Raw genomic sequence first — 113,474 nt, 5'->3', positions numbered from 1 at the left:
TTCGAGCATCGCTTCCAGGTCCTCGATGGTGCGGTAGACGAAGCAGTCCTTGCGCTCCTTGCCCGGCAGCGGCGGCACGAACGGGAACGAACCGGTGGCGATCACCAGCTTGTCGTAGTCCAGCACATCGCCGCTGGCGATGGTGACGGTCTTCGCTTTCGTATCGATGGCGGTGGCGCGGGTGTTCAGGCGCAGCACCATGTCGTCGCGTTCGAAGAAGCCGGGCTTCACCAGCGACAGGTCGTCCGCCGATTTGCCGGCGAAGAACTCGGACAGGTGAACCCGGTCGTAGGCGGGGCGCGGCTCTTCGCACAGCACCGTCACCTGCAGGTGGGCGGCGCCGCTGTTGGCCAGGCTTTCCAGGAATTTGTGGCCTACCATGCCGTGGCCGATGACGATAATTTTCATAGTGCTTGTTCCTTTAGGCTGCCAGCTTGGCGGGGATTGCGGATTCTTCGATGGCTTCCTTGCTGAAGCGCGCAGCCAGTGCGCACAGTGCCGAGATGGCGACCAGGATGCCGAGGATGCTCAGGGTTTGCTGCACATTGCCCGTGCCCTTCATCAGGAAACCGGCGGCCACCGCGCCGACGTTGCCGCCCGCGCCGATGATGCCGGCCACGCCGCCCAGGGCGCGCTTGTCGACGAAAGGCACGATGGCGTAGGTGGCGCCGCAAGCCATGTGGGTGAACAGGCCGAAGAACAGCATGGCGCCGATCGCCAGCATGGCGCTTTCTGCGTGGGCGAACATCAGCAGGCCGGCGCCTTCGCCCAGCATCAGTGCGAACAGCAGCGTGACGCGGTTATTCAGGTTGCCGGCGGCGGCGAATTTGTCCGACACCCAGCCGCCCAGCGCGCGGGCGAACAGCGCCAGCAGGCCGAAGCTGCCCGCCGCCATGCCGGCTTGCGCCAGCGTCAGTTTGAAGTGGTCGACATAGTAGACGGCGGCGATGTTGTGGATGAAGATCTCGATGCCGAAGCAGGCGCCGTAGGTGATGAACAGCAGCCATACGCGGTAGTTGGCGGAGGCCAGCTTGAAACTGTCCCAGCCGCCCTTCTTGCCGCCTTCGATGGTGACGCCGGCGGCGCGCAGGTCGCTGTAGTTACCTTGCGGGCAGTCCTGGGTGTAGCGGTAGTAGACGCCGGCCATGACGATCATCAGCACGCCCGGCACGATCAGCGCGGCGCGCCAGCCGAAGCCCTCGCTCACGCCCAGCATGATCATGGCCGTCATCAGCAGCGGCATCAGCGCTTGCGCGGCGCCGCCGCCGGCGTTGCCCCAGCCAGCGGCTGCGGCGTTGGCGGTGCCCACCACCTTGGGCGCGAACATCACCGAGGTGTGGTACTGCGTGATGACGAAGCTGGCGCCGGCCGCGCCGATACCGAGGCGGAAGAACAGGAAGCTCTCGTAGCTCTGGGCGAAGGCCACGCCGATCACCGGGATGGAACCCAGCAGCAGCAAGCCGGTATAGGCTTTGCGCGGGCCGAAGTGGTCGCACAGCGGGCCGATGATCAGGCGCACGATGATGGTGATGGCGACGGCGGCGATGTTGATGTTGGCGATCTGCGCGACGCTCAGGCCGAATTCGCCTTTAATCACCGGCATCAGCGGCGCGCAGGCGAACCAGGCGAAGAAACAGACGAAGAACGCCATCCAGGTCAAGTGAAACGCCCGCATCTGAGGCGTTGAAATCGAGAAGAGCTTGATGCTGGTAGCTTTGCTGGCCATTGTTTATCCCGTTCAGAAAACAAAAAGGCGTCCGCACAACCGCAGTCGCAAAGACCAGGTTGGGCGGACGCCGTTGTCCTGCCAGTCCGTCTTTGGACCAGCTGAGTATTTTGGGGGGATCGTCGTTGATCCCTTATCCTCTCTATTGCAAGAGCCGTGCCAGAGCGCTGGAATGCGCTCTACAGAGGGATAGAGGGGGTAAACGTTTCAATAAGGAAATTACAGGGCGGGTCATGGTGCGATGTTGCGGTGCACGATGCACGCTATCGGTGCGCATTCCCGGTGCGGTGTCAGTGCCGACATTCGGACACAAGCCGAACCGTCGGCAGGATTTTATGCATGGGCCCGTGTCTGAATGTCGGCACTGACACCAAGGTGGTGGTGCCATGCGTCGGCGCAGCGCACGACGTCGCCGACCACGATGATGCTCGGGCTGCCCAAGCCGCTGTCGCGCAGGGCTTGCGGCAGCTGGCCCAGGGTGGTCAGCAACTGGCGCTGCTGCTCGCGCGTGGCCGACTGCACCACCGCGACCGGCGTGTCGGCCGCCGCGCCACCGGCCAACAGGCCGGCCTGGATGGCGTCGACGCGGGCGACGCCCATATAGATCACCAGCGTCAGCTTGCTTTGCGCCAGCGCCTGCCAGTTCGGTTCGGACGCGGCGTCCTTGCCGTGGCCCGTGACGAACGTGACGCCCTGGCTCCAGCTGCGGTGCGTGACCGGGACGCCGATGCTGGTCGGCGCGGCGAGGCCGCTGCTGATGCCCGGCACCACCTCGACCTCGATGCCGTGTGCGCGCAGCGACTCGCGTTCTTCGCCGCCGCGGCCGAACATATACGGATCGCCGCCCTTGAGCCGCACCACGCGGTGGCCTGCGCGCGCTTCGGCGATCATCAGGCGCTCGATGAATTCCTGCGGCGTGGAGGCGCAACCACCGCGCTTGCCGACTTGGATCACGCGCGCGCCCGCCGGCGCATAGCCGAGGATCTCGGGGTTGACCAGGTCATCGATCAGCACGACGTCGGCGCGCTCGATGGCGCGGACGGCCTTTAACGTCAACAGTTCCGGATCGCCTGGACCGGCGCCTACCAAAGTCACGCTGCTCATGATGTTCTCCTTTGAATACTAACCTGCGGCGGCCAGCGCGGCGCTGACCATTTCATCGATTTCGCCGGTGATGTTGGACAGTACGCCCGCCACCACCGAAAATTCCTTGCCGGCCTGTCCGGCGCGCGCCGCCACGATGCGCGCGTTGAAGGCCACCATCCGCGCCTGGCGGTTGATGGTTTCAATGTCGGTGATCACGCCGCGCAGCTGCTTGCGCACCTTGCGCGCGTTCTGCTTGGCCTGTTCCTCGTAGATGCCGGTGATCGTATTCAGGATCCCCAGCGTCGGCGTGGTGATGCGCACCAGCTCCGCCAGCAGTTCGGCCGCCTGCGGCGAGCCCTGGGCGACCGCCTTCAAGGTCCGCTCGCCCAGGTCGGCGAAGGCGACGATCTCGCGGTCGCCGTCCATCTTGCCGAAGTAGGCTTCCTGCAGCTCCGGGCAGAACACGCCCGGCAAGCCGTCCGCCTCGCTCAGCAGCGATTTGTGCGCGCCGCGGAACAGCGCCAGCGCTTCCTGCGCCGTCGCCGCGCCGCCCTCGTGCCCCTGCGATGCGAGCAGCGCGTACAGCACGATGCGCTGCGACGTGAAGCGGCGCCGGCCCGACAGGTTGATCAAGGCGCTGAATACTTCGCCGGTCAGCACCTTGCTTGCGGCGCCTTCCGGCACCAGGGAGCGCGTGGACATCTCCATCAAGCGGCTTCCTTCGCAGGATGGGCCTGCTTGCGGTACAGGAACTCCAGCACCGCCGTGCGGTACTCGGTGTAGCGCGCGTCCTGCGCCAGCGCCACGCGGTCGCGCGGACGCTCCAGCCGCACCTCGACGATTTCGCCGATGGTGGCGGCCGGGCCGTTGGTCATCATGACGATGCGGTCCGACAGCAGCACCGCCTCGTCGACATCGTGCGTGACCATCACCACGGTGGACTTGGTGGCGGCGACGATCTTCAGCAGCTCGTCCTGCAGGTGGGCGCGGGTCAGCGCGTCGAGCGCGCCGAACGGTTCGTCCATCAGCAGCACTTTCGGCTCCATCGCCAGTGCGCGGGCGATGCCGACGCGCTGCTTCATGCCGCCCGAGATCTCGTGCGGACGCTTGCCTTCGGCCGCCGTCAGGCTGACCAGGGCCAGCGCCTGCATGGTGCGCTCGCGCAGCCGGGCTTTCGATTCGGTCTTGCCGAACACGCGCTCGACGCCGAGGTGGATGTTCTCGTAACAGGTCAGCCACGGCAGCAGCGAGTGGTTCTGGAACACCACCGAGCGCTCCGGCGACGGTCCGGCGATCTCGCGGTTGGCGCACAACAGCACGCCGTCGGTCGGTTTCAGCAGGCCGGCGATCAGGTTGAGCAGCGTCGATTTGCCGCAGCCCGAGTGGCCGATCAGCGTGATGAATTCGCCCTTGCGCACCGTCAGGTCGATTTCACGCAGCGCGTGGAAGATGCCCTTCTTGGTGTGGAAGACCATCTCCACGCCTTCGATATCGATGAATTTCGGATCGTCCATGACAGTGCTCCTTAGTTGGATACTTGTTCGTAGGTAAAGGCACGGGCCAGCGCCATCAGCGCCTGCTCCAGCATCAGGCCGACCATGCCGATGGCGACGATGGCGATGATGATGTGCGGTACATTCAGGTTGTTCCACTCGTCCCAGACCCAGAAGCCGATGCCCACGCCGCCGGTCAGCATTTCCGCCGCGACGATCACCAGCCACGCGGTGCCGATCGACAGACGCACGCCGGTCAGGATGTAGGGCAGCGCCGACGGCAGCAGGATCTTGGTCAGCACCTTCCACTCCGACAGGTTCAGCACGCGCGCCACGTTCATGTAATCCTGCGGCACGCGCTGCACGCCGACGGCTGTGTTGATGATCATCGGCCAGATCGAGCAGATGAAGATCGACCAGATCGCCGCCGGGTTGGCCGACTTGAACACCAGCAGTCCGATCGGCAGCCAGGCCAGCGGCGACACCGGCTTGAGCAGGCTGATGATCGGGCCGAACATGCTGCCGACGAACTGCACGCGGCCGATCACGAAGCCCAGCGGAATGCCGACCAGCGCCGCCAGTCCGAAACCGATAGCCACCCGCTGCAGCGACGCCAGCAGGTTCCAGCCTATGCCCTGGTCGTTCGGGCTGTTGCGGTAGAACGGATCGGAGAACAGCTTGACCGCTTCCTGCAGCGTAACCAGCGGCGTAGGGAAGGCGGTGTTGTTCACCGTGATCAGCTGCCACACCAGCACCAGCAAGGCGGCGCCCACCAGCGGCGCGACGATCTTCATGGCGGTGGCGGAGACCTGGGCGCGGGCGCGCGCCGTGGTGTTGGCGGCGAGCGGACGGCGTGGACGGCGGGTCGACGCAGCGGCTTCGGTCGATGCGGCGGCGGCAGCCACCGGCTCGGCACTATCAGGTTTAAGCATGGCGTTCATGGCATCTCCTGTATCAGGCTTTGATCTTGAACGAGGCGGCGAACGCTTTCGGGTTCTTGCCGTCCCATACGGAACCATCCATCAGCTTTGAGGTGCGCAGCGGGCTTTTCGGCACCGGCGTCTTGGTCATCGCCGCCGCATCCTTGTACAGGTCGATCTGGTTGACCGAGGTGGCCACGGCCAGGTAGTCCGGATCGTCCTTCAGCAGGCCCCAGCGGCGGTGCTGCGTCATGAACCACATACCGTCCGACAGGTACGGGAAGTTGACCGCGCCATCGTTGTAGAACTTCATGTGATTGGCGTCGTCCCAGGTCTTGCCCAGGCCATTCTGGTAGCGGCCCATGATGCGCTGGTCGATCGCATCCTTGCTGGTATTGACGTATGATTTGTCGGCGATGACCTCGGCCATCTTGTTCTTGTTGGCCAGCGAGGCGTCGATCCATTTGCTCGCTTCGAGGATGGCCGCCATCATCGCGCGGCAGGTGTTCGGGTACTTCTTGGCGAATTCCAGCGTCGAGCCCAGCACCTTCTCCGGGTGATCCTTCCAGATGTCCTGCGTGGTGGTGGCGGTGATGCCGATGCCGTCCATGATCGCGCGATGGCCCCAAGGCTCGCCCACGCAGAAGCCGTCCATGTTACCGACGCGCATATTGGCCACCATCTGCGGCGGCGGCACGGTAATCACTTTGGCGTCCTTCATCGGGTTGATGCCGTTGGCGGCCAGCCAGTAGTAAAGCCACATCGCATGGGTGCCGGTCGGGAAGGTCTGGGCGAAGGTGTATTCGCGCTTGTCGGTCTGCATCAGCTTGGCCAGCGACGCGCCATCGACCGCGCCCTTGTCGGCCAGTTTCTTCGACAGCGTGATCGCCTGTCCGTTGTTGTTCAAGCCCATGAGGACGGCCATGTCCTTTTTCTGGCCGCCGATGCCCATCTGGACGCCGTACAGCAGGCCATACAGCACATGGGCTGCATCGAGATCGCCGTTGGCCAGCTTGTCGCGCACGCCGGCCCAGGAAGCCTCTTTGCTCAGCACGAACTTGACGCCGTACTTCTTGTCGAAGCCCAGCACCGACGCCATCACCACCGAGGCGCAATCGGTCAGCGGAATGAAGCCGATCTTGACTTCTTCCTTCTCCGGCTTATCCGAACCCGCCGCCCACACGCCCCCCGTCGACAATCCCAACATGCTTCCTCCCGCTACTAGACCTGCTCCGTGAATAATCTGCCGACGTTTGGTGTTCACGCCCTCTTTGGCGCTGGCGTCGGATGGCAGGACGCTGCCCGCTTTTGGTTCTTTGTATTCCATCGCAAATCCCTCATGTAATCAGCAAGACAAAACGGCAAAAAAAAAGTCTACCCACATGAACGAATTCATGAGTGTAGACGTCGTTGTCTGGTGCTCCCCACCGCCGTTGGCGGGGCTCATCGTGCGCAGCATTGCGCATACCGTGAGTAACGCAAGGTCCGTGCCAGCAACTTTTGGAGGGGGTTTACAGAGTGAAAGCGAGGAAAAATGCGGTTGCGAGGGGCGCTGCGCGGTGGAGCGAAAAATGCACCGCGATTGCGCAGTGCATCATTTTGGGCGGGTTTAGCCTAGCAGATCTTCTACGTCTATTATGCGTTGTGCAACTTCCGAAAGCTTCAGGTTCTTGCTCATGGCCATGCTGCGCAGCTTTTGGTAGGCTTGCTCTTCGGTGTAGCGCTGGCGCTCCATCAGCAAGCCTTTTGCACGTTCGATAATCTTGCGCTCGGCCAGCTTGCTCTTGGTATCGGACAGCTCCTCCAGCAGCTTTTGCTCGCGCTTGAAGCGCGCCAGCGCCACCTGCAGCACCGGCTTGATGCGGTCGCTCTGCAGCCCGGCCACGATATAGGCCGACACGCCGGCCGCCACCGCCGCCTCCATGCTCTCCGTGTCTTCGCTTTCGGTGAACATGACGATGGGACGGCGCTCGTCGCGCGTGGCGATGACGATGTGTTCGAGCACGTCGCGCGCGTCGGACTCGGCATCGACGATGATCATGTCTGGTTGCAGCTGAGCAATACGCTCCGGCAAGTACATATCCGGCGGCAGCGAGGCGATGATGTCATAGCCCGCTTCGAGCAGGCCGATGCGCAGCGCGCGGGCCCGCTCGACCTGCGCCTGCAGTGCCTCATCACCCTCGTCTTCGGCGTGAATGATGGCGTTGACGACGACGATACGCAGATTACGCATGGCCGGCCGAGGGGGTGATGTGGTCCATGTCCTTGCTGCAAGCAAGAATCAAACCAGTAAATTTGATGTGCATTTGCAGATTCTACGGCACAACGACCGCATTCTGCCAGTACAACCCCTAACGTTGCATGCCCCAGCGCCGTACCGTAAGCGCTTCCAGTGGACGGAATACGACGTTTTCCACCAGCAGTCCGATCAGGATCACGGCGGCCAGGCCGGCGAACACCTTGTCGGTGTAGAGCTCGTTGCGGTTCTGGAAGATGTACCAGCCCAGGCCGCCCTGGCCGGCCGTGGTGCCGAACACCAGCTCGGCGGCGATCAGCGTGCGCCACGCGAACGCCCAGCCTATCTTCAGGCCGGACAGGATGGACGGCAGCGCGGCCGGCACCAGGATGTGCAGCACCAGCCGCAGCCCGCTCAGGCCGTAGTTGCGGCCGGCCATGCGCAGCGTTTCAGGCACGCTCTGGAAGCCGGCGTAGGCGCCCAGCGCCAGCGGCCACAGCACCGCATGCACGATGACGAAGATCAGGCTGCCGCGCCCGAGGCCGAACCACAACAGCGCCAGCGGCAGCAGCGCGATGGCGGGCAGCGGGTTGAACATCGAGGTCAGCGTCTCCAGCAGGTCGCGGCCGATGCGGGTGGAGGCGGCCAGCGCGGTCAGCACGAAAGCGGCGGCGATGCCGGCCACATAGCCTTGCAGCAGCACGGCGAGCGAGATGCGCACGCGGTCGAGCAGCTCGCCGCTGACGATGCCGTCGGCGAAGGCTTGCGCGGTCTGCAGGAAGCCCGGCAGCAGCAGGTCGTTGGCCTGCCAGCGCGCGAGCGCTTCCCACACCACGGCCAGTACGGCCAGGATCGCGGCCTTGCGCAGCCAGGCCTGCCGCCACGCGCGCTGCGCCAGCGGCGGCGTCGTATTGGCGACGCGCGGCGCGGCCGGCGCGGTGGCGTATTCGTATTCCTGCCTGATCGGCGGATCGAGGACCAGGCTCATAGTCCAGCTCCTCGCCCGTCGTCCCCGCGCAGGCGGGGCCCCATGGAACGCGCGCCGGCATGCTCGGCATGGATACCCGCCTGCGCGGGTATGACGGCGCCACCGTTCGCGGGTGACGCGGCGGCAGGCTCGCCGAACAGCAAGCCGTGGATGCGCTGCGCGGCGGCCTGGAACTCCGCACTGCCCGCGCTGTGCAGGCCGAACTGGTGGCTGTTCAACTCCGCCCTCACCTGCCCCGGATGCGGCGACAACAGCAGGATGCGATTGCCGACCACCAGCGCCTCCTCGATCGAATGCGTGACGAACAGCAGGGTAAAGCGCAGCTCTTCCCACAAGCGTCCCAGCTCTTCCTGCATGTTGCGGCGGGTGAGCGCATCGAGCGCGGCGAACGGCTCGTCCATCAACAGCACTTCCGGCTGCATGGCCAGTGCGCGCGCGATCGCCACGCGCTGCTTCATGCCGCCGGACAGCGTGTGCGGATGGGCGTTCTCAAAGCCGCCCAGGCCCACCTTAGCGATCCAGTGCATGGCGCGGTGCTCGGCCTCGTGGCGATTCAGGCGCCTGGTCATCAGCAGCGGGAACATGACGTTTTCCTTGACCGTCTTCCACGGCGGCAGCTGGTCGAATTCCTGGAACACCACGATGCGCTCCGGCCCCGGTCCCTCGACCGTCTTGCCGTCGATGCTGATGCGTCCCGCGCTTGGCTTGATGAAACCCGCCGCCGCCTTCAGCAGCGAGGACTTGCCGCAGCCCGAAGGCCCCAGCAGCACAAACCGGTCGCCGCGATAGACGTCGAAGCTGACGTCATGCGTGGCGCGCGTGGCGCCGTATTCCAGGCTCACGCCCTCCGCCTTCAACAAGGGCTCCACACCGACGGTGGGCCGAACGACCTGGAAGCTCATGATCTCAGCCGCCCTGCGTGATGACGGGATCGTCGAAGAAGTAGTCGCGCCAGCTGGCCGGCTGCTTCTTGATCGCGCCCACGCGGTACAGGAACTGCGACAGTCCATACGTGTTCTGCGGCGCGACGCTGAACTGCACCTGCGGGTTCTTGATGATCTTCAGCAGCAGCGCGCGATCGACCTTGCTCTTGCTGATGCGGATATACGCGTCGGCGGCGCCTTCCGGATTGCTGGTCGCGTACTGCGCCGCCTCGGCCAGCGCGGCGGTGAAGGCGCGATAGGTCTTCGGATTATCGTTGCGGAACTTCTCGGTCGCATACAGCACGGTGGCGGAGCTCGGGCCGCCCAGCACGTCGTAGGAATTCAGGATGATGTGCGCATGCGGATTGCCGGCCAGCTCCTGCTCCTGGAACGGCGGATTGCCGAAGTGGCCGTTGATCTCCGTGCCGCCGGCGATGACGGCCGCCGTCGCATCCGGGTGCGGCAAGGTCTGGGTGTATTTATCGAGGCGCGCAAACTCCTTGTCGCCCCACTGCTTGGCCGCCGCGTACTGCAGGATGCGCGACTGCACCGACACCGTCACCGCAGGCAGCGCGATGCGGTCCTTCTCGGTCAGGTCGGCGATGCTCTTCACCTTGGGGTTGTTGCTGACCAGGTAGTACGGGAAGCTGCCCAGCGACGCCACGCCCTTGACGTTCTGCTTGCCGGCGGTGCGGTCCCAGATCGTCAGCAGCGGGCCGACGCCGGCGCCGGCGATATCGATGGCGCCGGACAGCAGCGCATCATTCACCGCCGAGCCGCCGGACAACTGGGTGCGCTCGACCGTGATGTCGACGCCGGCCTTCTTGCCCTGTTTCTCGATCAGCTGCTGGTCCTGCGCGATATTCAGCAGCAGGTAGACCACGCCGAATTGCTCGGCGATGCGGATGCGGCCTTCGGCCTGCGCTGGCGCGGCGATGGCGAAGCTCAAGGCGAGAGCGGCGGCAATCGTACGGGGGATCAGTCTGGACATGGGTTTCCTTGTTTTTCCTGGCTTTAGAAAGGCACATTGCCTTCGATCGTGGTGCGATACAGCTTGCGGCGCAGATGCTCCGGCGTGCCGCCCGCCAGATGCATCAGCGAGCGGTTATCCCAGAACACCATGTCGTGCGGCGCCCAGCGATGGCGGTACACATGCTCCGGCAGCACGCTGTGCGCGTACAGTTCATCCAGCAGCGCGCGGCTCTCGTCTTCGGGAATGCCGACGATGCGCGTGGTGAAATGCTCGCTGACGAACAGCGCCTTGCGGCCCGTCTCGGGATGCGTGCGCACCACCGGATGCACGACCGGCTTGACCTCGTCGATCTGCGCCTGCGTCAGCGCCGGACGAAACGGGCTGCGGCGGCGCAGTTCCTCGTACTGCGCCAGGTAACTGTGTTCGGCGCGCGCATCCTGCACCGCGTGGCGCAAGGCCGCAGGCAGCGTGTCCCAGGCCAGGTGCATATTGGCGAACAGCGTATCGCCGCCTTCCGCCGGCAGCTCCTGCGCGTGCAGCATCGAGCCGAGGCTCGGCGTTTCCTTGTACGACAGATCGGAATGCCAGAAATGGCCGGCGTCACCGAGGCCGATCGGCTTGCCGTCCTCGATGATGTTGGAGATGATCAGCACCTCCGGGTTGGAAGGCAGCTGGAAATTGCGCAGCACATGGATCTGCAGCGGGCCGAAGCGGCGGCTGAAATCGACCTGTTGCTGCGGCGTGATGCGCTGGTCGCGGAACACCAGCAGGTGATGGTCCAGATGCGCCTTGTGGATGCGCTCGAAGTCGCGCTGCGACAGTGGATGGTTCAGGTCAAGGCCGATAATCTCCGCGCCCAATGGCGCATCAAAGAGTTCGACCTCGAAGGTATCCTGGAGAACGGCAGACATGGCACACGCCCATTAATGAGTATGCGCCTAGTCTATGCCGCTCTCCATATTTAGAAAACGAAGCTTATCCGATATGGATATGCGAATCTCAGATATTCCGGTAAGCCCGGCGCAGCAGGAACGCGGCGGCGGCGGCGATCAGCAGCAGGGCAATCAGCGAGCCTTCCACGCCGAATGCGCCGCCGGTCAGCATCGCATTGCCCACCAACTCGCCGCGCAGCAGGCCGCCGGTGGCTGTATGGCCCGACACGGTCGATGAGAACACCTGGCTGACGCAGTAGTTCCACGCGATGTGGGTGCCGATGCAGACCCACAGGCGGCGTGTCTTCATATAAAGCGCGGCCTGCAGCACGCCATAGGCGGCGATCACGGCGACCGCCAGCACGGAGATGCCCTCATTCGGCAGGTGGCCCAGGCTGAACACCAGCGCCGAGATTACGAGGGCAGCCTTGCTGCCCAGCGAGCGTTCGGTGACGCCGAATATCACACCTCGAAACACCATCTCCTCGGCCATGCCGACCAGCACCAGCTCGGCCAGCGGCACCAGTATCATGATGCCGACGGCGTTGACGCCGTCGAAGCGGTAGGCGCCCAACGCCGCCAGCACGGCAAAGGTCAGCGCGACCAGCCCGGCGCCGAGCAGCAGGCCGGTGCCCAGTTCACGCGCCATGCCCGGCATCGCCAGTTCGGTCGGCTGCCGTTTTTCAATGCGGCGAACATAGAAGCGGTAGCCGAACCACACAAAGACCGCGGCCAGCAGCTGCGGCCACGCGATGCGATACGGCTTCTCCACCAGCCTGGAGACGATGATCATCGTCAGCGGCACGGCGGCGAAGGTCAGCACGATGCCGAGCACGATGCGGACCAGCGGATTTGCCATCAGGCGCGATGCCAGCGTCGGTTTGTTGCTTGTGATGCCCAGAGTATTTTCCATGGTCGCTTTCGTCAGGAAGTTGGTCATACTTTCTTGTTTGCGGCGCGGATGCGGTCGCCGAAGGAGTGCTGCTTAAGGACAGTGATGGCCTGCGCCAGAGACTCCGACAAAGGGAAGTCCAGCTCCGCATCCAGGCTATCGGCCGCGCGCTTGGTCGCCTGCCAGCACGCCTGCAGGCGTGGCAGCATGGCCTCGCCCTGGCGGCTCAGGCGCACCACGCGCTGGCGGCCATCTTCGCCGCCGGCCGCCACCAGCAGCAGCCCCTCCTTCTTCATCAACGCCACCGTTTGCGTCGCCGCCGGCTGCGTGATGCCCGCCAGCGCCGCCAGTTCGCCGATGGTCGCGCTTTGCTGCTGCGCCAACACCCGCATCACCGGCGTGTAGCGCGGCCGGTAATCCAGGCCCGCGTCCACATAGGATTGCTGGACCGCGCCATCGAGCAGCTCGATCAGGTGACGCAATTGGGTTCCGAGTCCTTGTTTCATGTGGCTATACTAGCACCATTTATATAAGTGCTTATATAAATATTTGACGCCGTATCGTTGTGAAAAATTGCGGTTTAAAGGAAGCGGTCCTGGATGGTCTGGCGGCAGTGGCCAGGCTGGAAAGCCGCCGGCGGGGCCGGCGGCGATGGTGCGGAATCAGCCGATCTCGGCTTCGTACACGGCCAGGCGATTGCTGACGCGCGGCGCCAGTTCGTGGGCGGCGGTGACGGTCATGCCCAGGTCGTGCAGCTTGCCGTCCTTCAGGCCGTAGACCCAGCCGTGCACCGTCAGTTCCTGGCCACGGTCCCATGCGTCCTGCACGATGGTGGTCTGGCACACGTTGGAGACCTGCTCCACCACATTCAGCTCGCACAGGCGCTCGGAGCGCTGCTTGCTCGGCAGGACGTCGCCCATGTAGCGCTCATGCTTCTGGTGCACGTCCTGCACGTGGCGCAGCCAGTTGTCGACCAGGCCGAAGCGCGTGCCGGTCATGGCGGCGTGCACGCCCTTGCAGCCGTAGTGGCCGACGATGATCACGTGCTTGACCTTGAGTACCTCGATCGCGAACTGCAGCACCGACAGGCAGTTCAGGTCCGAGTGCACCACCACGTTGGCGATATTGCGGTGGACGAAGACGTCGCCCGGCGCAAGGCCCAGCAGCTCGTTGGCCGGCACCCGGCTGTCCGAGCAGCCGATCCACAGGTATTCCGGCGAAGCTTGCTGCGCCAGGCGGTTGAAGAAGTCGGGATCGCGCTCGACTTCCGATTCGGCCCAGCGGCGGTTGTTCTCCAACAGGCCGCGCAGGGGGGAATTGCTGATGTCCAGATCACTCATGATGCTCCTCTCGTACATAAGAAGACCGCCGGTCTGCCGGAAAGGCAGGACGGCGGTCCGATATTACCAAGACTGCGTGACGCCGCAGTTACTTAACGGTTACTCAAAGAAGTCTTTCACCTTGTCGCGCCAGGTTTTGCTTTGCGGGCTGTGCTTCGAACCGCCTTCGGTGGTCAGCTTCTCGAAATCGCGCAGCATGTCCTTCTGCTTCTCGGTCAGCTTGACCGGCGTCTCGACCGCCACGTGGCAGAACAGATCGCCCGCGAAGCCGGAACGCACGCCCTTGATGCCCTTGCCCTTGAGGCGGAAGGTCTTGCCCGACTGGGTGCCTTCAGGGATCGTGAACGATACTTTACCAGACAACGTCGGCACTTCGATGTCGCCGCCCAGGGCCGCCTTGGCGAAGGAGATCGGCATTTCGCAATGCAGGTCGTCGCCTTCGCGCTGGAACACGCTGTGCGGCTTGATGTGGATCTCCACATACAGATCGCCCGACGGTCCGCCGTTGGTGCCCGGTTCGCCGTTGCCGGACGAGCGGATGCGCATGCCGTTGTCGATACCGACCGGGATCTTCACTTCCAGCGTCTTGTTGCGCTTGATGCGGCCCTGGCCCGAGCATGCGGCGCATGGCTCGGGAATGATCTTGCCGGTGCCGTGGCATTTCGGGCAGGTCTGCTGGATGCTGAAGAAGCCCTGCTGCATGCGCACCTGGCCATGACCGGCGCAGGTCGAGCAGGTGACCGGCGAGGTGCCCGGCTTGGCGCCGGAACCGTGGCAGGTGTCGCACTTGTCCCACGACGGCACGCGGATGGTGGTGTCGAAACCGTGCGCCGCCTGCTCCAGCGTGATCTCCAGGTTGTAGCGCAGGTCGGCGCCGCGATACACCTGCGGGCCCTGGCTGCGACCGCGGCCGCCGCCGCCGAAGATATCGCCGAAGATGTCGCCGAAGGCGTCGCCGAAACCGCCGGCGCCGCCGCCGAAGCCGCCACCGCCGCCCATGTTCGGATCGACGCCGGCGTGACCGTAACGGTCATACGCTTCGCGCTTCTCCGGATTGGTCAGCATCTCGTAGGCTTCTTTGACTTCCTTGAATTTTTCTTCCGACTCTTTGCTGTCCGGATTGCGGTCCGGGTGGTACTTCATCGCCAGTTTGCGATAGGACTTCTTGATCTCGTCTTCCGACGCGTTTTTTGCGACACCAAGTGTCTCGTAGAAATCACGCTTTGCCATATTGTCGGGACCTTGCTGTATTTTTACTGTGTGCTGATTATGCTAAAAAGCCGAGCCGGCGCCGTTTATGCGGCAACACGGCTCGGCGCGGTCGTCCCCGCGAATGCGGGGACCCATGCCGGGTATCCAGATTCGGCCCGGTATGGATTCCCGCCTGTGCGGGAATGACGTGTCTTACTTGCTGTCTTTGACTTCTTTGAAGTCGGCGTCGACCACGTCGTCCTGCGGCTTGGCCTGCTCGGCGCCTGCGCCTTGACCGCCGGCGCCACCTTCGGCGCCGCCGGCTGCGGCTTGCTGCGCCTGCATGTCAGCGTACATCTTCTCGCCCAGCTTCTGCGAAGCGGTCGACAGCGATGCGACCTTGGCGTCGATGTCGGCCTTGTCGCCCGACTTGATCGAGGCTTCCAGCTCGGTGATCGCCGCTTCGATCTTCTCTTTCTCGCCCGCTTCCAGCTTGTCGCCGTATTCGGTCAGCGACTTGCGGGTCGAGTGCACCAGCGCGTCGGCCTGGTTGCGCGACTCGGCCAGCTCTTTCACTTTCTTGTCTTCTTCGGCGTTGACTTCGGCATCCTTCACCATCTTCTGGATTTCAGCCTCGGTCAGGCCGGAGTTGGCCTTGATCGTGATCTTGTTCTCTTTGCCGGTGGCCTTGTCCTTGGCGCCGACGTGCAGGATGCCGTTGGCGTCGATGTCGAAGGTCACTTCGATCTGCGGCGTGCCGCGTGCCGCCGGCGGGATGCCTTCCAGGTTGAATTCGCCCAGGCCCTTGTTGCCGGCCGCGATTTCACGCTCGCCCTGGTAGACCTTGATGGTCACCGCAGGCTGGTTGTCGTCGGCGGTCGAGAACACTTGCGAGAACTTGGTAGGAATCGTGGTGTTCTTGTGGATCATCTTGGTCATCACGCCGCCCAGGGTTTCGATACCCAGCGACAGCGGGGTGACGTCCAGCAGCAGCAAGTCCTTGCGCTCGCCCGACAGCACCGAACCCTGGATCGCGGCGCCGACGGCGACCGCTTCGTCCGGGTTCACGTCCTTGCGTGGATCCTTGCCGAAGAACTCTTTGACTTTTTCCTGCACCTTGGGCATGCGGGTCATACCGCCGACCAGGATGATGTCGTCGATGTCGGTCACCTTGACGCCGGCGTCCTTGATCGCGATGCGGCAAGGCTCGATGGTCGCGATGATCAGCTCTTCCACCAGCGATTCCAGCTTGGCGCGGGTCATTTTCAGGGTCAGGTGGACCGGCGCGCCGTTCGCCATGGCGATGTACGGCTCGTTGATTTCGGTCTGTTGCGACGACGACAGTTCGATCTTCGCGCGCTCGGCCGAAGCCTTGATGCGCTGCAGGGCGATCGGATCTTTTTTCAGATCCAGGCCGTTGATCTTCTTGAATTCGTCGATGATGTAATCGATGATGCGCTGGTCGAAGTCTTCGCCGCCCAGGAAGGTGTCGCCGTTGGTGGCCAGCACTTCGAATTGCTTTTCGCCATCGACGTCGGCGATCTCGATGATCGAGACGTCGAAGGTGCCGCCGCCCAGGTCATACACGGCGATCTTGCGGTCGCCCTTTTCGTTCTTGTCGAGGCCGAACGCCAGCGCCGCGGCGGTCGGCTCGTTGATGATGCGCTTGACGTCCAGGCCGGCGATGCGGCCGGCGTCCTTGGTCGCCTGGCGCTGCGAGTCGTTGAAGTAGGCCGGCACGGTGATCACGGCTTCGGTGACTTCTTCACCGAGGTAGTCTTCCGCCGTTTTCTTCATCTTGCGCAGCACTTCGGCCGAGATTTGCTGTGGCGCCAGTTTCTTGTCGCGCACGCCGATCCACGCATCGCCGTTGTCGGCTTTGGTGATCGTGTAAGGCATCAGGCCGATGTCCTTCTGTACTTCTTTTTCGTCGAATTTGCGGCCAATCAGGCGCTTCACGGCGAACAGCGTGTTTTTAGGATTGGTCACCGCCTGGCGCTTGGCCGGCGAACCGACCAGGATTTCACCATCTTCTTGGTAAGCAATGATCGATGGCGTCGTACGTGCACCTTCGGCGTTTTCGATTACCTTTGGCTGACCGTTTTCCATGATGGAAACGCAGGAATTTGTGGTTCCCAGATCGATACCGATAATTCTACCCATGATTTTTCTTCCTTTTTGCTAAGTTCAGATGGTACTAATATGTGGAAAAACTGTATGTTTTCAAGTGCTTGATTGCAGTGTTACTTGGCCTGGGCCGCCGTCACGATGGCGGGACGCAGCAGGCGGTCCGCGATCATATAGCCTTTTTGCAGTACGGAAACGACCGTATTGGCTTCCTGGTCGGCAGGCACCACGGCCACGGCCTGGTGCTTGTTCGGGTCCAGCTTTTCGCCCTGGGCCGGCAGGATCTCCAGCAGGCGGTTTTTCTCGAAGGCCGAAGTCAGTTGCTTCAGCGTCATCTCGACGCCTTCCTTCAGCGATTCGACCGACGGAGCTTCGACTTTCAGCGCCATTTCCAGGCTGTCCTTGACCGGCACCATGGCCTCGGCGAAGCTTTCAACGGCGAACTTATGGGCCTTGGCCACGTCTTCCTGGGCGCGGCGACGGATGTTTTCACCGTCGGCCTTGGCGCGCATGAAGGCGTCGTGCATTTCAGCCAATTTCGCTTCGGTGGCCGACAGCTGCTCTTCCAGCGACGGTTGATCCGGGGTCGATGGCGGGGCCGACGCAGCGGCTGCGGCCGCCTCTGGATTAGGTGGTACGGCTTGATTTTCCTGATCTTGCATCTAGAGACTCCTACAATCGTATTTGTTTGACATTACTTTTGTTACTGCACTGGCTGCAAATGGGGCGATAACCTACCTTTTCAAGGGTTATTCTGCTCACCATTTAATCAGTGCCGTCATTTCATCAGCCGGCTATTTTAACAGGCTGGCACTCGTCACCCGCAAGTGCTGATTACGGTGCGACGGGGCTGCTGTGGCGGGATTGTCTCTTTTCAGTCGGCGGCGCCGCGTTGCAAGGCGGTGGTGCGGGCGGTTTCCGCCTCTTTTTTGAGCAGGTCGCGCTGGGACGGCGACATCTGGGTCGGCCAGCCTATCATGTGCTGTTCGGCGATTTCCGCCAGCGCGGCGATCCACGCCGGGGATTCGTTCAGGCAGGGGATGTAGTGGAACCCGGCGCCCTGGCCGCCGCCAGCCTGTTCGAAGTCGTGCCGCACTTCCATCGAGATTTCTTCCAGCGTCTCCAGGCAATCGCTGATGAAGCCGGGGCAGATGACGTCGACGCGCTTGACGCCGTCGCGCGCCAGCTGGGCGACGGTCGGCGCGGTGTACGGCTGCAGCCACTCGGCCTTGCCGAAGCGCGACTGGAACGTGACCACGTATTGGTCCGGCGTCAGCTTCAGGGCGGCGGCCAGCAGGCGCGCGGTCTTCAGGCACTCGCAGTGGTAGGGGTCGCCCAGCAGCAGCGTGCGCTTGGGCACGCCGTGGAAGCTCATCACCAGCTTGTCCGGGCGGCCGTTGCTTTCCCAGTGGTTGAGGACCGACTGCTGCAGCGCGCGGATATAGCCGTCGTGGTCGTGGTAGTTGCGCACGAAGCGCAGCTCGGGGATGTTGCGCACCGCGCCGTAGTGATCGAACACCGCGTCGCAGATGGAGGCGGTGGTGGTGCCGGAGTATTGCGGATAGGCGGGCAGCACCAGGATGCGGTCGCAGCCGTCGGCCTTCAGCTTGCCCAGCACGTCGGGCAGCGACGGCGAACCGTAGCGCATGGCCATGGCCACGGTTAAGTCCTGGTGGCCGCGTTCGCCGAGCGCGCCGCGCAGGTATTGCGCCTGCGCGGCCGTATGCACTTTCAAAGGCGAACCTTCGCGGGTCCAGATCGAGGCGTATTTTTTTGCCGACTGGCCGGAGCGGAACGGCAGGATGATCAGGTTGAGGATGAACCACCAGACGATCCTCGGGATCTCGACCACGCGCGGGTCGGACAGGAACTCCTTCAGGTAGCGGCGCACGGCGGAACGGGTGGGCGCGTCGGGCGTGCCCAGGTTGACCAGCACGATGGCGCTACGGCCAACCGCGCCGTGCTTGTAAGGAGGTTCTTTTTGGAAGGTCATGAAGGCGGATGAGGTGAGTATGGTCAGCCGCCATCTTAATGTATAAACCTCCCGGCGGCGAAAGCGATCGACGCCACGATAGTGCTCATCGCAAAGGCAGTGGCGACGAACCACTTTATTAACCTGGTTTCGAGAGCGGCAAGGTCGGCTTTGGTAGCCATCGTCGCCTCGATGACGTCAAGGCGCGCTTCGATGCGCGCGAACCGCTCAACCGATTGCACCAAGCTCATCATCGCCTCCGTTGTAAACGGCCAATGCTCAATCATAGCCCTTATTGACGACACGAGCCCGAGCCGTGTCAAGACGCCAGCAGCTCGCGGGCGTGCTTGCGGGTGGTGGCGGTGATTTCCAGGCCGCCCAGCATGCGCGCCACTTCCTCGACCCGTGCCTTGGCGTCCAGCACGTCGATGCGGGAGGCGGTCTTGCCGTTGGCGAGCGTGCCCTTGGCGACCTGGAAGTGCTGGCCGGCCTGGCTGGCCACCTGCGGCAGGTGCGTCACGCACAGCACTTGCCGCTCCTGCCCCAGCCGGCGCAACAGGCGTCCCACGACTTCCGCCACGCCGCCGCCGATGCCGCTGTCCACTTCGTCGAAGATCAGCGTCGGCGTGGTGGTCGCGTTGGAGGTGATGACCGAGATCGCCAGCGAGATGCGCGCCAGCTCGCCGCCCGACGCCACCTTGGCCAACGGCCGCGGCGCCACGCCCGCGTGGCCGGCGACCAGGAATTCCACCTGCTCCAATCCGTAGGCGCTAGCGTCGACCGCGTTCAGCGCGACTTCGAAGCGGCCGCCCGTCATGTTCAGTTCCTGCATCGCCTTGGTGACGGCATCGCTCAGCAGGCGCGCGGCCTTGGCGCGCGTCTTCGACAGCCGCTGCGCTTCCTCCATGTACGCGGCCTTGAGCTTTTGCTCCTGCTTGCGCAAGCCTTCGATATCGCTGGCGTCGGCGATCTGCGACAGGCGTTCCGCCAGCTTCGCGTGCTCCTCCGGCAGCTGCTCCTCGGTGACGCGGAACTTGCGCGCCGCCGAGTGGATCGCGTCCATCCGCGCTTCCACCTGGTGCAGGCGCGCCGGATCCAGGTCCACGCGGTCCAGATAATCGTTCAGCGCATACACCGCTTCCTGCAGCTGGATGCGCGCCGGCTCGATCAGGTCCACGATCGCCTGCAGGCCGGTATCGATGCCCGCCAGCTTGCCCAGCTTCTGGTTCAGCGACGACAGCTGCGACAGGATCGGATGGTCTTCGGATTCGGAGATCGCGGCCAGCGCTTCCTGCGCGCCTTCCAGCAGGCTGGCGGCGTGCGACAGGCGGCTTTGCTCGTTGCTGACCTCCGCCCACTCGCCCGGCTTGACAGCCAGCTTTTCCAGCTCGTTGACCTGCCACTCCAGCCGCTCGCGCTCATACAGCACGTTGGCCGCGTTGGTTTCGAATTCCTCCAGCTGCTTGCCCAGCGCGCGCCACGCCTTGTAGGCCAGCGCCACCGCCCTGGCCTCGCCGGCCGCGCCGGCCTGGCCGTCCAGCAGCGCGCGCTGCGCCTCGGTCTTCATCAGCGATTGGTGCGCGTGCTGGCCGTGGATGTCGACCAGCATGTCGCCGATCTCGCGCAGCTGCGCCGCAGTCGCCGCGATGCCGTTGATGTAGGCCTTGCTGCGGCCGGCGTTGTCGATCACGCGGCGCAGCAGCGCGCCGCCCTCCTCCACCGCGAATTCATTGGCCGCCAGCCAGTCGCGCGCCTGCTTGCTGAGCGCGAAGTCGGCCGTGATGTCGGCCTTGGCCGCGCCCTCGCGCACCACGCTGGCGTCGCCGCGCCCGCCCAGCGCCAGCGTCAGCGCGTCGATCAGGATCGATTTGCCGGCCCCGGTCTCGCCGGTGAAGACGGTAAAGCCGGCGGCGAATTCCAGTTCGATGGTGTCGACGATGACGAAATCACGGATGGACAGGGTGCGGAGCATGGAGGCCTGAAGAGTAATTAATTGAGTTTGCCTTCACCGGACGGATACTCGTTCCAGTGCAGTTTTTCGCGCAGGGTGTTGTAGTAGCTCCAGTCCTCCGGATGCAGGAAGGTGATCGCGTGCGGCGAGCGCTGGATCACGATCTGGTCCTGCGCCTGCAGGCTGGCGAAGGTCTGCATGTCGAAGTTGACGCTGATGTCGCGCCCGCGCACGATTTCGATGACGATCTCGCTGGACTCGGGCAGCACGATCGGCCGGTTCGACAGCGCGTGCGGCGCGATCGGCACCAGCACCACGCCGCCCAGGCTGGGATGCAGCAACGGCCCGCCGGCCGACAGCGCGTAGGCGGTGGAGCCGGTCGGGGTCGAGATGATCAGGCCGTCGGAACGCTGGTTGTACATGAAGTGGCCGTCGACATCGACACGCAGCTCGGCCATGCCGGCGCCGGCGCCGCGCGCCACCACGACATCGTTGACCGCCAGGCCGACGTGGATGGTTTCGCCGTTGCGGCGCACGCGCCCTTCCAGCAAGGTGCGGCGCTCGGCCTTGTAGCTGCCGCCCAGAATCTTGGCCAGCACCGGCAGCATGTCCTCCAGCGTGATGTCGGTCATGAAGCCGAGACGGCCCTGGTTGATGCCGATCAGCGGGACATCGAACGGCGCCAGCTGGCGCGCGATGCCCAGCATGGTGCCGTCGCCGCCCATGACGATGGCGGCGTCGCAGTGGGCGCCGATCTCGGTGGCGCTCATCACGCGCACCTTGCCCGGTTTCAGCTCCAGGTGCGCGGCGGTCTGCTCTTCGAACACCACCGCATAGCCGCCCTGGTGCAGGAAGTCCACCACGCTGCCCACCGATTCGGCGATGCCGTCGGTATTCTGGCGCACAACCAGTGCGATGGTTTGATAAACAGCGTGCGTGGCGGTCATAAAAATCTCGGCAAAAGGGTGAGGTCGGCGACACGCAGCAGGGTAACCCATATCGCCGGCTTCTGCTATCACCCGCTAGCGCCATCACTGTACATTTAAACAGTGCCTTATGCAAGTCCGCGCGGGCCTAGTGGCCGACGTTCATGACCCCCATCGCCATCGAGAACCCGACCGCCAGCAGCAGCGACAGGCCGTAGCAGAACATCAGCACCGACCAGCGCCAGAAGGTGCCGAAGCGGCCCTTGTGATACACGCGCCGCATCGCCCACGGCAGGTAGCCCAGCAGCCAGCACCACAGCACCAGCCTGACGAAGGTGAACGGCACCAGCAGCATCACGCAGAACATGAAGAAGGCGAAGGCGTTGGAATGCAGCGCGAACAGCACGTGTTCGCCGAAGCGCCGTCCCGATCCCAGGTAGAGCACCTTGAGGAACATCGCGAACACCGGCATCAGGCAGAAGATCGCGTACGGCGCGTAGCGATAGAAGCCGTCCTTGAACACCTTCATCTGCTGCTCGCCCGGCAGCTTGTCGAATTCATGCCACTGATGGCGCACGCGCGGCCAGTCGCTCAGCCAGTTGTCGATGTCGGCGGCGTTCAGATGTTCGCCGCCCTCCTCGCGCTTGTCCCATTTGGTGGTGGAAGCGGTGTCGTCCAGCGTGACTTCCTTCTTCATCTCGTCGATCGCCGCCTCGGCCGCGGCCTTGCCGCGCGCCGCGTCTGCGTCCAGCGGCTGCAGCGTGCCGGCCACCTTGGCCTGCGCATCGGCGACCTTGTCGGTCGCGTCCACCGCCGCCTTGACGCTGGCGGTATCTGGACTGGCCCCCTCTCCCGCGCTGGGATCGAAGCTGCCGGTGATCTTCAGCAAGGCGAAGAACAACAGGCTCAACGTCAGGTACAGCCGCAGCGGCTGCAAGAAGCGCACGCGGCGGCCTCGGATGTATTCGTTGGTCAGCAGGCCAGGACGGAACAGCAGGCGCGACAGGGAGCCCCACAGCTTGCCCTCCAGCGCCACGTAGTGGCCGATGAATTCATGCAGGAACTCGCGCGTGCTGGCGTGGTGCAGGGTGGCCTCCTGGCCGCAGTTGGCGCAGAAGTTGCCGCCCAGCGGCGCCTCGCAGTTGGGGCAGTTGGCGTCCTTCACAGCAGTGCTCATGCAGATATTCCCGATGATGAAAAGTGGCTAAATGATAAACGACTTCACCCGGTAGTTGTCAAAATTCAATGTGGCGACTGACACAAAACCAACTCTATAAGATGCGCTTGAACACCAAAGGAGACCGTCATGAAAGATGAACACGTCAATACCGACGCCAAGGTCAAGAACGACGGCGCCAAGCGCATGCCGCACGAGCGCGACGAGTCGCCCGATGCGCAAAGCCCGAAGCCGCGCAGCGTGATGAAGCAGGCCGCCGCCGACATCGACAGCGGCATGGTCGACACCGACCTGCACAACCAGCCCGGCGTGCAGAAAGCCAAGCCGTCGGCGAGCGCGCGCCCACAAGCCAACGTCAAACGGGACTGATCATGGGGCAGACCACCATCGCCGCCGCCATGATATGCGCCGTGCTGGCGCCGCAGGCTGCGCTGGCGCAAACCTACCCGACCGGCTTCGGCCCCAATCCGGTGTTGCCCAAGCCCGAGCGCTCGCTGATCCCCACCGTCAACGTGGCGCCGGCCGCGCCGTGGCCGGCGCAGGGGCAGCCGCAGGCGCCGGCCGGCTTCGGCGTGACCGCCTATGCGCGCGGGCTCGAGCATCCGCGCTGGGTCTACACGCTGCCCAACGGCGACGTGCTGGTGGCCGAGACCAACGCCCCGCCCAAGCCCGACGATGAAAAAGGCATCAAGGGCAAGATCATGAAATCGCAGATGAAGAAGGCCGGCGCGGTCAGCCAGTCGGCCAACCGCATCACGCTGCTGCGCGGGCTGGACGCCAACGGCGCGGCGCAAAGCAAGACCGTCTTCATCCAGGGCGTGAACTCGCCGTTCGGCATGGCGCTGGTCGGCGGCAACCTGTACGTGGCGGCGACCGACGCCGTGCTGCGCTTCCCCTACCAGGAAGGCGCGACGTCGATCGCCACGCCCGGCGTCAAGGTGATGGACCTGCCGGCCGGCACGCGCAACCACCATTGGACCAAGAACATCATCGCCAGCCCGGATGGCAAGTACCTGTACGTCACGGTCGGCTCCAACAGCAATGTCGGCGAGAACGGCATGGAGGAGGAAGCCGGCCGCGCCGCGATCTGGCAGCTGGAGATCGCCACCAGCAAATCGCGCCTGTACGCCACCGGCCTGCGCAATCCCAACGGCATGGGCTGGGAGCCGCAGACCGGGACGTTGTGGACCGCCGTGAACGAGCGCGACGAACTGGGCAACGACCTGGTGCCGGACTATATGACCTCGGTGAAGGAAGGCGGCTTCTATGGCTGGCCGTACAGCTATTTCGGCCAGAACGTCGACACCCGCGTCTCGCCGCCCAAGCCGGAGCTGGTGGCCAAGGCCATTCCGCCCGACTATGCGCTCGGCGGCCACACCGCCTCGCTGGGGCTGGCGTTCTATGAAGGCAAGCTGTTCCCGCAAGCCTACCAGGGCGGCGTGTTCATCGGCCAGCACGGCTCGTGGAACCGCAAGCCGCACAGCGGCTACAAGGTGGTGTTCGTGCCGTTCAGCGGCGGCAAGCCGTCCGGGCCGCCGCAGGACTTCCTGTACGGCTTCCTCGACAAGGACGGCAAGGCGCAGGGCCGGCCGGTCGGCGTCGCGGTCGACAGACAGGGCGCGCTGCTGGTGGCGGACGACGTCGGCAACGTCGTCTGGCGCGTGGCGCCGGCCGCGGCCAAGAGCGCCGGCCGCTGAGCAAGCAGGGTGCGGCAACGAACGGAAGCGCCGTTGCCGCCGGAGCATGATGACCTTCCCACCATACGGAGATCATCATGAGCAATCAACGCAGCGGATCAGCAATCTGGAGCGGCGGCCTGAAAGACGGCGGCGGCAACATCTCCACCGAGAGCGGCGCGATGGACCACGTGCAGTACGGCTTTCACACCCGCTTTGAGGACGGTCCCGGCACCAATCCGGAAGAACTGATCGGCGCCGCGCACGCGGGCTGCTTCACGATGGCGCTGTCCGGCATCCTGGCGGAAGCCGGCCTGACCGCCAGGAACCTCGCCACCACCGCCACCGTCACGCTGGACAAGGTCGACGGCGGCTTCGCCATCACGGCGGTGCACCTGGACCTGGTGGCCACGATACCGGGCGCGGACCAGAAAAAATTCGATGAAGCGGCGCTCAAGGCCAAGCTCAATTGCCCGGTCTCCAAGCTGCTCAATACCGAGATCACGATGGATGCGCGGCTGGAAGCCTGAGCAGGATTGCCGCAAAACGCATAGAATTCGGGTTTCTCCGTTCCTCACGAAAGACCACGATGCGTATTCTGCACACCATGCTGCGGGTCGGCGACCTGCCCCGCTCCATCGATTTCTACACCAAGGTGCTGGGCATGAAGCTGCTGCGCACCAGCGACAATCCCGAGTACAAATACACGCTGGCTTTCCTCGGCTACGGCGCGAACCCGGACCACGCCGAACTGGAGCTGACCTACAACTACGGCACCACCAGCTACGACCTGGGCACCGCCTACGGCCACATCGCGATTTCGGCGGACGACATCTACTCGGCCTGCGAAGCGGTCAAGGCCAACGGCGGCGCCGTCACGCGCGAGCCGGGTCCGGTCAAAGGCGGCTCGACGGTGATCGCCTTTGTCACGGACCCGGACGGCTACAAGATCGAACTGATCGAACGTAGCTTCAACGCCGCCGGCGCCGGTCTTTAAACCGCCAGCGAAGGCTTGAGCAAGTCGGCGATGCCTATGCGCTCGGCGAACTCCTCCCGCACGCGCTCGGCCACCTCGGTCACCGCCGCGGCGCCGTCATCGATGAAATCGGTGATCGAGCGGAACGGGCGCGTGCCGTGCGGCAAGCCGACGATGCGGGCGATGTCGGCCGCCACCGCCGCCGGATCGGCTGCCGGCGGCATCAGTTCCGTCAGGCGCGCGCCGACCTTGTCCATCAAGCCGTCATAGCGGGCGTAGGCCGCGCTGGTGGCTTCGTCGGCCGGCTTGCCGGCGTTGGCGAAGTGGTCGGTGCCCGACGTGAACGCGCCCGGCACGACAATCGAGGTTTCGATATTGAAGCGCGACAATTCATACGCCATCGTCACCGCCATCGAATCCATCGCCGCCTTGGCCGCCGCGTAAGGCCCGAGGAACGGCGGGAAGCCGCCGCGTGCCGTGGTGCTGCTGACCCACAACACCAACCCCTGCTCTTGTTTGCGCATCACCGGCAGCACCGCCTTGTTGACGCGCTGGTTGCCGAGGAAGTTGGTGTCGAACACGCGGGCGATTTCTTCCGGCGTGAACGCTTCGGTGGGGCCGATCACCAGGTGGCCGGCGTTGTGCACCACCGCGTCCAGCCGGCCGCGCTCGGCGACGATGGTGGCAACCGCCGCGTCGGCCGAGGCCTGCGACAACACATCCAGCTCGACGGCGCGCACATCGGCGCCGTTGGCGAAAGCCCAGTCGCGCAGCTCGCGCACCTTGGCGGCGTTGCGGCCGCCGATATCGCGCATCGAGGCGTAGACCGCGTGGCCGGCCAGCGCCAGCGCCTTGACGGAAAGGTGGCCGATGCCGGTGCCCGCACCGGTGACGAGGACGATGGATTTGCTCATGATGTTCTCCTTGGATGCGTTCGGCGTTAGACCACGCCGCCGTTGGCGCGCAGGGTTTGACCGTTGATCCAGCCGCCGTCGGCGCCGGCCAGGAAGGACACCGCCGCGGCGATGTCTTCCGGCTGGCCCAGGCGTTCCAGCGGCGGCGCCTTCGCCGCGCGCTCGATGGTTTCCGGCGTTTTGCCGTCAAGGTACAGCGCGGTGGCGGTGGGGCCGGGCGCCACCGCGTTGACCGTGATGTTCTTGCCGCGCAGTTCCTTGGCCAGGATGTTGGTCATGACTTCGATCGCGCCCTTGGTGGCGGCGTACACGGCATAGCCCGGCAGCGCCAGCCCGATCACGCTGGTGGAGAAGTTGATGATGCGGCCGCCGTGCCGCAGCTTGGCGGCGGCTTCGCGCATGGTGTTGAAGCTGCCTTTGACGTTGACCGAGAACAGGCGGTCGAAGGTCTGGTCGTCGGTGTCGGCCAGGTGCGGCAGCGCCGGCGGCATGATGCCGGCGTTGTTGACCAGCACGTCGACGCGGCCCAGCTTGGCGATGGTGTCGTCGAACAGGCGGCGCACGGCGGCCGGGTCGGCCACGTCGGCCTGGATGGCGATGGCGGCGCCGCCGTCCGCCGCGATGGCGCTGACGACCTTGTCGGCCTCGGCGGCGTTGCCGGCGTAGTTGACGACCACCGCGTAGCCGTCCCTGGCCAGGCGTTGGGCGATGGCAGCGCCGATGCCGCGGGAAGCGCCGGTGACGATGGCAACTTGCTGTTGAGTCGATTTCATGGTCTTGCTCCTTCAAAGTGGGGTTGGTGTGAGAGAAGTATCACCCTGCGCGCACAATGAATAAAGACATGAAAACTGCTATGACTATGCAATTAAGGCCAACAATATGGCCGTAAAAAAGCCGGCTTGCGCCGGCTTGGTTTTTTAGTGCGCCAGCAGCGCGTTGACCGGACCCAGGTCTTCTTCCTTCAGCGTACCGGCCGCCGATTTCAGGCGCAGGCCGTTCATGATGGTGTCGTAGCGGGCCTTGGACAGGTCCTTCTGGGTCGAATACAGCAGCTTCTGGGCATTCAGCACGTCGATGTTGATCCGCACGCCGACCTGGTAACCCAGCTTGTTCGAATCCAGCGACGACTTGCTCGACACTTCCGCCGCTTCCAGCGCCTTGACCTGCGCCAGGCCGCTGTTCATGCCCAGATAGGCCTGGCGGGCGTTCTGCGACGCGGCGCGCTTGATCGCCTCCAGGTCGTTGCGGGCCTTGTCTTCCAAGGCGATGGTTTCGCGCACCTTGCTGGTGACGGCGAAGCCGTTGAAGATCGGCACATTCAGGGTCAGGCCGATGCCCTTGTTATTGGTCGTGCCGTTGTTGACCGCGCCGCCCGTCACTTCGACGCGCTGGGCGATCGCCGTCAGGTTCGCGGTCGGCAGGTGATTGGCGCGGTTGCGCGCGATTTCGCGCTTGGCGATTTCCAGCGACAGCTGGGCCGAAATCACGGAATAGTTCTGGCCTTCGGCCGACGAAATCCACGGCTCGACGACGGCCGGCTCCGGCGGGTTGATGGTCACGCCGGTGCGCAGCGGCGCCAGTTCGCCCGGCGCCTTGCCGACGATGACCTGCAGCGCGGTGCGCTTGTTTTCCAGGTCGTTGATGGCGGCGAATTCCTGCGCCACCACCAGATCGTAGGCCGCCTGCGCTTCGTGCGTGTCGGTGATGGTCTGGGTGCCGACCTCGAAGTTGCGCTTGGCCGACGCCAGCTGTTCGGTGGTCGCCACTTTCTGCGCCTGGGTCGAGGTCAGGTTGTCCTGCGCCGTCAGCACGTCGAAATAGGCTTGCGAGACGCGGGTGATCAAGTCCAGGCGGGCCTGGGCGAAGGTCGCCTCGGCAATCGCCTGCGACAGCTTGCTCTGCTGGTAGGTCTGCCACAGGCCCAGGTTGAACACCGGCTGGGTCAGCGACACGGTGTAGGTCTTGTTGGTGTTGTCCTGGTTTTGGCGGGTCGGGATCACGATCTGGCCGTCGACCACGTCCAGCACGCCCTCGTTGACCGGGATGAACTCGCCGTTGTTGCGGGTGTACGAACCGTTGGCGCTAATGGTGGGCAGCAGACCCGCGCGGCCCTGGGTGATCCGCTCGCGACCGGCTTCCAGTGAGGAGCGCGCGCTGGCGTACGTGGCGTCATTGGCCAGTGCCTGCTGGTACACCTGGATCAGGTCGGCCGCCTGTGCGTTGAGCGTCAAAAAGGCGCTGGTGATCAGCACGGCGATAAGGGGTCTCTGCATTGCATTCTCCGTTGGAGTCATCAAAAAAGTTGATCAAATCAAAAACACTGCTACCTTAGCGCCGCGCCCGCCGCCAGCCGGCGGCCCCGAGAGCATGCCCTCAGTATTTGGCCATCGTGCCGTCGACTTGCAGCGCCCAGGCATGGATGCCGCCCGTCAGGTTGACCATCTTGCCGAAGCCGTTACGCTCCAGGAAGGCGGCCACCTGCATACTGCGCGCGCCGTGATGGCAGATGCAGACGATCGCCGCATCCTCATCCAGGTCGTCGATGCGCGCCGGTATGGTATTCATCGGGATCTGGACCGAGCCGTCGATACGGCAGGTCTCGAATTCCCAGTTTTCTCGCACGTCCAGCAACATCGGGCTGGGCCGCGCGTCGTCCGCCAGCCAGTCGGCCAGTTCCAGGGCAGTAATCTGCTGCATGACGCTGACCTTAGAACGTGAAGGTCGACGGCGTCGTTGCCGACGACAGCGCTTTCACATCGGTTTCAAACAGCGTGCGGGTGTCGTAGCCGGCTTCGCCGGTACGGGTGATCAGCTGCGCCTTCATCGCCGGCGACTGGCCGATGATGACTGCCAGGCGGCCGCCCACTTTCAATTGTTGCAACAGCGCTTCCGGCAGCACCGGCAGCGACGCCGACACCACGATCACGTCGAACGGCGCGCCGTTGGTCCAGCCCTGGGCGCCATTGCCCAGTTCCACGGTCACATTGGTCACGCCGTTGTCGGCCAAATTCTTTTCCGCCAGCGCCTTCAGCTCCGGCGACACTTCCACGGTCGTCACGTGACGGCCCTTGTGCGCCAGCAGCGCCGCCATATAGCCGGAGCCGGTGCCGATTTCCAGCACGCTCTCATGCTTCTTCAGGTTGACGTCCTGCAGCAGACGCGCTTCCACCTTCGGGTTCAGCATGGCCTGACCGCCCGGCAGCGGGATTTCAGCGTCAACGAAGGCCAGCGCCTTGTGCGCGGCAGGCACGAAGTTCTCGCGTTTCACTACGTGCAGCAGCTCCAGCACCTCAGGGTCCAGGACGTCCCAAGGACGGATTTGCTGTTCGATCATGTTGAAGCGGGCTTGTTCGATATTCATCTTATGACTCGGGTCGGGATTAAATAATCCGTCATTTTATCGTTGAACTGGCATCGAGGCACATATTAACGATTAGACGGCTGGTTCGCGGGAAATTGCGACAGTCTGCAGTTTAAGGGGGATGAACCTACCAAAATGGCAAGCTGGATGGAAAAAGCAAGGACTGGCGGTTCACGGCGCGTCAGCTTTCAGGCCGCGCAGCGTGGTCTGGATGAAGGTTTCCATGAACACTTCCGGCGCCACCGGCGGCATGTCGCAGGTCGGCATATAGGAGTGGGTCCACATCAGCAGCATCATCACCGGGGCGATCAGCACCTGGGTCATCACCACCGGATCGACCGGCCTGAACTCGCCGCTCTCGACGCCGCGCGCCAGCACGCGGGTGAACAGGCTGCTGCCGCGCGCCACCACTTCTTCGTTATAAAACAGTGCAAGTTCGGGGAAGTTGTTGCCTTCTGCGAGCATCAGCTTGGTGATGCCGCCCAGCGGCGTGGCGCAGACCTCGGTCCACCACTTCATCAGCAGCGCGCCCAGCAGCTCGCCGCTGGGGCCGTCGAAGGTGGCGGCATCCTGCTCGGCCTCGCCGATGGTGGCGACGATGTTCTCGCGGACGACCGCCTTGAACAGCTCTTCCTTATTGGCGAAATAGAGATACAGCGTGCCTTTGGAAACGCCGGCGCGCTTGGCCACGTCTTCCAGGCGGGTGGCGGCATAGCCGCGCTCGACGAACTGTTCCAGCGCCGCCGCCAGCAATTCCTGCGGCCGCGCATCCTTGCGCCGCTCCCAGCGTGGCTTGGTGTCTTGAGAGGCTTGCATGGGTGTACTTATTAATAACTTACTTATAAGTCATTAATATAGACGCAAGGCTTGCCAGCGTCAAGTAACACTGCGGGTAGAGCAAGCAAACCCGATGGCGGCGCCCATTGGCATTGGCGCAAGAGCATGTGCAGGTAGTTCAAACGACAGATCAAAGCACTAGTGCGATTTAATCGCATGCGCCATGTATAATGGGGATACACACACCTCCCCATAGGCCACACCATGTTCCAGGCATCTGAACTTGACCGGAAGAAAGACACCAAGCTTGCAGATTTTCTGTGCTTCGCCGTGTATTCCGCCAACCTCGCATTCGGCAAAGCCTACAAGCCGATACTCGATCAGTTAGGTCTCACCTATACGCAGTACATCGCTGTTGTCGCGCTATGGGAGCAGGACAATCAAACGGTGTCCGACCTAGGCGAGAAGTTGTTCCTGGAGTCGAATACGCTCACTCCGCTCCTGAAGAAACTGGAAGCGATGGGATACGTGAGCCGCGAACGGGACGCGGCGAACGAACGGCACGTCCGCATCAAGCTGACTGCCGACGGCCGGCATCTGCGGGAAAAGGCGTTTGATTTAAGCAGCCCGCTGTTTGACGCCTGCGGACTTTCCACCGAAGGATTCAATACAACGCGCGAAGCTGTAGTCAAAGTCCGCGACAACCTTGTCAAGTCCATCACCAAATGACTTATCGGCGGCTGCGGAAGATCGCCACCTGGATATCGCTGCGGAACAGCCGTATGAACGGCAAGGCGGCGAGGATGCAGATGTACTGTACCCACAGGCCGATGCCGCTCAGCGTACCCGCCCACCGCATGCGCGCGAGCAAGCCTCGGGCCCTGACGGACGGCAGCTCAAACGTTGCCATCAGCTGAAAGCGCCGGTCCCGCGCCAGCTTGAGAAGATTGCCAGGACTGAAGTAATGCACATGCGGCGATGGCAAATCCTTCTGCCACATCCGTTCAAACGGATGCCGCCAGCCGAGGCGCGCCAGCACCTTGGCCAACCGGTAGAAAAATCCCGCGCTCGACGGCAGGTTCAGCACCAGCAATCCATCGCGGTTGAGATGCGCAATGCAAGCATCCATCGCCGCGCCAACCGCCGGGATATGTTCAATCACATCGTTGAAGACGATCACGTCGAACCGCTCGTGTTCGTTGAGTACCTCCGGGAAAAAACCGGTCCGGATGGCGTGGCCGCCCAGCCTGGCGCGCGCCGCGACTTCCTCGTCCGGCTCGATGCCCGTCACCATGAACGAAGGCGCTGCCGCCTGCAGGAACCAGCCATGTGCGCTGCCCACATCCAGCAGGGTTTTATTCACGGGATCGACCAAGCGCCGGATGGCTTGCAGGATCACGCGGAAATTTTCCGCGCGCAGGTCTTTGAGCCCCTCCTCCCGCGCGGCCTCGTTGAGCATGCCGTATGCGGCCTGATCGTTGATGCGTGGCGCCAGCGTGGTGCCCTCGTAGCCGCACGACGCGCAGATGAAATGCCATGAGGCGAGGCCGGCCTTCATGCCGGAATCGCAAACGACGCACAGATGATCCGCCATGATAGCCTCCTCGAAATATGCCCGGTCGAGTATGAAATCTGGCGGCGAACGCCATCTGAAGAAAAATCAAGGAACCACAAATCATGTGAGCGCTTGGTGAATTTCGCAATTGCGGCGCTGGCGGACTCATCCCAGAATGGGCGACGATCCAAAATAACGTCCATAAATCGGAGACAAGCCACCATGCCAGATCACGTCCGCGCCGCCACCCTGCTCGCCCTGACCACCGCACTATCGGCTCCGGCCTGGGCCGACACCGTCACCGTCAAATCGCCCGATGGCCGCAGCGTGGTCACCATCGACAGCGACAAGCTGACCTGGGCCGTCAGCCGCAACGGCAAGACCATCATCGAGCCGTCGCCGCTGGGCCTGAACCTGGACATCGCCGCCATCGGTCCCGGCGCGAAGCTGACCGGCCACGCCGAGGCCAGTGCCAACGACACCTACGACATCGTGGTCGGCAAGGCGCGCAGCGCGCCCGACCACTACAGCCAGTCCGACCTGGCCTTCTCCGCCGCCGGCAAGCCGCTCAATTTCCACCTGCTGGTGCGCGCCTACGACAACGGCGTCGCCTTCCGCTACGCCGTGCCGGAGCAGGCCGGCGTCGGCGCGTTCAAGGTGATGAATGAAAGCACGCAGTTCAACTTCGCCAAAGACTACGACTGCTGGGGCGCCAACATGGGCCGCTTCGACACCAGCTTCGAGGCCGAGTACGACCTGACCAAGGCGTCGAAGATCCGCAACTTCCACAACTACATGGCGCCGCTGGTGTGCAAGACCGGCGCCGGCCAGACCACCTTCGCCATCGCCGAATCGGACGTCAAGGATTATCCTGGCTTCTTCCTGTCCGGCCGCGGCGACGCGGGCCTTGGCGTGATGGTCACGCTGCCGCCGCGCTTCGACAACGACCGCGATTTCCGCTTCCGCAAAACCGTCTCGGCCAACGTGCAGCTGAAGGGACAGGGATTCAAGACGCCATGGCGCGTGGTCATGCTGGGCGACACGCCGGGCGACCTGGCCGCTTCCTCGCTGATCCCGACGCTGGCCGCGCCGTCGCAGATCAAGGACACCAGCTGGATCAAGCCGTCCAAGACCTCGTGGGACTGGTGGAACGACTGGGCCGTCGACGTGCCGAATGCCGGCGTCAACACCGCCACCTACAAGGCCTTCATCGACTTCTCCAAGCAGATGAAGCTGGACGATATCCTGATCGACGAAGGCTGGTCGGTCGGCAGCGATATCGAGCCGAATCCGAAGGCGGACGTCACGCGCGCCAAACCGGAATTGGACATGCCCGCCCTGCTCCAATACGCCAGGTCGCAAGGCGTGGGCGTGTGGCTCTGGTTGCAATGGCAGCAGCTGGACAACCAGATGGACGCCGCCTTCGCGCAGTACGAAGCCTGGGGCGTCAAGGGCGTCAAGGTGGACTTCATGAACCGCAACGACCAGGAGATGGTCGACTGGTATCACAAGGTGCTGGAGAAGGCCGCCGCGCACCGCCTGATGGTCGACCTGCATGGCGCCTATCCGCCGAATGGCCTGAACCGCACCTGGCCGAACTACATCACGCAGGAAGGCGTGCTCGGTGCCGAGAACAACAAGTGGAGCGCGCGCATCACGGCCACGCACAACGTCACGCTGCCGTTCACGCGCATGATCCTCGGGCCGATGGACTACACGCCGGGCGGCTTCCGCAACGCCACGCCGGCCGGGTTCAAGCATCGCAATCACGAACCGATGGTGATGACCACGCGCGGCCAGGCCGTGGCCATGTACGTGGTCTATGACAGCCCGTTCCAGATGGTGTCCGATGCGCCGGCAGCTTACAAGAACGCCGACGGCGCGGAGTTCATCCAGGCCGTGCCGACGTCGTGGGACGAAACCCGCATACTGGCGGGCGATATCGGCCAGTACATCGTCTCGGCCCGCCGCAAGGGCGACACCTGGTACATCGGCGCGATGACCAACGAAGCGCCCCGCACGCTGAAGGTGCCGCTGTCCTTCCTCGGCAAGGGCGCCTACAACGCGCACCTGCTGCAGGACGGCGCCGACGCCAACCGCCTCAAGGCCAGCGACAGCAAGGTCTCGGCCGCGCAAAGCCTCACCTTGAAGCTGGCGCCGTCCGGCGGCGCGGTGGCGGTGATCAAACCGTAACCACGACCTTGCCCATCTGCTCATTGGTCTCCATGTAGCGATGGGCGTCGGCGATCTGCTCGAAGGAAAAGACCCGCGAGATGATGGGCGACAGGGCACCGCCGGCCAGGCCGTCGAGTATGAACCGCTGGGCGGCCTGCAGTTTCCGCCGGTCGCGTAGTATCTCGTGCACCAGGTAGCCACGCAGGGTCAGGCTCTTGCCAAGCACACTGGCCAAGGGGAATGGCGTCGGCCTGGCGCTCAAGCCGCCGTACTCGATCAGGATGCCGCCGCCGGCCATTGCCGTGGTCAGTGGCTCGAACGAGGGTCCGGCCACCGCGTCGAACACCACCCTCACTCCGCGTCCAGCGGAAATCTGGTGCAGGCGCGCAGCCAGGTCTTCTTCCTCCGACGCGATGACGTGATGCGCACCGGCAGCCCTTAGCGCATCAGCCTTGCCGGAACGGCGTGTCACGGCGACCGGCACGGCGCCGATCAGATTGGCGATCTGGATCGCGGCCAAGCCCACGCTGCTGGAAGCCGCGGTGATCACCACCAATTCCCCTGCCGCGAGGCCGGCAATGTCGATCAAGCCGCCGTAGGCGGTCAGGTACTGCATCCATGTCGCGGCTGCGGCCTCCCAGTTCAACGCCGCCGGATGGCGTACCACCAGGTCCGCAGGATAGTTCAGCATTTCGGCATAGGCAGGCCGCTGCGCCATCGAGATTGGCGGCATGACGCTGACGGCGTCGCCTTCCCGGAACGCGGTCACGCCGGGGCCGACGCGCACAACGATGCCGGCCGCCTCCAGCCCCAGTCCCGAAGGCAGGGATGGCGTTTCGATATAGGTCCCCGAACGCATCAGGATTTCCGCGCGGTTCAATCCCAGCGCCTTCACGCGGATCTGCACCTCGCCTTCACCGGGCGCGGGCAGGTCCTCATGCTCGATGCGGAGCACGTCCGCGGAGCCAAACTCATGGAACTTTACGATGCGTGTCATGACAGTCAATTCCTATATAATTTTGATGGAATCGATTATCTTCCCGCTCATTTCAGCGATAAAGTGGCCTTTCGGTATGACAGAAAAAACCAGGAGTTTTTAATTGGACCGTTTGACCAGCATGACGGTATTCGTCCGGGCGGTGGACCTGGGCTCCTTCGCGGCCGCCGCCGAGACGCTGGACCTGTCCGCGCCGATGGTCGGCAAGCATATCCAGTTCCTGGAGCAGCACTTGGGCGTGCGCCTGCTCAACCGCACCACGCGCCGCCAAAGCCTGACCGATTTCGGCCGCGCGTACTACGACCGCTGTCGATCCATCCTCGCCGACGTGGACGCGGCCGATGCCATGGCGGCGGAACAGCTGGCCGAACCCGCCGGCAAGCTGCGCGTGAGCGTGCCGCAGTTGTTCGGCCGTGTCTGCGCACTGCCGGTGCTGATGGCACTGACGCAGAAGCATCCGGCGCTGGAGCTGGAGCTGTCGTTCAGCGACGGCTTTGCCGACCTGGCCGGCGACGGCGTCGACCTGGCGATCCGCAGCCTGTCGCGGCATGGCGGCGGCATGGGCGACCAGGCCGGCGTCGTCGCGCGCCGGCTGTGCAGCGACGACATGGTGGTGTGCGCGGCGCCTGCATATCTTGCGGCCCATGGCACGCCGGCCACGCCGGAAGCCCTCACAGCACACCAAGCCATCATGTTTGCCCGCTTCGGCCATCCCCAACCTTGGCGCTTCCCCCAGCCCGATGGCGGTTTCGCCGAGTTCATGCCGCGCCACCGCTGCCGTTTCGATGACCTGGCCGCGATAGCCGGTGCCGCCGTCGACGGCAGCGGGCTCGCTTGGCTGCCGCGCTGGCTGGTGCGCCAGCCGCTCAACGACGGCAGCCTGGTACGCGTGCTGCAGGATCAGCCGCCGCTCGTCTACGACCATTACGCGATGTGGCTGCAGTCGCCGCAACTGCCACTGAAGACACGCGTCGCCATCGACGCGCTGGCCGCCAGCCTGCCCGGGCTGATGGCTTAGGCCGGCGGCCAGGCGCCGATCTGGTTCAGCATGCCGAACCAGTCTTCGAGGTGCCAGGTGTGGGTGATGCGGTCCGCCGTCAGATAGTGGAACTCGTGAATGGCGATCGCGATCGGCTTGCCGGTCGGCGGAATGCCGAAGAACTCCCCCCGGTGCGTGCCGGTGATCTGCGCGCGCACCGCCGCGTGGCCGTCGCGGCCGAAGATGTCCTGGATCGTGATCCTCACATCCGGGAAGGCGATGCCGAACATGGCGACGATGGGCTTCATGCCGGCCAGGCCGGGCTGCTGGTCCGGTCCCAGCGGGATATCCTGCCAATCAGGCACCAATGCCTGGTCGAGCAAATCCGGATCCTGTTCGTTGAAGGCGCGGTACAGCGTTTCGATGGCTTGTTGCTGGGCGGTGGTAAGGCCGTTGTCCATGATGTGCTTTCTGTTCAAGTGGTTGACCCAGCCACTTTAGCGATCATCACCAGCGCAAGTCCAATCGATAATGGATATGCGGTATTATCCATTTCATGGATTTACATGGAATAGACCTCAACCTGCTGGTCGCCTTCGACGCCCTGATGTGCGAGCGCAATGTCACACGCGCCGGGGTTCGCATCGGCCGCACCCAGCCCGCCATGAGCGCGGCCTTGTCGCGCCTGCGCCTGCTGCTGAAGGATGAGCTGTTTGTGCGCAGCGCCGCAGGCCTGCAGCCGACGCCGCGCGCGCTGGAACTGGCGGCGCCGCTGGGCAAGGCCCTGGCCAGCATCCAGCGTACGCTGGACTTCACGCAAGATTTCGATCCGGCCCGTTCCACGGTGCGCTTCACGCTGGGGTTGTCCGATCATCCCGCCTTCGTCATGCTGCCGCAGTTGCTGAAGCGATTGGCCAAACAGGCTCCGGGCGTCACGCTGAAGGTCAGGTCGTTCACCGCGCGCGAGGATGCACTCTCGCTGCTCGATGCCGGCGAAGCCGATGCGGCGATCGGCGTCCCCGGCGGCATCACGCCGCGCATTCCTACCATGCCGTTATTTGAAGAACGCTTTGTCTGCGTGGTGCGCAAGAATCATCCACTCGCGAACAAGAAAATGACGCTGGAGCGTTTTTTGTCATGCCGGCACCTGCTGGTATCGCCGGAGGGCGACGGCGTCGGCCACGTCGACATGAAGCTTGCGCAGTTGGGCAGCAAGCGCGAGATCGCCGTCACGCTGCCGCAGATGTATGCTGCGCCGGGCATCGTCGCCCACAGCGATCTGCTGGCGACGATGATGGAAGGCGCCGTGCAGGCAAGCGGCATGCGCGCGGCGCTGGCGGCGCTGCCGCTGCCGGCGGAAATCGACCTGGCGCCGGTGCCATTCGTACTGCACTGGCACCGGCGTAACGATGGACACCCGGCCCAGCGCTGGCTGCGGGAGCAGATCGCGCTGGTGTGCCGGGATCTGGCTTAGTCCCAGTCCGGCGCCAGGCCTTCGGGGCTGGTCAGGCGTTCGTTGCGATCCAGCGCGGCGATCTGCGCCATGTCTTCGTCGCTCAGTTTCAAGTCCAGCGCTTTCAGATTGCTGTCCAGGTTGGCGCGCTTGGTCGACGATGGAATCACCGCGTAGCCCAGCTTTATCGCCCATGCCAGCGCGACTTGCGCCGGTGTGGCGTTGAGGCGCCCTGCGATCCGCAGGATCACCGGATCGTTCAGCACTTTGCCGTAGGCCAGCGTCATGTACGACGTGATGTGAATGCCCTGGCTGCGCGCGAACTCCACCACCTCGCGGTTTTGCAGATACGGATGCAGTTCGATCTGGTTGGTGGCGATGGCGTCCGCCCCCACCGCGTCTATCGCCTGCCGCATCAGCGCCACCGTAAAGTTGGAGACGCCGATCTGGCGCGTCAGCCCCTGCGCCTTGGCTTCGGCCAGCGCTGCCATGAACTCGGCCACCGGCACCGCGCCGCCAGGCGACGGCCAGTGGATCAGCGTCAGGTCGACATAGTCAGTGCGCAGCTTGGCCAGGCTTTCCTTCAGGCTGGGAATCAGCTTGTCGCGCGGCAGGTTCTCGATCCAGATCTTGGTGGTGATGAACAGCTCCGAACGCGGCACGCCGCTCGCGGCGATCGCGGCGCCGACTTCCGCCTCGTTGCCATAGATCTGCGCGGTGTCGAGGACGCGGTAGCCTGCTTCAAGTCCGTTGCGTACCGAATCGATGACGACATCGCCCTGCAGGCGGAAGGTGCCGATGCCGAGCGCAGGCACCGCCATGACGGACTTCTTCAGCGCCTTCAGGCCATCGGCATATATGCCGTGGAACAGCTGCGTGACTTCATCCTCGCTGACGCCGACCGGCGTAAAGCTGCCGGACCACTCGACCACGGCACCGCCGGCGGCTGGCTTCACACGGATCGTCGCGAAGTAATCCTTGGCCGGAAAAGGCGCCTTCAGGATCGAGTAACTGTAGAAGCGCTCCTTGTCGCTAAAGGCTTCCAGCCTTTCGACGATCACTTCGCCGGCGGGATTGGCCAGGGTGCGGACACGGCCGCCCTCACTCAGTTCGCTGCCCGGAATGTAAGGCAGCCAGTCGGGCAGCGAATTGAAGCCGCCGATCAGTTGCCACACGCGGTCCGCCGAAACGGGAATCTCGATACTTGCGATAGTGCTGGCCATGTTATTGCTCCTTCTTGCTGTCGCCTGGCAGCGGTGCATCCGGCGCCACCAGCTTCTGTTCACGCATCTCCTGCCAGAACGCGGCAGGCACGGGTTCATTCAGCGCCGCGTGGTCCTCGGCGATGCGCTCGGGACGGCTGGCGCCCGGGATCACCGAAGCCACCGCGGGATGCGCCAGCGCGAACTGCAAGGCCGCCGCCTTGACGCTGATGCCATGCCGCTGCGCGACGGCCTTGATGCGCTCGACTTTGGCGATGATTTCCGGCGAGGCCTTCTGGTACTCGAAGTGCGCGCCGCCCGCCAGGATGCCCGAGCTGTATGGGCCGCCGACGACGATGTCGACATTCTGCTTCGCTGCGGCGGGCATCAGGCGCTGCAGCGAACGCTCATGGTCGAGCAGCGTATAGCGGCCCGCCAGCAGGAAGGCGTCCGGTTTCGGCTCGTTCAGGTCCAGCGTCAGCTCCAGCGGTTCGACGCGGTTCACGCCCAGGCCCCAGCCCTGGATCACGCCTTCGTCGCGCAGGCGGCTCAACGCACGGAAGGCGCCGGTGCGGGCGATCTCGAATTGCGCCAGCCATTCATCGCCATAGAAATCCTGCGCGACGTCATGTACCCAGACGATATCCAGGCGGTCGGTCTTCAGGCGTTTCAGGCTGTCCTCGATGGAACGCAGCGTCGCATCGGCGCTGTAGTCGTTGACGATCTTGTTTTTCAAGCCGAATTCAAACACGCCGCCCTTTTCGCCCAGGTCGCGCGCGGCCGGATCTTCCAGTTCGTCGAGAATCACGCGGCCGACCTTGGTGCTCAGTACATAGTCGTCGCGGTTGCGGCCGGCCAGCGCATCGCCCAGGCGGATCTCGGCCAGGCCCGCGCCGTAGAACGGCGCCGTGTCGAAGAAGCGGATGCCCTGCCCCCACGCCGCATCCACGGTAGCCAGCGCCTCCGCCTCAGGAATGTCGCGGAACATATTACCCAGCGGCGCGGTGCCGAAACCCAGTTTGCCTTGCAGTTTGTGACGGATACTCATCTTGATTCCTTTTATTAATGAAGAAAGTGAAGCAAGTTTAGATTGACTGGATAAGACTGTCCAAGACATAATTTGCAAACCTTGAGTCCTTTTAGGTCTGATATGTTAGACATCCGCCAACTTCAATATTTCGTCACCGTCGCCGAGGAAGAGCATGTGGGGCGCGCGGCCGAGCGGCTGCACATCTCGCAATCGCCGCTCAGCAGGCAGATCGCCCAGCTGGAGGAAAAGCTCGGACTGACGCTGTTCGAGCGCAGCCAGCAGCGCATCCGCCTGACGCGCGACGGCCGCACCTTCCTGGCCGAGACGCAGGCCTTCCTCACCCACGCCAAGCGGCTCGAAGCGCTGGCCAAGCGGCTCGGCCGCGGCGACGAGGGCGGCCTGTGCATCGGCTACATCGAGAACGCCATGCACGCCGGCGTGCTGCCGGCCGGCCTGCGCACCTTGCGCGCGACGCGGCCGTCGGTGCATGTGGCGCTCTACAGCCTGCACTCGACGGAACAACTGGAAGGGCTGCGCCAGCGCAGCCTGGATATCGCGCTGGTGTGCGAACCGCCGGCCGCCAACGATCCCGACCTGGAATCGGCGCAGGTGCTCAACGATCCGATGATGCTGGCGATGCCGGAATCGCATCCGCTCAACGCGCTGGCGGCACTGACGCCGACCGACCTGACGGGGCAGGACTGGATCGCCTTGCGCCATCAGGATACGGGCCTCAAGCACGACGACTTCATCGCCGCCTGCGCGCGCGCAGGCTTCACGCCCAACATCCAGATGGAAGCGAGCGAGCCGATGACGGCGCTGGGCCTGGTCGCGGCCGGGCTGGGGATGGCGATGGTGCAGCAAGGCCTGCGCCATCAGATCCCGCCGGGCGTGGTGCTGCGCGAGCTGCCGTGGTTCAGCTATCGTTCGCCGCTGTGGGCGGCCTGGCACCGCATCAACCTGCGGCCGCTGGTGGCCAACTTCCGCGAGACATTGCTGGCGTTGGCCGCGCCGGAGCACTGACAATATCGGCTACACTGTCGGTCATATCTTTCTGCGCCGTGCCCTATGCCCGAGAAGAACCTGCCTGAACTGATCACCCTGAAGCGTCTGATCGACGAAGGCGGGAAGCATCTCGAAGTTGAAACTTCCTGCACGGTGGCGATGGACGGCCGCCAGTTCCCCGTGTATTCGATCGCGCTCGGCAATCCGAGCCCGGACGTGCCGGCGCTGGGCTTCTTCGGCGGCATCCACGGGCTGGAACGCATCGGCACGCAGGTCGTGCTGTCGTTCATGGAAAGCCTGCTGGCACGGCTGCGCTGGGACAGCACCCTGCACCAGCAACTGGAATCGATGCGGCTGGTGTTCATGCCGCTGGTGAACCCGGGCGGCATGTGGCAGGCCACGCGCTGCAATCCGCAAGGCGTGGACCTGATGCGCAACGCGCCGCTGAGCGCCGTCGACAAGGTGCCGTTCATGCTGGGCGGGCAGCGCTACAGCCATCACCTGCCCTGGTATCGCGGCGCAGAAGGCGCGCCGATGGAGCCGGAGAGCCAGGCCGTCTGCGGCCTGGTGGAACGCGAACTGCTGACGCGCCAGTTCAGCATGGCGCTCGATTGCCACTCGGGCTTCGGCCTGCGCGACCGCATCTGGTTCCCGCACGCGCACACGGCCGCGCCGATTCCGCACCTGGCCGACATCGGCGCGCTGGAAGAACTGTTCAGCCAGAGCTACCCGAATCACAACTACGTGTTCGAGCCTCAGAGCCGCCAGTACCGCACGCACGGCGACCTGTGGGACTACCTGTATTTGAACGGCACCAGCTACAACGACCGCGTGTTCCTGCCGCTGACGCTGGAGATGGGATCGTGGCTGTGGGTGAAGAAGAACCCGCGCCAGATCTTCGACCGCATCGCCATGTTCAATCCGACCGCCAAGCACCGCTTGCAGCGCGTGCTGCGGCGGCATCTGATCCTGTTCGACTTCCTGATGCGCGCGGCCAATAGCCACGGGCGCTGGATGCCGGAAGGACTGGCGCGCAAGATCCAGCACCGTCGCGCACTGGCGCAATGGTATGACGCATGAGAAGCCTCGCATGAGCAGCTGGGTCCTGCTGCGCGGCCTGATGCGCGAACAACGCCACTGGGGACGCTTCCCCGGCGAGCTGGCGCGCGCCGTGCCGGACGCCGTCATCGTCACGCCCGACCTGCCGGGCAATGGCCAGCGTCACGCCATGCAAAGCGCGACCACGGTGGCGGCGATGGTGGAGTTCTGCCGCCAGGATTTGAAGGCGCGCGGCGTGCCGGCGCCCTACTCGCTGCTGGCCTTATCGCTGGGCGGCATGGTCGCGGTGGAATGGGCCAGCCGCTATCCGCAGGAAGTGGCGCGCTGTGTGCTGATCAATACCAGCATGCGGCCATACAGCCGCTTCCACCAGCGGCTGCGCTGGCAAAACTATCCGTCGATATTGAAGCTGATGCTGCAAGGGGGCGTGGAAAACCAGGAGCGCCTGATCCTGCGCCTGACCAGTCGCGAAGGGGACGCCGCCGAACGCGCGGGGCTGCTGCAGCGCTGGCTGGACTATCAACGCGAATTCCCGGTCACTCGCAAGAACGCACTGCGCCAGTTGTGGTCCGCCGCCCGCTTCCATGCGCCGAACGAGCGCCCCGCCGCGCCGCTGCTGGTACTGGCCAGCGCCGGCGATCAACTGGTCGACCACCGCTGCTCCGCCAACCTCGCCCGCGCATGGCAAGCCGAACACCTTGTGCATCCAGGCGCAGGCCATGACCTGCCGCTGGACGACGGCGCCTGGGTCGCGCAAGCGGTGGCAAAATGGCTAGCCGCCGGCAAAGCCGGGTAAAATATCGGCCCTATGAATACCATCACTGCCGCGACAGAGTGCCGCCAGGGCTGCGGCGCCTGTTGCACCGCTCCGTCCATCACCAGCCCGATACCCGGTATGCCCAAGGGCAAACCGGCCGGCGTGCGCTGCATCCAGCTGGCGGACGACAATCGCTGCAAGATCTTCGGCCGTCCCGAACGGCCCGCCTTCTGCGGCGGCCTGCAGCCGTCAGCCGAAATGTGCGGCAGTTCGCGCGAGTCGGCCATGATCTGGCTGGCCGACCTCGAACGCGCCACCGCGCCGCACTAGGCTCATCAGCGGCGCGCTTCCAGCTGCGCCAGCAACTTCATTAATTCCGCTGAAAATTTAGGCAACAACGGTTCCTTCGCCGGCGTAGCGCAATCGCGAGGGCAAGTTTCTTTTGGTACTGGGATGGCGGGGTGGGACATGGCGACCTCCATAAAAAAGCTGCTGCATGGCGTTTTACCAGTGCATGGGGTATATTCTCCGCCTGACTCGAAGTGTTATCAAACGAGTTATTTTCGACAAATGAATAAGAAAAACTTAGCCTAAACCCTCACCATGAGCAAACCGCTGCGTTCCCTTTCCGGCCTGATGGACTTCGATTGCGCGGCGCGCTGGGGGAGTTTCAAGCTGGCCGCGCAGGAGCTGCACAAGACGCCGGCGGCGATCAGCCTGCAGGTCAAGCAGCTGGAAGAGGCGCTCGGCTTCGAGCTGTTCGTGCGCCATCCGCGCCACATCGCGCTGACCGACAAGGGACGCGATCTGGCGGCGACGGTCAGCCGCATGCTGGGCGAGTTGCGGCAGAAGGTCGAAGCGCTGCAAGGCGGCGACGAGGAAAAGACCCTGCGCATTTCGACCACGCATTCGCTGGCGATCAAATGGCTGGTGCCGCGCATCAGCCGCTTTACCAAGCTGTATCCTGAACTCGATATCCGCATCGATTCCAGCGACAAGATCATGAACATGGAGGATGGTAGCGTCGACGTCGCGCTGCGCTTCTACAACGTGGAAGCCACCGACAGCGGCGTGTTGTTCCGTGACCGCCTGGTGGCGGTCTACAGCCCGACGCTGCTGGCGCCGGGCCAGGAGGCGCTAACGCTGGCCGACCTGCAGCGTTTCCCGCTGCTATACGATAACTCGACCGACGACTGGATCAAGCTGCTGAAGGCCAACCACGTCGCAAAGGGGAAGTACGACCTGTCGCGCAGCTACACCAACTTCGCGGTACTGGCGCAGGCGGCGATCGCGGGACAGGGCGTGAGCCTGATCTCGTATGCGGTCGCCTACGAAGACCTGCGCAGCGGCGCGCTGCTGATGCTGAAGTGCTTTGACGCGCCCTACTCGCGCGGCTACCGCCTGCTGGTCGGCCGCGGCAAGGAAGAGATGACCAAGGTGGCCCGCTTCCGCGCCTGGCTGCTCGATGAAATCGCCGAGATGCAGCAGGCGCTGGATAAAACGCACACTTAACGCACCAGGCACGGACGCTTGGCGTCGAAACTCCAGCCAGGGATCAGGAACTGCATCGCCACCGCGTCGTTGCGCGCGCCGAGGCCCATGCCGAGGTAGCGCTGGTGCGCCGCTTCGACTTCCACCATGTCCAGCTCCACGCCCAGGCCTGGCTTCTTCGGCACATCCACCAGGCCGCCGACGATTTGCAGCGGCGCCTTGGTCAGGCGCTGGCCGTCCTGCCAGATCCAGTGCGTGTCGATGGCGGTGATCTTGCCCGGTGCGGCGGCGGCGACGTGCGTGAACATCGCCAGCGATACGTCGAAGTGGTTGTTGGAGTGCGAGCCCCACGTCATGCCCCACTCATGGCACAGCTGCGCCACGCGCACCGATCCCTGCATGGTCCAGAAGTGCGGATCGGCCAACGGGATGTCCACCGACTGCAGCTGGATCGCATGACCCAGCTCGCGCCAGTCGGTGGCGATCATGTTGGTGGCGGTCGGCAGGCCGGTGGCGCGACGGAACTCGGCCATCACTTCGCGGCCCGAGTAGCCGTTCTCGGCGCCGCACGGATCTTCGGCATACGCCAGCACATGTCCTTGGTCACGGCACAGGCGGATCGCATCCTTCAGCAGCCAGCCGCCGTTCGGATCGAGCGTCACGCGCGCATCGGGGAAACGCTCGGCAATCGCGGTGACGGCTTCGATTTCCTCTTCGCCGCGCAGCACGCCGCCTTTCAGCTTGAAGTCCTTGAAGCCGTAGCGTTCATACGCCGCTTCGGCCAGCGCGACCACGGCCTTGGCATCCATCGCCTTCTCATGCCGCAGGCGTGCCCACGCATCGGCGCCCCCTGGATCGCTGTCATACGGCAGGTCGGTGACGTTGCGGTCGCCGATGTAGAACAGGTAACCCAGCATCGGCACCTGCGCGCGCTGCTGGCCATCGCCGAGCAGGGCCGCCAGCGGCACATCCAGGTGCTGGCCCAGCAGATCCAGCAACGCGCACTCGATAGCGGTAACAGCGTGAATCGCGATGCGCAGGTCGAAGGTTTGCAGGCCGCGCCCGCCGCTGTCGCGGTCGGCGAAGGCGTTGCGCACCTTGTTCAGCACCGCGTTGTACTGGCCGATGGGTTGGCCGACGATCAGTTGCTGCGCGTCCTCCAGCGTCTTGCGGATCGCTTCGCCGCCCGGCACTTCGCCCACGCCCTGGTTGCCGGCGCTGTCGGTCAGGATCAGCAGGTTGCGGGTGAAGTAAGGCGCATGCGCGCCGCTCAGGTTGAGCAGCATGCTGTCCCGTCCAGCGACGGGAATAACGCGCATGGCGGTGACGACTGGCGATGCAGTTGGTTTGTTCATGATGTTTTTATTTGAGTGTGTACGTGGTTTCGAGGCGGATGTCGTCCGAGGCGCTGCCGACCATCAGTTTGAATTCACCCGCTTCCGCGCCCCACTGCAGCTTGCTGTTGAAGAACGACAGCAGTTCGCGATCCACGGTGAAGCTGACGCGCCGCTGTTCGCCCGGCTTCAGCGAGATCTTCTGGAAGCCCTTCAACTCCTTCAAAGGCCGCACCACCGACGAGACCATGTCGCGCAGGTAAAGCTGGACGATCTCCGTGCCAGCGGCCTTGCCGGTATTGGCCAGGTCGAAGGACAGCGTTTCGCCCTTGAGCGCGAGGCCCGAGTATTTGAAATCGGTATAGCTCAAGCCATGGCCGAAGGCATAGCGCGGCGTGTTGACGGAATCGATATAGGCCGATTTATAGACAACGTTCTTCTCGTCGGTGACAGGACGTCCGGTGTTGTACTGCGCGTACGAGATCGGAATCTGGCCGACGCTGCGCGGGAAGGTAATCGGCAGCTTGCCCGACGGGTTGTAATCGCCGAACAGCACATTGGCGACGGCGTTGCCGCCTTCGCTGCCTGGGAACCAGGCGTACAGGATCGCGTCCGCGCGGTCGGCGATGGTGTTGAACACCAGCGGACGGCCGGCCAGCATGACCACCGCGACCGGCTTGCCGGTCGCCTTCAGCGCGGCGAACAATTCTTCCTGCTTGCCCGGCAGCGTGATGTCGGTGCGCGACTTGGCTTCGCCGCTCAGGTCCCACGTCTCGCCGACGGCCAGCACGATGACGTCGGCCTTGGCAGCGGCGGCGACGGCGCCGGCAAAGCCTTCGGTGGTGGCACAAGGGCTGGCGCAGGCCTGTGCGTAGCTGACCTCCGCCTTGCCGGCGTGGCTGCGGATACCTTCCAGGATACTGACTACCTTTGCGCGCTCACCCTGCACCACCCAGCCGCCTTCCAGGTCGCGCTGCGCGTCGGCCAGCGGACCGATGACGGCGATGCGTTTGGCCTCGCGCGACAGCGGCAGCAGTTTTCCTTCATTCTTCAGCAGCACGATCGACTTCTGCGCCACGTCCAGCGCGGCGGCGCGGTGCGACGGATCGCTCAGCACAGTCTTCTCGCGCGCGGCGTCCGAATAGCGGTAGGGATCGTCGAACAGGCCGAGCTCAAACTTCTTGTACAAGACACGGTGCACGGCATCGTCCAGCGTCTTCATCTTCACCTTGCCGGATTTGACGGCGGCTTCCAGGTGATTGCTGTAGGCGTAGCCTTCCATGTCCATGTCGCTGCCGGCGTTGATGGCCTTGACGGCGGCGTCGGCCAGGTCGGTCGCATAACCATGCGGCACCATCTCGCGCACCGAGCCCCAGTCACTGACGACGAAGCCCTTGTACTTCCAGGCGCCCTTCAGGATGTCGCGCTGAAGGAAGGCGTTGCCGGTGGCCGGTATGCCGTTCAGCGTGTTGAAGGAGTTCATGAAAGTCGCGGCGCCCGCGTCCAGCGCGGCCTTGAACGGCGGCAGGTAGACTTCGAACAGCTGCTGCTCGCTCATGTCGACCGCGTTGTAGTCACGGCCGGCGACAGCGGCGCCATAGGCGGCGAAGTGCTTGGCGGTGGCCATCACGGAATCGGCGTCGCCCAGCTTTTTACCCTGAAAACCATGCACGCGCGCGGCGGCGATCTTCGAGCCGAGGAAGGTATCCTCGCCCGCGCCTTCCATCACGCGGCCCCAGCGCGGATCGCGCGCCACGTCGACCATGGGCGCAAAGGTCCAGTGGATGCCGGAAGCGGCGGCCTCGCGCGCGGCGATGTGCGCCGACAGTTCGATCGCTTCCATGTCCCACGATGCCGATTCGCCCAGCGGCACAGGAAACACGGTCTGGTAGCCATGGATCACGTCAAGACTGAACAGCAGCGGAATCTTCAGGCGCGATTTCAGGGCCAGCGCCTGGATCTCGCGGGTGTCCGCCACGCCCTTCACGTTCAGCATCGAGCCGACCTTGCCGCTGCGGATATCCGCCAGCTTGTCGGCGTACTCGCTGCTGGTCGGGCCGGTGAACTGGCGGCCGGAGAGTTGATGCAGTTGGCCGACCTTCTCTGCCACCGTCATCTGCTTCATCAGCGCATCGACCTTGCGCTCGATCTGCGCGTCCTGCGCGTTCGCCACCATAGGGAACAAAGCGGCGGTAGCGGTACCAATCGCCACCGCGAGGGTGCGCATCATGATTTGTTTTTTCATGGTTTATTTGAGCTTATTTGTACTGCTGCTGTTTTTGGTCGTAGTAGGACTTCAGCGTGTAGAACGCCAGCTTCTTCTTGCCGGTTTCCGAGACGAGACCTTTACGGTTCCAGAAGTCCTGGTAGTACGGATGCGGGCGACGCGGCGAACGGAAGTCGGCCAGCACCCACGGCGTCATGCCGCGCAGGCCCGGAATCGCGTCCAGCATCTTGAACGTATTCTTGTACAACTGGTCCTGGTACTCCTCGCTCCAGCGCGTGTCGGTGTCCGCATGCAGTCCACCCAGCGCATCGGCGCCGAACTCGGTCACGATCACCGGCTTGTTGTAATCGACCTTGAAGGAGTAGTTGTTCATTTCCTTGTTGTTGGTCCAGTACCAGCCGGCGTATTGGTTGAAGCTGGCCAGATCGATCTTGTCGGCCAGCGGATCTTCCACCGTGATGACGCTGCCGGAGCGATGCACTTCCAGCGCTGCGCCGACCAGGCGGGTGCTGTCCAGCGAACGCACGGTATCGGCCAGCTTGCCCATGAAGGTATTGCGCGGTGCGCTGACCGGCGTTTCATTCCCGATCGACCAGATGATGACGCTGGCGCGGTTCTTGTCGCGCACCACCAGGTCGGTCAGCTGCTGGTTGGCGTTGGCGAAGACTTCCGGCTTCTCCCACGAGATGGTCCAGTACACCGGCACCTCGGCCCATACCAGCATGCCCATTTCGTCGGCCAGCTTGATCATTTCCTCGCTGTGCGGGTAGTGCGCCAGGCGGACGTAGTTGCAGTTCATCTCCTTGGCCCATTGCAGCATCATGCGCATGTCGCCTTCGCCGCGCAGGCGGCCCGGGATCAGCGGATTCTCGTCGTGCATCGAGATCCCGCGCAGGAAGATCGACTTCCCGTTCAACAGGATGTCGTGGCCGCGCGTCTCGATGGTACGCAGGCCGATGCGGTCATTCAGCTTGTCGGTCGCACCGGCGATGGCGACGGCGTACAGCTTCGGATCTTCCGGCGACCAGTAGCGCACCTTGTTCTTCGGCAGCGGAATGCTGATCGCCGCGCGGCCCTCGGCGTTGGTGCGCACCACGGCCTTGACGCCCAGTTCGGCGATCGAGATCGTCACGTCCTGCGCGCGCTGGGCGCCGGTCATCTGCACATAGCCTTCGATGCGGCCCATGTCGCCCTTGGCCAGTTGGACCTTGTAGTCGGCGATATAGGTGTCCGGCGTTTCGGCCAGCATCACGTCGCGCGTGATGCCGCCGTAGTTCCACCAGTCGGTATTCACGGTCGGGATATCGTCCTGGTGGCGCGTGTTGTCGGCCTTGACGATGACGGTGTTCTGGCCGTTCTGCAGGCGGCCCGTCACTTCAAACTGGAATGGCGTGAAGCCGCCCTTGTGGCTGCCGAGCTTCTTGCCGTTCAGGTAGACGTGCGCTTCATAGTTGACCGCGCCGAAGTAGAGGAAGTAGCGCTTGCCTTCCTTGGGCGTGGAGTTGAACTGCTGGCGCATCCACACCGTGCCTTCGTAATTTTCCAGCTTCGGATTCTGCGAGTTCCAGTCGCCGGGAATCGCCAGCGTCGGCGAACCGTCGAAGCTATACTCGATCAGCTCGTCCTTGTCCTTCTGCTTGCGGTCGTCGAAGAAGCCGCCGGTGCCGTTGCCCGTTTGGTCGAAGGCCTGGCGGCGGTAGTTGTAGAAGCCGGTCTCGTAGGGATCGATAATGTAGTTCCAGCGCCCGTCTAGCAGCAAATGCGTGCGGCCGTAAATGTTCTGCAGCATAGGCGGCTGCTTGGCCAGCTCGGCGCGCGCGCCGCCGCCCTTCACCGTGTTGGCCTGGCCAGGCGCCTGGTCGTCCTGCGCCCACGCCGCAACGGCCGCCGACAGGCAGCCCGATAACAACAGCATCTTCCATACATTACGCATCGATTGTCTCCTACCTTCTTCTTATTTAACTGCTGAATTTACCTTCGTAGCCTGGTGGCGTGGCGTCGATGTGCAGCGTCAGGCGCACCGGCAGCCGGTCCAGGACCGGCGCCAGATGCACCTTCGCCGCGGCCAGCACGGCGTCGCCCACCGCCTCTATCAGCGCATCGCTGCGGCCCGGCGTGACGCGCATATTCATGTAGACGAATGCCCGCCCCTGCTCCCCGTCCGCCACCGCGTACTGCGCCGCCGGACACGCCAGCACGCGCGTGCCGTACAGCGGGAACACCAGCGTGCCGCCGGCGTCCTTTAGCGTGACCAGCGTGTGCGACAGCGTCTTGCACAGTTCACCGATGTCGGTGTGCGCATCCAGGTTGGCGGTGTATTCGATCTTCAGGTGCGGCATGCGAAATCCTTAGTGATACTTGACGGTCCACTTGATCGTCAGCGGCTCTTTCATCGTCAGCTTGCCGGTGCTGCAGGTGACCAGGGACTTCATCGCGCCGTAGGTCGCCATGAAATCCTTGGTGCCACTGGTCGGCGCGACCTGGCATTGCTGGAGGCCGCTGACACTGTATTCGTTCACATCGCCCTTGGCGAAGGTCACGGTATTGCCGCTCATAGTAGCCTGTTCCGAGAAGGACGCGAATTCCAGCGTGACCTTCTCCACTTCCTGCGTGCCCACCGGCTTGTAGATGTCGGTACGGGTCAGCTGGCCGTGTTCCAGTGTGTAGGTGGTTTCCAGCTTGATGCGCGCGTCCTTGACCGGGCCTTTTTTGCCCAGGCGGTCCAGCTCATCCTGGCGATAGGTGACGACGTAGCGCTGGCCGTCCTTGACGGTCTTGATGTCCTTGATCCATGCCGCGCCGATCAGCTGCGCGCCGTCGGCCATGGTGAACTTCGGCAGCAGTTGCGGATGCACGCCGCCGTCGTCGGCGATGCCGGAGATGATACCCGGCGCGAAAGGCAGCGGGTAGTAAGGGCTGTTGTTATGCTGGCTGATGCCGCCGTTGATCATGTTCAGGCTGACCACGTGCTTGCCATCGCGGAAAATCGCCAGCGCGCGATCGTACTCGCCCTGGGCGAAGGTGGTGGTGCTGAACTGCGGACGGGTCTTGTCCAGCCAGGCCTGCAGATCGGCCTTCGGCTGCACGTCCTTGAAGCCGGCCTTGTTCCAGGTATCGTTGGTGTAGATCAGCTGGTGCAGCAGCGAGAAGTTTTCGCCGAGGATGCGGTGCTTGCCGCGATACGTGTCGGTGCGGCGGCCCTTGCCCCACATATCCAGCGAATGCATGGCCGGGTCGTACCAGAAGTCCATGTAGCGCGCGGCCACGCGCGAGGAGAAGGCGTAGGCGTACTGCTTCTCTTCCGGCGTCAGCACGTCCAGGTAGGCGGAGACGGACAGGATCTCGACCAGCGCCGTCTCGCCGTACGGCCCGAGGCTGCGGCCGAAGCTGAAGCCGTCGCCGGCGGTATTGCCGACGTTGAGCGCGATGTCGGCGGCCTTGCGCAGCAGGACTTTCAACTCGTCGGTCGGCTGCAGGCCGGTTTCCAGGAAGCGCTCGCAGATCTCCGCGATCAGCAGGATGCTGTAGCGGTCGAAGCGACCCTCGCCGTCGGTCTCGTCGGAGAAGCCGAACTTGCCGGAGTATTTTTTGTAATGCGTGAGCATTTTATCGAGCAGGATCTTGCCTGCGCTGTCGTCTTCCCAACCCATCATCATACGCAAGCGCGCGATGCTGAAGGCGACACCGTAGTAATTAGTCGGCAAGTTGATCAGATCGTACTGCGGCACAGTGACGAAGGTGCGCCAGTCCAGCTGCTTGCGCAGCTTCTCCAGCGTGGCCGGGCTGATGGCGCGCTCCAGCAGGCCCGCTTCCTTCAGCTTGACCAGGGTGCCGATGTAGTAATAGATGCCCCAGGTGTGGTTGTCCATGCCGACCGTCATATCGGCGATGTCGCGGTAGTCCTTGAGCTTTTGCGCCAGCTCCGGATCGTCCTTGGCGGTGTTGAGCAGCACGTGGCCCAGGCCCGCCGCCACTTTACCGGGCAGGAATTTGTCGTTGCTCTTGAACGGCGCCTGGCCGTCCATGACGATGTTCTCCTTTTCCGCCACCAGCTTCTTGAAGAAGTAATCCAGCTGCTTGTAGGCGTTGTCCTGCACGATGCGGTTCATCGGCGTGGTCGCCAGCGGCGGCACGTAGTTCGCCGGCGATGGCAGTTGAGCGGTTTGGGCCAGCACGGCGGAAGCGGGAGCGACGGCCAGCAGCACGGCCAGCGCGACAGGATTAAGGCGGAAGGAAATCATGGAGTCGTGGGTCTCTGAGTTGAATTATTTTGGAAAACGTTTAACTGATGGTATGTGATTTTTTCTGGCGAGTAAAGCCCGCCGCGAAAAAATTCAGGCCTGGCGGTTGCGGTTGGCGGTGGAGCTGCGCAGTATCAGCTGCGGCTCGATCATGCTGAAGCCTGCGGGCGGCTTGCCTTCGATCTGCGCGATCAGCTGTTCGACCGCGATGCCGCCCAGGCGCTCGCTTTGCAGGTCCACGGTGGTCAGCGGCGGCGAGGTGTAGTTGGCGAAAGCGATGTTGTCGAAGCCGGCCAGCGAGATATCGGCCGGCACGCGGAAGCCCAGTATCTGCGCCGCCTTCATGAAACCCAGCGCCATCAGGTCGTTGTAGCAGATCAGCGCATCGGGATGATCCTCGCCCAGCATGACCGACGAGCACACGCGCTCCCCCTCCTGCGCCGACGGCGCGCTGCCGTCGTACACGGTCAGCGGCAAGCCGTGCGCCGACAGGCATTCGCGGATGCCGGCCAGGCGCCCCTCGTCGCGGCGCGACTTGGAAAAGCCCAGGTAGGCGATCTTGCGGTGGCCCAGCGTGACCAGGTGGCGCGTCAGCATGCTGGCGCCGCGATGGTCGTCGCCCGTTACGCAGGGAATGTCGTAATGCGCCAGCCGGCCGAAGAACACCAGCGGCTTGCCCAGCTCCGTCATCCAGTCCATCTCTGCCTCCGGGATGCGCGAGTTGACGATCATGCCATCCACGCGGCGGCTCAGCGCCTCCAGCAGCGGGCGCTCGCGGTCCGGGTTTTCCTCGGTGTCGACCAGCAGCAGGTTATAGCCATGCTCCTGGGCCACGCGGTTGGCACCCTTGACCACGCTGGCGAAGTGCGGATTGCTCACATCCAGCACCGAGACGCCGATGCTCTGCGTGCGGCCGGTGATCATCGACTGGGCCAGGGGATTGGTGCGGTAGCCCAGTTCCGCGATCACCTTGCTGATGGCCGCCTCCACCGCCGGCGAAAAGCGTTGCGCGCCGTTGACGAATTTGGACACCGTCGCGGTGGACACGCCTGCGGCGGCCGCCACGTCGCGGATGGTGGGGACGGGTTTTTTCATGAACCGATTGACCTCAAAAATATTTTCGCTATACTGGCGATTAAACGTTTAACCACAATACCCTTTCAACCCTATAAAAGCAACCATGACCACTACTACCAGCGCTAAACCATTCAAACGCATCCTGCTGACGGGCGCCGGCGGCGGCCTAGGCACCGTCCTGCGCGAACGCGCCAAGGAATGGGCCGACGTGGTCCGCCTGAACGACGTCAAGGATCTCGGCCCGGCGCGCGACGGCGAGGAAATCGTTATCGGCGACCTGGGCGACCGTGACAATGTCATGAAGATGATGGAAGGCGTGGACGCCGTGCTGCATTTCGGCGGCATTTCGGTGGAAGACAAGTTCGAGCCGATCATGAACGCCAACATCCTCGGCCTGCACCACCTGTACGAAGCGATCCACAAGAACGGCGTCAAGCGCGTGATCTACGCCAGCTCCAGCCACGTGGTCGGCTTCTACGAGACCACCGACCTGGTCGACGCCAACATGCCGCTGCGCCCGGACGGCTTCTACGGCGTCTCGAAAGCCTTCGGCGAGGCGCTGTCGCGCTACTACTACGACCGTTTCGGCACCGAGACCGTCTGCCTGCGCATCGGTTCCTCCTTCCCGGAGCCTAAGAACCCGCGCATGATGGTCACCTACCTGGCCTACGACGACCTGGTGGAGCTGATCCGCTGCTCGCTGTTCACGGCGCGCGTCGGCCATACCATCACCTTCGGCACCTCGGACAACGCCACCAAGTGGTGGGACAACAAGCACGCCGCGCACCTGGGCTATGTGCCCAAGCACAGCTCCAGCGAGTTCGCCGCCAACTTCCCGAACAGCGCCGACTATCCGGCCAAGGGCGATGCGCCGACCATCTACCAGGGCGGCCCGTTCGTCACCGCCGGACCGATGTACAAGTAAGCCAGCAAGTCCTTTTCTCACAAAAATATAAAGAGACGCCCACATGAATCAATCGCATCTGCGTATCGCCGTACTGGCCGCCGTGGCGGCCATGTTCCAAGCCGTTCCCGCTTTTGCCGCCGAGACTCCGGCCACGGAGACGGCGGCGCCGTCGGCCGCCATCAATCCCAAGGCGGTGCTGGGTGCGATGCAGCGCGTGGCCGACTGGCAGCTGGCCAATCCGAGCAAGCACCGTCCGGACGACTGGACGCAGGCGGTCGGCTACAACGGCATCATGGCGCTGGCGAACATCTCCGGCGACCGCAAATACCGCGATGCGATGATCGCCATGGGCGAGAAGAACGACTGGAAGCTGGGTCCGAACCACTACCACGCCGACGACCACATCGTCGGCCAGACCTACGCCGAGCTGTATCTGCAGCTGCGCGAAAACAAGATGATCGGCCCGCTGCGCGCAAGCTTCGACGACATCCTGGCCAACCGCCGCAGCGGCACGCTGGAATTCACCGTCAAGGGCAACCAGGACCGCTGGTCGTGGTGCGACGCGCTGTACATGGGCCCACCGACCTGGCTGCGCCTGTGGGCCATCACCGGTGACCAGCGCTACATCGACTTCGCGATCAGCGAGTGGTGGGTGACCTCGGACTACCTGTACGACAAGGAAGAGCATCTGTACTTCCGCGACTCGAACTACTTCAACAAGCGCGAAGCCAACGGCAAGAAGGTCTACTGGGGACGCGGCAACGGCTGGGTGATGGGCGGCCTGGTGCGCATGCTGCAATACCTGCCGGCGAACCATCCTGAACGTCCGCGCTTCGAGCAGCAGTACAAGGAGATGTCGGCCAAGCTGCTGACGCTGCAGCAGCCGGACGGCCTGTGGCGCGCCAGCCTGCTGGATCCCGACACCTATCCGATGAAGGAATCGAGCGGCTCGGCGCTGTATGCCTATGCCTTCGCCTGGGGCGTGAACCAGGGCCTGCTGGACGCCAAGGCCTACAAGCCCGCCGTGCGGAAAGCATGGACCGCGCTGGTCGGCAATGTGCAGGCCGACGGCAAGCTGACCCACGTGCAGCCGATCGGGCTGGCGCCGAAGGTCTTCGACGACAACCTGACCGAAGTCTACGGCGTCGGCGGCTTCCTGCTGGCCGGCAGCGAGGTATATCGCATGGCCGTGCTGGAGAAGACCAGGCCGCAGGTGGTCAGCGTCAGCAACGAGAGCAACGGCGTGCGCGGCGACGAGCTGGCCGAGGTCAAACTCGGCGCGGGCATCAACAAGCCGGTGGTGATGGACGCCACCACGTCGGCCATCATCAACTCGCAAGTGATCGGCAAGCAGCTGCTGTTCCCGGTGAACCTGGCTGCGGGCGAGACGCACCGCTACCTGGTGCTGCCGGCCGACCGCCTGGCCGCCGTGCCGCCGGCCGACGTCAAGACGCACGCGCGCTTCGTGCCGGAACGCCTGGACGATTTCGCCTGGGAGAGCGACCGTACCGCGCACCGCGTGTACGGCCCGGCCATCATCAAGGATCCGAAGGAACACCTGATCAGCAGCGGCGTCGACGTGTGGGTCAAGAAGGTGCGCACGCCGGTGGTCGATAAATGGTACAAGCGCGGCGAATATCACCACGACTTCGGCGAAGGCCTGGACTACTACGACGTCGGCCAGAGCCGCGGCTGCGGCGGCACCACCCTCTACGCCGACGGTGCGCTGCATAACTCGTCCAACTTCCAGAACTGGAAAGTGCTGACCGACGGCCCGCTGCGCTCCGTGTTTGAACTGAGCTTCGGCAAGTGGGACGCGGGCAGCGGCCGCATGGTGTCGGAAGTGAAGCGCTATTCGATCGACGCCGGCTCCAACATGACCCGCGTGGAAGCCAGGTACGCCGGCACCGGCAAGGCGCCGTTGACGGTGGGCGTGGGCATCACGCAGCGCAACGGCGACGGCAAGTACGCCACCGACGCCGCCGGCGGCTGGGCAAGCTACTGGGAGCCCGCGCACGGCGAAGACGGCAACATCGGCTGCGGCGTGATCCTGCCGGCCGGCGCCAGCGGCTTCGCGGTGACCGACAAGCAGCAGCTCACCTTGGGCAACGCGCAGCCGGGCAAGCCCTTCGTCTACTACTTCGGCGCAGGCTGGAGCAAGAGCGGCGACTTCGCCGACGGCGCGGCATGGGAAGCCTATGTCCGCAACTACGCGCAAAAACTGAAGGCCCCACTGAAAGTCAGCAGCAAATAGATCGAGCCCGCCGGCGGTCCGAAGACGCCGGCGGATTTTTTTAACCTGAAATGGAAGCGCTACCACAAACTAGTTTAACCGCATCACCAGCACCGAAAACACACTAATAAAATCGGAGACAACCATGCAATCCACGAACAACGCCTTACCAGCGCCACGGCGCATCACCGCCGCCGTCGCCCTCGCCCTCCTGGGCATGAGCAGCGCCTACGCGCAGCAGCAAGCCGCGCCGGCCGACACCGGCAAGCTTGACACCGTCGTCGTCACCGCCAACAAGCGCGCGCAGAACCTGCAGGACGTGCCCGCCTCGATCACCGTGCTGGGCGACGCCGTCCTGCAGCGCGCCAACGTGCGCGACCTGGAAGACATCCCGTCGCTGTCGCCGGCGCTGACGCTGTCCTACGGCACGCAGCCGGGCAACTTCAGCATCAACATGCGCGGCATCGGCACCTTCTCGCTGGGCATCGGCGTCGAGGCCGACGTTTCGGTGATCGTCGACGACATCCCGCAGGGCATGCAGGCCGGCGCCTTCAAGGACCTGGCCGACGTCGGCCGCATCGAGGTGCTGAAGGGCCCGCAGAGCACGCTGTTCGGCAAGAGCTCGATCGCCGGCGCGATCAACATCACCACCAAGCCGATCGGCGGCCCGATCAAGACCAACGTCACCACCTACGTCACCAACGACAACGAATGGCGCGCCGGCTTCAGCGTCGGCGGCGCCGTGTCGGACACGCTGCGCCTGCGCCTGGCCGCCAGCAAGACCAGCTACCAGGGCACGCTGAACGACCTGACCACCGGCGGCAAGCTGAATGGCAGCAAGGGCGACAACATCAGCGGCAAGCTGGAATGGCAACCGATGGACCAGCTGACCTTGACCCTGACGCCGCACTACAACCGCACCGAGAAGTTCTGCTGCTCGACCGCCTACAGCTATATGTCGCCGGGCGGCATCTACCGCAACGCGCCGCAACTGCCGGCCTCGCTGGTGCTGGCCGGCATCAACATCGGTCCGGGCAACCGCGACGTGCGCAACGACTACCCGACCGGCGGCAAGTTCCACGACGCCGGCACCGGCATCAAGCTGGACTGGGCCTTCGACGACAACAGCCCGCTGGCCGGCCACACGCTGAGCTCGATCTCGTCCTACAGCAAGTACCACATGGACGACTACCAGGACAACGACAACACCGACATCGACATCCTGCCCTTCCTGCTGCTGCCCAACGGCCAGCCGACCGGCATGCACGGCGGCCTGTACCAGTATGGCTTCTTCGACGTCGCCTCGACCACGCAGGAATTCCGCCTGACCTCGCCGGACAAGGGCGCGGTGCGCTACGTGGCCGGCCTGTGGTACGGCAAGAACGCGCTGACCCGCGAGCTGACCAAGGCGCCGCTGATCCAGGCCTACGGCACCGCCTACGGCGCCGACGCCTACAACACCAGCAAGGCCATCTACGGCCAGGGCTCGTGGGACTTCATCCCGAGCACCAGCCTGATCGTCGGCGCCCGCTACAACGACGAAGACACCGGCTACAACTTCCGCCGCTACACGGTGCCGCCGCAAGCGCACGCCACGACCGAGTTCTACACCAAGGACGACAACGACAAGAGCGTCACCGGCAAGCTGGGGCTGGAACACCGCGTCAACAAGGATACGATGGTGTACGGCATGGCCTCGACCGGCCACAAGGGCGTGGCCTACGACCTGACCTCGGGCTTCACCGCCGCCACCGCCAAGCTGCCGGCGGTCAAGCCGGAAACGGCGCGCAGCTACGAGATCGGCCTGAAGCAAAGCCTGCTGGACAACCGCGCGATGTTCAGCCTGGCGCTGTTCCGCACCAACTTCCGCAACTTCCAGCAATCGGCCAGCTTCTTTGACGCCGACGGCACCTACCGCACCGGCCTGAACAGCATCGGCGGCCTGCGCACCCAGGGCTTCGAGGCCGAGGGTAGCATCCGCGTCAGCCGCGAGTTGCAGCTGAACGGCAGCTTCGCCTACACCGAAGCCACCATCCAGTCGTTCGAAAACGGTCCGTGCTACAACGTGCTGAACGCCACCGGCACCGGCACCGTGCCGGGACCCGGCTGCGCCAACAGTCCGAAGTTCAACAACACCAACGTCCAGAACCTGGCCGGCAAGACGCTGCCGAACGCGCCCAAGGTCAAGGTCAACCTGGGCGGCCAGTACGACCTGATGCTGGCGTCGCAAAGCTTCAACGGCTTCATCGCCGGCTCGACGCGCTACCAGAGCCGCACGCAGTTCTCGCTGAGCCAGGACCCGATGACGATCCAGGGTTCGTACAGCATCAGCAACCTGAGCTTCGGGGTCAAGGACAAGCAGGACCGCTACAAGGTCACCTTCCTGGTCAACAACCTGTTCGACAAGCGCTACGCGTCCGGCCTGAACAACGGCTACGCCAACAGCAACTGGAGCAGCAAGGCGCCCAACACGCCGCTGGTGGTCAACACCACGGAATGGCTGCCGCCGCGCGACTTCCAGCGCTACTTCGGCGCCCGTCTGGACATGACCTTCTAAAACACTTCGGTGTCAGTGCCGACATTCGGACACGAACTCTGCTTTGCAGCGGCAGAGCCCGTGTCTGAATGTCGGCACTGACACCGGTTGAAAGAGCATCTCCCTCGCGACCGGACTGCGGCCGAACAGCCGCCATCGGTTTCTTTTCCCCCTGCCGTCGCCCCTATGCGCGGCCAGGGGGCTTTTTATTCCGGCTTCACCTGCAGGCGCTTGATGGCCCGGCTTTTGCCATAGGTGGCCGAAACCAGCAGCGCGCCGCCGCAGCGCACGCGGTAAAGGTAGGTGCGCTCTTCGCCGTCCACACTGCGCCGCAGCAGTTCCAGCGGCGTCGGCACGGGGCAGGCGCGCAGCAATGCGGCGCCCTCGGCCGCCGGCGCGATCGTCTGCTCGGCCGCCAGCCTGGCCACGGCGGCGGACACTTCCTGCGTCACTTCCGGTTCCACATCCTCGATCGGCTTGGGCGCTTGCGCCATGGCGCAGCCGGACGCCAGCGCGGCCAGCGTAAGCAGGGAAAACAGTCTGTGCATGGCGCGTTCCTGTAGCTTGTTTGGGTCCCATCTTAGCGCCGCGCGCGCACGGCCGCCATGTCTCATTTTTAACAGAATCCTGAAAAATGTCTAAAAACGCATGATTTCACACTTGGCAAAAAGGCGTGGATATACTCGTTGAGCACCAGTCGCCAAACCTTTTTTTAGGAGTTCCTGCAGCATGCGCCCATACGCCCGCCCACTACTTGCTTCCCTGATCATCCTGGCTTACGCGGGCACCGCGCACGCCGACAGCTATGCCGTCGACAACCTGACGGTGTTCTCCGGCGCCTCCGCCAAATCGGCCGACGATGTGCTGCGCCAGACCGCAGCCCACTTCGGCCTGCCCGCCTCGCTGAACAACCTGAAGCTGGTGAAAGTGCAGGAATCGCTGACCGGCAAACACTATCACTACCAGCAAATGCTGCGCGGACTGCCGGTCGACCGCGCCGAGATCATCGTTTCCATCGGCAAGAACGGCCAACTGCAAAAAATCTACAACGAAACCCGCTACATCTCCGACAAGGTCGACGCCAACGCCGTCAACCAGCTGTACAACCAGTCCCAGATCAGCGAAGACCAGGCGCTGGACCAGGCCTGGAGCAATATGAAGGTGCAGCACGCGCTGGTGGACGCCCCGTCCACCGAACTGGTGTGGATGCCGACCAAGGACGGCGTGCAACTGGCGCGCAAAGTGCGCATCGAAGCGCAGATGCCGACCGGCGGCTTCGTCCAATACCTGAACGCGCATGACGGCGCCGTCATCGATTCCTACACCACCTCGCTGCCGCGCAAGGGCGAGCGCTCGCTGGCCGCGCGCGCCAAGACGACCGGCGCCGTGCTGGACCGCCAGGCCGCCACCAACGCGATGCGCTCCAGCCAGTCGCAGCGCACGGCGCTGGCCGTGCAAGCCGCGGCCGCGGCGTCCGGCATCAACGGTTCCGGCTACGCCTTCGATCCCGATCCGCGCACGGCGCTGAATACCGATGCGCTGACCGACACCTCGCCCGCCAGCGCCTTCGACGCCGCCTACTCGACCAAGACCCTGCGCGACCTGACGGTGACCGCCGGCGTGTACAAGCTGAGCGGCCCGTTCGTCAACATCAAGAACATCGAGGCGCCGGCCACCGCGCCCAGCACCACCACCAACGGCGTATGGACGGCCAAGCGCGGCAGCAACGCCTTCGACGACACCAACGTCTACTTCCACCTGGACCAGAGCCAGCGCTATATCCAGTCGCTCGGCTTCACCGGCACCAAGTCCATCATCAACCGTCCGCTGGACGTCGACACCGACGGCGTCAACGGCGACGACAACTCGCACTACAGCAGCGGCAGCAGCGACTACCTGGCCTTCGGCCACGGCTGCGTCAACGACAGCGAGGACGCGGACGTGATCCTGCACGAATACGGCCACGGCATCCAGGCCAACATCAATTCCGGCTGGAGCGGCGGCGACACCGGCGCCATGGGCGAAGGCTTCGGCGACTACTGGGCCGCCTCGTACTCCTACAGCACGCCGAACGGCAAGATCTACCACCCCGAGTGGGCCTTCAGCTGGGACGGCCACGGCGCCTGCTGGGACGGCCGCCTGCTGAACCGCACCACCGCCAAGTACAACGCCAGCAAGACCTACGCCGCGCACCAGTCGGTGACCGAGGGCGGCGTGACCTTCCAGTCGGACGAGCTGTGGTCGGCGCCGCTGTATGAATCGATGAAGGCGCTGATCGCCGCCGGCAAGCCGCGCGCCAACATCGACCAGATCATCCTCGAGGCGCACTTCGGTCTGGGCAGCAACATCAAGATGCCGGCCATGGCCACCGCCATCGTCAACGCGGCCAAGACGCTGTTCCCGGCGGACCTGAGCTACGCCAACACCTTCCAGGCCAAGTTCGAGGCGCAAAACATCCTGTCGTCGGTGGTGAGCGGCCCCACCATCGCCGAGGTGGAGAGCAACAACACCACCGCCACCGCGCAAGCCGTGGCCACCGCCGGCACCACGGTCAACGGCACGTTCAGCGCCTCGTCGGACGTGGATTACTACAAGATCACGTTGCCGGCCGGCAAAACCCTGACCGCGACGCTGGCCCCGAACGCCAGCTCGGACTACGACCTGGAGTTGTACAACAGCGCCGGCACCAAGGTGGCGTCCAGTGCCAAGGGCACGGGACAGACCGACAGCGTCACCTACGGCACGGCCGGCACCCTGTACGCCAAGGTGATCTATTACAGCGGCGGCACCGGCGCCACCAACGGCAAGTACACGCTGCTAGCCAACTGGTAATCGCCAGGCCGGACATCGACATTGTCCCTTTCAACGCCCCTACGGGGGCGTTTTTTTATGGCGCCGGCGCCCGCGCCGTCCGCTACTTTGCGCTGCAATGCACAAATCCGCGTTACGCTTGAGTCAGATTCAGAAAACAGCGGGCCGAACATGGTAAGCTTCGACCCCGGCTGTCCCCGCATCTTGTCTTTCCCACAAACTTCCACGCGTAAATACTTAATTCATGGATATTGTTCTCGCTCTCAAAGCCGTCGTCATGGGTCTGGTCGAAGGTTTCACGGAATTCCTGCCGATTTCCTCGACCGGCCACCTGATCCTGGCGGAGCACCTGCTGGGTTTCCACGGCATGGAAGAGAAAATGAAAGTGTTCGAGATCGTCATCCAGGCCGGCGCCATGCTGGCCGTGGTCTGGGAATACCGCGCGCGCATCGCCGCCGTGTTGAGCGGCCTGTTCAGCGACAAGCGGCAGCAGCGCTTCGCGCTCAATGTGCTGATCGCCTTCCTGCCGGCCGCGATCCTGGGCGTGCTGTTCGCCAAGTCGATCACGGCCTTGCTGTTCGCGCCGGTGCCGGTGGCGCTGGCCTTCATCGTCGGCGGCTTCGTCATCCTGTGGGTGGAAAAGCGCGAAAAGGACAATCCGACCATGGCCCGCATCACCTCGGTGGACGACATCAAGCCGGCCGACGCGCTGAAGATCGGCTTCGCCCAGGCCTTCGCGCTGATCCCGGGCACCAGCCGCTCCGGCGCCACCATCATGGGCAGCATGATCTTCGGCTTCTCGCGCCAGGTCGCCACCGAGTTTTCATTCTTCCTGGCGATCCCGACGCTGTTGGGCGCCACCATCTATTCGCTGTACAAGCACCGTGCGCTGCTGTCGGCCTCCGACCTGCCGCTGTTCTCGGTCGGCACCGTGGCCGCCTTCATCTCGGCCTTCCTGTGCGTGCGCTGGCTGCTGCGTTATATCAGCTCCCACACCTTCACCGTGTTTGCGTGGTACCGTATCGCTTTCGGCCTGCTGGTGCTGATTACGGCCTATTTCGGCGTGATCGTCTGGGCCGACTAAAAACCTTTGTTGTAGAAGTAGAAAAATGAGTCATCAGGAAAATAACGAACGCGCCCTCCATCTGCTGCAAACCGTGTTCGGCTACCCGGTCTTCCGCGGCCAGCAGGCGGAGATCGTCGGCCATGTGAGCGGCGGCGGCGATGCGCTGGTCCTGATGCCCACCGGCGGCGGCAAGTCGCTGTGCTATCAAATCCCGGCGCTGGTGCGCGACGGCGTCGGCGTGGTCGTCTCGCCGCTGATCGCGCTGATGCAGGACCAGGTCGACGCGCTGGCCGAGGTCGGCGTGCGCGCGGCGTTCCTGAATTCCACCCAGACCTACGAAGAAGCCAACCGCATCGAGCGCCTGGTGCGCACCGGCGAGATCGACCTGGTCTACGTGGCGCCCGAGCGCCTGATGACGGAACGCTGCCTGAACCTGTTCCAGGCCTCGAAGATCGCGCTGTTCGCCATCGACGAGGCGCACTGCGTCTCGCAATGGGGCCACGACTTCCGGCCGGAATACATCAAGCTGTCGGTGCTGCACGAGCAGTTCCCGAACGTGCCGCGCATCGCGCTGACGGCGACCGCCGATCCGCAGACGCGCGCCGAGATCGTGCACCGCCTGAAGCTGGAGGACGCGGCGCAGTTCGTGTCCTCGTTCGACCGTCCGAACATCCGCTACCAGATCGTCGAAAAGGCCAACGGCCGCAAGCAGCTGCTGGACTTCATCACCACCGAGCATGGCGGCGACTGCGGCATCGTCTACTGCCTGTCGCGCAAGAAGGTCGAGGAGACCGCCGAGTTCCTGAACGAGAACGGCGTGCGCGCCATGGCCTACCACGCCGGCATGGAGCACGCCAAGCGCGCCGCCAACCAGGCCAGGTTCCTGCGCGAAGAAAACATCGTCATGTGCGCCACCATCGCGTTCGGCATGGGCATCGACAAGCCGAACGTGCGCTTCGTCTGCCACCTGGATCTGCCGAAAAGCATCGAAGGCTACTACCAGGAGACCGGACGCGCGGGCCGCGACGGCGATCCGTCCAGCGCCTGGATGGCCTACGGCCTGCAGGACGTGGTGCTCCAGCGCCGCATGATCGACGAATCGGAAGCCGACGAAACCTTCAAGCGCGTGCTGGGCAACAAGCTCGATGCGATGCTGGGCCTGTGCGAGACGCTGAGCTGCCGGCGCGTGCGCCTGCTCGATTACTTCGGCGAGGCCTCCGGCCCGTGCGGCAACTGCGATACCTGTTTGATTCCGCCGATCTCCTTCGACGGCACGGTGCCGGTGCAGAAGCTGCTGTCGGCGGTGTACCGGGTCGACCAGCGCTTCGCGGCCGGCCACGTGATCGAGGTGCTGCGCGGCGTCGAGACGGACCGCATCAAGACCTGGCATCACGATTCGCTGTCGGTGTTCGGCATCGGCGCCGACCGCAGCGAGCAGGAATGGCGCGCGATCCTGCGCCAGGTGATCGCGCTCGGCCTGGTGACGGTCGACCATGAACAATACAGCTCGCTGAAGCTGACCGACGCCGCGCGCCCGGTGTTAAAAGGCGGGCAGAAGGTGCAGCTGCGCCAGTACCAGAAACCGGTCAAGCAGAAGGCGCCGAGCAAGGCATCGAAAGGCTACGTCGAGAGCGACCTGTCGCCGCGCGAGCAGGCCATCTTCGACAAGCTGCGCTGGTGGCGCGTGGAGACGGCGCGCGCGCACGATGTCGCGGCCTACATCATCTTCAACGACGCCACGCTGCGCGAGATCGCCAAGGCGCGTCCGACCACGCTGTCCGACCTGCGCGGCATCTCCGGCGTCGGCGAGAAGAAGCTGGCGTCCTATGGCGACGAGATCGTCGCCATGATCAGCGAGATGGATTAAGCCGTGGGTCCGGCCGCCGTCTTCAACCGTTCGCTTGCGCAGTTGCGCGGCATGCTGGAGAAAATCGGGGCCGGCGGCCCGGCGGCGCTCACCGCGCGGCTGCACCAGGACATGTTGCCGTTCGCGTCGCAGGTGCGCGCCACCGCCAACTTCGCGCTGCGCGGCTGCTGCCCGCTGGCCGGCCTGCCGCCCACCAGCTTCGAGCGCGAGGAAATTTCCTACGCCGCGCTGGCGGCGCAGATCGATGACACGATGCGCTACATCGCCGCGATCCCGCCGTCACGGTTCGACGGTGATGCCAGCCGCATCTGCCGCGACCGCGCCGGCTTCGCCGACATCGCGCTGCCGGCCGATGAATACCTGAACCTCTACATCCTGCCCAACTTCTACTTCCACTTCAGCATGGCCTACGCCATCGCCCGCAGCCATGGCGCGGAGATCGGCAAGCAGGACTTCGACGGCTACCACCTGTACGCGCCCGGCTTCTCGTTCGAGAAAAACTAAGCGGCGACGATGCTGCGGTAGCGGCTCGGCGGCGCGCCGACGCTGTCGCGGAAGCGGTGGCTGAAGTGACTCAGGTCCGCGTAGCCGCAGGCGTCGGCGATCTGCTGCAAGGGCTGGCCGGTGGTCTTCAACAGCAGGCGCGCGTGCTCGACGCGGCGCGCCGCGATCCACGCCGATGGCGGCATGCCGAACGATATCCTGAACATCCGCGCCAGGTGGTACTCCGACATATTGGCCAGCTGCGCCAGCATGCCCAGCGAGATATTCTGCGCCAGGTTCGCTTCGATATAGTCCGCCAGCCGGCGCCGCACGGCCGGCGCCAGGCCGCCGCGCACGCGCGGCTGGTGCTGCGGCATCGATTGCGCATGCAGCAGGTGGCTCAGCGTTTCGTGCGTGATCTCGTTGGCGCGCAGGAGTGAATCCGGATCGTTCCAGGGCATCGCCGCCAGCGACGCGCACAGATGCCCGATGCGCTCATGTTCGAAATACGTGCGGTCGGCCAGCGTCAGCTCGCGCGGTTCGCGGTCCAGCTCCACCACCGCGCGCCGCGTGAAGTGCTCCGGCAGGAAGTAGATGTGCATGAAGTGCATCCGGCCGCGCACCGTCCAGCTGGACTCGTGCCAGTCCGGCAGCGTGCATAGCCGCTTCGGGGCGCCGTACAAACCGGGCAGCTCGCTGCGCTCGGTACGGTAGCCGCCGTCCATGTAGTAGGACAGCGTATGGTGGCCTGGCCGGTCGTAGCTGGTCTCGGCGATCGGCGTATCGCGGCGCCAGATGGCCACCGCCAATTCATCCCCCAGCCAGGCGAAGCGCTCCAGTTCCGCATCGGTTTCCGACATCGTCTTGAACACGGAATGCGACAGCGTGCCTTCCGGCGCATACGACGGGTAGATGGGGGCGGCGGTGGAGGGACGGGCTGGCATGATGGATAAAGTCTAGCACGGAGCCCCCTTGGCGCGCTGGCGGCGGCCGCAAATGCGCAATTTCAGACAAGCGCCGCAGGCCCGCGCCCGGCATGCTGGCGGCATGAACCTATTCCTCTACCTCCTGACGGTCCTGATCTGGGGCACCACCTGGATCGCCATCACCTTCCAGCTCGGCTCCGTACCGGCGCCGGTGTCCATCGCCTACCGCTTCTGGCTGGCCGCCGCCGTGCTGATGGGATTCCTGCTCATCACCCGCAAGCCGTGGTGGCCGCCGCGCCAGGCGTGGCCCTATCTGTTCGCGCAGGGGATCGCGCTGTTCTGCCTGAACTTCCTGTGCTTCTACTACGCCAGCCAGTGGGTCACCAGCGGACTGGAAGCGGTGGTGTTCTCCACCGCCCCGCTGTGGAACGCCATCAACGGCCGCATCTTCCTCGGCCGCCCGATCCGCCGCCAGGTGATGATGGGCGCCCTGCTCGGCCTGGCCGGCATCGTGATGCTGTTCGCGCCGCAGATGGCGGGCCACTGGAACGACAGCAAGGTGCTGATGGGCCTTGCGCTCACATTGGGCGGCACGCTGTGCTTCTCCTGCGGGAACCTGCTCTCCAGCCGCATGCAGACGCTGGGCCTGACGCCGTGGCTGACCAACACCTGGGCCATGCTGATCGGCTCGACCACGCTGGGCGTCGCCGCCCTGGCGCTGGGCATGCCGTTCGCGCTCGATCCGTCGCCGCGCTACCTCGGCGCCCTGCTCTACCTGGCGATCCCCGGCTCGGTGATCGGCTTCACCGCCTATTTGCTGCTGGTCGGCCGCATAGGACCGGACCGCGCGGCCTATTCCACGGTATTATTCCCCATCGTGGCATTGACCATTTCGACCATCTACGAAGGCTACCATTGGACGCCGCTGGCATTGGGCGGACTGGCGCTGGTCCTGGCGGGGAACCTGCTGGCATTCCTGCAGCCGGCTCCGCGCGCCAAGCCGTTGGGAGCGACATAGACACAATAAACGAGGGGAACGCATGAGCGGCAAGGCCTGCATCGCAGCACTGACCATGACACTGGCGGCATCGGCCCACGGCGCACCGGCGCCGGCCGATACCATCTACCGCAACGGCTATGTCTACACGGTCGATGCCAAGGATAGCGTGCGGCAGGCGCTGGCCGTGCGCAAGGGCCGCATCGTCTACGTCGGCGACAACGCCGGCGTGGCGGCGCTGGCGGGCAAGGCCTCCAAGGTGATCGACCTGCAGGGCCGCATGCTGATGCCGGGACTGATCGACGGCCATATGCACCCGCAGTCCGGCGGCAGCCGCCTGCTAAACTGCAGCCTGGATTACCAGAACCTCACCGTGCCGCAATTCCAGTCGCGCATCCAGGCTTGCATCGACAAGGATAAAAAGTCCGGCGCCGACCGCTGGCTGGTGGTCGTCAACTGGTTCCAGCAAGGCATGCTGCCGGACGGAGTGGAAACCACCGCCGCCACGCTCGATGCGCTGAAGACAGACCGCCCCATCATCGTGCGCTCCTCCTTCGGCCACTCCGCGCTGCTGAACACCAAGGGCATCCAGACGGCCGGGATCGCGCGCGACACGCCCGACCCGGCCGGCGGCAAGATCACCCGCGACGCCAAGGGCAACGCCACCGGCCTGCTGGAAGACGCCGCGCAGGACCTGGCCATGAACCTGCTGCCGCCGCTGACGGTGGCCGAAAACCTGGCCGCATCCAAGGCCGCGCTGGCGGCGATGCGCAAGCAGGGCATCACCAGCTTCCTCGACGCCTACACCGACCCTGAAACCATGACCGCCTTCGCCGACCTGTACAAGCAGGGCAAGCTGACTGCGCGCGCGCACTTCGCGGTGCTGATCGACCTGGACAAAGGCGCCACGCCGAAAAGCGCCGTCGCCGAGCTGCTGAAACAGCAGAAGCAGTTCGACCAGGGACCGACCAAGGTCGCGCCATCGATGCAGGTGCGCCATGCCAAGCTGTTCATGGACGGCGTGATCTCCGCCCCGGCCTTCACCGGCACCATGCTGGAGCCCTACCTGGTCAACAAAGGCACGGCTGAAAAGCCCGACTGGAAGCCCGGCGACAGCACCGGCCCGGCCAGCTACTTCTCGCAGGATGCCCTGAAAACCACGCTGGCCGAACTGGCCAAGGCCCGCATCGATCCGCACATCCACGTCGACGGCGACCGCGCCGTGCGCGAAACGCTGGACGCCATCGAGCAGCTGCGCGCCACGCCGGCCGGCAAGGCCGTGCGGCCGGCGCTGGCGCACGATGAAATCGTCGATCCGGCCGACTATCCGCGTTTCGCCAGGCTGGACGTGACGCCGGTGCTGTCCTTCCAGTGGGGGAAACCGGCGCCCGATACGGTCGGCGCGCTGAAGGACTACATGGGCCCCGCGCGCTATGCCCTCGTCGAGCCGCACGTGCAGCTGCTGGACGCCGGCGCGCGCATCGCCTACGGCAGCGATTGGCCGGTCGATCCGCTCGACGAATGGTTCGCGCTCAAGGTCGGCGTCACCCGCACCGCCGCGCCGGACGCCGGCAAGGAATACGCCGGCAGGCTGGGAACGCAGCCCGGCATGCCGCGCGCCGCCGCGCTGCGCGCCATCACGCTGAACGCGGCCTACACGCTGCGCCAGGAAACGCTGACCGGATCGCTGGAAGTGGGCAAGCTGGCCGACATGATCGTCCTGGACCGGAACTTCTTCACCATCCCGGCCGAGGACATCGCCAACATCAAGGTGCTGCAAACCGTCGTGGGCGGCAAAATTGTGTATCAGGCCGAGGGCATGCGTTAAGATGACGGCCTTTATAAGAACACGCGCACCATGCAAATCATCCTCACCCTGCTGATCATCGCCGTCACCGGACTGGTGGTGTACGCGATCATCAAGACCAATCCGGCCAAGCCGATGCAGCTGCCGGCGCGCTCCGCCACGCCGTACGAGCCCAAGCTGCCGCAAGGCGCGGCGGCGCGGCACCTGTCCGACGGCGGCCGCTTCCTGGTCGAAGTGGTCAACGAATCGCGCTACCAGGGCACGCTGAAGGAACTGGCCGGCGCGCACGGCGATAAAGCCGCAGCCGCGCCCTACCTGGCCACGCTGATGCTGGACGATCTGAATCCTTACGAAGGCGCCGCCGTCGCCGTTTTCCTCGATGGCCGCATGGCCGGCTACCTGTCACAGAAAGCCTCGGTCAAGTTCCGCGAGAACCTGAAGCGCGACGAGATCGACGGCCTGCTCACCACCTGCGACGCGCAAGTGCGCGGCGGCGGCCTGTGGGAAGGCAAGCGCCTGGCTTACATCGTCGCGTTGGACATGGAGACGCTGGAAAAATGAAAACGTTGCTGCTGCTGGTCAGTTTCGCAACCGGCGCAGCAAGCGCCGCGGAACCGCTGGTGCTGCACTATATCCAAAGCCCGCCGCTGCACTACGCCGACTCGCGCGGCGTGCTGACCGGCCTTGCCGCCAAGCCGGCGATCGCCGCGCTGACCGCCGCCGGCATCCGCTACGAGGTCCGCCAAACCTTGGCCAAGAACCAGATGGCGCTGCTGAAGGCGAACGAACAACCGGCCTGCATGCTGAGCTGGCTGCAAACGCCGGAGCGCGAGCGCATCGGAAAATTCACCGAAGTGATTTATGAGGACAAGCGCCCGTTCGCGCTGACATGGGCCGGCAATCCGGCCATGCACAACGAGGAAGACCTGAAGGATACGCTGACCGACCAGCGCCTGCGCGTCATGGTGCGCAAAGGCGTCTCCTACGGTACGCAGATCGACCGCGCGCTGATCCGCTACAAGACCCAGGCCATCAGCACCACGGCCAGCGCTGTGCAGCTGCTGGAGATGCTGCGCCAGCGCCGCATCGACTACTTCTTCATCAGCGAGGAGGAGGCCGAGGAAGCGATCAAGGCATCCGGCACGCCCGCAGGCAGCTACCAGCGCATCTACTTCTCGGACCTGTACAAAGGCTACGAACGTCGCCTGTGGTGCAGCAAGGCGGTGCCCGACGATGTGTTCAAGCGCCTGAACGCCGCCATCGCCAGGCTGCCCAAGTAGTTATTTCTTGTTGAAGACCAGATCCCACACGCCGTGGCCCAGCTTCAGGCCGCGGTTTTCAAACTTGGTCAACGGACGATACGCCGGCTGCGGCGCGTAGCCGTCGGCCGTGTTCCGCAAGCCCTCTTCCGCGCCCAGCACTTCCAGCATCTGCACCGCGTAGTCTTCCCAGTCGGTGGCGCAATGCAGGTAGCCGCCCACGGCCAGCTTCCGCACCAGCAGCTTGACGAACGGCGCCTGGATCAGGCGGCGCTTGTTGTGGCGCGCCTTGTGCCAAGGGTCCGGGAAATAGATATGCACGCCGTGCAGCGAGCCGTCCGGGATCATCTGGTTCAGCACTTCCACCGCGTCGTGCTGGATCGCCTTCAGGTTGGTCAAACCCTGCTCTTCGATCAGCTTGAGCAGGCTGCCCACGCCGGGCGTGTGCACTTCCACGCCGATGAAGTCCTTCTCCGGCATCACGCCGGCGATGTGGGCCGTGGTGCCGCCCATGCCGAAGCCGATTTCCAGCACCACCGGCGCCTTGCGGCCGAACACCTGTTCATAGTCGAGCGGCGCCTTGGCGTATTCGATCATGAACTTCGGGCTCAGCTCTTCCAGCGCGCGCGCCTGTGCAGTCGACAGGCGGCCGGCGCGGGTGACGAAGCTGCGGATGCGGTGTTCGGTCGGGTCATACAGCATAGGCCGCGCCGGGCCGTCTTTAGGGGTATCGGAAGACATGGGAGGAAGATAGTCGGTAAAAAACAATGAGGCAGCATTATATCAGTGTCCAAACCCGCAAAAACCCTCACCTCCGCAAATCGATTGACACTCAGATTGACTTGAGGTCTAATCGTCACATGAGGCGTGAAATCGTTTTCAAACGTCAAAATGTCCTCTCCCGCACCCGTTAAACCTATAAAAACGATACACATGACCGATTTCACGCAATTTCCGCCCTCGTTTACCTGGGGCGTCGCCACCAGCGCCTTCCAGATTGAAGGCGGCGCCACCGCCGACGGCAAAGGCCCGTCGATCTGGGACACCTTCAGCCACACTCCGGGCAAAGTCATCGACGGCAGCAACGGCGACGTCGCCTGCGACCACTACAACCGCTATCCCGAAGACGTGGCCATTATGTCCGGCCTGGGCGTGGACGCCTACCGCTTCTCGATGGCCTGGGCGCGCGTGCAGCCGCAAGGCAAAGGCGCCTGGAACGAAGCCGGCTTCGCCTTCTACGACCGCCTGCTGACCGAACTGGAAAGCAAGAACATCGACGCCCACGTCACCCTTTACCACTGGGACCTGCCGCAAGGCCTGCAGGACGACGGCGGCTGGTTGAACCGCGAGACCGCCTACCACTTCGCCGAATACGCGGCCGAAGTGGCGCGCCGCTTCGGCAATCGCCTGAAAACGATTGCAACGCACAACGAGCCGTGGTGCACGGCCAACCTCGGCTACGGCAACGCGCAGTTCGCGCCCGGCGTGGCGGACCTGAAGCAATCGGTCCAGGTCTCGCACCACCTGGTGCTGTCGCACGGCCTGGCGATGAGCGCCATGCGCAAGGTCGGCAGCTCGGCCCAGCTGGGCATCGTGCTGAACCAGTGGACCGCCGATCCGGCCACCGACAGCGCGGCCGATATCGCCGCCGCCGAATTCGAATATTCGCGCTCGGTCGAATGGTTCATGGATCCCATCTTCAAAGGCACGTACCCGGAACTGGCACTCAAGGTCCACGGCGACAACGCGCCGGTGGTGCAGGACGGCGACCTGGCCATCGCACACCAGAAGATCGATTTCCTGGGCGTGAACTACTACTTCCGCGCGTTCTGCAGCACCGAGACGCCGCCGCGCCAGCCGGAATGCAAACTGGGCAAGACCGACATGGGTTGGGAGATCTTCCCGGACGGCCTGACCGAACTGCTGCTGAAACTGAACGCGGCATACGAGCTGCCGCCGATCTACATCACCGAAAACGGCATGGCCAATCCGGACACCATCGTCAACGGCGAGATCCCGGACGAAGCGCGCATCGACTTCGTGCTGCGCCACCTGAAGGCGCTGAACGACGCCCGCCTGCAAGGCGTGGACATCCAGGGCTACTTCCTCTGGAGCCTGCTGGACAACTTCGAATGGAACTCGGGCTACGCCAAGCGCTTCGGCATCGTCCACGTCGACTATGAGACGCAGAAGCGCACCTTGAAGCACAGCGCCCTGTGGTACAAGGACTACCTGGTCCAACAGCGTCCGCAGCGCACCGCGCACGCCGCCTGAGCAGCGCAACCGTAGTATGCCGCCGGCCCCGTGCCGGCGGTTCCCGTTTCAATATTGGCCGCAGAGCCAAGTGCTACACTCCACAGAGAATAACGAGGACGACATCATGACAACCGCACCATCCGCCGTGCCGCAAGAGCAGCAGGCCGCTTCAGCATCTTCCACCGTAGCGCCGGGCGAGCAGCAGTCGCTGTTCCGCGCCATGTTCGCGCGCGGCACACCGATGCTGTGGGTCCCGAGCGGCTACTTCTCGATGGCGCTGACCTACATGATGCTGACCAGCGTCACCTCCATCATGTTCAAGAACCTCGGCATGGACAACGGCCAGGCGGCACAATACGCCAGCTACCTGATCCTGGCGTACACCATCAAGCCGCTGTTCGCGCCGTTCGTGGAAATGTACCGCACCAAGAAGTTCTTCGTGCTATGCGCGCAGCTGATCGTCGGCACCGGCTTCGCCGGCGTCGCGCTGGCGATGTCGCTGCCGGACTACATGGTCATCATGGTGTTCCTGTTCGGGATACTGTCGCTGGTCGGCGCCACGCAGGACATCGCCTCGGACGGCGTGTACGTCACCTCGCTGGACTCGAAGACGCAATCGCTGTTCTGCGGCATCCAGAGTTTGAGCTGGAACGTCGGCCCCATCGTCGCCTCGGGCGGCATGGTGTACCTGAGCGGCTGGCTGCACACGCACTACTTCCATCACCAGGCCGGCGTGTTCGGTCCGGAGTGGATCGACTCGTGGCGCATCATCTTCTTCATCGTCGCCGCCATCACCATCGTCACCGCGCTGTGGCACATGCGCGTCATGCCGGACGGCGCCAAGGCGGAAAACGCGCCGACCTCGGTGGGCGAAGCGGCCTTCATCCTCAAGGACTCCTTCGTCACCTTCTTCCAGAAGCGCGACGTGTGGCTGATGGTGGCGTTCGCGTTCGTGTTCCGCCTCAGTATCGGCCTGCTGGAAAAGATCGGCCCCTTCTTCATGGTCGATCCGGTGGCGCAGGGCGGGCTGGGACTGTCGAACGAGATGCTGGGCCTGATCTACGGCACCTACGGCCTGATCGCGGTGCTGCTTGGATCGCTGCTGGGCGGGATCTTCGTCGCCCGCCGCGGGTTGCCGGCGACCCTGTTCATCCTGTGCTGCGCGGTCAACATCCCCAACGTCACCTTCCTGCTGATGAGCATTTACCAGCCAAGCAATTTGCTCATCATCAGCGCCGGCGTCGCGGTGGAAAAATTCTTCTTCGGCTTCGGCTCGGTCGGCTTCATGATCTACCTGATGCAGCAACTGGCGCCGGGCAAATACACCACCACGCACTACGCCTTCGGCACGGGCCTGATGGGCCTGTGCATGATGGTCACCGGCGTCGTCAGCGGCCACCTGCAGCAATCGCTGGGCTACGTACACTACTTCTGGCTGGTGATGGCCGCCACGATTCCATCCTTCCTGGTCACCTGGTTCGCCCCGTTCCACAACAAAGACTAACTTCGGTGTCAGTGCCGACATTCGGACACGAACTCTGCCTTAGTACGCTAGAGCCCGTGTCCGAATGTCGGCACTGACACCAGGAAGTTGATGGTGGCGTCGACCGTGGGTTGTAGCCAGGGATCGAATAGCCAGAACGAGTGCGGCGTGTCGGGCAGGATCAGCTTGCGGCTGGCCACACCCGCCTGCGCCATGCGAGCCATCATCTCTTCGCGGCCGGCGGAGAAGCGCGGTTGGGCGCTGCCGATGAAGAGTATCGGTGGCATGCCAGGCTTGACGTACTGGATCGGCGAGGCTTCGCGCCATAACGCTGTCTTTTCCCCATAGCGGCCGCCGAACCAGGCACCGGCCGACGATGGGTTTTTCTTCGCATCGTCTTCATACTTGAGCGCCAGCTCCGTCGTGAAATCCGACAGGCCGTCGATGTTGATCACGGCCTGCACGGCGCTGCTCCCCTGCCCCGTCACCGCCGCCAGGCTGGCAATCTGCCCGCCTGCCGAGCCGCCCGCCAAGGCTATGCGCTGAGGATCGATGCCGTACCGTTCCGCATTCTCGCGCACCCAGCGCACCGCCGCCTGCACGTCCTCGATCGCTGCGGGATACCGCGCTTCACCGGACAAACGATAGCTGACCGTGACCGCCGCATAGCCGCGCTGCGCCAGCCGCACCGCCATCGGCGCGAACTCGGATCTGAAGCCCGAGCGCCAGCCGCCGCCATGCACCAGCACCACCACCGGCAAGCGCCGCCCCGCCGGCAGATACATATCCAGCTTCAGGCAACGCGCCCCGTATTGAACGTAGGTCTGGTCGGCGACCTTGCGCACGCCGTCGGGCAGCGCCGCGCCGGCGATCCGGATGAATGGATAGTCCTTCACCAGCTTGTCGTAGGTATGCTGCGCGTCATAGGTGTTGGCAGGATCGGGCGGCGGCTCGACACATGGCGCGGCGGACGCCACGCCGTGCAAAACCAGCAGCGCGGCGGCGAGCAGGATACGGGAAACCATTAAAACCTCGGCAGGAAAACACACGCCCGAGTATCGCATAAAAAAAACCCCTCGGCCGGTAAAGGCACGAGGGGTTGGAAGACCACAGACAACACTGGAACTACATGAAAAACTCTTTGCTTAGAACGACTTGCCGACGTTGATGCCGAAGGTGCGCGGCGGCAGGTACTGCGCTTGCCACGGGCCGTTGGCGTTCATCGCGCTGGTCTTGATCTTCGCATCTTCCGCATTGCGGACGAAGGCGTCGAAGTACCACTTCGAGTTGGCGTCGAAACGCAGACCCAGGTCGGTACGGGTGTACGCCTTCTGACGATCCGGCTCACCCAGGTTGAACACGCTCAGCCAGCTGGCGGTTTCGTAGTGGGCGCTGATGCGAGGAATCAGCGTGCCGCTGTCCAGCGCGAAGCTGTGCTGGTACATCAGCTGTGCGCTGAATTTCGGCGAGTGCGGCATGTCGTTGCCCGTCACGTCCAGGCAAGGGTTGGTGATGCCAGGCGCCGTGCAGGCAGGCAGCACGTAGTCGTTACTGCCGCCGATCAGCTTCTTCAGCGTGGCGTTGGTGTAGGCGGCGGTGAACTGCACGCGGTCTTCGCGGGTGATCTTGGCGGCGATCTCGGTTTCCAGACCCCATACCTTGGCGCCTTCGGCGTTGCTGGTGGCGAGGCCACGGTTGCCGTCGGCGAAGGTTACCGGCGCGCTGAACTGGAAGCCCTTGAACTTCTCGTAGTACGCCGAGTTGTTCACCCGCAGCGAACCGCCCAGGAAGGTGCTCTTGGAGCCGATTTCAAAGTTGGTCAACGTCTCGGAACCATATGGCACGCCGCCATCCTGCAGGCCGCCCGATTTGTAGCCGGTCGAAACGCTGCCGAACACCATGTTGTTCTTGTCGATTTCATAGCTCAGGCGAACCAGGCCGGTCAGCTTGTGATCCTTGAATTCGCCATCGTTGCGCTGGTAGGTCGTGAAGCCGGACGCCGGCGACAGCGGGTTCATCGAAGGATTCACCGGAACTTGCGGCGCATTCGCATCGGTGAAGCTGTTGTTGGTGCCGCCCTCATTGGTGCGCTTGTCCGAGGTGTAGCGCGCGCCGACGGTCAGGTGCAGCGCATCGCTCGCATTCCAGGTGGTCTGGCCGAACACCGCTTTCGAATCCACGGTTTCCTTAGGCTGGATGAAGGAACCCTGCCAGCTCACGGTGCCCTGCTCGGTGCCGTTCATGATCGGAATGTCGAAACGGATGCCGTTGTCTTCGTTCGCGTAGTACAGGCCGAGCAACCAGTCGACGTCGCGCTTGCCGGTCGATTGGATTTCCAGCTCGTGGCTGTAGTTCTTGTACTTGGACCAGACTGTGTTATTCGCCTGGAAGCCGCCGGTGCCGGTGACGTTGCTGCTGGTGGTGAAGCTGGTGGCCGGGTTGGCGCCGCCGTCCTGGTCGAAGGTCGACGAGCCGTTGAAGCGGGAGTAGCCGGCGATGTAGGCCAGCGCCACATCGTTGTTGATCTGGTAGTCCACGCGGCTGCGCACCGAGTTCGAATCGCGGTTGACGTTCGGTGCGGTGTCGATCAGCGCCGACCAGAATTCCTGGCCCGGGCGCTGCTGCTGCAACAGGTTCATGCTCGGCGTGCCACGGTCCATGTAGTGCTCGTACGCGAGGTTCCACTTCAGGCCCGGCGTGACGTTCCACAGGAAGCTCAGGCGCGCCGCGCTCTGGTCCTGCGCGCTGTACTTCTGGCCGTTGCGCACGTACAGGTTAGGGTTCAGTGCCTGGAAGCCGATCGGGTTGCCCGGATGCGCGGCGTTCCATGCGGCGATGACCGGATCGGCCGCCGCATGCTGCTGCGCCAGCGTCGGCGTCGGCGCCGACTGATAGTCGACATAGCCGTCATGCTGCTCGTGCACCACCGCCACGCGCAGCGCCATCGTGTCGCTGACCGGGATGTTGACCGCGCCGCGCGCGCCGAGGCGGGCGTAGTTACCATAGCCCATCTCGAAGTTGCCGGAGGTGCTGCCGATTTCCGGCTTCACGGTCTGCATGTTGACGGCGCCGACGGTCGAGTTGCGGCCCCACAGCGTGCCTTGCGGTCCGCGCAGGACTTCGATCGCTTCCAGGTCGAACAACAGCGCGGTCGCGCCTTCTGGACGCGGCGAGTAGATGCCGTCGACGAAGGTGGCGACTTCAGGATCCGCATATTCGGTCTTGGCGCTGTCGTTGCCGATGCCGCGCATGGTCATGGTGATCACGCCATGGTCGCCCTGGCCGGTGGCCGAGAAGCCAGGCACCAGATTGACGACGTCCTGGATGGTTTGTACGTGATTGTCATCCAGCGCAGCGGCGTTCAGCGCGGTCACCGCGACCGGGGTCTTTTGCAGCGACGTGGTACGTTTGGTGGCGGTGACGTACACCTCGGTGATTTTGCCGGTGTCGGCCGCTGCGGCAGGAGCGGCCTGCTCGGCTGCCGGAGCGACTTGTGCATCGGCTGCGTAGGCGACGTTGGTGCCAGCCATCAGGGCGAGGATGGCGATTTGGATCGGGGACGGCAAGCGCTTCCCGGACTGTGGTACGTGGACGTTCATAAGTCTCCTTTTGGTAGCGATCGCCGAGGGGAAGGGCGGTGCCACATTTATCGTAGAAAACGATTTCATATTGCTTGAAAACGTTTTCAAATCTGATGAAATCGTTTTCTGTATTTGTGAAATCGATTTCATGGTACATAATTCGTATCACCGATGTCAATTTAAAAATTGTAGCGGCGTTGTATCCTTGGTATCAGAGTAGGATTCCACAGAGGCGCGCATGCTACTTCACGGAGACAGGACACGCAATGAAAACGTTACCAAAATCTGGCGTCAAGAACGTGCTGATCGTCGGCGGCGGTACCGCCGGCTGGCTTACAGCGGCCTTTTTGGCCCGCGCGATGGGCACCGGCGCGGACGCCGACAGCGTGCGCATCACCCTGGTCGAGTCCTGGGAAATCGGCATCATCGGTGTCGGAGAAGGCACCTTCCCGTCGATCCGCGGCACGCTGGCCGCCATCGGCATCGATGAGGCGCGCTTCATCCGCGAATGCAACGCCACCTTCAAGCAGGGCATCCGCTTCAACGACTGGGTGCGCGAACCGGGCGCGCCCGGCAACGACCACTACTTCCATCCCTTCAGCCTGCCAAGCCAGCGTCCCGGCGGCCCCGAACTGCTGCCCTACTGGCTGCAAGGCGCGGCCGCGCCCGGCGCTGGCTTCGCCGCCGCCGCGACCATGCAGAAGCGCGTGGCCGACGCCTCGCACGCGCCCAAGCGTCCGGGCGACGCCGACTTCATGGGCCCCCTGAACTACGCCTACCATTTCGACGCCGGCAAATTCGCCGCCCTGCTTTCCACCCACGCCCAATCCCTGGGGGTCCAGCATGTGCAGGCCACGGTGGAACGGGTGGAGCTGGACGAGCAAGGGGCGATCGGCGCGGTGCACACCAAGGAAGCCGGCGTCTTGACTGCCGACCTGTATGTCGACTGCACCGGCTTCCGCGCCGCGCTGATCGGCGATGCGCTGGGCACACCCTTCCGCAATATCAACGACGTGCTGTTCGTCGACCGCGCGCTCGCGATGCAGGTGCCGTACGACCGCGCGGACGCGCCCATCCCATCCTATACGATCGCCTCCGCGCACGAAGCGGGATGGACCTGGGATATCGGCCTGCACCAACGGCGCGGCATCGGCTACGTCTACTCCAGCCGTCATACCGACGACACCCGCGCCGAAGAAGTGCTGCGCAAGTACATCGGCCCGGCCGGCGATGATCTCAATCCGCGTCAGCTCAAGCTCAATGTCGGCTACCGCGAACTGCACTGGGTGAAGAACTGCGTGGCGGTGGGATTGTCGGGCGGCTTCCTGGAGCCGCTGGAATCGTCCGGCATCGGGCTGATTGAAACGGCGGCCTACCTGGTCAGCTACCTGTTCCCGCACGACGGCGACATGGCGCCGGTGGCCAAGGTGTTCAACGAGATGATGAAGGCGCGCTACGAGCGCATCGTCGATTTCGTCAAGCTGCACTACTGTCTCACACAGCGCAAGGACAACCAGTTCTGGATCGATAACACCAGCCCGGCCAGCATCCCGGAATCGCTGCAGCACAAGCTGGCCATGTGGCGCACGCGCGCGCCGCACCGCATGGACTTCGTGGTCGACTACGAGATGTATCCGCCGTCAAGCTGGCAGTATGTGCTGTACGGGATGGAGTATCCGACCAGCCAGTACGCCAACGGCCGCACGCTGCCGCGCTTCGAGGAAGCGCGCAAGGAGTTCCAGATGATCGAGCAGATGTCGCAGCGCGCGCTGGCGGATCTGCCGACGCACCGCGCGATGGTCGAGCACTTCCTTCAACGCGGCGAGCGCAAGAGCGCCTAGGCTTTTCTGGTCGCCGCGCCCAGCCGGGCGCTGGCGGCGATCACCAGCATGGCACAGCCCAATCCGGCAAAGGCCATGTTCAGGCTGACCGCGTGGGCGACGAAACCGATCGCCGCCGGTCCGGCCAGGATGCCGGCGTAGCCCAGCGTGGTGATGGCGCCGATGGCCAGGCTGGCCGGCATCGTGCTCTGGTTGCCGGCGGCGGTGAATAGGATAGGCACGATGTTCGACGCGCCCAGGCCAATCAGCACAAAGCCCACCAGCGCCAGCGGCACCGACGGCGCCAGCACCGCCGCGAAGAAGCCGCAGGCGCCGCACAAGCCGCCCAGCAGCATCACGCGCTTGCCGCCCAGCTGGCGCACCACCCGGTCGCCGGTCAGGCGGCCCACCGTCATCGCAATCGCAAACGCCGCGTAACCGAGACCGGCGCGGCTGGCGTCCATGCCCTGCTCCGCCGTCAACAGCAAGGCGCTCCAGTCGAGGATCGCGCCTTCGGCCAGGAAGCACAGGAAGCACAGCACGCCGATAAAGATCACCGCGCCGTGCGGCACCACGAACAGCGGCGCATCGCGCTCGGAGGCATCCGGTTCGTGCAGCAGGTGCGGCGAGCAAACCGCCAGCGACAAGGCCACCAGTACCGAGATCGCCGCGCTGGAAGAGACGGGGCTCATGCCGGCCCACAGCATCAGCGCCATCAGGCCCGCGCCGATAAAGCCGCCGACGCTGAACAAGCCATGGAAGCCCGACATCAGCGAACCGCCGCTCTCGCGTTCGACGATCACCGCCTGCACATTCATCGCCACATCCAGCGTGCCCAATGCGGCGCCGAAGCAGAACAGCGTCAATCCCAGTAGCGCCGGCGTGGGCGCGAACGCCAGGCCGGGCAGGATCAGGCAAGTGAGCGCGCCGGAGACCAGCACCACCAGTCGGCAACCGAAGCGCGACGCCAGCAGGCCGGTCGCCGGCATCGCCATCAGCGAGCCCGCACCAAGGCACAGCAACAGCAGCCCCAACTCCGCCTCGCCCAGCGCCAGCCGCGATTTGGCGAACGGCACCAGCGGCGCCCAGGCCGACATGGCCAGGCCTGCGGCCAGGAAGGCAAGACGAGTGGACAAGCGCTGTTTCGGGCCGACTGAATTCATGAGGATTTTTCCGGGTTGGATCAGATATGTCGCAGCCAGCAAGTATACGGCAAGTGCTTTACCCGCATCCAGAACGCGCTATCCGTACGAACGCGAACATACCCGGCGCGCCGGCCGGCGCATGATCGATCCTGCTTGGTCGTCAAAAGAACCTCAAGGAGAAATCATGCAAGCTCAACCAGTTATACCCGGCGCCATCGCCGTCGGCGGCGAAACCGGCGACGGCTACACTTCCGGCGTGTCATGGGGCGCCATCTTTGCCGGCGCCGCAGCGGCCGCCGCGCTGTCCTTCATCCTGCTGATACTCGGCATGGGTCTCGGGCTGTCGTCCGTCTCGCCCTACCAGTACAACGCCACGCCGTTGGGCACCGCCAGCATAGTATGGATCGCCTTCATGCAGCTGGCCGCATCCGGCATCGGCGGCTACATGGCCGGCCGCCTGCGCGTGAAATGGGCCGCCGTGCATGGCGACGAAGTGCACTTCCGCGACACCGCGCACGGTCTGCTGGCATGGTCGGTCGCGACGCTGATCACGGTGGCCGTGCTGGCCGGCGGCGCGCGCGCAGCACTGAGCGGCGCGATCGACACCGGCGCGGCCGCGTCTTCCGCGCTGACGGCAGGCGTACCGGCAATCGCAGCCGCCGGCGGCCGCGCCAATACCTACTATGCCGACATGGTCCTGCGCTCGTCGAGCGGCGACAGCGCCACGGACGCGCAGCGCAATGAGATCAACCGCATCCTGCTCGCCAATCTGGCAGTGGGAAAAATCAGCGCGGATGACCGCATCTACCTGGCCCAGCTGGTCGCACAGCGCAGCGGCCTGGCGCCGGCCGACGCGCAGCAGCGTGTGGACCTGATCTACGCCCAGGCCATGCAAGCGGCCAACGAAGCGAAAGCCAAGGCCACGGCGCTCGCCGATGAAGCGCGCAAGACCGCTGCGCATTCGGCGCTGTGGATGTTCGTGGCGCTGCTGCTGGGCGCCTTCATCGCCGCGCTGAGCGCCACCATCGGCGGCCGTCAGCGCGATGACGCGCGTGTCGTGCTGCGCCCTGCCCGTTAAACCAAGGAGAACAAGATGCGCTCTATCCTACTGCTGTTACTCGGCATCCCGCTACCCATCGTCATCCTGATCGCGCTGTTCGTGCATTAAAGGCGGTCGACATCGATCACGGCCTGGGCAAATTCCTGCGGCGCTTCCTGCGGCAGGTTGTGGCCCACGCCCTTGATCACGCGGTGCGTGCGCTTGCCGGAGAATTTGGCGGCATAAGCCTTGCCGTCTGTCGCAGGCGCCACGCCATCGCTGTCGCCGTCCAGCGTGATCGTCGGTACGCCGATCACCGGGCCGGCGGCCAGCTTCTTCTCCAGCGCGTCGTACTTCGGATCGCCCTCGGCGATGCTCAGGCGCCAGCGGTAATTGTGGATCACGATGGCGATGTAGTCCGGGTTGTCCCACGAAGCCGCGCTGCGGTCGAAGGTGGCCTGGTCGAAGTTCCACACTGGCGAATTGGCCTTCCATATCAGGTTGCCGAATTCGCGGCGATTGGCCTGGTAGCCCGCCTGGCCACGCTCGGTGGCGAAGTAGAACTGATACCACCAGCCATGCTCCGCTTTCGGCGACAGCGGAAGCTTGTTGCGCTCGCGGTTGTTGATCAGATAGCCGTTCACCGACACCATGGCCTTGCAGCGCTCAGGCCACAGAGCCGCGATGATGTTGGCGGTGCGCGCGCCCCAGTCGTAGCCTGCCAAAATCGCCTTGTCGATTTTCAGCGCGTCCATCAGCGCGATGATGTCCAGCGCCACCGCCGCCTGTTGGCCGTTGCGGAAAGTGGCATCCGACAGGAAGCGCGTGGTGCCATGGCCGCGCAGGTGCGGCACGATCACGCGGTAGCCTTTCACCGCCAGCAGCGGCGCGACGTCTGCGAAGCTGTGGATGTCATAAGGCCAGCCATGCAGCAACAGCACCGGCTTGCCGTCGGTCGGGCCGGCCTCGTAGTAGCCCACATCCAGCTCACCGGCGCGGATCTGCTTGATCGGCGCCAGCGCCTGTGGCACGTTGGCGGCTTGCGCCAGCTTCATGAAAGGCAGTTCGGTGGCGGCCAGGCCGGCTGCGGCGAAAGCGCCGGCCAGAAGATTGCGTCGGGTGATGTTCATGCGTCCTCCAGGATGGTGGAAAGGCTGGCGCCGTCATTGACGCCGGCGTCCAATGAATAGGGATCGACGCCTTCCAGGCAGCCGATGTTCACGCGCCACAGCAGCGGATCCTTGCGCGTTTGATGGAACGGATAGATGCCGCAGTGCTTGCAGAAGTAATGCTTCGCCACGCGGGTGTTGAACTGGTACAGCGTCAGCGCGTCCTCGCCCTGCACGATTTTCAGTTCGGCCGCCGCGAAAGCCGGCGACATCAGCGCGCCCTTGCGGCGGCACAGGCTGCAGTTGCAGCGCGCGGCCGGCGTCAGCGCGGTGCGCACTTCAAATTTCACGGCGCCGCAGTGGCAGGAACCTTTCAGCAAATCGGTGGACATGGCGCGCTCCTCTTCTCAGACCAGGTTGATCTCAACGTCGATATTGCCGCGCGTGAGCTTGGAGTATGGGCAAGTCTGGTGCGCGGCATCCACGATCGCCCGCGCCGTCTCGCGGTCCAGGCCCGGCAGGCTGACATTGAGGCGCGCTTGCAGGAAGTATGCGCCGTCGCCGTTCACCAGGTCCACTTCCGCATCGACCGCCAGGTCCTTCGGCAGCGCGATCTTCATGGCGCCGGCCGCCAGGCCCATCGCGCCGATGAAGCAGGCCGACCAGCCTGCCGCGAACAGCTGCTCGGGATTGGTGCCCTTGCCGCTGGTGCCGGGCGAGGACAGCTGGATGTCCAGACGGCCGTCGTCGCTGCGGGACTGGCCTTCGCGGCCGCCGGTGGTATGGGTTTTGCCGGTGTACAGAACTTTGCTCATGGTGGTGCTCCTGTTTGGTTGGATTATTTAGCGCATCCGATTACAGCGGATGCGATGTATATTACCTGAATTTTTTTATGTGTCAAGCTTTCTCGATTAAATCGTATCCGATGTATAATCCATGCATCGACAACGTGAGGTGCCATATGACAACCAAAACTAACGTACCGCAACTGGCGGATTTCCTGTGTTTTGCGGTCTACTCGGCCAATCTGGCCTTCGGCAAGGCCTACAAGCCCATCCTGGATGAGCTGGGCCTGACGTACACGCAGTACATCACCATCATCGCGCTATGGGAAGAGGATGACCAGACCGTCAGCGGCCTGGGTGAGAAGTTGTTCCTGGAATCGAACACGCTGACGCCGATCCTGAAGAAACTGGAAGCGATGGGCTACGTCAACCGCGCGCGCGACGCCGCCGACGAGCGCCAGGTGCGGGTCGGCCTGACGCCGGAAGGCCGCGCCCTGCGCGAAAGCGCGTTCAACAAGAACCTGCGCGCCGCGACCGGGCTGACCGCCGAAGAGTTCCCTATTGTGCAGAAAGCCGTAGCCCGACTGCGCGACAACCTGATCAAGTCGACGCCTGGCAAGGGGTGATGTTTGCTGGAGCGGGTGAAGGGAATCGAACCCTCGTCGTAAGCTTGGGAAGCTTCTGCTCTACCATTGAGCTACACCCGCGTGCCACGCATTCTACGCGGCTTTGCACGTCGTTGACAAATGCCGGCGCTGGAGTGGTTCTCATGGACGATTTCGCGCAAACCGATGCAGTCCACATCCCCGGACGTAAATCCATGTAAGCGCGACACAACACTTCGATACAAAACGGTGGCCGCCGGCAATGTTGCAGACAATTGCAATTGGGAAGATAGGTACTTGATCCACCTACTTGTCCCAAAAAATGACCGGTCCCCGTCTGATACGCAGCAGCCTGTACTTGCTGGCGCTTTTTCCCCTTTGCTTCAGCTACTGGCTGCACCGTTCGTTCGGCCAGCCCGACCTGAACCAGATTGCCTACCATGTCAATTTTGGCATCGAGCTGATGGACACCGTGGACCCTGCGGTCACGTGGCGCTTCGTCCGTTGGTGCGTGATGGCGCCGCTGGTCTTCCTGGCGCTGCTGTTCTACGTTGAGCCCAAGGTGCGGCAGGCCATCGCCCGGGCGCCGCAGTGTTGCCGCGTGCTGTGCTACCGCATCCATCGCTGGTTCCCGCAGCTGCTGGTGCTTGGCGCGACGACGTTCTGGGTCTGCGACGTCTCCGCCTTCAAATACCTGTCCTCCGACTTCGGCCCGGATTATTTCGGCGCCAATTACGTTCAGCCGGCGTCGGTCGCCGTGGCGGCGCAAAAGCCGAAGAACCTGGTGCTGATCTATGTCGAAAGCCTGGAGCAGGGCTATTCCGCCAAGTCCGCCTTCAAGCGCGATCTACTGGCGCCGCTGACCGCGCTGAACGGGATCAGTTTCGCCGACTATCAGCAAGCGCCGGGCACCGGCTGGACCATCGCCGCCATCGTGGCGACGCAGTGCGGCGTGCCGCTGGAACGGGTGACCATCTTCGACGGCAACACGCAGGGCCAGGCGCTCAGCTCCTTCCTCAAGAACGCGGTCTGCCTGACCGACTTGCTGGAGCAGCGCGGCTATCGCAACGTTTTCATGGGCGGTGCCTCGACCAATTTCGCCGGCAAGGACAAGTTCCTCAACCAGCATCACTATCATGAAGTCTACGGCCGCGACGAGTGGCTCAAGAGCGGCGTGGCGGCCAGCGACATGAACGGCTGGGGTTTGTACGACGTCGACCTGTTTGCGCGCGCGAAAACCAAGCTGCGCGAGCTGTCGGGCTCGGGCCAGAAATTCAACCTGACGCTGCTCACCGTCGACACGCACGAACCGGAAGGCCACCTGTCGGACAGCTGTGCGAAGAAAGGGTTTTCCGGGTTTGACGGCGTGGTGTCCTGCACCGCGCAAGAGGTGGCCGAGTTCGTGCGCTATGCCAAGGACAACGGCTATCTGGAAAACACCAACATCGTCATCCTCGGCGACCACCTGTCACGCAAGAACCCGCTGACGCCACAGCTGTCGCAGCTCTCCGAACGGACCATCTTCAACAGCTTCATCTCGAAAGACGCGCCGGCACCGAACCGCAAACAACTGCTGCACTTCGACCTGATGCCGACGATCCTGGAATTCACCGGCTATGCGATCCCGGACGGACGCATGGGCCTGGGCTACAGCGCCTTCAACCCGCACCCGATCCATCCTCCCGTGGACCGCCTGGCAAACATGGACCAGGACTTGCTGAACCGGTCGGAACAGTACATGGAATTGTGGACCGATCCCGACGACCACTAGCAGTAAGTCCCGGTTGTAACAAACAGTGTTGCGCCCGTGCAAAAATCATACTATTGGGAAATTACTTGACACTTAACTCTGTTAGTATGCAGACCACATTCGTCAATCCCATGCACAGGACCATCCATGCGCACCACCCATGCGACCAGTAGCGAAACCGTCCTTGAAGACGGCAAGCCCATCGTCACCACAAGTGACCTCCAGGGTCATCTGACCTACGCCAACGCCACCTTCATCGAGGCCAGCGGTTTCGCGGACCAGGAACTGAGCGGACGCAAGCAAAATGCGCTGTACCACGCCGACATGCCGCCCGAGGTGGATGCCGACATGTGGCGCACGGTGCTGTCGGGCGAGCCATGGCGCGGCCTGGTCAAGTACAGCCGCAAGGATGGCGGTTTCTTCTGGTGCATTGCGAACGTCACGCCGGTGATCGAAAAGGGCAGGACGACCGGCTTCATGTCGGTGTGCACCAAGCCCAAGCGCGAACAGATCCAGGAAGCCGAGCAGCTCTACCGCACCGTCAAGGGCAGCAACCCGGAAGGCATCCGCATCCTGCGCGGCGCCGCCGCCGCGCGCGGCTGGCGCAGATTGGCCAACGCCTTGCGCGACATCACGCTGGCGCAGCGGCTGGCCCTGTGCTTCGGCAGCATGGCGGCGCTGGCGCTGTCCATGGCGGCCCATGCCGTGCTGCCCTATTCCGACAGCGCCCTGCATGTGCAGGCGCTGCTGATGGCGGCGCTGGCCCTGTACGGCTGGCGCAATCTGCACCGGGCCGTGGTCGCGCCTATCCAGGCCAGCATCAATGCCGCCCGCATCCTGGCCGGCGGCGACCTGACCACCCGCATGGCGGTTGACCGCCACGACGAGCTGGGCCAGCTGCAAGCCTTCGTGCGCCAGTTGAACCTGAACCTGGCGTCCATCCTGGTCGACATCCGCAGCAACTTCACGCTGACCCGCAGCACCACCACGCTGGTGCGCACCGCCAATGTCGATCTGTCTGCACGCACCGAGGCGCAGGCGGCCAACCTGGAACAGACCTCGGCCAACATGGGCCAGATCACCGATACGGTCAGCCAGACCGCCGACAACGTCAACACCGCCAGCGGCGTGGCGAGCGAGGCGACCGCGCTGGCCGAACGCACCGGCGTGGCGGTGGCGCAAGTGGTGACGGCCATGAACGACATCAGCAATTCCTCGCGCCAGATCGTCGACATCATCAGCCTGATTGAAGGCATCGCCTTCCAGACCAATATCCTGGCGCTGAACGCCGCCGTCGAAGCGGCCCGCGCCGGCGAACAAGGCCGCGGCTTCGCCGTCGTCGCCAGCGAAGTACGCAACCTGGCCCAGCGCAGCGCGGCCGCCGCCAAGGAGATCAAGGCCTTGATCGACACCTCGGCCGGCAAGATCGAGGTCGGCGCCGGCATGGCCGGCACGGCCGGGCAGGATATGGATGCGGTGATCGAGGCCATCGGCCGCGTCGCCTCCATCATGGGTGAAATCAGCGGTTCGACGCGCGAGCAGAGCAGCGGCGTCAAACAGGTCAAGGACGCCATCATGCAACTGGATGAGGTGACCCGCCAGAACGCGCAGATGGTCGAGGAGGCGTCGGCAGCCACCGGGGTACTGGATGTGCAGGCGCAGGCGATGGCCAAGGCGCTGGCCGTATTCAAGCTGCCGCCGCAGGCCGGCGCGCAGGGCAAGGCCCACGCCAGCCTGGTGCCGACGAAGCCAGGCAAGGCGATACCGCTCGCGCGCGCCGATGCGCCGCTGGCCCGGCGTGCCTGAGGCTTGGGGTAGTTTTTTTGAGGGGGGGTGGTGCGGCTGGCGGGGATCGAACCCACAACCCTTGGCTTCGGAGGCCAATACTCTATCCATTGAGCTACAGCCGCACAATCGCACGCATTATAAGCTCACCGCCCCGGCTTCCCAAAGGGTTTTTGCCCGCTACTTTCGATATGCAAATAGTGTAAATGCTATCGATTTCATTTAATTAATCAACTTCTTAAATAAACCCTCCTTCAGTAGACTGAGTTTTCCTACAACGAAGGAGACAAAAATGACACTGTTCCCCCACCGTGCGGCATCGGCCTGCGCCGCCGTCGCGCTTTGCGCCCTGCTGCCGCTGTCTACGCAAGCCGCCACCACGCTGACCCGCGACAACGGCGCGCCCGTCGGCGACAACCAGAACTCCCAGACCGCCGGCCCGGCCGGCCCTACTCTGCTGCAGGATGTGCAGCTGCTGCAAAAGCTGCAGCGCTTCGACCGCGAGCGCGTGCCCGAGCGCGTGGTGCATGCGCGCGGCACCGGCGCCCACGGCGTGTTCGTCGCCAGCGCCGACATCTCTGCCCTGACCCGCGCCCAGGTCTTCACCAAGGGAGCGGAGACGCCGGTGTTCGTGCGTTTCTCCACCGTCATCCACGGCAACCACTCACCGGAAACCCTGCGCGACCCGCGCGGCTTCGCCACCAAGTTCTACACCAGCGAAGGCAACTGGGACCTGGTCGGGAATAACCTGCCGATCTTCTTCATCCGCGACGCCATCAAGTTCCCGGACATGGTGCACTCGCTCAAGCCGGCGCCGGACAGCAATATCCAGGACCCGAACCGCTACTTCGATTTCTTCTCGCTGGTGCCGGAATCGACCCACATGCTGACCCGCGTCTACTCCGACCTGGGCACGCCCAAGAGCTACCGCACGATGGACGGCAATGGCGTCCACGCCTACAAGTTCGTCAACGCGAGCGGCCAGGTCAACTACGTCAAGTTCCACTGGAAGTCGCTGCAGGGTGAGCACAACCTAACCGGCGCCGAAGCCACCGCCGTCCAGGGCAAGGACTTCAACCATTTGTCGGCCGACCTGATCGCGGCCATCAGCCGCAAGGATTATCCGCGCTGGGATTTGTATGTGCAGGTGCTCAAGCCCGAGCAGTTGGCCAGCTTCGATTTCGACGCGCTCGATCCGACCAAGGTCTGGACCGGTGTCCCGGAAACCAGGATCGGCACCATGACGCTGAACCGCAATCCGGCCAACATCTTCCAGGAGACCGAGCAAAGCGCGTTCGCCCCGTCCAACCTGGTGCCGGGCATCGAGGCCTCGGAAGACCGCTTGCTGCAAGGCCGTATGTTCTCCTATGCCGACACGCAGATGTACCGGGTCGGTGCCAACGCGCTGCAGTTGCCGATCAACCGTCCGCGCACTGCCGCGGCCAACCACAACCAGGACGGCGCGCTGAACGCCGGCCAGCGCACCGGCACCGTCAACTATGAGCCCAGCCGCAGCGCCATGCTGAGCGAGGCGCCAGCCAACAAGTCCAGCCAGTCGCCGCTATCCGGCACCACGCAGCAGCAGCGCATCGCCAAGACGCTGAACTTCCGCCAGGCCGGCGAGTTTTACCGCAGCCTCGATCCGCAGCAGCAAAAGAACCTGGTGACGAACCTGGCCGGCGACCTTGGCCAGGTGAAGAACCCGGTCATCCGCGACGCCATGCTGTCGCACTTCTACAAGGCCGACGCGGCCTACGGCAAGGCCATCACCCTGGCCGTGGGCGGCAACGTCGACGCCGTGAGCAAACTGGCCGCTTCGCTCAGCGAGTAGGCCCTGTGGCGGCCGCCATGCGCGGCCGCCTGCCTCCAAGGAGAACGACATGCAACGCTATACCGTCATCGCCACACTGATGCTGGTGCTGGCACTGCTGGGCGCACCGCCGGTGGGTGCGGCCCCCGCCGCCGAGCCGACGCCACAACTGCGGCAGCAACTGCAGGATTACTACTTCGGTGCCGCGCGCCGCGGCGATACCGCCATGCTGAAGGAGTTCATCGGCATCGGCTACGATCTCAACACCCGCGACGCCAAGGGTTACACGGCGCTGATCCTGGCCGCCTATCACGGCCAGTCCGACGCGGTGGAACTGCTGCTGGCGTCCGGCGCCAACGCCTGCGCGGAAGACCAGCGCGGCAACACCGCCCTGATGGGCGCCATCTTCAAGGGCGAGTTGCGCATCGCGCGCCGCTTGATGGCGGCCGGCTGCCAGCCGGATAAACCCAACAACGCCGGCCAGACCGCCGCCATGTACGCGGCGCTGTTCCAGCGCACCGAAATCCTGCAGGCGCTGGTGCAGCAAGGCGCCGACCCGCGCCGGCAAGACCAGGCGGGCAACAGCGCGGACAGCCTGGCGCGCGGACAGTTTCAGCCGCCGAAGCGCTAAGAACTTCCCAAACCCCTGCATCTGATGCAGAATGGCCGGGCCTCTTTTACCTTGAAGGATGTCCCATGAAACCAGTTGTAGCGTTGAGCGTCGCGCTTGCGTTCGCGGCGCCCGCCGTCCATGCCCAAGCACCGGCCGCCGCCGATCCCATCTCCACGCTGGTCGGCCATCTCGATTTGGAAAAGTACAAGGCCACCATCAAGAGCCTGACCCGCTTCGGCGACCGCCGCCAAGGAACGGCGCGCAACCGCCAGGCGCTCGACTGGATCGAGACGCAGCTAAAATCCTACGGCTGCACCAACACCGAACGCCTGCAGTACCAGTACACCCAGCCGGCACCCGGCGAACCGGCGCCCAAGCGCGCGCCCGGCATTCCAAGCGGCGGCGCCGGCGGCCCTCCAGGCCAGGGCGGCAGCACGCTGTTCGGCAACCGCATCCCGACCGGCGTCAACACCGATCCGATGCGGCAGCCGGACGAGAGACTGCGCGCGCTGAACGCCGAGCAGACGCCGGTCGGCACCTCGCTGCGCGAGAACGTCTACTGCACCAAGGTCGGCGCCACACATCCCGAGGAAATGTACATCGTCAGCGCCCACATGGACGGCATCGGTTTCGGCGAAGCCGCCAACGACGACGGTTCGGGCACCGCGCTGGTGATGGAACTGGCGCGCATCTTCAGCATGCCGGGCGTGGAGACGGGACGCTCGATCCGCTTCATCCTGTGGAACAACGAGGAGACCGGCCTGAATGGCGCGGCCGCCTACGCCAACCAGCGCAAGGATTTGCAAGGCATCGAATCGCCCAAGGGCTCGGGCAGGTATCCGGAGCCGAAGTGGCTGGGCATGATCCAGCACGACATGATGATGTTCGACCACGGCATGCCGTTCCAAAAGGTCGACGGCTACGGCAAGCCGGTGGTCGACGACAAGGGCCAGCCGGTGTTCGTGGCGCCGCCGGAGCAGCGCCTTGAAGCGGATGTCAATATCGAATACCAGTCGACCTCGAAGCAGGCCGAAGGTTCGGCCAAGCTGGCCTGGGCCTTCCGCGCCGCCAACGACAAGTACGCGACCAACTACCCGGCCGCCGTAGGCTTCCACATGACCAATACCGACTCGACGCCGTTCATGGACCTGGTGCCGTCGATTTCGCTGCGCGAGAACGAGCGCGGGCAGCAGATCGGCGCTGGCTGGAATCCGAACTGGCACCAGCCGACCGACAACTACGCGAACTATTCGGACAAGGACTTCCTGCTGGGCCTCAACGCGGCCCAGACCACGCTGGCCGGCGTGGCCCAGCTGGCCGGGGTCAAGGTCAAACCTTAAGGTCAAGCAGCAAGGTCTCAGTCCAGCAACGGCGCCAGCGCCTCCAGCACGATGTCGTGCAGGCGCTGCGCGGGCGGGTCCAGTTCCTCCGCGCCGCGATGCAGGCGCAGGCCGATCTCCGGCAGCGGTGGCAGGCCGGGCGCCTCCAGCACCCGCAGCGACGGCTGCAACGCCAGCGAAGTCCGCACCGTCACGCCCAGCCCCGCCGCCACCGCCGCCCATACGCCGCCCAGGCTCGGGCTGCTGAAGGCGATGCGCCAGGCGATGCCGGCGCGGTCCAGCGCACCGATGGCCGCCGACCGCATCATGCACGGCGCCTCCATCAGCACCAGCGGCAGCGGTTCGGCGGCGCCGCCTGCCAGCGGCGGCGGTACGCCTTCCGCCGCGCAGATCCAGCGCAGCGGCAGCCGCGCCACCTCCTGCCCGTACGGGGTCGGCGGCGCGGTGCCGACATACTCCCAGGCCAGCGCCAGGTCCAGGCGGCCGCCGGCCAGCTGCGCCATCAACTCGGCATTGCGCGCCACCTGCGCTTCGATGCGCAGCTTCGGATGCACGCGGGCGAAGCGGCCCAGCACGTCGGTCAGGATATGCTCGCCGAAATCCTCCTGCATCCCCAGCCGCACGCTGCCCGCCAGCTCGGCGCCGCGCACCGCCGTCGCCGCCTCGTCGTTCAGCTCCAGCAGGCGGCGCGCGTAGCCCAGCAGCGCCTCCCCCGCCGATGTCGTCACCATGCCGCGCCCTTCCTTGCGCAGCACCGGCATGCCCAGCTGGTCCTCCAGTTTTTTCAATTGCGCGCTGACGGCCGAGGTCGAACGCCCGAGCCGGTCCGCCGCCTTGGCGAAGCTGCCCATGTCGACGCCGGTGACAAAGGTGCGCAGCACATCCAGGTCAAAGGTGATACGTCGCATAACCATCCTGATTTATCGAACTGTTTATCAAAATATTCCTGATTTTCAGGATAAAAATAGGCCTGTATCTTGTGCGTGTCAATTGAAAAAAGGAGGCCCGTCATGCCATACAGCCGTATCTCTCTCCTGAAAGGGAAATCGCCCGACTACCTGCGCGCGTTGGCGGACAGCCTGCACTACGCGATGGTGGAAACCTTCAATGTGCCGGAGACGGACCGCTTCCAGGTCATCCACCAGCACGAGCCGCATGAGCTGATCTTCGACCGCTCCTACGAGCTCGCCCCGGGTTCGAGCGGGCCGCGCTCCGACGATTTCGTCCTGATCGCCATCACCACCGGCAAGCCGCGCAGCACGGCGGTCAAGCAGGCGTTCTACCAGCGCCTGGCGGAGCGCCTGGGCGTGGCGCCGGGCCTGCGCCCGGAAGACCTGATGGTGGTCATCAACACCGCGCTGGGCGACGAATGGTCCATGAGCGGCGGCAAGCCGGTGCCCTCCCTGCTGAAAGCGATGACGTCATGATCGCGATGCAATACAGCTTTGTGCTGCCGGCCGACTACGACATGGCCATCGTCCGCGAACGCATCGCCGCCAAAGGGCCGCTGCTGGATCACTTGCCGGGCCTGGTGTTCAAGGCCTACCTGCACGCGGAACGCGGTGCGGCGGCGGAGAATACCTACGCGCCGTTCTACCTGTGGCAGGACGAGGAAGCGATGCACGGCTTCCTCAACGGCCCGGGGTTCGCCAGCGTCACGCAAGCCTTCGGCTGGCCGTCGGTGCGCACCTGGACGCCATGGCACGCCAGCGTCGGCGACAAGCTACGGCAGGCGCGCTACGCCACCCGCGGCATGGACAGCATCGCGCCCTACAGCGCATTGGCGGAGTTGCGCGAGCGGGAGCGGGAGTACGCGCGGCAGGCGCTGGAACGCGGCGCGCTGGCGGTGGTGATCGGCTTCGAGCCGGTGACATGGAGCATCGTGCGCCTGTGCCTGTGGCGCGATGCGCCGCCGGCGGACTCGCCGGAGCAGGTCTACCAGGTCGGCCACCTCTCCGCGCCGGGACGGGATTAGCGCAGCAGCAGCAAGGCCTGTCCCGGCAGCGCATTGGCCTGGGCGATCATGGACATGCCGGCCTGCTGCAAGATCTGGCTGCGCGTCAGCTGCACGGTCTCGGCGGCGTAGTCGGTGTCGAGGATGCGCGAGCGCGCCGCCGACAGATTGCTGGCCGTGTTTTCGGCATTGCCGGCGGCGGCCGTCAAGCGGTTGCTGGTCGCGCCCAGCAGCGCGCGGAGGGTGCTCACTTCGCCGATCTTGGCGTCGAGGTAGTCCAGCGCATCGCTGGCGCCGCTGAAGGTCGACAAGTCCAGCGCCGGCTCGCCCGGCGTGTAGATTGTTTGCAGCTGCATATCAGGTGGCCCCATGATCACCGACGCCTGCTTGCCGGCGCTCAGCCCTGCCGTCGACGGATTGGCGCCGCCGATGCGCATGACGTGCGAGCCCGGCCGCGGCGCCTCGGTCACCGTCACCGTGCCCGTGTGCGTCCCCACCGTCAGGCCCAGCGATTCCACCGCGCCGGCCTGCGACTGGCTGAGGATGATATCGCGCCCATCGGCCGAACTCAGTGTCAGCACGTCGCCGCTGGCGCTGGCGCTGACGCCGCTGGTTGCCGCTGTCGCGCTGATCGCGCCGGCGGCGCTGGCGGCGCGCGCGACGGCGGTCAGCCCGGAGATCGCGCCGACGTCGACGCCATTGACGGAGAAGGCGGCGGCAGGCAACGCCACCGCCACCCCGGCCGTGCCGTCCAGCGTATTGGCCGCGCTGGCGGAAACGTTGCGCACATTGGCGAAATTGATCGCCGCCGCCACCGCATAGGCGCTGCCGGCCCCCTGCCCCGCTTGCCCCCCCGCCGTCGAGGCGCCCACCACCGCGTTGTTAATCACCACATCGCCGTACCTGATCGCACCCAGCACCGCCGTACCGACCGCAGTGGACTGCTGCGGCGCGACGTTGACCAGGCCCAGCGAATAACCCTTCTGTATCAGCGCCTGCGGGATATCCAGCGGCATCGTCTGACCTGCATCGGCGCCGACCTGCAACTGCCGCGAGAAGGATCCGTCCAGCAGCTTCTGGTCATTGAAGCGCGCGCCGTCAACGATGTCGACGTTCGACGCCGCCAGCGCATCGGCTTCGCGCTGGATGGCCGCGCGGTCGATCTGGCTGTTGGTATCGTTGGCCGCCTGCACCGCCAGCTCGCGCATGCGCTGGAAGTTGGCGTGCAGCTGGCCGGCCGCGCCATCGGCCACCTGCAATAGCGAGATGCCATCATTGATATTTTGATTCGCCCGCCGCATGCCATTGATACCGGACGTCATGCGCGCGCTGACGGACAGCCCCGCCGCATCGTCGCGCGCGGAGTTGATGCGCTTCCCGCTGGACAGCCGTTGCAGATGCACGGCCTGATCCTCACCCGAGCGCGCGAGGCTGCGCTGGGCGTTCAAGGAGGACAGGTTGGTGTTGATCTGCATGCCGCTGCCGGTGTCGCAACCACGGAATGCGGTTGATCATTCATTTACGGCAGGGCGGGATTGAACTTGAGTTGCGGCGGCTTTAGCCCGGCAGCGTTTCCATGCGCTCGCGCACCAGCGCCAGCTGGGTGCTGTCCATGCGCGCAGCGGCGTTTTTCAGATAGCGCCCGGCGGCGGCGAAACCGCTGCGCTCCGCCATCGCCAGCCACATCCAGGCCTGGCCGACATCGGCGCGCACGCCCTGGCCGAACAGGAACATCAGCCCGAGGTTGAACTGCGCGCGCGCGTGGCCCTGCCCTGCGGCCTGCAGGTACCAGTGGTGCGCCTTGGCGTAATCCTGCGGCAGGCCCTGGCCATTATCGTAGCGCAGCCCCAGCGCGAACTGCGCCTGGGTGTGGCCCTGCTCCGCCGCCTTGGCGTACCAGGCGTTGGCCTGCGCGCAATCGGGCTGCGGTCCTTCGTCGTTATCGAACAGCAGGCCAAGGCTGTACTGGGCCGCCGCATAATCCTGCTCGGCGGCGCGGCGGTACCAGGCCATCGCCTTGCGATAGTCCTGCGGCACGCCGCCTCCCGTTTCATAGCGCAGGCCGAGGTCGAACTGCGCGCGCAGATGTCCCTGGTCGGCAGCCTTGCGGTACCAGAAGATCGCTTCCTGATGATCGGTCACCACGCCGTGGCCGGCGTCGTACAGCAAGCCCAGATGGTATTGCGCGCCGGGGAAGCCCTGCTCCGCCGCCTTGCGATACCAGAACTGCGCCTGCTCGTAATCCTGCTCGACGCCCTGGCCGTGATCGTAGCGCAGGCCGAGATTGTTCTGCGCCGCCGCGTGGCCCTGCTCGGCCGCCTTGCGGTACCAGTCCAGCGCCTTCTGCTCGTCGCGCGGCACGCCCTGGCCGTTGTCGTAGATCAGGCCCAGGTTGAACTGCGAGCTGGCGTGATCCTGCTCGGCCGCGCGGCGGTACCAGAGGATGGCCTTCTGGCTGTCCTGCGTGATGCCGTCGCCCTTGTCGAAGCGCAGCGCCAGGTTGAACTGCGCCGGCGCATAGCCCTGGTCGGCCGCCTTGCGGTACCACGACATCGCCTGGCCCACGTCCTGCGGCACGCCCTGGCCGTTGTCGTAGCGCAGGCCGAGGTTGAACTGCGCGCGCGGGTAGCCCTGCTCGGCCGCCTTGCGGTACCAGGCGATGGCCTGCTTGAAGTCCTGTGGCACGCCCTTGCCGGTGTCGTACATCATGCCGAGATTGTTTTGCGCGCCGGCGTCGCCCTGGTCGGCGGCCTTGCTGAACCAGTGCATGGCTTTCTGCGTATCGGCGTCGATGCCCTGGCCCTTGGCGTACAGCCAGCCCAGGTTGTACTGCGCGGCGGCGTAGCCCTGTTCGGCGGCCAGCTGGTACCACGCGGCGGCCTCCTGGTAATTCTGCTCGACGCCCTGGCCCTTCTGGTACATCACGCCCAGGTTGTACTGCGCGTGTTCGAGGCCGGACTGCGCGGCCTGGCGATACCAGACCACGGCCAGCTCGTAGCTCTGCGCCACGCCCTGGCCGTTGAAGTACATGAAGCCCAGGCTGTGCTGGGCATTGGCGACGCCGCGCTCGGCCAGTCCCTTGACGCGCAAGAACTCGGCTGTATAGGTGCTGCCGTTGTTCGCGTCGGCTTCGTTGGGACTGTATTTCGTCATTCTCGGGTCAGGCTTGAATCGCGATCATCGCTGGTTGGGGATCGATGGCCGGCACTGCGTGCAGGTGGACGCTGGATGGCGCCAGCTGGCGGTTCTGGTCCTGCAGCACGTCGATGAAACTGGACAGCGAAATCGGGCGATGGTACAGGTAGCCCTGCATCGTGGTGCAGCCGTTGGCCTGCAGGTAGCGCGCCTGCACGTCGGTCTCCACGCCTTCCGCCACCAGGTGCAGGCCGAGGCCGCGGGCGATCGAGATAATCGCCAAAATCACCGGGTAGTGGCCGTTCTCGTCATGGATCTCCTTGACGAAGGACTGGTCGATCTTGATGGTGTGGATCGGGAAGCGGTGCAGGTACGACAGCGACGAATAGCCGGTGCCGAAATCGTCGATCGCCACCGACACGCCCAGCTGGCAAAGCTTGTTCAGCTGCTCGATCGCGTACTGCGGATTGCGGATGCAGATGTTCTCGGTGATCTCGACTTCGATCTGCGCCGGCGAAATGCCGTAGCGCGTCAGCGCGCCGCGCATCTTCTCGAAGAAGTCGCCGCGGTCCAGGTATTGCGGCGACAGGTTCAGCGACAGACGGATCGCATCACCGCCGGCGGCGTTCCACTGCAGCAGGTCGCGGCACAGCGCGCCCAGCATCCAGTCGGAGATCGGCAGCATCAGGCCATTCTCTTCGGCGAACGGCAGGAACTCGCCGGCCGACAGCAGCCCGCGCTGCGGATGGTTCCAGCGCATCAGGCCTTCGGCGCCGATGATACGGCCGGAAGCCACGTCGACCTGCGGCTGGTAGTACATCTCCAGCTCGTTCAGCTCCAGCGCCTTGCGCAGGCTCTGCTCCAGCGCGATCTTCTGGTGCGACACGTCCAGCATCGAGTTGTGATAGAAGCTGTGGCCGTTCTTGCCCAGCGCCTTGACCTGGTACATGGCGATGTCGGCATGGCGCAGCAGCTCGTCGATGGTCTCGCCGTCGCCCGGATAGATAGCGATACCAATCGAGGCCGAGATATGCACCTCATGGCCATCGAGGTCGAACGGTTTGTGCAGGCTTTCGAGGAACTTGTCGGCGATGGCCTTGGCGTCCTGGCGGTCGCGCAGCTCCGGCAGCACGATGGTGAACTCGTCGCCGCCCTGGCGCGCCAGCGTATCGCCGCGGCGCAGGCAATCCTTCAGGCGCGTCGCCACCTGCTGCAGCAGCTCGTCGCCCTTGACGTGGCCCAGCGTATCGTTGACCAGCTTGAAGCGGTCCAGGTCGACGAACATCACGGCCAGCTCGGTCAGCTTACGCTTGGCCTGGATCACGGCCAGGCCCAGGCGGTCCTTGAACAGCATGCGGTTCGGCAGGTCGGTCAGGATGTCGTGGTAGGCCTGGTAGGAGATCACTTCCTCGGCGCGCTTGCGGTCGGTGATGTCGCGCGCCACGCCGTAGGTGCCGAAGAACTCGTGCTTCTTCACCTCGTGGTCCGGGATGTGCATGCCGATCGCGTTGAGCGAAATCGTCATCAGCGTGTTGTTGAAGGTGCGCTCGATGCCGCCGCCGGTATTGCACTTCAGGCGCAGCTCGACGTTGCGCGAGGCGCGTTCGTCGACGCGGCGCTCGTTGAAGGCGTAGCGCGCGCGCTCCTGGTCCTCGTCGTGCACCAGCACCGAGTAGTGGCGGCCGATCAGTTCTTCGCGGGTAAAGCCCAGCAGCTGCTGCACGCGGTCGTTCACGAAGGTGAATTTGCCTTCGTGGTTCAGCGTATAGATGATGTCCGGCGAGCTGTCCACCAGGTAGCGGTACATCTTCTCGGAGTTTTCCAGCTTGGAGGCGATGCGCTCGTTGTCGATGGCCAGGCGGCGCTTCTGCAGCGCGTTCTCCACCGTCTTGAGCAGCTCTTCGCGGCTGTAAGGCTTGCGCAGGTAGTCGTAGGCGCCGCGCTTCAGGGCACCGATCGCCGCCTCGATGCCGACGTCGCCGCTCATCACGATCACGTCGCCGTCGATTTCCTTGGCGTTGATGAAGTCCATGATCTCGTGGCCGCTCATGTCGGGCAGGCGCAGGTCGAGCAGGATCAGATCGAATTTCAGCTTGGTCAGCTGGGCCAGCGCCTCGCTGCCGCAGGTCGCCGTCACCAGGTGATAGTCGCGGTCGCGCAGCAGTTCGTACAGCGACGACAGCAAGCGCGGCTCGTCGTCGACGAGCAGGATGCGGGGACAGTTATCGGTGGGGAGAGCGACGGGGGCGTGGTCGCTGGAACTCGGATCGAAGGCGGCTAAGCCGGCAGGGTTCAGGTTCATCATGGCCTTAAACTGAATCCATCGCCCGCGTTGACACGCCGGCGACTTGACTGGTGCTGCCACGGGCGGGCAGCAGAATTTCAAAGGTGGTACCCGTTTTTCCAGAACGGCAGGTAATCAGGCCCTGCATTTTCTTGACCAGGCTGTGGACGATGGACAGGCCCAGGCCGTGGTGCGCGCCTTCCTTGGCGCTGCGCACCGGCGAGAACAGGTTGGCCAGCACCTCGGCCGACAGGCCGGGACCAGAGTCGCTGATGACCAGCTCCAGATACAGCTTGCGTTCGCGGTTGACGTGCCCGCGATTCGAAATCTCGATCTTGCCGCCGTCGGTCAGGGCCTCGACCGCGTTCTTGACCAGGTTGACCAGGATCTGCTTGAGCAGGTCGGCGTCGCCGTCGATCTCGGCCGGCTCTTCCTGCATGCGCACCACGATCTGCACCGAGGCCGGCACGAAGTCGGTGGCGCGGAACAGGCGCAGCACGTCGTCCACCACGCGGCCGACATCGGTCACGCGCGAGCTCTCGGTCGGCTGCAGGTCGGCCAGGCCGTTGATCAGTTGTCCGACGCGGTCGATTTCCTCGTTCAGGATCGACATCTCGCCGACCACCGGCTCGCGCTTGGCCAGCTTGCCGTCCAGGACCGACAGGTAATTCTTGATGATCGACAGCGGGTTGTTCACCTCGTGCACCACGCGGCGCGAGGCTTCGCGGTATTCCTCGGCCACATGGGCGATCTGGCGCTTGGCGTGACCGCGCTCGCTGATCGCCGTTTCCAGCGCGGCGGCCGCCTGCGTGCCGAACGACTGCAGGAAGCGCTCGCGCTTCTGGAAGCCGGCCATCTGCCAGGCCGGCGCGCCGCCGATCAGCATGCCCAGGCAGCGCTGGTTGGCGATCAGGGGCAGGCACACCATGCTCTCGGTGCCGAGGATGCGGAACAGCTGCTCCTCCGCCACGTTCAGCGCTTGATCCTCGCGGCTGATGTAGGCCAGCTTGCGCTCCAGCGCCGACGCCGCCACCGCGCCGCCCTTGGCCAGCGGGATCGCGAATTCGGCCAGCCGTTGCTGGTGCTCGCCGACCGCCATGCCGTGCAACTCGTGGCCGGTCGGATTCTCCATCAGTACCACGGCGGTTTCAAAATCGAACAGGATGCGCGCCGAGCGCGTCATCGCTTCCAGCAGGCCGGCCTCACCGTGCTGGCGCGCGAAGGTCTGGCCCATCTCGGACACCAGCACCATGTTGCGCACTTCCTCGGACAGGCGCTGCTGCACCGGATCGACCGCCGGCGGCGCGTAGGCCGCGGGCACCGGCACATCGTCGGCACCGGCCAGGTCGATGCCCAGGTAGGCGGCCGACTTCTCCACCTGGCGGGCGGCGTTCTTGATGATCAGTTCCAGCGTCTCGCCATCCAGGCCGACCAGATGGGCGGCATCCTCGATGGCCTGCTGCTGGTCTTCGTGGCAGCACAGCAGGTGCGCCAGGCGCACGATGCGGATCAGCGGATGCGCCGATTCCAGGCGCGCGATCGGCTCGTGGTGATACAGCACGCTGTCGGCCAGGAAGGAATCCAGGTGCCAGCGCTCGATCAGCCAGGCGCCCGCTTCCGAGTGGGTGATCTGCAGCGTGCGCTGCTCGACGGCGCACAGGTCTTCGTCGTCGCGCGCCATGAAGTTGAACGAATACTCCTTCGGCGCGGTCGCCAGCAGCGCCAGGCGGCCGACGTTGTGCAGCAGGCCGGCCAGGTAGGCTTCCTCGACATGCCCGTACTCCATCTGCTTGGCGATGTCGCGCGCGATGACGGCGGTGGTCAGCGAGCCTTTCCAGAAGCCGCGCAGGTCGGTGCTGCTCGAATGCGGGAAGCTGTTAAAGGTCTGGAACACGGATTCGCTGATGACCAGCGTCTTGATCATGTCGGTGCCGAGCGACACCAGCGATTGCTCCAGGCCGACCGTGCGCTGGTTGCGGTGGTAGGCCGAGCTGTTGGCGACGGTCAGGATCTTGCTGGTCATCGCCGCGTCCTTGGCGATGAGCGCGGCCAGCTCCGGCATGCCGGCGTCGTCGGCCTGCAAGTGCTCAATCAACTTGATGAGTATCTGCGGCATGGCCGGCAGACGGGCAATCAGCAGTCGATTGCGAATATCATGGTCAGATTGTTGATGCATCGTATCAAGCATTGCCGCCAAGTGATGTCGAATAGGGGGAGGCACTCAACGGCAAAGTACCACCACGGTTCAGGATTAATGCGCCTTCCAGGCAGGTTTTGGGCCCGGAAAGATTGCCATAAAAAATTATATTATCATAAAGTGTCATGATAACTTAACAGCAAGGAAGATTTCTTCCTAAACTAACTCAATTTCCTGCCGTTAATAATTATCGAGCCGGATGGCGTAGAAGCATGCGCCGGTATAGCCGCGACGTCAACCACAAAACGAGAGCAGAGGTGCTAAATGCCATCTGTCCTGCGGCTAGCCACAACACGGAGTGTGATAGGAAGGGCGAAATCACCCCCGCCACCAGCGCGCCGAGCAGGGTCACGGCGAAAGATTGGCAGGATGCCACGGTGCCGCGGATGTGCGGGAACAAGTCCAATGCCAGCAAGGTTGCCCCCGGCGCGACCACCGACATGCCGAAGGTGTAGAAGAACATCGGCGCGACCGACCACGGCAGCGAAGGCGGCAGCCACAGGTGGTACAAAAGGTTAAATGTCGAGGCGGCGAGCAGGAAACAAAAGCCGATGCCGATCTGTCGCGAAAATGTCATTTTCCCGGCGATCCGGTTCGCCGCCAGCGCGCCGAGGAAGATCCCGCCCACCGATGGAATGAACAGCCAGCCGAACTGCGACGGTCCCAGGCCCAGGTGCTGGGGCAGGAACACCGGCGCCGCCGAGATGTACACGAACAGGCCGGCGAAGTTCAGCGCCACCACGCCGGACTTCATGTGGAACAGCGGCGAGCGCAGGATCTCGCCGTAGTTGCGCGCCAGGTAGCGCGGGTTGAACGGCTGGCGTTTATGCGGCGGCAGCGTCTCCGGCAGATTGCGGTAGCAGTACAGGAACAGCAGCACGCTGTAGGCCAGCAGCGACAGGAAGATCGCGCGCCAGTCGAACAGCGTGACGATCCAGCCGCCCAGTATCGGCGCGATGGCGGGCGCGATCGAGAAGATCATCGTGACCATCGACAGCAGGCGCGCGGCGGCGGCAGCCTCGTACAGGTCGCGGATGATGGCGCGGCCGACCACCACGCCGGCGCCGGCCGAAATGCCCTGCATGATGCGGAACACCCACAGGTAGTGGACCGTGTGCGCGGCGGCGCAGCCCAGCGTGCCGATGGCGAACATCACCAGCGAGACCAGGATCACGTTGCGGCGGCCGAAGGCGTCCGACAATGCGCCGTGCCACAGCACCATGCCGGCGAAGGCCAGCATGTAGAAGGTCAGGCTTTGCTGGACTTCCAGCGGCGTCGCGCGCAGCGTGGCCTGGATGTTGGGGAAGGCCGGCAGGTAGGCGTCGATCGAGAACGGCCCGATCATCGACAGCGCGGCGAGGATGGTGGCCAGCGCCGCGGCGCTCAGCACCTTCATGTGGTGAGGCGGCGGCGGCGGCACCTCCACGACGGGATCCGGGGGAAGACTGGCGGGAGGCGTAGGGAACATTAAACGTTTTCCTTGTGACGCGACCGCGCGGCGCTCCGCCGGGCGGCCGCGCGGATTTCCTGGCTTAGACTTCTTTAGGCTTGGCGGCTTCGCGGCGGTTGAAGCCCGCCACCATATCGAAGCGGAACAAACGGCATTCCAGCGCGCCATTGAAGAACGGCGTCTTGCGCGATTCCTTCAGGCGCAGCAGCTTCGGCAGGCCCAGGTCGGCCGTGAACAGGAACACCGTCCAGCCGGCGAAGCGCTGCTTCAAGGTGGTGCTCAGCGCCGAGTAGAAACCGGTCGCCAGTTCGTCCTCGGGCAGCGACGAGTCGCCGCGCACGCCGATACGTTCGCCGTATGGAGGATTGGTCAGCAGGATGCCCGGCTGCTCGGTCGGCGCCTTCACTTCCTGCGCCTCGATCTGCTTCAGCGGCACGTCGAACATGATGCCGGCGCACTTCAGGTTATGGCGCGTCATCGCCACCATGTCGCCCGAAATATCGGAGCCGAAGATGGTCGGCGATTCCGGCAGCGGATTGGCCTTGATCGAATTCTTCATCTCGTTCCACGGCGCCGGATCGAAGTCGTTGAAGGCCTCGAACGCAAAGCGGCGGCGCGCGCCAGGCGGGATGCCCTGCACCATCTGCGCCGCTTCGCACAGGATGGTGCCGGAGCCGCACATCGGGTCGAACAACGGCATGCCAGGCTTCCAGCCCGACACGCGCAGCAGGCCGGCGGCCAGGTTCTCGCGCAGCGGCGCGTCGCCGGTCTCTTCGCGCCAGCCGCGCTTGAACAGCGCCTCGCCCGAGGTATCCAGGTAGATGATGAACTGGCGCGCGTCGAGGAAGCCGACGATGCGCATGTCCGGTTCCTTGGTGTTCACGGAAGGACGCTTGTCGAACTGGTCGCGGAAGCGGTCGCAGATCGCATCCTTGATCTTCAGGGTGGTGAACTCCAGGCTTTTCAGCGGGGACTTCACGGCGGTGACATCGACGCGGATGGTGTGGTCGTAGGTGAACCAGTTTTCCCATTCCTGCGCCAGCACCAGGTCGTAGATATCGTTCTCGTTCTGGTAGCCGGTGACGGCCATGCGCATCAGCACGCGCGACGCGATGCGCGAATGCAGGTTGATGCGATAGGAATCGATCAGGTCGCCGGAGCAGTGCACGCCGCCGGGGACTTGATTGTGCACCTTCATGGTGGTGCTCAGTTGGGCGATTTCACCCAGTTCTTCGGCCAAAGCCGCTTCCATGCCGCGCGGGCATGGGCAAAAATAGGAAGCCATAGGTGTACCTTTTGTCCGTTAAAAAATGCGCGCCGACCCGGGGTGGCGCGGCGTCGCTTTTACTACATAGTTACTTCTGCAATTCCCGCTCCAGGAAGTCCAGTCTATCCTGGCCCCAGAAGCTTTCTCCATCCACCACATACCACGGCGAGCCGAACACGCTGGCCGCCGTTGCGTCTTCCGTATTGCGGTCGTACTCGGCCTGCACGCTGGCCGTCTCCGCCGATTTGATCAGCGCGCGGCCATCGAGATCGCAGCTGCCCGCGATCTGCACCAGCGTATCTTCATCGCCGATATTCTTGTCTTCCGCCCACAGGCCGCGCATGATGGCGCCGGCCAGTTCCAGCGCCACGTCGACGCCGTTGGTCAGGCGCGCCGCCACCACCATCTTGTTCGCCAGCTCCGGCGACACCGGGAAAAACTTCGGCTGCGGATTCAGCGGAATGCCGAGGAACGCCGACCAGCGCGCCAGCTCCGTCAGGCGATAGGCCTGGCGCTGCGGCGCGCGCTTGGCCAGCGGCAGTCCGCCGGACACGCCGAACACCTTGCCCAGATCAAAAGGCCGCACCTCGATCTGCGCGCCGTTCTTGCGCGCGATCTCGATCAGGCGCTCGTGGCCCAGGTAGGTCCACGGCGAATGGGTAGCGAAAAAATACTGGCAAACTTTACTCATGACACTCCGATCAGAAGGGTTTGACGACCACCAGCAGCACGATCGCCAGCAGCATGAACACCGGCGCTTCGTTGAACACGCGGAACCACTTGTGGCTGCGCGTATTGACGCCCTTCTCGAACTTCTTGAGTATCGAGCCGCAGGCGTGGTGGTAGCCGATCACCAGCACCACCAGGAACAGCTTGGCATGCAGCCAGCCGGGCATATGCGCGCCGTACTGCATGTAGACCAGGATCGCGCCGAACACCACCGCAAACACCGACAGCCACATCGAGAAGCGATACAGCTTGCGCGCCATGGTCAGCAAGCGCTGCGTCGACACTTCGTTGGTTTCCATCGCCAGGTTGACGAAGATGCGCGGCAGGTAGAACACGCCGGCCATCCAGGACATGACGAAGAATATGTGCAGCGCTTTAATCCAGAGCATAGCGATCCTTATGAACGAACTTCACCGTGGCCGAACACCACGTACTTCATCGAGGTCAAACCTTCCAGGCCAACCGGGCCGCGCGCGTGCAGCTTGTCGTTGGAGATGCCGATCTCCGCGCCCAGGCCGTATTCGAAACCGTCGGCGAAGCGCGTCGAGGCGTTGATCATCACCGACGCCGAATCGACTTCGCGCAGGAAGCGCATCGCGTCCGTATGGTCTTCCGTGATGATCGACTCGGTGTGCCTGGACGAGTAGTGATTGATATGCTCCATCGCCTCGTCGATGCCGGCGACGATCTTCACCGACAGGATCGCGGCCAGGTACTCGGTCGACCAGTCTTCCTCGGTGGCGGCGGCCAGGTGCGGGTAGCCCGCGAGGATGGCCATCGCCTCCGGATCGGCGCGCAGCTCGACCTGCTTGGTCGCGTACAGCCTGGCCAGTTCCGGCAGCACCGCCGGCGCGATCGCGCGCGCCACCAGCAGCGTTTCCATCGTGTTGCAGGTGCCGTAGCGGTGGCACTTGGCGTTGAAGCCGATGTCGACCGCCTTCTTCAGGTCGGCCTTGGCGTCGATGTAGACGTGGCAGATGCCGTCCAGGTGCTTGATCATCGGCACGGTCGCCTCTTCCATCAGGCGCGCGATCAAGCCCTTGCCGCCGCGCGGCACGATCACGTCCACATACTGCGGCATGGTGATCAGGGCGCCGACCGCGGCGCGGTCGGTGGTGTCCACCACCTGCACGCCGTCGGCCGGAAGGCCTGCCCCCAGCAGGCCTTCCTTGACCAGCTTGGCCAGCGCGCGGTTGCAGTGGATCGCTTCCGAACCGCCGCGCAGGATGGTGGCGTTGCCGCTCTTGATGCACAGGCCGGCCGCGTCCACCGTCACATTGGGGCGCGATTCATAGATGATGCCGATCACGCCCAGCGGCACGCGCATCTGGCCGACCTGGATGCCCGACGGGCGGAATTTCAAACCGGAGATTTCGCCGATGGGGTCCGGCAGCGCGACGATCTGGCGCAGGCCCTCCACCATCGTGGCGATGGCCTTGTCCGACAAGGCCAGGCGGTCCAGCATGGCCGGCGCCAGGCCGTTGGCGGCCGCCGCGTCCATATCCAGCTGGTTGGCGGCGCGCAGTTGTGCGGCGTCGCGCTCGATCGCATCGGCGATCAGCGTCAGCGCGCGGTTGCGCGTGGCGCTGTCGGCCTTGGCCATGGCGCGCGACGCCTTGCGCGCCTGCTGGCCCAGTTGTTCCATGTAGTGCTTGATATCCATCGGTAGCTTCCTTAACCGCGTGCGACTTTCAACGCCAGCTGCAGCATCGCGTCCCACGCATCGCCGGAATGCGCCTTTGCGCGCAGCCCTTTGATCATCTTGTCGACCTGCGCGGCGTCCTTCATTGCCGCTTCCAGCGTCGGAAGCGAAATGCGGCGCAGCGCAGGATCCATCATGCGTTCCTTCGGTCCCCAGATGCGGTACTCCTTGAGCAGCGCGCCGAGAGGACGGCCTTGCGCCATGCCCGCCTTCAGCTTGAGCAGCGTGCGGATTTCCTCCGACACGGCCCACAGCACCAGCGGCAGCGCTTCGCCCTCGCCCTTCAAGCCTTCCAGCATGCGCACCAGCCGCGCCGGATCGCCCGACAGCATGGCCTCGCTGAGCTTGAACACATCGTAGCGCGCCACATTCAGCACCGCGTCGTGCACCTGCTCGTAGGCAAGCTTGCCCGGCTCGTGCAGCAAGGCGAGTTTCTGTATCTCCTGATGGGCCGCAAGCAGGTTGCCTTCAACGCGATCGGCGATGAAATCGATGCTCTGCCGGTCCGCGCTCTGCCCTTGTGCGGCAAGGCGCTGGCCTATCCAATTGGGCAACTGCGCCCGTTCCACCTGCGCGATGTCGATATACACCGCGGCTTGTTGCAGGCTGGCGACCCAGGCCGCCTTCTGCGTCTGCCAGTCCAGCTTCGGCAGCGTGATCAAAGTCAGGTTGTCCGGACTCAGATCCTTGACATAATTTTGCAGCGCCGCGCCGCCATCCTTGCCCGGCTTGCCGGTCGGGATGCGCAGCTCGATCAGCTTCTTGTCGCCGAACAGCGACAGCGCCTGGTTGGACGCCAGCAGCTCGCCCCACTTGAAGCTGCGCTCCACGGTCAGCACGTCGCGCTCGGAATAGCCCTGCGCGCGCGCGGCCTTGCGGATCTTGTCCGCCGCTTCCAGCGCCAGCAAATGCTCGTCGCTGGTGATCACGTACAGCTGCGACAGCGATTTGCTTAAATGGCCGTCCAGCGCTTCCAGGCGCAATTGCATCGTCCGCCCTTACAGAATCGGCACTGCCGGCGCGGCTGGCGGATTGGCGGCGGGCGGCGGCGGCAGCGACACGCCCGCCGTCTTGACGGCAGCGATGCGGCGCATCATCTGCTGCACCAGGTCGGTCTGCATGTCCTTGTACAGCAGCGCCTCTTCCTGCTCCTTGGCCAGCAGCTGGGTTTCGTTAAAGTCGATCGGCCGGGTCAGCGTGATCTGGGTCGGGCCCAGAAGCTCGGCGCCCTGCTTGTCCAGCACGCGGAACACGATGCTGTAGGTCAGCAGATACTGACGCACACGGCCATTGCTGTTCAGCGACAGGATGGACTTGGTCTTGGTCTTCTCCGGATTGGACAGGACTTCGACCACGCCGTCGGCTTCACGCGCGGTGCCGACCACCGTGGTGCCGCCGTTGGCGCGGATGTTGCGCTTCAAATCGATCGCCAATGGCGACGACTCCGGCAATCCGACGTAGAGCGACGGGAACGGCAGCGTGTAATGGCCGCTGTCGCCGCGCAGGTGGAAGCCGCAGCCCGACACCGTCAGCGCAACCGCCAGCACCGCTGCGTACACCCGGCCGCGCCGGAACAAGTTTGCCATATTCGTCGCCATGTTCGTAAACCCGTTTAAACCACGATGTTGATCAATTTGCCCGGCACGACGATGATCTTCTTCGGCGTACCTTCGATGAACTTCTGCACCGCTTCGTTGGCCAGCGCCGCCGCCTCGATGCTCGCCTTGTCGGCGGTCTTGGCCACGACCACGCTGCCGCGCAGCTTGCCGTTCACTTGGATCATCATCTCGATCTCGGCCTGCTCCAGCGCCGCAGGGTCGACTTGCGGCCACTGCACGTTGAGGATGTCGCCGTGCGCCTTGGCGTAGCCCAGCTCTTCCCACAGCACGTGGGTGATGTGCGGCGCCACGGGATTCAGCAGGCGCAGGAAGATCGCGTAGCCTTCCGCCAGCGACGCGCCATCCGCGTCCTTGGCCGACTCCAGCGTGTTCAGCATCTTCATGCAGGCCGACACCACGGTGTTGTACTGGATGCGCTTGACGTCGTAGTCGGCCTGCTGCAGTACCTTGTGCAGCTCGCGGCGCAGGGTCTTGCCGGCGTCGGTGCTGGCGACGGCGGTCAGCGGCGCGCCGGCGGCGGCGATGGCCTCGCGCTGCGCGTAGCCGAAGGCCCACACGCGGCGCAGGAAGCGGTTGGCGCCTTCGACGCCGCTGCCCGACCATTCCAGCGTCTGTTCCGGCGGCGAGGCGAACATGGTGAACAGGCGCGCGGTGTCGGCGCCGTACTGCTCGATCTGCGCCGCAGGGTCGATGCCATTGTTCTTCGACTTCGACATCTTCTCGGTGCCGCCGATCAGCACCGGCTGGCCGTCGGCCTTGGACACGGCGCCTTGCGGACGGCCCTTGTCGTCCAGCGTCAGGTCGACGTCGGCCGGGTTGAACCAGGTCTTCTTGCCGGCCGCGTCTTCGCGGTAGTAGGTCTCGTTCAGCACCATGCCCTGGGTCAGCAGGTTGGTGAACGGCTCATCGAACTTGACCAGGCCGAAGTCGCGCATGATCTTGGTCCAGAAGCGCGCGTACAGCAGGTGCATGACCGCGTGTTCGATACCGCCGATGTACTGGTCCATCGGCATCCAGTAGTCGTTGCGCTGGTCGACCATGGCCTTGTCGGCGCCCGGCGAGGTATAGCGCATGTAGTACCACGACGAATCGACGAAGGTGTCCATCGTATCGGTCTCGCGGCGCGCGGGCTTGCCGCACTGCGGGCAGTCGCACTTCAGGAAGGCTTCGTATTTGTTCAGCGGATTGCCGGTACCGTCAGGTACGCAGTCTTCCGGCAGCACCACCGGCAGGTCTTTTTCCGGCACCGGCACCACGCCGCAATCGCCGCAGTGGATCATCGGGATCGGCGTGCCCCAGTAGCGCTGGCGCGAGATGCCCCAGTCGCGCAGGCGGAAGGTGATCTTCTTCTCGCCCAGGCCCTTGGCTTCCATGTCGGCGGCCACGGCATCGACCGCGTCGGCGTAGTGCAAGCCGTCGTACTTGCCGGAGTTGGTGACGACCGAGACTTCCTTGTCGCCGTACCATTCCTGCCATGCCTCGGTGGAGAACTCCTTGCCCTCGGCCTTGATGACCTGCTTGATCGGCAGATTGTATTTTTTGGCGAACGCGAAATCGCGCTCGTCGTGCGCGGGCACGCCCATCACGGCGCCGTCGCCGTAGGTGATCAGCACGTAGTTGCCGACCCAGACCTCGACCTGCTCGCCGGTCAGCGGATGGGTGACGAACAAGCCGGTCGGCATGCCCTTCTTCTCCATCGTCGCCATGTCGGCTTCGATCACGGAACCCAGCTTGCACTCGGCGTTGAACGCGGCCAGCGCCGGATTGGTCTGCGCGGCGTGGATCGCCAGCGGGTGCTCGGCCGCCACGGCGCAGAAGGTCACGCCCATGATGGTGTCCGGGCGGGTGGTGAAGACGTACATCTTGCCGTCCTGGATCAGCGCGCCGTCGGCGCCCTTGATCTGGTGCGGGAAGGCGAAGCGCACGCCGGTCGACTTGCCGATCCAGTTGGTCTGCATGGTGCGCACGCGCTCAGGCCAGCCCGGCAGCTTGTCGTCGACATAGGCCAGCAGCTCGTCGGCGTAGTCGGTGATGCGGGCGTAGTACATCGGGATCTCGCGCTTTTCGATCAGCGCGCCCGAACGCCAGCCGCGGCCGTCGACCACCTGCTCGTTGGCCAGCACGGTCTGGTCGATCGGATCCCAGTTCACGGTGCCGGTCTTCTTGTAGATGATGCCTTTTTCCAGCATCTTGAGGAACATCCACTGGTTCCACTTGTAATATTCCGGCTTGCACGCGGTCATTTCGCGCGACCAGTCGATCGCCAGGCCCATCGATTCCATCTGCTCGCGCATGTGGGCGATGTTGGAATAGGTCCACTGCGCCGGCGGCACGTTGTTGGCCATCGCCGCGTTTTCCGCCGGCATGCCGAACGCGTCCCAGCCCATCGGCATCAGCACGTTGTAGCCGTTCATGCGCAGGTAGCGGTACATCACGTCGTTGATCGTATAGTTGCGGACGTGGCCCATGTGCAGCTTGCCCGATGGGTAAGGCAGCATCGAGCAGGCGTAGTACTTCCCTTTCGGGAAACGCGGGTCGTGTTCGACGGCCTTGTAGGCGTCGATCGCCTTCCAGTGGGATTGCGCGGCTTTTTCTACGTCGGCGGGACTATATTTATCTTGCATGATCAATGAACGGCCAAAAGTGAATATGAACCGGACATTATACCGGTTCATGCCCCCGCTGAGCGCGCCGGCCCCGCCTTGGGCCGAAGATAGCCGCTAGTCTTCCTTGTAGCGGTCGCTGGAAGACGACCAGTCCGGCCGTTTTTCGACCGGCACGTCGGCCTGGTCGAAGCTTTCCAGCCGTTTCAGCGACTTGGCGTCGTACAGGATCTCGCGCCCGGCAAAGTGGCTGCCGCCACAGTCGATGGCGATCCGGCTGCCTTTTTTCCAGAACCAGAAGTCGCGGATGAAGGGCTCACACTTGATCGCGCGCGACTTGCCGTTGCGGTACAGGCGGATCTCGCTGGAGCCGGCCTCGCTCTCGCCCTGGGCCGGCGGGGCGGCCATCACCATCCAGGCGGCGCTGCCGCCGTCCGGCGCCAGCTTGGCGCTGCTGGCGCGGGCGCCCTGGGCCACGCGCAAGTCCTTGCCCGCCGCCGTGACGACGTGGACGTTGCCGTTGTCGTCCACGTAGGCGTCCTTCAGCGCGGCGGCCTGCGCCTGCGCGCACAGCGCCAGCGCGGCGAATGCGGACAATGCGGCCAGCTTGCGAAGTCGGTTCATATTCATTCTCCCAAATACTTGACGCGGCGCTGCGTGCCGTTGACCTCGCCGGTGGTCCAGGCGGTCACCACCGCCTTGCCGGCCCCGAGGAAATTATCGATGTGATAACCCTGGATCGCGCTGCCCCGGTCGTCGGCAAAGCGGTCGCCGACGGCTTCGATGTTGACCTTGCCCTTTTTCGGGATCACGGTCGGATCGACCGCGATCGAATGGTTGGCGCTGACCGGATTGAACGAGCCTATCACACCATCGGCATACTTGAAGGTGACGGTCGATTGCGTGTTGACGACGTCGCGGTTGCCCTTGGCGTTGCGGTGCCAGCCGCCCTCGAAGGCGTCGAGGCGGATATATTTTCCCTGGGTGGTCTTGCCGGTGCCCTGCATCGGCACGCCGGCCGCGCTGAACAGGAAATCTTCCTTGTGCTTCTCATCCAGCCCGCCGCCGTCGACCAGCTTGCCGTCGAAGTCGGCCTCGTCGCAGACGTTGTAGCCGGTGATCTTGAAGGTCGCCTCGTACCAGGCCTCCTTGAACGTGACCTTGAACTCCGCCAGCGTGACGCCGCCGGTGGTGGTGGTGATGACGGCCTCGCCCTTTTCGCGGGTATCGATGGTGAACACCAGTTCGCCGTTGGCGTCGGTCTTGGGCGGCACGGTCAGCTTGTCGGCCGCGCGGCTGGACTTGAGCGCCAGCGCATGATCGGGCGCCGGCTTGCCGTCGGCATGCTGGACCAGCCTGGCCTTCAGTTTCAGGTGGTACAGCACCTTGTTGTTCAGAGTGCGCGAGGCTTTCTGGATGATGGGCAGGTTGTCGTCCTGCTCGTTCGGCACGATGGTGATGGAGCACAGCAAGTCTTCCACCTGCACCTTCGCCAGCGACGTGGCGACGGGATTGGAGACGGCGGTGCCCACCAAGAGATATTCAGCCATGGTCAGCTCTTCAGGAAAATCTGCAGTTGTTCTTCGGCGGCGGTCTTGACGCGCTGGGTCTTGCCCTCGGCGTCGGTCACGCCCTCGACCGTGATGCCGCTGGCCGACACGATCTTGTAGGCGGCATTGGCCAGCGGCTTGCCGCGCTTGTCGACCAGCTGGAATTGTTCGTCGAATTTGCTGGCGGCCAGCGCCGCCGCTGCGGCGGCGGCGATTGCCGGCGCGGCGGCCGCCGCAGCAGCAGTGGCCGCTCCCGCGCCGCCGCCGCCCCCGCCACCGCCACCGCCACCGCCCGCTTCGGCCGTATCGGTCTGCTGGCTGGCGACCAGCACCGCGCCGCACGAGGTCTTCATGCCCTCCACGGCCACGTTCACGCCCAGCACGAAGAAGCTGCGCGCGCCCTCGACGATGGTATGCGTGCCCGGACACTTGGGACAACTGACCTTGTGGCCGACGCCCGCGATCGGCTTGCCCATGCAAATATTGTCCTGGTAGCCCTCCAGCACCGTGCCGTTATGCGAGGTCTTGTCGCCCAGCCGGATAATCGCCTTCTCACCCACGATAAGTCGTCCTCATGATTGCCGTATTGATATCATTCCTGGAAGCATACCCGAAGCCGGCGGCAAGGCCTGCACGATTCAGCGCCGGCGTTCCGGCTCGTGGCATACTCGGGCGATGCACTACCGTGAATATCCTCCCCATCCCGCTCTCGCGGCCCATGTCGACTGCATGTGGACGGCCCGCGCGCCGGCCGGCGCCGGCACCCACCGCGTGCTGCCGGATAACTGCATCGACATCCTGTGGCAGGACGGTGGCCAGCCGGGATTCGCGGTCGGCATGATGAGCACGGCCATCCAGGTGGCCAGCGCCGGGCCGGTGCGGACCGTGGCGGTGCGCTTCAAGCCGGGGGCGGCGGGCGCCTTCCTGGCCGCGCCGCTGCAGGCGCTGACCGACCAGCGCGCCGATATCGACCTGCTGTGGGGTCGCAGCGACGCCGACCGGCTGGCCGACGCGCTGTGGACCGACGACGCCCCCGACCGCGCGCGCCTGGCGCTGATCGAGCGGGAATTGCTGCGCCGCCTGCACGCCGGCGGCGCGCGGCCGGCGGCCGATACGCTGGTGCGGCGCGCGCTGCATGCGCTGGACGCTAGCGGCGGCGGCCTGCGCATCGAGGACCTGGCGGCAAGGCTGGGCGTGTCGCGCCAGCACGTGGCGGCGCAGTTCCGCGACCAGGTCGGCCTGTCGCCCAAGCTGTACGCCCGCATCTGCCGCTTCCGCCGCGCCACGGCCGCGCTGAAAACCATGCCGGCGCCCGACTGGGCACAACTGGCGCTGGAGTGCGGCTATTTCGACCAATCGCATCTGATCCACGACTTCCAGGAATTCGCCGGCAGCGCGCCCGAACGCTTCCATTTTTACAATCACGCCGGCTGACGATGTGCCAAGATGATGTTTTCAACATCTTTGCGGAGACAAGCATGATCAAGGGATTACGTACGGTGGCTTACCCGGTGGCCGACCTGGCCGCCGCCAAGGCGTGGTACGCCAAGGTTTTCGACACGGCGCCGTATTTCGACCAGCCGTTCTATGTCGGCTTCAACATCGGCGGTTTCGAGCTGGGCCTGATTCCGGACGGCGCGCCGGGCACCACCGGCAGCATGGTCTACTGGGGCGTGGACGACATCGAGGCCGAGGTCGCCCGCATCACCGCGCTGGGCGCCACCGTGCACGGCGCCATCCAGGACGTGGGCGAGAACATCAAGACGGTGGAACTGGCAGACCCGTTCGGCAACCTGCTTTGCCTGATCGACAACCCCCACTTCGATGTGAAA

At 64.3% G+C, this 113,474-nt stretch carries 103 protein-coding genes, 2 tRNA genes and 1 pseudogene (2 of these 106 cut by a window edge); 38 read left to right on the top strand and 68 right to left on the bottom strand.

The features are described from left to right. The 23 genes from nirB to ACEN9F_RS21970 all read right to left on the bottom strand — a co-directional run. Positions 1-408: the beginning of a nitrite reductase large subunit NirB gene (gene nirB / locus ACEN9F_RS22080; RefSeq protein ID WP_413423358.1), read on the bottom strand. Its footprint begins 2,124 nt before the window's first position; the window shows 408 of its 2,532 coding nt (coding positions 1-408); the start codon lies at positions 406-408; the stop codon falls past the left edge of the window. 13 nt (positions 409-421) lie between these two features. Beyond that, positions 422-1,726: an MFS transporter gene (locus tag ACEN9F_RS22075; protein ID WP_413423356.1), complete on the bottom strand. Its 1,305-nt coding sequence runs from the start codon at positions 1,724-1,726 to the stop codon at positions 422-424. Positions 1,727-2,059: 333 nt separating this feature from the next. Beyond that, on the bottom strand, positions 2,060-2,830 hold the full coding sequence (gene cobA / locus ACEN9F_RS22070) for a uroporphyrinogen-III C-methyltransferase (RefSeq protein ID WP_413423354.1): 771 nt from the start codon (positions 2,828-2,830) through the stop codon (positions 2,060-2,062). Between the two features lie 18 nt (positions 2,831-2,848). Beyond that, positions 2,849-3,514 carry a methyl-accepting chemotaxis protein gene (locus ACEN9F_RS22065; protein WP_413423353.1) on the bottom strand — a complete coding sequence of 222 codons (666 nt, stop codon included), beginning with the start codon at positions 3,512-3,514 and terminating at the stop codon, positions 2,849-2,851. A gap of 5 nt (positions 3,515-3,519) precedes the next feature. Beyond that, the gene (locus ACEN9F_RS22060) at positions 3,520-4,326 is read right to left on the bottom strand and encodes an ABC transporter ATP-binding protein (protein WP_413423351.1); all 807 of its coding nucleotides are present in this window, start codon (positions 4,324-4,326) and stop codon (positions 3,520-3,522) included. An 11-nt stretch (positions 4,327-4,337) separates the two neighbouring features. Further along, positions 4,338-5,246: a nitrate ABC transporter permease gene (gene ntrB, locus ACEN9F_RS22055; RefSeq protein WP_413423349.1), complete on the bottom strand. Its 909-nt coding sequence runs from the start codon at positions 5,244-5,246 to the stop codon at positions 4,338-4,340. A gap of 13 nt (positions 5,247-5,259) precedes the next feature. After that, positions 5,260-6,552, bottom strand: coding sequence for a CmpA/NrtA family ABC transporter substrate-binding protein (locus ACEN9F_RS22050; protein WP_413423347.1), 1,293 nt, complete (start codon positions 6,550-6,552; stop codon positions 5,260-5,262). 282 nt (positions 6,553-6,834) lie between these two features. Beyond that, positions 6,835-7,458 carry an ANTAR domain-containing response regulator gene (locus ACEN9F_RS22045; RefSeq protein ID WP_413423345.1) on the bottom strand — a complete coding sequence of 208 codons (624 nt, stop codon included), beginning with the start codon at positions 7,456-7,458 and terminating at the stop codon, positions 6,835-6,837. 118 nt (positions 7,459-7,576) lie between these two features. Continuing rightward, on the bottom strand, positions 7,577-8,449 hold the full coding sequence (locus ACEN9F_RS22040; protein WP_413423343.1) for an ABC transporter permease: 873 nt from the start codon (positions 8,447-8,449) through the stop codon (positions 7,577-7,579). Then, positions 8,446-9,459, bottom strand: coding sequence for an ABC transporter ATP-binding protein (locus tag ACEN9F_RS22035; protein WP_413423341.1), 1,014 nt, complete (start codon positions 9,457-9,459; stop codon positions 8,446-8,448). The genes ACEN9F_RS22040 and ACEN9F_RS22035 overlap by 4 nt, the downstream gene beginning before the upstream one ends. Next, a complete protein-coding gene (locus ACEN9F_RS22030) occupies positions 9,356-10,363 on the bottom strand; it encodes an ABC transporter substrate-binding protein (protein WP_413423340.1) in 1,008 nt (335 codons plus the stop codon). Before ACEN9F_RS22030 ends, ACEN9F_RS22035 begins: the two co-directional genes overlap by 104 nt. Before the next feature lie 23 nt (positions 10,364-10,386). Continuing rightward, positions 10,387-11,256 (bottom strand): TauD/TfdA dioxygenase family protein, encoded by an 870-nt coding sequence (locus tag ACEN9F_RS22025; protein ID WP_413423338.1) that lies wholly within the window; start codon positions 11,254-11,256, stop codon positions 10,387-10,389. 88 nt (positions 11,257-11,344) lie between these two features. Further along, positions 11,345-12,190 carry a CPBP family intramembrane glutamic endopeptidase gene (locus ACEN9F_RS22020; RefSeq protein WP_413423336.1) on the bottom strand — a complete coding sequence of 282 codons (846 nt, stop codon included), beginning with the start codon at positions 12,188-12,190 and terminating at the stop codon, positions 11,345-11,347. Between the two features lie 23 nt (positions 12,191-12,213). Beyond that, the gene (locus ACEN9F_RS22015) at positions 12,214-12,675 is read right to left on the bottom strand and encodes a MarR family winged helix-turn-helix transcriptional regulator (RefSeq protein ID WP_413423334.1); all 462 of its coding nucleotides are present in this window, start codon (positions 12,673-12,675) and stop codon (positions 12,214-12,216) included. A gap of 156 nt (positions 12,676-12,831) precedes the next feature. Then, the gene (gene can / locus ACEN9F_RS22010; protein ID WP_413423332.1) at positions 12,832-13,509 is read right to left on the bottom strand and encodes a carbonate dehydratase; all 678 of its coding nucleotides are present in this window, start codon (positions 13,507-13,509) and stop codon (positions 12,832-12,834) included. A 99-nt stretch (positions 13,510-13,608) separates the two neighbouring features. Continuing rightward, entirely contained in the window at positions 13,609-14,739 is a 1,131-nt protein-coding gene (gene dnaJ / locus ACEN9F_RS22005; protein ID WP_413423330.1) for a molecular chaperone DnaJ, read from the bottom strand. 174 nt (positions 14,740-14,913) lie between these two features. After that, positions 14,914-16,863 carry a molecular chaperone DnaK gene (dnaK, locus tag ACEN9F_RS22000; RefSeq protein ID WP_413423328.1) on the bottom strand — a complete coding sequence of 650 codons (1,950 nt, stop codon included), beginning with the start codon at positions 16,861-16,863 and terminating at the stop codon, positions 14,914-14,916. An 80-nt stretch (positions 16,864-16,943) separates the two neighbouring features. Beyond that, the gene (grpE, locus tag ACEN9F_RS21995; RefSeq protein WP_413423326.1) at positions 16,944-17,489 is read right to left on the bottom strand and encodes a nucleotide exchange factor GrpE; all 546 of its coding nucleotides are present in this window, start codon (positions 17,487-17,489) and stop codon (positions 16,944-16,946) included. A gap of 212 nt (positions 17,490-17,701) precedes the next feature. Beyond that, positions 17,702-18,820: a ferrochelatase gene (hemH, locus tag ACEN9F_RS21990; protein WP_413423324.1), complete on the bottom strand. Its 1,119-nt coding sequence runs from the start codon at positions 18,818-18,820 to the stop codon at positions 17,702-17,704. Between the two features lie 35 nt (positions 18,821-18,855). Then, entirely contained in the window at positions 18,856-19,050 is a 195-nt protein-coding gene (locus tag ACEN9F_RS21985; protein ID WP_413423323.1) for a hypothetical protein, read from the bottom strand. Between the two features lie 68 nt (positions 19,051-19,118). Beyond that, positions 19,119-20,771 (bottom strand): DNA repair protein RecN, encoded by a 1,653-nt coding sequence (recN, locus tag ACEN9F_RS21980; protein WP_413423322.1) that lies wholly within the window; start codon positions 20,769-20,771, stop codon positions 19,119-19,121. A 17-nt stretch (positions 20,772-20,788) separates the two neighbouring features. Then, complete coding sequence (locus ACEN9F_RS21975; protein ID WP_413423320.1) at positions 20,789-21,697, bottom strand: NAD kinase; 909 nt, start codon at positions 21,695-21,697, stop codon at positions 20,789-20,791. A gap of 127 nt (positions 21,698-21,824) precedes the next feature. Then, positions 21,825-22,853 carry a DUF3667 domain-containing protein gene (locus ACEN9F_RS21970; RefSeq protein WP_413423318.1) on the bottom strand — a complete coding sequence of 343 codons (1,029 nt, stop codon included), beginning with the start codon at positions 22,851-22,853 and terminating at the stop codon, positions 21,825-21,827. Positions 22,854-22,982: 129 nt separating this feature from the next. On the opposite strand from ACEN9F_RS21970, the gene ACEN9F_RS21965 reads away from it, so the two are divergent. The 4 genes from ACEN9F_RS21965 (at position 22,983) to gloA (ending at position 25,526) form a co-directional block, all read left to right on the top strand. Further along, complete coding sequence (locus ACEN9F_RS21965; RefSeq protein WP_413423316.1) at positions 22,983-23,222, top strand: hypothetical protein; 240 nt, start codon at positions 22,983-22,985, stop codon at positions 23,220-23,222. Positions 23,223-23,224: 2 nt separating this feature from the next. After that, positions 23,225-24,550, top strand: a complete 1,326-nt coding sequence (locus tag ACEN9F_RS21960) for a PQQ-dependent sugar dehydrogenase (RefSeq protein ID WP_413423314.1) — start codon at positions 23,225-23,227, stop codon at positions 24,548-24,550. Positions 24,551-24,627: 77 nt separating this feature from the next. Then, on the top strand, positions 24,628-25,059 hold the full coding sequence (locus ACEN9F_RS21955; RefSeq protein WP_413423312.1) for an OsmC family protein: 432 nt from the start codon (positions 24,628-24,630) through the stop codon (positions 25,057-25,059). Between the two features lie 59 nt (positions 25,060-25,118). Beyond that, positions 25,119-25,526, top strand: coding sequence for a lactoylglutathione lyase (gene gloA, locus ACEN9F_RS21950; protein WP_413423310.1), 408 nt, complete (start codon positions 25,119-25,121; stop codon positions 25,524-25,526). Here gloA and ACEN9F_RS21945 read toward each other — a convergent pair. The 6 genes from ACEN9F_RS21945 to ACEN9F_RS21920 form a co-directional block, all read right to left on the bottom strand. Next, entirely contained in the window at positions 25,523-26,419 is an 897-nt protein-coding gene (locus ACEN9F_RS21945; RefSeq protein WP_413423308.1) for an SDR family NAD(P)-dependent oxidoreductase, read from the bottom strand. The two genes, gloA and ACEN9F_RS21945, sit on opposite strands and share 4 nt — an antisense overlap. Before the next feature lie 26 nt (positions 26,420-26,445). After that, positions 26,446-27,192 (bottom strand): SDR family oxidoreductase, encoded by a 747-nt coding sequence (locus ACEN9F_RS21940; RefSeq protein WP_413423306.1) that lies wholly within the window; start codon positions 27,190-27,192, stop codon positions 26,446-26,448. 144 nt (positions 27,193-27,336) lie between these two features. Next, complete coding sequence (locus ACEN9F_RS21935; protein WP_413423304.1) at positions 27,337-28,692, bottom strand: TolC family outer membrane protein; 1,356 nt, start codon at positions 28,690-28,692, stop codon at positions 27,337-27,339. Positions 28,693-28,792: 100 nt separating this feature from the next. Beyond that, complete coding sequence (locus ACEN9F_RS21930) at positions 28,793-29,116, bottom strand: rhodanese-like domain-containing protein (RefSeq protein ID WP_413423302.1); 324 nt, start codon at positions 29,114-29,116, stop codon at positions 28,793-28,795. 10 nt (positions 29,117-29,126) lie between these two features. Next, positions 29,127-29,780, bottom strand: a complete 654-nt coding sequence (locus ACEN9F_RS21925) for a protein-L-isoaspartate O-methyltransferase family protein (RefSeq protein ID WP_413423300.1) — start codon at positions 29,778-29,780, stop codon at positions 29,127-29,129. Between the two features lie 171 nt (positions 29,781-29,951). Further along, positions 29,952-30,596: a TetR/AcrR family transcriptional regulator gene (locus ACEN9F_RS21920; RefSeq protein ID WP_413423299.1), complete on the bottom strand. Its 645-nt coding sequence runs from the start codon at positions 30,594-30,596 to the stop codon at positions 29,952-29,954. Positions 30,597-30,821: 225 nt separating this feature from the next. Between ACEN9F_RS21920 and ACEN9F_RS21915 the strand changes: the two genes are divergently transcribed. Beyond that, on the top strand, positions 30,822-31,286 hold the full coding sequence (locus ACEN9F_RS21915; protein ID WP_413423297.1) for a MarR family winged helix-turn-helix transcriptional regulator: 465 nt from the start codon (positions 30,822-30,824) through the stop codon (positions 31,284-31,286). Position 31,287: 1 nt separating this feature from the next. Here ACEN9F_RS21915 and ACEN9F_RS21910 read toward each other — a convergent pair whose 3' ends face one another. Continuing rightward, positions 31,288-32,151, bottom strand: a complete 864-nt coding sequence (locus ACEN9F_RS21910; RefSeq protein ID WP_413423295.1) for a class I SAM-dependent methyltransferase — start codon at positions 32,149-32,151, stop codon at positions 31,288-31,290. A gap of 183 nt (positions 32,152-32,334) precedes the next feature. Between ACEN9F_RS21910 and ACEN9F_RS21905 the strand changes: the two genes are divergently transcribed. Further along, the gene (locus ACEN9F_RS21905) at positions 32,335-34,305 is read left to right on the top strand and encodes a glycoside hydrolase family 97 protein (protein WP_413423294.1); all 1,971 of its coding nucleotides are present in this window, start codon (positions 32,335-32,337) and stop codon (positions 34,303-34,305) included. Here ACEN9F_RS21905 and ACEN9F_RS21900 read toward each other — a convergent pair. Next, positions 34,295-35,284: a zinc-dependent alcohol dehydrogenase family protein gene (locus ACEN9F_RS21900; RefSeq protein ID WP_413423292.1), complete on the bottom strand. Its 990-nt coding sequence runs from the start codon at positions 35,282-35,284 to the stop codon at positions 34,295-34,297. The two genes, ACEN9F_RS21905 and ACEN9F_RS21900, sit on opposite strands and share 11 nt — an antisense overlap. Before the next feature lie 103 nt (positions 35,285-35,387). Here ACEN9F_RS21900 and ACEN9F_RS21895 point away from each other — a divergent pair, with 103 nt between their 5' ends. Further along, positions 35,388-36,302 (top strand): LysR family transcriptional regulator, encoded by a 915-nt coding sequence (locus tag ACEN9F_RS21895; RefSeq protein ID WP_413423290.1) that lies wholly within the window; start codon positions 35,388-35,390, stop codon positions 36,300-36,302. Here ACEN9F_RS21895 and ACEN9F_RS21890 read toward each other — a convergent pair. Further along, the gene (locus ACEN9F_RS21890; protein WP_413423288.1) at positions 36,299-36,724 is read right to left on the bottom strand and encodes an ester cyclase; all 426 of its coding nucleotides are present in this window, start codon (positions 36,722-36,724) and stop codon (positions 36,299-36,301) included. The two genes, ACEN9F_RS21895 and ACEN9F_RS21890, sit on opposite strands and share 4 nt — an antisense overlap. 95 nt (positions 36,725-36,819) lie before the next feature. Here ACEN9F_RS21890 and ACEN9F_RS21885 point away from each other — a divergent pair, with 95 nt between their 5' ends. Continuing rightward, positions 36,820-37,737, top strand: coding sequence for a LysR family transcriptional regulator (locus tag ACEN9F_RS21885; RefSeq protein ID WP_413423286.1), 918 nt, complete (start codon positions 36,820-36,822; stop codon positions 37,735-37,737). On the opposite strand, the gene dkgB is transcribed toward ACEN9F_RS21885, so the two are convergent. The 3 genes and pseudogenes from dkgB to ACEN9F_RS21870 all read right to left on the bottom strand — a co-directional run bounded on the left by dkgB (position 37,734) and on the right by ACEN9F_RS21870 (position 39,966). Continuing rightward, entirely contained in the window at positions 37,734-38,537 is an 804-nt protein-coding gene (gene dkgB, locus ACEN9F_RS21880; protein WP_413427133.1) for a 2,5-didehydrogluconate reductase DkgB, read from the bottom strand. The genes ACEN9F_RS21885 and dkgB overlap by 4 nt on opposite strands. 12 nt (positions 38,538-38,549) lie before the next feature. After that, positions 38,550-38,939, bottom strand: a pseudogene (locus ACEN9F_RS21875) (SRPBCC family protein); the annotation flags it as partial. Between the two features lies 1 nt (position 38,940). After that, positions 38,941-39,966: an aldo/keto reductase gene (locus ACEN9F_RS21870; protein ID WP_413423284.1), complete on the bottom strand. Its 1,026-nt coding sequence runs from the start codon at positions 39,964-39,966 to the stop codon at positions 38,941-38,943. Positions 39,967-40,068: 102 nt separating this feature from the next. Between ACEN9F_RS21870 and ACEN9F_RS21865 the strand changes: the two genes are divergently transcribed. The 5 genes from ACEN9F_RS21865 to ACEN9F_RS21845 all read left to right on the top strand — a co-directional run bounded on the left by ACEN9F_RS21865 (position 40,069) and on the right by ACEN9F_RS21845 (position 44,281). Next, positions 40,069-40,971, top strand: a complete 903-nt coding sequence (locus ACEN9F_RS21865; RefSeq protein WP_413423282.1) for a LysR family transcriptional regulator — start codon at positions 40,069-40,071, stop codon at positions 40,969-40,971. Positions 40,972-41,016: 45 nt separating this feature from the next. Then, entirely contained in the window at positions 41,017-42,033 is a 1,017-nt protein-coding gene (locus ACEN9F_RS21860; protein ID WP_413423280.1) for a M14 family zinc carboxypeptidase, read from the top strand. Positions 42,034-42,043: 10 nt separating this feature from the next. Then, positions 42,044-42,808 (top strand): alpha/beta fold hydrolase, encoded by a 765-nt coding sequence (locus tag ACEN9F_RS21855; protein WP_413423279.1) that lies wholly within the window; start codon positions 42,044-42,046, stop codon positions 42,806-42,808. Positions 42,809-42,820: 12 nt separating this feature from the next. Beyond that, a complete protein-coding gene (locus tag ACEN9F_RS21850; protein ID WP_413423277.1) occupies positions 42,821-43,099 on the top strand; it encodes a YkgJ family cysteine cluster protein in 279 nt (92 codons plus the stop codon). 273 nt (positions 43,100-43,372) lie between these two features. Next, complete coding sequence (locus ACEN9F_RS21845; protein ID WP_413423275.1) at positions 43,373-44,281, top strand: LysR substrate-binding domain-containing protein; 909 nt, start codon at positions 43,373-43,375, stop codon at positions 44,279-44,281. Here ACEN9F_RS21845 and gudD read toward each other — a convergent pair. From gudD to ACEN9F_RS21815, 6 genes are all read right to left on the bottom strand, one after another. After that, positions 44,278-45,615: a glucarate dehydratase gene (gene gudD / locus ACEN9F_RS21840; protein WP_413423273.1), complete on the bottom strand. Its 1,338-nt coding sequence runs from the start codon at positions 45,613-45,615 to the stop codon at positions 44,278-44,280. The genes ACEN9F_RS21845 and gudD overlap by 4 nt on opposite strands. Positions 45,616-45,622: 7 nt before the next feature. After that, positions 45,623-47,824 (bottom strand): glycoside hydrolase family 3 N-terminal domain-containing protein, encoded by a 2,202-nt coding sequence (locus ACEN9F_RS21835; RefSeq protein ID WP_413423271.1) that lies wholly within the window; start codon positions 47,822-47,824, stop codon positions 45,623-45,625. 28 nt (positions 47,825-47,852) lie between these two features. Further along, positions 47,853-49,754: a glycoside hydrolase family 2 protein gene (locus tag ACEN9F_RS21830; RefSeq protein WP_413423269.1), complete on the bottom strand. Its 1,902-nt coding sequence runs from the start codon at positions 49,752-49,754 to the stop codon at positions 47,853-47,855. Between the two features lie 25 nt (positions 49,755-49,779). Then, positions 49,780-50,160 (bottom strand): 5-carboxymethyl-2-hydroxymuconate isomerase, encoded by a 381-nt coding sequence (locus ACEN9F_RS21825; protein ID WP_413423267.1) that lies wholly within the window; start codon positions 50,158-50,160, stop codon positions 49,780-49,782. A 9-nt stretch (positions 50,161-50,169) separates the two neighbouring features. After that, positions 50,170-52,062 carry a hypothetical protein gene (locus ACEN9F_RS21820; protein ID WP_413423265.1) on the bottom strand — a complete coding sequence of 631 codons (1,893 nt, stop codon included), beginning with the start codon at positions 52,060-52,062 and terminating at the stop codon, positions 50,170-50,172. A 93-nt stretch (positions 52,063-52,155) separates the two neighbouring features. After that, entirely contained in the window at positions 52,156-53,157 is a 1,002-nt protein-coding gene (locus ACEN9F_RS21815; protein ID WP_413423263.1) for a LacI family DNA-binding transcriptional regulator, read from the bottom strand. Between the two features lie 85 nt (positions 53,158-53,242). Here ACEN9F_RS21815 and ACEN9F_RS21810 point away from each other — a divergent pair, with 85 nt between their 5' ends. The 3 genes from ACEN9F_RS21810 to ACEN9F_RS21800 all read left to right on the top strand — a co-directional run bounded on the left by ACEN9F_RS21810 (position 53,243) and on the right by ACEN9F_RS21800 (position 58,836). Next, a complete protein-coding gene (locus tag ACEN9F_RS21810) occupies positions 53,243-54,064 on the top strand; it encodes an NAD-dependent epimerase/dehydratase family protein (protein ID WP_413423261.1) in 822 nt (273 codons plus the stop codon). Between the two features lie 43 nt (positions 54,065-54,107). Next, positions 54,108-56,300: a glycoside hydrolase family 88 protein gene (locus ACEN9F_RS21805; protein WP_413423259.1), complete on the top strand. Its 2,193-nt coding sequence runs from the start codon at positions 54,108-54,110 to the stop codon at positions 56,298-56,300. A gap of 124 nt (positions 56,301-56,424) precedes the next feature. Continuing rightward, entirely contained in the window at positions 56,425-58,836 is a 2,412-nt protein-coding gene (locus ACEN9F_RS21800) for a TonB-dependent receptor (protein ID WP_413423257.1), read from the top strand. A 185-nt stretch (positions 58,837-59,021) separates the two neighbouring features. Here ACEN9F_RS21800 and ACEN9F_RS21795 read toward each other — a convergent pair whose 3' ends face one another. Further along, on the bottom strand, positions 59,022-59,363 hold the full coding sequence (locus ACEN9F_RS21795; RefSeq protein WP_413423256.1) for a hypothetical protein: 342 nt from the start codon (positions 59,361-59,363) through the stop codon (positions 59,022-59,024). 181 nt (positions 59,364-59,544) lie between these two features. Here ACEN9F_RS21795 and ACEN9F_RS21790 point away from each other — a divergent pair, with 181 nt between their 5' ends. The 4 genes from ACEN9F_RS21790 (at position 59,545) to ACEN9F_RS21775 (ending at position 65,063) form a co-directional block, all read left to right on the top strand. Further along, positions 59,545-61,647: a M36 family metallopeptidase gene (locus tag ACEN9F_RS21790; protein WP_413423254.1), complete on the top strand. Its 2,103-nt coding sequence runs from the start codon at positions 59,545-59,547 to the stop codon at positions 61,645-61,647. A 223-nt stretch (positions 61,648-61,870) separates the two neighbouring features. After that, entirely contained in the window at positions 61,871-62,710 is an 840-nt protein-coding gene (locus ACEN9F_RS21785; protein WP_413423252.1) for an undecaprenyl-diphosphate phosphatase, read from the top strand. Between the two features lie 25 nt (positions 62,711-62,735). Beyond that, the gene (gene recQ, locus ACEN9F_RS21780; protein ID WP_413423250.1) at positions 62,736-64,559 is read left to right on the top strand and encodes a DNA helicase RecQ; all 1,824 of its coding nucleotides are present in this window, start codon (positions 62,736-62,738) and stop codon (positions 64,557-64,559) included. A 3-nt stretch (positions 64,560-64,562) separates the two neighbouring features. After that, positions 64,563-65,063: a DUF1993 family protein gene (locus ACEN9F_RS21775; RefSeq protein ID WP_413423248.1), complete on the top strand. Its 501-nt coding sequence runs from the start codon at positions 64,563-64,565 to the stop codon at positions 65,061-65,063. On the opposite strand, the gene ACEN9F_RS21770 is transcribed toward ACEN9F_RS21775, so the two are convergent. Continuing rightward, positions 65,060-65,986 carry a helix-turn-helix domain-containing protein gene (locus ACEN9F_RS21770; protein ID WP_413423246.1) on the bottom strand — a complete coding sequence of 309 codons (927 nt, stop codon included), beginning with the start codon at positions 65,984-65,986 and terminating at the stop codon, positions 65,060-65,062. The two genes, ACEN9F_RS21775 and ACEN9F_RS21770, sit on opposite strands and share 4 nt — an antisense overlap. Positions 65,987-66,089: 103 nt before the next feature. Between ACEN9F_RS21770 and ACEN9F_RS21765 the strand changes: the two genes are divergently transcribed. The 4 genes from ACEN9F_RS21765 to ACEN9F_RS21750 are packed head-to-tail and all read left to right on the top strand — an operon-like array spanning position 66,090 to position 70,052. Further along, positions 66,090-66,986, top strand: coding sequence for a DMT family transporter (locus tag ACEN9F_RS21765; RefSeq protein ID WP_413427131.1), 897 nt, complete (start codon positions 66,090-66,092; stop codon positions 66,984-66,986). A gap of 22 nt (positions 66,987-67,008) precedes the next feature. After that, positions 67,009-68,793, top strand: a complete 1,785-nt coding sequence (locus tag ACEN9F_RS21760) for an amidohydrolase (protein ID WP_413423244.1) — start codon at positions 67,009-67,011, stop codon at positions 68,791-68,793. A 30-nt stretch (positions 68,794-68,823) separates the two neighbouring features. Then, positions 68,824-69,333, top strand: a complete 510-nt coding sequence (locus ACEN9F_RS21755) for a hypothetical protein (RefSeq protein ID WP_413423242.1) — start codon at positions 68,824-68,826, stop codon at positions 69,331-69,333. Next, on the top strand, positions 69,330-70,052 hold the full coding sequence (locus ACEN9F_RS21750; RefSeq protein WP_413423240.1) for a substrate-binding periplasmic protein: 723 nt from the start codon (positions 69,330-69,332) through the stop codon (positions 70,050-70,052). The genes ACEN9F_RS21755 and ACEN9F_RS21750 overlap by 4 nt, the downstream gene beginning before the upstream one ends. Here ACEN9F_RS21750 and trmB read toward each other — a convergent pair whose 3' ends face one another. After that, positions 70,053-70,733, bottom strand: a complete 681-nt coding sequence (gene trmB / locus ACEN9F_RS21745; protein ID WP_413423238.1) for a tRNA (guanosine(46)-N7)-methyltransferase TrmB — start codon at positions 70,731-70,733, stop codon at positions 70,053-70,055. 231 nt (positions 70,734-70,964) lie between these two features. On the opposite strand from trmB, the gene ACEN9F_RS21740 reads away from it, so the two are divergent. Both ACEN9F_RS21740 and ACEN9F_RS21735 read left to right on the top strand, forming a co-directional pair. After that, positions 70,965-72,305 (top strand): GH1 family beta-glucosidase, encoded by a 1,341-nt coding sequence (locus ACEN9F_RS21740; RefSeq protein ID WP_413423236.1) that lies wholly within the window; start codon positions 70,965-70,967, stop codon positions 72,303-72,305. A 106-nt stretch (positions 72,306-72,411) separates the two neighbouring features. Continuing rightward, positions 72,412-73,791: an MFS transporter gene (locus ACEN9F_RS21735; RefSeq protein WP_413423234.1), complete on the top strand. Its 1,380-nt coding sequence runs from the start codon at positions 72,412-72,414 to the stop codon at positions 73,789-73,791. 47 nt (positions 73,792-73,838) lie between these two features. On the opposite strand, the gene ACEN9F_RS21730 is transcribed toward ACEN9F_RS21735, so the two are convergent. Then, a complete protein-coding gene (locus tag ACEN9F_RS21730; protein ID WP_413423232.1) occupies positions 73,839-74,795 on the bottom strand; it encodes an alpha/beta fold hydrolase in 957 nt (318 codons plus the stop codon). 120 nt (positions 74,796-74,915) lie between these two features. Further along, positions 74,916-77,369: a TonB-dependent receptor gene (locus tag ACEN9F_RS21725; RefSeq protein WP_413423230.1), complete on the bottom strand. Its 2,454-nt coding sequence runs from the start codon at positions 77,367-77,369 to the stop codon at positions 74,916-74,918. Positions 77,370-77,617: 248 nt separating this feature from the next. Between ACEN9F_RS21725 and ACEN9F_RS21720 the strand changes: the two genes are divergently transcribed. Then, positions 77,618-79,192: a tryptophan halogenase family protein gene (locus tag ACEN9F_RS21720; RefSeq protein ID WP_413423228.1), complete on the top strand. Its 1,575-nt coding sequence runs from the start codon at positions 77,618-77,620 to the stop codon at positions 79,190-79,192. On the opposite strand, the gene ACEN9F_RS21715 is transcribed toward ACEN9F_RS21720, so the two are convergent. Continuing rightward, the gene (locus ACEN9F_RS21715; RefSeq protein WP_413423226.1) at positions 79,189-80,334 is read right to left on the bottom strand and encodes an MFS transporter; all 1,146 of its coding nucleotides are present in this window, start codon (positions 80,332-80,334) and stop codon (positions 79,189-79,191) included. The genes ACEN9F_RS21720 and ACEN9F_RS21715 overlap by 4 nt on opposite strands. Before the next feature lie 166 nt (positions 80,335-80,500). On the opposite strand from ACEN9F_RS21715, the gene ACEN9F_RS21710 reads away from it, so the two are divergent. Then, positions 80,501-81,394: a hypothetical protein gene (locus ACEN9F_RS21710; RefSeq protein ID WP_413423224.1), complete on the top strand. Its 894-nt coding sequence runs from the start codon at positions 80,501-80,503 to the stop codon at positions 81,392-81,394. 86 nt (positions 81,395-81,480) lie between these two features. Here the strand turns inward: ACEN9F_RS21710 and ACEN9F_RS21705 are convergent, their stop codons facing one another. The 3 genes from ACEN9F_RS21705 to ACEN9F_RS21695 are packed head-to-tail and all read right to left on the bottom strand — an operon-like array spanning position 81,481 to position 83,279. Next, complete coding sequence (locus ACEN9F_RS21705; RefSeq protein ID WP_413423222.1) at positions 81,481-82,485, bottom strand: alpha/beta fold hydrolase; 1,005 nt, start codon at positions 82,483-82,485, stop codon at positions 81,481-81,483. Continuing rightward, complete coding sequence (locus ACEN9F_RS21700) at positions 82,482-82,856, bottom strand: GFA family protein (RefSeq protein WP_413423220.1); 375 nt, start codon at positions 82,854-82,856, stop codon at positions 82,482-82,484. The genes ACEN9F_RS21705 and ACEN9F_RS21700 overlap by 4 nt, the downstream gene beginning before the upstream one ends. 15 nt (positions 82,857-82,871) lie before the next feature. Next, positions 82,872-83,279, bottom strand: a complete 408-nt coding sequence (locus ACEN9F_RS21695) for an organic hydroperoxide resistance protein (protein WP_413423218.1) — start codon at positions 83,277-83,279, stop codon at positions 82,872-82,874. Positions 83,280-83,425: 146 nt separating this feature from the next. Here ACEN9F_RS21695 and ACEN9F_RS21690 point away from each other — a divergent pair, with 146 nt between their 5' ends. Next, the gene (locus tag ACEN9F_RS21690; protein ID WP_413423216.1) at positions 83,426-83,875 is read left to right on the top strand and encodes a MarR family winged helix-turn-helix transcriptional regulator; all 450 of its coding nucleotides are present in this window, start codon (positions 83,426-83,428) and stop codon (positions 83,873-83,875) included. Positions 83,876-83,882: 7 nt separating this feature from the next. Here ACEN9F_RS21690 and ACEN9F_RS21685 read toward each other — a convergent pair. Further along, positions 83,883-83,956: transfer RNA gene (locus tag ACEN9F_RS21685), tRNA-Gly, on the bottom strand. 220 nt (positions 83,957-84,176) lie between these two features. Here ACEN9F_RS21685 and ACEN9F_RS21680 point away from each other — a divergent pair. Beyond that, entirely contained in the window at positions 84,177-85,625 is a 1,449-nt protein-coding gene (locus ACEN9F_RS21680) for a sulfatase-like hydrolase/transferase (protein WP_413423214.1), read from the top strand. A 126-nt stretch (positions 85,626-85,751) separates the two neighbouring features. Further along, positions 85,752-87,410, top strand: coding sequence for a methyl-accepting chemotaxis protein (locus ACEN9F_RS21675; protein WP_413423212.1), 1,659 nt, complete (start codon positions 85,752-85,754; stop codon positions 87,408-87,410). A 28-nt stretch (positions 87,411-87,438) separates the two neighbouring features. Here the strand turns inward: ACEN9F_RS21675 and ACEN9F_RS21670 are convergent. Further along, positions 87,439-87,514: transfer RNA gene (locus tag ACEN9F_RS21670), tRNA-Arg, on the bottom strand. A 167-nt stretch (positions 87,515-87,681) separates the two neighbouring features. Between ACEN9F_RS21670 and ACEN9F_RS21665 the strand changes: the two genes are divergently transcribed. The 3 genes from ACEN9F_RS21665 (at position 87,682) to ACEN9F_RS21655 (ending at position 91,152) form a co-directional block, all read left to right on the top strand. Further along, positions 87,682-89,220 carry a catalase gene (locus ACEN9F_RS21665; RefSeq protein WP_413423210.1) on the top strand — a complete coding sequence of 513 codons (1,539 nt, stop codon included), beginning with the start codon at positions 87,682-87,684 and terminating at the stop codon, positions 89,218-89,220. 49 nt (positions 89,221-89,269) lie between these two features. Continuing rightward, positions 89,270-89,830 (top strand): ankyrin repeat domain-containing protein, encoded by a 561-nt coding sequence (locus ACEN9F_RS21660; RefSeq protein WP_413423208.1) that lies wholly within the window; start codon positions 89,270-89,272, stop codon positions 89,828-89,830. 65 nt (positions 89,831-89,895) lie between these two features. Beyond that, positions 89,896-91,152 carry a M28 family peptidase gene (locus ACEN9F_RS21655; RefSeq protein ID WP_413423206.1) on the top strand — a complete coding sequence of 419 codons (1,257 nt, stop codon included), beginning with the start codon at positions 89,896-89,898 and terminating at the stop codon, positions 91,150-91,152. A 17-nt stretch (positions 91,153-91,169) separates the two neighbouring features. On the opposite strand, the gene ACEN9F_RS21650 is transcribed toward ACEN9F_RS21655, so the two are convergent. Then, positions 91,170-92,060, bottom strand: a complete 891-nt coding sequence (locus tag ACEN9F_RS21650) for a LysR substrate-binding domain-containing protein (protein ID WP_413423204.1) — start codon at positions 92,058-92,060, stop codon at positions 91,170-91,172. 102 nt (positions 92,061-92,162) lie between these two features. Here ACEN9F_RS21650 and ACEN9F_RS21645 point away from each other — a divergent pair, with 102 nt between their 5' ends. Both ACEN9F_RS21645 and ACEN9F_RS21640 read left to right on the top strand, forming a co-directional pair. Beyond that, complete coding sequence (locus ACEN9F_RS21645; protein WP_413423202.1) at positions 92,163-92,579, top strand: tautomerase family protein; 417 nt, start codon at positions 92,163-92,165, stop codon at positions 92,577-92,579. Then, complete coding sequence (locus tag ACEN9F_RS21640; RefSeq protein ID WP_413423200.1) at positions 92,576-93,127, top strand: DUF4865 family protein; 552 nt, start codon at positions 92,576-92,578, stop codon at positions 93,125-93,127. The genes ACEN9F_RS21645 and ACEN9F_RS21640 overlap by 4 nt, the downstream gene beginning before the upstream one ends. Here the strand turns inward: ACEN9F_RS21640 and ACEN9F_RS21635 are convergent. The 15 genes from ACEN9F_RS21635 to ACEN9F_RS21565 form a co-directional block, all read right to left on the bottom strand. Next, positions 93,124-94,581, bottom strand: a complete 1,458-nt coding sequence (locus tag ACEN9F_RS21635; RefSeq protein ID WP_413423198.1) for a flagellin — start codon at positions 94,579-94,581, stop codon at positions 93,124-93,126. The genes ACEN9F_RS21640 and ACEN9F_RS21635 overlap by 4 nt on opposite strands. 82 nt (positions 94,582-94,663) lie before the next feature. Continuing rightward, positions 94,664-96,259 carry an SEL1-like repeat protein gene (locus ACEN9F_RS21630; RefSeq protein WP_413423196.1) on the bottom strand — a complete coding sequence of 532 codons (1,596 nt, stop codon included), beginning with the start codon at positions 96,257-96,259 and terminating at the stop codon, positions 94,664-94,666. 7 nt (positions 96,260-96,266) lie between these two features. After that, on the bottom strand, positions 96,267-98,546 hold the full coding sequence (locus ACEN9F_RS21625) for a putative bifunctional diguanylate cyclase/phosphodiesterase (RefSeq protein WP_413423194.1): 2,280 nt from the start codon (positions 98,544-98,546) through the stop codon (positions 96,267-96,269). Between the two features lie 4 nt (positions 98,547-98,550). Then, complete coding sequence (locus ACEN9F_RS21620) at positions 98,551-100,641, bottom strand: HDOD domain-containing protein (RefSeq protein ID WP_413423192.1); 2,091 nt, start codon at positions 100,639-100,641, stop codon at positions 98,551-98,553. A gap of 268 nt (positions 100,642-100,909) precedes the next feature. Then, on the bottom strand, positions 100,910-102,190 hold the full coding sequence (locus ACEN9F_RS21615) for a multidrug effflux MFS transporter (protein ID WP_413423190.1): 1,281 nt from the start codon (positions 102,188-102,190) through the stop codon (positions 100,910-100,912). A 64-nt stretch (positions 102,191-102,254) separates the two neighbouring features. Next, a complete protein-coding gene (locus ACEN9F_RS21610) occupies positions 102,255-103,457 on the bottom strand; it encodes a THUMP domain-containing class I SAM-dependent RNA methyltransferase (RefSeq protein WP_413423188.1) in 1,203 nt (400 codons plus the stop codon). Between the two features lie 70 nt (positions 103,458-103,527). Beyond that, a complete protein-coding gene (locus ACEN9F_RS21605; RefSeq protein ID WP_413423186.1) occupies positions 103,528-104,130 on the bottom strand; it encodes a 2-hydroxychromene-2-carboxylate isomerase in 603 nt (200 codons plus the stop codon). A 10-nt stretch (positions 104,131-104,140) separates the two neighbouring features. Further along, positions 104,141-104,557 carry a CopD family protein gene (locus tag ACEN9F_RS21600; protein ID WP_413423184.1) on the bottom strand — a complete coding sequence of 139 codons (417 nt, stop codon included), beginning with the start codon at positions 104,555-104,557 and terminating at the stop codon, positions 104,141-104,143. An 8-nt stretch (positions 104,558-104,565) separates the two neighbouring features. After that, the gene (locus ACEN9F_RS21595) at positions 104,566-105,831 is read right to left on the bottom strand and encodes a glutamate-5-semialdehyde dehydrogenase (RefSeq protein WP_413423182.1); all 1,266 of its coding nucleotides are present in this window, start codon (positions 105,829-105,831) and stop codon (positions 104,566-104,568) included. Between the two features lie 11 nt (positions 105,832-105,842). Further along, positions 105,843-106,859 (bottom strand): DNA polymerase III subunit delta, encoded by a 1,017-nt coding sequence (holA, locus tag ACEN9F_RS21590; RefSeq protein ID WP_413423180.1) that lies wholly within the window; start codon positions 106,857-106,859, stop codon positions 105,843-105,845. Between the two features lie 9 nt (positions 106,860-106,868). Then, positions 106,869-107,456: an LPS assembly lipoprotein LptE gene (gene lptE / locus ACEN9F_RS21585; RefSeq protein WP_413423178.1), complete on the bottom strand. Its 588-nt coding sequence runs from the start codon at positions 107,454-107,456 to the stop codon at positions 106,869-106,871. A gap of 26 nt (positions 107,457-107,482) precedes the next feature. Continuing rightward, the gene (leuS, locus tag ACEN9F_RS21580; protein WP_413423176.1) at positions 107,483-110,113 is read right to left on the bottom strand and encodes a leucine--tRNA ligase; all 2,631 of its coding nucleotides are present in this window, start codon (positions 110,111-110,113) and stop codon (positions 107,483-107,485) included. A gap of 96 nt (positions 110,114-110,209) precedes the next feature. Continuing rightward, positions 110,210-110,716 (bottom strand): hypothetical protein, encoded by a 507-nt coding sequence (locus ACEN9F_RS21575; RefSeq protein WP_413423174.1) that lies wholly within the window; start codon positions 110,714-110,716, stop codon positions 110,210-110,212. A 2-nt stretch (positions 110,717-110,718) separates the two neighbouring features. Further along, the gene (locus tag ACEN9F_RS21570) at positions 110,719-111,642 is read right to left on the bottom strand and encodes a 3D domain-containing protein (RefSeq protein ID WP_413423172.1); all 924 of its coding nucleotides are present in this window, start codon (positions 111,640-111,642) and stop codon (positions 110,719-110,721) included. Between the two features lie 2 nt (positions 111,643-111,644). Further along, positions 111,645-112,202, bottom strand: coding sequence for a PAAR domain-containing protein (locus ACEN9F_RS21565; protein ID WP_413423170.1), 558 nt, complete (start codon positions 112,200-112,202; stop codon positions 111,645-111,647). Positions 112,203-112,317: 115 nt separating this feature from the next. Between ACEN9F_RS21565 and ACEN9F_RS21560 the strand changes: the two genes are divergently transcribed. After that, the gene (locus ACEN9F_RS21560) at positions 112,318-113,076 is read left to right on the top strand and encodes a DUF6597 domain-containing transcriptional factor (RefSeq protein WP_413423168.1); all 759 of its coding nucleotides are present in this window, start codon (positions 112,318-112,320) and stop codon (positions 113,074-113,076) included. 44 nt (positions 113,077-113,120) lie between these two features. Continuing rightward, on the top strand, positions 113,121-113,474 hold the 5' portion of the coding sequence (locus ACEN9F_RS21555; protein ID WP_413423166.1) for a VOC family protein. The gene runs 12 nt beyond the window's last position; the window shows 354 of its 366 coding nt (coding positions 1-354); it begins with the start codon at positions 113,121-113,123; the stop codon falls past the right edge of the window.

It is taken from the genome of Duganella sp. CT11-25 (genome assembly GCF_047302815.1).
Taxonomy (GTDB): Bacteria; Pseudomonadota; Gammaproteobacteria; order Burkholderiales; family Burkholderiaceae_D; genus Rugamonas.
The sequence above is the reverse complement of the archived record's forward strand: the minus strand, read 5'-3'. Positions and strand labels throughout refer to the sequence as shown.

Coding starts and splice junctions, on each gene's coding strand:
- ACEN9F_RS22075 (WP_413423356.1), bottom strand. CDS start 1,726: ATGGCCAGCAAAGCTACCAGCATCAAGCTCTTCTCGATTTCAACGCCT.
- cobA (WP_413423354.1), bottom strand. CDS start 2,830: ATGAGCAGCGTGACTTTGGTAGGCGCCGGTCCAGGCGATCCGGAACTG.
- ACEN9F_RS22065 (WP_413423353.1), bottom strand. CDS start 3,514: ATGTCCACGCGCTCCCTGGTGCCGGAAGGCGCCGCAAGCAAGGTGCTG.
- ACEN9F_RS22060 (WP_413423351.1), bottom strand. CDS start 4,326: ATGGACGATCCGAAATTCATCGATATCGAAGGCGTGGAGATGGTCTTC.
- ntrB (WP_413423349.1), bottom strand. CDS start 5,246: ATGAACGCCATGCTTAAACCTGATAGTGCCGAGCCGGTGGCTGCCGCC.
- ACEN9F_RS22050 (WP_413423347.1), bottom strand. CDS start 6,552: ATGGAATACAAAGAACCAAAAGCGGGCAGCGTCCTGCCATCCGACGCC.
- ACEN9F_RS22045 (WP_413423345.1), bottom strand. CDS start 7,458: ATGCGTAATCTGCGTATCGTCGTCGTCAACGCCATCATTCACGCCGAA.
- ACEN9F_RS22040 (WP_413423343.1), bottom strand. CDS start 8,449: ATGAGCCTGGTCCTCGATCCGCCGATCAGGCAGGAATACGAATACGCC.
- ACEN9F_RS22035 (WP_413423341.1), bottom strand. CDS start 9,459: ATGGACTGTCGCAGTTCCTGTACCGCGTGGGCGCGATCAAGAAGCAGC.
- ACEN9F_RS22030 (WP_413423340.1), bottom strand. CDS start 10,363: ATGTCCAGACTGATCCCCCGTACGATTGCCGCCGCTCTCGCCTTGAGC.
- ACEN9F_RS22025 (WP_413423338.1), bottom strand. CDS start 11,256: ATGTCTGCCGTTCTCCAGGATACCTTCGAGGTCGAACTCTTTGATGCG.
- ACEN9F_RS22020 (WP_413423336.1), bottom strand. CDS start 12,190: ATGGAAAATACTCTGGGCATCACAAGCAACAAACCGACGCTGGCATCG.
- ACEN9F_RS22015 (WP_413423334.1), bottom strand. CDS start 12,675: ATGAAACAAGGACTCGGAACCCAATTGCGTCACCTGATCGAGCTGCTC.
- can (WP_413423332.1), bottom strand. CDS start 13,509: ATGAGTGATCTGGACATCAGCAATTCCCCCCTGCGCGGCCTGTTGGAG.
- dnaJ (WP_413423330.1), bottom strand. CDS start 14,739: ATGGCAAAGCGTGATTTCTACGAGACACTTGGTGTCGCAAAAAACGCG.
- dnaK (WP_413423328.1), bottom strand. CDS start 16,863: ATGGGTAGAATTATCGGTATCGATCTGGGAACCACAAATTCCTGCGTT.
- grpE (WP_413423326.1), bottom strand. CDS start 17,489: ATGCAAGATCAGGAAAATCAAGCCGTACCACCTAATCCAGAGGCGGCC.
- hemH (WP_413423324.1), bottom strand. CDS start 18,820: ATGACCTTCCAAAAAGAACCTCCTTACAAGCACGGCGCGGTTGGCCGT.
- ACEN9F_RS21985 (WP_413423323.1), bottom strand. CDS start 19,050: ATGAGCTTGGTGCAATCGGTTGAGCGGTTCGCGCGCATCGAAGCGCGC.
- recN (WP_413423322.1), bottom strand. CDS start 20,771: ATGCTCCGCACCCTGTCCATCCGTGATTTCGTCATCGTCGACACCATC.
- ACEN9F_RS21975 (WP_413423320.1), bottom strand. CDS start 21,697: ATGACCGCCACGCACGCTGTTTATCAAACCATCGCACTGGTTGTGCGC.
- ACEN9F_RS21970 (WP_413423318.1), bottom strand. CDS start 22,853: ATGAGCACTGCTGTGAAGGACGCCAACTGCCCCAACTGCGAGGCGCCG.
- ACEN9F_RS21965 (WP_413423316.1), top strand. CDS start 22,983: ATGAAAGATGAACACGTCAATACCGACGCCAAGGTCAAGAACGACGGC.
- ACEN9F_RS21960 (WP_413423314.1), top strand. CDS start 23,225: ATGGGGCAGACCACCATCGCCGCCGCCATGATATGCGCCGTGCTGGCG.
- ACEN9F_RS21955 (WP_413423312.1), top strand. CDS start 24,628: ATGAGCAATCAACGCAGCGGATCAGCAATCTGGAGCGGCGGCCTGAAA.
- gloA (WP_413423310.1), top strand. CDS start 25,119: ATGCGTATTCTGCACACCATGCTGCGGGTCGGCGACCTGCCCCGCTCC.
- ACEN9F_RS21945 (WP_413423308.1), bottom strand. CDS start 26,419: ATGAGCAAATCCATCGTCCTCGTCACCGGTGCGGGCACCGGCATCGGC.
- ACEN9F_RS21940 (WP_413423306.1), bottom strand. CDS start 27,192: ATGAAATCGACTCAACAGCAAGTTGCCATCGTCACCGGCGCTTCCCGC.
- ACEN9F_RS21935 (WP_413423304.1), bottom strand. CDS start 28,692: ATGCAGAGACCCCTTATCGCCGTGCTGATCACCAGCGCCTTTTTGACG.
- ACEN9F_RS21930 (WP_413423302.1), bottom strand. CDS start 29,116: ATGCAGCAGATTACTGCCCTGGAACTGGCCGACTGGCTGGCGGACGAC.
- ACEN9F_RS21925 (WP_413423300.1), bottom strand. CDS start 29,780: ATGAATATCGAACAAGCCCGCTTCAACATGATCGAACAGCAAATCCGT.
- ACEN9F_RS21920 (WP_413423299.1), bottom strand. CDS start 30,596: ATGCAAGCCTCTCAAGACACCAAGCCACGCTGGGAGCGGCGCAAGGAT.
- ACEN9F_RS21915 (WP_413423297.1), top strand. CDS start 30,822: ATGTTCCAGGCATCTGAACTTGACCGGAAGAAAGACACCAAGCTTGCA.
- ACEN9F_RS21910 (WP_413423295.1), bottom strand. CDS start 32,151: ATGGCGGATCATCTGTGCGTCGTTTGCGATTCCGGCATGAAGGCCGGC.
- ACEN9F_RS21905 (WP_413423294.1), top strand. CDS start 32,335: ATGCCAGATCACGTCCGCGCCGCCACCCTGCTCGCCCTGACCACCGCA.
- ACEN9F_RS21900 (WP_413423292.1), bottom strand. CDS start 35,284: ATGACACGCATCGTAAAGTTCCATGAGTTTGGCTCCGCGGACGTGCTC.
- ACEN9F_RS21890 (WP_413423288.1), bottom strand. CDS start 36,724: ATGGACAACGGCCTTACCACCGCCCAGCAACAAGCCATCGAAACGCTG.
- ACEN9F_RS21885 (WP_413423286.1), top strand. CDS start 36,820: ATGGATTTACATGGAATAGACCTCAACCTGCTGGTCGCCTTCGACGCC.
- dkgB (WP_413427133.1), bottom strand. CDS start 38,537: ATGGCGGTGCCTGCGCTCGGCATCGGCACCTTCCGCCTGCAGGGCGAT.
- ACEN9F_RS21870 (WP_413423284.1), bottom strand. CDS start 39,966: ATGAGTATCCGTCACAAACTGCAAGGCAAACTGGGTTTCGGCACCGCG.
- ACEN9F_RS21865 (WP_413423282.1), top strand. CDS start 40,069: ATGTTAGACATCCGCCAACTTCAATATTTCGTCACCGTCGCCGAGGAA.
- ACEN9F_RS21860 (WP_413423280.1), top strand. CDS start 41,017: ATGCCCGAGAAGAACCTGCCTGAACTGATCACCCTGAAGCGTCTGATC.
- ACEN9F_RS21855 (WP_413423279.1), top strand. CDS start 42,044: ATGAGCAGCTGGGTCCTGCTGCGCGGCCTGATGCGCGAACAACGCCAC.
- ACEN9F_RS21850 (WP_413423277.1), top strand. CDS start 42,821: ATGAATACCATCACTGCCGCGACAGAGTGCCGCCAGGGCTGCGGCGCC.
- ACEN9F_RS21845 (WP_413423275.1), top strand. CDS start 43,373: ATGAGCAAACCGCTGCGTTCCCTTTCCGGCCTGATGGACTTCGATTGC.
- gudD (WP_413423273.1), bottom strand. CDS start 45,615: ATGAACAAACCAACTGCATCGCCAGTCGTCACCGCCATGCGCGTTATT.
- ACEN9F_RS21835 (WP_413423271.1), bottom strand. CDS start 47,824: ATGATGCGCACCCTCGCGGTGGCGATTGGTACCGCTACCGCCGCTTTG.
- ACEN9F_RS21830 (WP_413423269.1), bottom strand. CDS start 49,754: ATGCGTAATGTATGGAAGATGCTGTTGTTATCGGGCTGCCTGTCGGCG.
- ACEN9F_RS21825 (WP_413423267.1), bottom strand. CDS start 50,160: ATGCCGCACCTGAAGATCGAATACACCGCCAACCTGGATGCGCACACC.
- ACEN9F_RS21820 (WP_413423265.1), bottom strand. CDS start 52,062: ATGATTTCCTTCCGCCTTAATCCTGTCGCGCTGGCCGTGCTGCTGGCC.
- ACEN9F_RS21815 (WP_413423263.1), bottom strand. CDS start 53,157: ATGAAAAAACCCGTCCCCACCATCCGCGACGTGGCGGCCGCCGCAGGC.
- ACEN9F_RS21810 (WP_413423261.1), top strand. CDS start 53,243: ATGACCACTACTACCAGCGCTAAACCATTCAAACGCATCCTGCTGACG.
- ACEN9F_RS21805 (WP_413423259.1), top strand. CDS start 54,108: ATGAATCAATCGCATCTGCGTATCGCCGTACTGGCCGCCGTGGCGGCC.
- ACEN9F_RS21800 (WP_413423257.1), top strand. CDS start 56,425: ATGCAATCCACGAACAACGCCTTACCAGCGCCACGGCGCATCACCGCC.
- ACEN9F_RS21795 (WP_413423256.1), bottom strand. CDS start 59,363: ATGCACAGACTGTTTTCCCTGCTTACGCTGGCCGCGCTGGCGTCCGGC.
- ACEN9F_RS21790 (WP_413423254.1), top strand. CDS start 59,545: ATGCGCCCATACGCCCGCCCACTACTTGCTTCCCTGATCATCCTGGCT.
- ACEN9F_RS21785 (WP_413423252.1), top strand. CDS start 61,871: ATGGATATTGTTCTCGCTCTCAAAGCCGTCGTCATGGGTCTGGTCGAA.
- recQ (WP_413423250.1), top strand. CDS start 62,736: ATGAGTCATCAGGAAAATAACGAACGCGCCCTCCATCTGCTGCAAACC.
- ACEN9F_RS21770 (WP_413423246.1), bottom strand. CDS start 65,986: ATGCCAGCCCGTCCCTCCACCGCCGCCCCCATCTACCCGTCGTATGCG.
- ACEN9F_RS21765 (WP_413427131.1), top strand. CDS start 66,090: ATGAACCTATTCCTCTACCTCCTGACGGTCCTGATCTGGGGCACCACC.
- ACEN9F_RS21760 (WP_413423244.1), top strand. CDS start 67,009: ATGAGCGGCAAGGCCTGCATCGCAGCACTGACCATGACACTGGCGGCA.
- ACEN9F_RS21755 (WP_413423242.1), top strand. CDS start 68,824: ATGCAAATCATCCTCACCCTGCTGATCATCGCCGTCACCGGACTGGTG.
- ACEN9F_RS21750 (WP_413423240.1), top strand. CDS start 69,330: ATGAAAACGTTGCTGCTGCTGGTCAGTTTCGCAACCGGCGCAGCAAGC.
- trmB (WP_413423238.1), bottom strand. CDS start 70,733: ATGCTGTATGACCCGACCGAACACCGCATCCGCAGCTTCGTCACCCGC.
- ACEN9F_RS21740 (WP_413423236.1), top strand. CDS start 70,965: ATGACCGATTTCACGCAATTTCCGCCCTCGTTTACCTGGGGCGTCGCC.
- ACEN9F_RS21735 (WP_413423234.1), top strand. CDS start 72,412: ATGACAACCGCACCATCCGCCGTGCCGCAAGAGCAGCAGGCCGCTTCA.
- ACEN9F_RS21730 (WP_413423232.1), bottom strand. CDS start 74,795: ATGGTTTCCCGTATCCTGCTCGCCGCCGCGCTGCTGGTTTTGCACGGC.
- ACEN9F_RS21725 (WP_413423230.1), bottom strand. CDS start 77,369: ATGAACGTCCACGTACCACAGTCCGGGAAGCGCTTGCCGTCCCCGATC.
- ACEN9F_RS21720 (WP_413423228.1), top strand. CDS start 77,618: ATGAAAACGTTACCAAAATCTGGCGTCAAGAACGTGCTGATCGTCGGC.
- ACEN9F_RS21715 (WP_413423226.1), bottom strand. CDS start 80,334: ATGAATTCAGTCGGCCCGAAACAGCGCTTGTCCACTCGTCTTGCCTTC.
- ACEN9F_RS21710 (WP_413423224.1), top strand. CDS start 80,501: ATGCAAGCTCAACCAGTTATACCCGGCGCCATCGCCGTCGGCGGCGAA.
- ACEN9F_RS21705 (WP_413423222.1), bottom strand. CDS start 82,485: ATGAACATCACCCGACGCAATCTTCTGGCCGGCGCTTTCGCCGCAGCC.
- ACEN9F_RS21700 (WP_413423220.1), bottom strand. CDS start 82,856: ATGTCCACCGATTTGCTGAAAGGTTCCTGCCACTGCGGCGCCGTGAAA.
- ACEN9F_RS21695 (WP_413423218.1), bottom strand. CDS start 83,279: ATGAGCAAAGTTCTGTACACCGGCAAAACCCATACCACCGGCGGCCGC.
- ACEN9F_RS21690 (WP_413423216.1), top strand. CDS start 83,426: ATGACAACCAAAACTAACGTACCGCAACTGGCGGATTTCCTGTGTTTT.
- ACEN9F_RS21680 (WP_413423214.1), top strand. CDS start 84,177: ATGACCGGTCCCCGTCTGATACGCAGCAGCCTGTACTTGCTGGCGCTT.
- ACEN9F_RS21675 (WP_413423212.1), top strand. CDS start 85,752: ATGCGCACCACCCATGCGACCAGTAGCGAAACCGTCCTTGAAGACGGC.
- ACEN9F_RS21665 (WP_413423210.1), top strand. CDS start 87,682: ATGACACTGTTCCCCCACCGTGCGGCATCGGCCTGCGCCGCCGTCGCG.
- ACEN9F_RS21660 (WP_413423208.1), top strand. CDS start 89,270: ATGCAACGCTATACCGTCATCGCCACACTGATGCTGGTGCTGGCACTG.
- ACEN9F_RS21655 (WP_413423206.1), top strand. CDS start 89,896: ATGAAACCAGTTGTAGCGTTGAGCGTCGCGCTTGCGTTCGCGGCGCCC.
- ACEN9F_RS21650 (WP_413423204.1), bottom strand. CDS start 92,060: ATGCGACGTATCACCTTTGACCTGGATGTGCTGCGCACCTTTGTCACC.
- ACEN9F_RS21645 (WP_413423202.1), top strand. CDS start 92,163: ATGCCATACAGCCGTATCTCTCTCCTGAAAGGGAAATCGCCCGACTAC.
- ACEN9F_RS21640 (WP_413423200.1), top strand. CDS start 92,576: ATGATCGCGATGCAATACAGCTTTGTGCTGCCGGCCGACTACGACATG.
- ACEN9F_RS21635 (WP_413423198.1), bottom strand. CDS start 94,581: ATGCAGATCAACACCAACCTGTCCTCCTTGAACGCCCAGCGCAGCCTC.
- ACEN9F_RS21630 (WP_413423196.1), bottom strand. CDS start 96,259: ATGACGAAATACAGTCCCAACGAAGCCGACGCGAACAACGGCAGCACC.
- ACEN9F_RS21625 (WP_413423194.1), bottom strand. CDS start 98,546: ATGATGAACCTGAACCCTGCCGGCTTAGCCGCCTTCGATCCGAGTTCC.
- ACEN9F_RS21620 (WP_413423192.1), bottom strand. CDS start 100,641: ATGCCGCAGATACTCATCAAGTTGATTGAGCACTTGCAGGCCGACGAC.
- ACEN9F_RS21615 (WP_413423190.1), bottom strand. CDS start 102,190: ATGTTCCCTACGCCTCCCGCCAGTCTTCCCCCGGATCCCGTCGTGGAG.
- ACEN9F_RS21610 (WP_413423188.1), bottom strand. CDS start 103,457: ATGGCTTCCTATTTTTGCCCATGCCCGCGCGGCATGGAAGCGGCTTTG.
- ACEN9F_RS21605 (WP_413423186.1), bottom strand. CDS start 104,130: ATGAGTAAAGTTTGCCAGTATTTTTTCGCTACCCATTCGCCGTGGACC.
- ACEN9F_RS21600 (WP_413423184.1), bottom strand. CDS start 104,557: ATGCTCTGGATTAAAGCGCTGCACATATTCTTCGTCATGTCCTGGATG.
- ACEN9F_RS21595 (WP_413423182.1), bottom strand. CDS start 105,831: ATGGATATCAAGCACTACATGGAACAACTGGGCCAGCAGGCGCGCAAG.
- holA (WP_413423180.1), bottom strand. CDS start 106,859: ATGCAATTGCGCCTGGAAGCGCTGGACGGCCATTTAAGCAAATCGCTG.
- lptE (WP_413423178.1), bottom strand. CDS start 107,456: ATGGCAAACTTGTTCCGGCGCGGCCGGGTGTACGCAGCGGTGCTGGCG.
- leuS (WP_413423176.1), bottom strand. CDS start 110,113: ATGCAAGATAAATATAGTCCCGCCGACGTAGAAAAAGCCGCGCAATCC.
- ACEN9F_RS21575 (WP_413423174.1), bottom strand. CDS start 110,716: ATGAACCGACTTCGCAAGCTGGCCGCATTGTCCGCATTCGCCGCGCTG.
- ACEN9F_RS21570 (WP_413423172.1), bottom strand. CDS start 111,642: ATGGCTGAATATCTCTTGGTGGGCACCGCCGTCTCCAATCCCGTCGCC.
- ACEN9F_RS21560 (WP_413423168.1), top strand. CDS start 112,318: ATGCACTACCGTGAATATCCTCCCCATCCCGCTCTCGCGGCCCATGTC.